The following is a 113,610-nucleotide window of genomic DNA, read 5'->3' on the forward strand; positions in this document are numbered from 1 at the left end:
TGCTCTTGCGTGGGTCATCGCGCTGAAAGGTGGGCCAATTGGACCAGGCGGGTGCCGGTCTTGCGGGTCACCAGGCGACCGCGGCCGGCGGGCAGCGGACTGGGCCGGACGGAGCCGACCAGCGGACCCTCGTCGGCATCGCCCGACATCACCAGGCCGGCCGTGGCGAGCTCGCGGAGCCGCTGGACGATCGGGTCGTAGAGCGCCCGGCCCGCGCCGCCCGTGCGCCGGGTCAGCACCAGGTGCAGCCCGATGTCGCGGGCCTGAGGCAGGAACTCGGCCAACGCGAGCAGGGGATTGGCGGGTGCGGCCGCGACCAGGTCGTAGTCGTCGACCAGCACGAACAGCTCCGGCCCGGTCCACCAGCTCCGGGCGCGCAACTGCGCGGGCGTGACGTCGGGCGGCGGCAGCCGGCGCCGCATGTAGCCCGCCACCGACTCGATCAGCTCCTCGGTGTCCGCCGCGGCCGTGCCGTACCCGATCAGATGATCGGTCTGGACGGCTCCGAGGAGGCTGCGGCGGTAGTCGACGACGATCAGGCGCGCCTGCTCGGGGGTGAAGCGCCCGGTGACCGTGGCGGCGAGAGCACGCAGGAACGACGACTTGCCGCACTCCTGATCACCGAAGAGCACGAAGTGCGGGTCTGCAGCGAAGTCGACCGCCACCGGGCCGAGGTCGGCCTCGGCGATGCCGATCGGCAGGGTCAGCCCGGTCGTCGCGTTCTGATCGAGATCGGCGTACGGAACCGAGGGCGGCAACAGTCGCACCGGCGGCGCGGGCGGCCCGGTCCACGCGGCCGCCACGGCCTTGGCCAGCGGGACGTCGCCGGTCAACGCCGGCCGCAGCGTCAGAAGCTGGAGCCCCTCGCTGGTGATGCCGCGGCCAGGGCGGTCGGCCGGCACCGAGCCGGCGGCGGCCCGGGAGATCACCGAGTCGCTGGGATCGCCGAGCCGCAACTCCAGGCGGGCGGCGAACAGGTCGCGAATGGCCGGGCGCAGGTCGAGCCAGCGGTTGGCCGAGGCCAGGACGTGGACGCCGTACGCCAGGCCGCGCGAGGCCAGGTCGGCGACCACCGGCTCCAGGTCTTCGAACTCGTTGCGCAACGTCGACCAGCCGTCGATCACGAGGAAGACGTGCGGTTGCCCGGCGACCGGGTCGCGCTCCCGAGCGGCGAGCAGGGTGCCCAGCTCACCGACCGTGCGGCGGACCGCGGTCGGGTCGAGCCGGCCGGCCACTCCGCCGACGTGCGGCAGGTCGCGCAGCGCGCTCAGGGTGCCGCCGCCGAAGTCGAGACAGTAGAAGCGGGCCTCGTCAGGGGTGTGCGCCAGCGCCAGGCCGCAAACCAGGGTGCGCAAGGCCGTGGACTTGCCGCTGCGCGGCGCGCCGACCACCGCGACGTGCCCGGCCGCGCCGTCGAGGGCGAACCAGAGCAGGTCACGGCGCTGGTCGAGCGGGCGGTCGACCAGCGCGACCGGCACCTGGAGGGCACCGCGCAGCTCTGGGTTGGCGAACGTCAGGCCGCGCCCCGGCACCACCACGAGCGGCCCGAGCACCTCGTCGAAGGTCGCCGGCTCGGCCAGCGGCGGCAGCCAGACCCGATGGGCCGGCGGACCCTGCCCGGCGATCCGGTCGACCAACGCCTCGAACAGACTCGGCCCATCGGGAGGAGCGAGCGGGGCCGCGGCCGACGCCACCGGCGAGGTCGTGAACGGCAGCACCTGCGGAGCCACCGTCGCGGCAGCAGAAGGCCGACGCACCGGACCGGACACGTACGCGACCCGGAACCGACGCAACGGATCGGTCCCGGCCTTGAGATAGGCATGGCCGGGCGCTCGAGGCAGCTCGTAGGCGTCCGGCACCCCGAGCACGGCCCGCGACTCGAACGGCGAGAACGTCCGCAACCCGATCCGATAGGACAGGTGGGTGTCCAGGCCGCGCAGCCGACCCTCTTCGAGGCGTTGCGAGGCCAGCAACAGGTGTGCGCCGAGCGACCGCCCCAACCGCCCGATCTGCACGAACAGGTCGATGAAGTCGGGCTTGGCGGACAGCAGCTCGGAGAACTCGTCGCACACGACGAGCAGCGAAGGCAACGGCGCGAGCTCAGCGCCGCCCGACCGGGCCTGCTCGTAGTCGCGCCGGCTCGCATAGTTGCCCGCCCGCCGGAGCAGCTCCTGCCGGCGGATCAGCTCGCCGTTGACCGCGTCGACCATCCGGTCGACCAGGTGCAGCTCGTCGGCCAGGTTGGTGATCAAGGCGGCCGTGTGCGGCAGCCGGTCGAGGCTCGCGAACGTGGCACCGCCCTTGAAGTCGACCAGGACGAAGTTGAGGTCCTCGGACGAGTGCGTTGCCGCCAGCCCGAGGACCAGCGTCCGGAGCAGCTCCGACTTGCCGGACCCGGTCGCGCCGATCAGCAGGCCGTGCGGACCCATGCCGTCGAGCGCCGACTCCTTGAGGTCCAGCTCGACCGCGCTCCCGTCGACGGCCACCCCGATCGGCACCCGGAGCTGATCTCGCTGCGAGCGCGGTGCCCATCCCTCGGCGACCGTCCAGGCGTCAGGCTCGGCGATTCCGAGGAGGCCGACGTCGGCGTCCGGCAACCCGCCACCCCCGCCCACGCCGGCCAGCCGCAGCGGGGCGAGCCGCCGGGCCAGCGCAGAGGCGGACGCGAGGTCGAGCCCGTCGGCGACACCGACCACGGCCACCCCGTCCGTCGTGGTCGTCTCCAACGCACCGTCCGGCCGGCGGGTGAGCACCACGGTCGCCGGGTCCAGCAGTCGCGGCGGCGTCCCGTCGACCTCGACGACGGTCACCCCGTCGGTGCCCGAGAAACGACCGGCGCCGTCGACGATCACGACCACGTGCGCGGAGATCCCGTCGAGGAGCCGCTCCAGCCCCGCCGCCGTGTCGGCGACCAGCCGCAACGGACCCAGCGCGTCGGACCGCACCGGATGTCGGGCGTGCGGCAGCCACTTGACCCACTCCCAGTCAGCCCGGCGCCCGGGGCCGGCGGCCACCGCCACCACTAGGTCGTCGGGTGCGTGGAACGTCACCAGCTGGGCCAGCAGAGCCCGGACGAGGGACGGCGACCCCCGCACGTGCACGCGCTCGAAGCCACGCAGCGACAGGGCCACGGGCAGGTCGGGGACCACGGAGTACGCGTCCAGAAAGCGCCGCAACGCACCCGCGGTCATCGGCTCCAGGTCGTCGGGCGGCCGGCTCAGCGGTGGGACCAGGGCGGTGGCCAGCGACTGGGGCCCGAGGCCGACCCGGACCACGGCGAAGTCGCTGTCGGCCGGGCGCCGTTCCCACAGCCGGTGGCTGTCGACCGTGGACCACAGCCGCGAAGGGTCGGGATGCCGATAGAACAGGCCGGCGCGCTGCCGGGCGACGGTGGCCCGAGCCTGCCCGCGCAGCAGCGACAGGTGGCGCAGGTAGTCGCGACGGGCCGCGACGAGCTCGGCCTTGCGCGGGCCACCGTAGCCCCACGAGGTGGCCAGCATCGCCAACGACGAGATGCCGAACATCCCGCCGACCACATAGGAGAACGCGCCACCACCTCGGCCCATCATCATCGCCATCGCGACGCCGCCACCCAGCATGGGCAGCAGCAGCATCAGCTGTTGCCAGCGCCCGCCGGTTGCCCGGGGCAGCTCCGGCGGCGCCTCGACGCGCAGCTCGCCGCTCGGGATCGAGGGCGCGGGCCGGCGCGGCGGCCGACGCACCGAAACCGTCGACATCGAGCCTCCCGGATATGTCGCTGCGCAACGTGGGCGTCGCTCATAGTAGGGAATCCCCGCGGAGTCTGGATGGCCGAAAAGGGGTCATGTGGATAACCCGCGAGACCGATACCGTGCCCTCGTCCCGGCTCCCCCCGTGATGGAGGATGATCAATGCATACCGGCCTGGCACTGGTCACCGTCAACGCGCCGCACGGCCGCGTCGACGTAGCGCTGCCGCAGGACGTACCCCTGGCGGATCTGTTGTCAGAAATCGTGCGACACGCGGGCGCGGGCGACGGCGAGGCGCACGGCGGTTGGGTGCTGCGCCGCGCGGACGGTTCGGCGCTCGAGGGTGGTGCCACCCTGGCGTCACAGGGTGTACGCGACGGCGATCTGCTGCACCTCGTCCCGGGCCACCAGGAATGGCCGGAGCCCCAGTTCGACGACGTCGTCGAGGCCATCGCCGACGGTGCCCGCAGCCACGGCACCGCCTGGTCCGGCCAGCAGACCGTGGTGGCGACGCTGGCAGCGGCGGGGGTGGCGCTCGGAGCCGCGCTGGTCGTCCTCCTCCGAGCCGGCCCCGACTCGGTCGCCGCGATGCTGACCACCCTCGGGGTCGCCGCCGGCCTCACGGTCGCCGGCATCCTCGCGGCCCGCGCCTACGGCCACCGGCCCGCCGGCATCGCTTTGGGCGCCTACTCGCTGCCGTACGCGTTCGCCGCCGGAGCCCTGCTGCTGGCCAGCGGCGACGCGGTCGGTCCGGTGCCCGGCCTGACCTGGATCGGCGCGCCGGAGCTGCTGCTCGGCTCGGCGGCCCTGGCCCTGCACGGCGTGCTCGGCATCATCGGGGTCGGCGCCGGCCTCCGGATCTTCTCGGCGGCGGTGCTGACCGGCGTGCTCGGCGCCGCGACGGCCGGGATCGGCTTCGCGTTGACGGCGGCGGGTGCCGCGGCGATCCTGCTGGCCATACTCGCGTGCGGAGTCGGGTTGCTGCCCCTGCTGGCGATCCGGTCGGCCCGGGTGCCGATCCCGTCGGAGACCCCCAATGCCGACCAGGAGGCCGAGCGAGTACGCACCGCCGTCACCCGCGCGGAGGAGATTCTCGGCGGCCTGCTGGTCGGCCACGCCGTCTTCGCGGCCGCCGCGGCCGTCGTACTCGCGAGAACCGGTGGGGGCTGGGGCCAGACCCTCGCCGCCGTCTGCGGTGTCGCGCTGCTGCTGCGGGCCAGGGTCTTCCGCACCGTCCGCCAGCGGGTCCCGCTGCTGACCGCCGGCGCCGTCGCGTTGACAGCCGTGGCGCTCGCCGTGGCCGACGACCCGGGCCAGCTGACCACGGTCCTGGCCGGCGTCATCGGCCTGGCGGTCGCACTGCTGTTGACCGCGGCCGGAGTGGGCTCGGCCCGCCGCCCGGCCGGCCCCTACCTGGGTCGCACCGCCGACCTGCTGGACACCACGCTGCTGGTCGCGATCATCCCGGTGGCGTGCGCGGTGCTGGGCCTGTTCGCACAGGCCCAGACGCTCGTCGACTAGTACGTGCCGGCGGCCTTGGCCTCTTCCGCGCGGCGGTAGGAGGCCAGGATCTCGGCCTCGGCCTCGGTGCGGCCGACCCAGGTCGCGCCCTCGACCGACTTGCCGGGCTCGAGGTCTTTGTAGACCTCGAAGAAGTGCTGGATCTCCAGGCGGTCGAACTCGCCGACGTGATGAATGTCCCGCAGGTGCTCCTGTCGGGGGTCCTCGAACGGCACGCAAAGGACCTTGTCGTCGCCGCCCTTTTCATCTGTCATGCGGAACATGCCGATCGCGCGGCAGCGGATCAGGCAGCCGGGAAAGGTCGGTTCGGTCACCAGCACCAGGGCGTCCAGCGGGTCGCCGTCTTCGCCGAGGGTGTCCTCGATGAAGCCGTAGTCCGCCGGATACTGCGTCGAGGTGAAGAGCGTGCGGTCGAGGCGGATGCGGCCGGTTTTATGGTCGACCTCATACTTGTTGCGATTCCCCTTGGGAATCTCAACGGTGACGTCGAAATCCATTTTCATGCTCTCCTTGCTGACCGCGTTGGCCCCATGCATACGCACGGACGCCAGTAGTGTCGCCTAGGCCGGGCTTCGAACGGGAGGAGGGGCGGGTGGGGGAAGACTCACAACCGCGCCCCGCGCGCGGTCGGGCACAGGTGCCCGGAGCCACGCCGCCGACGTCCGATTCCGCGCGGAAGCCGCCCTCGCCGACGGAAGCCAACCTACACGGTTCAGGTCCCGGACAGCCCGCACCGACCCCGCCGCCCGGCCCGTTCCCGCCCGCCGGACCGACCCGAGCCCGGGCCGCCGTGCCCCCCGGCCCACCAGTCCCAGCGGCCACAGCCCATCAACCACCGATCTTCCCGGGTACGAGCGGCCCGCCGATCTCTCCGGGTCCGAGCGCGCCGCCGATCTCTCCCGGGCCGAGCGGTCCGCCGATCCCGTTAGGACCGGTCGGCCGCGCCCCGAACCAGCCACCGCCCGCCACGCCGTCGGCTCCGGCGCCGCGACCCCGTCGGCGCCCCAGGGTCGCGATGCTGGTCGCGTTGACCGGCGTGCTCGTCCTGGTCGTCTTCGCCGGCGGCCTTGTCGTGCTCCGTCCCGGCCCGGTCGCGGCCTGGCTCGGAGACGACGCCGGGTCCCGGGCGACGCCGGTCGTCGACCCGCCGGACGCACCGCCCGGCCCCGTGCTGGGGGCGCTGGACGGCACCGCGCCCATGCCCACCGAGGCCGGCCTGACCACCGCCATCGGCAAGCTGGTCACCGACAACGACCTCGGCGGCCGCGCCAGCGTGGTGGTCCGTGACGTGGCCAGCGGCAGGGTGCTCTACGCCAACAAGGGCGACGTGCCGACGGTGCCGGCGTCGACGATGAAGCTGGTCACCGCGGCCGCCGTACTGGCGACGCGAGGCCCGGCCCACCGGATCCCGACCCGGGTCGTCGCGGGACGCAACCCGGGCGAGGTGATCCTGGTCGGCGGCGGCGACCCGACGCTCGGCGTCGACAGCAAGACCTTCTACCCGGGGGCGGCCCGGCTCGACAAGCTGGCCGCCGCCACGAAGAAGGCGCTCGGCGGCACCGCGCCGACCAAGGTCTACTACGACAGCTCGCTCTTCTCCGGGCCGGTCTACGAGCCGGGTTGGGACTCCGACATCCCGACCGGCGGCTTCGGTGGCCCGGCCACCGCGCTGACCATCGACGGCGCGCGGACGGCACCGAAGCAGCTCGACAACGGCTACTCCGAGCGGTTCAGCAAACCCGACGAGGCCGCCGCGAAGGCGTTCGCGAAGGCCCTCGGCGTCAGGGGCAACCCCGGCCCGGCTCCCAAGGGCTCGGTGCCAGCCGGGCCGAGCGGGGCGCCGACCAGCCCGGCCGGCAGCATCGACCCGGGCACGGAGCTGGCCCGGGTGGAGTCGCCGCCGATGGTCCGGCTGGTCGAGTACATGCTCGTCGACAGCGACAACGTGGTGGCCGAGGCGATGGCCCGTCAGGTCGCACTCGCCAAGGGCAAGCCGGCCTCGTACGTCGGTGCCCGCGCGGCGATGACCGAGGTCGTCGCTGAGCTGGGGCTGCGAGCCGACGGCCTGGTCCTGGCTGACGGCAGCGGCCTGTCCCGAACCGACCGGCTGACCCCCGACCTGCAGACGGCGCTGCTCGCGCTCGCGGCGTCGGGCAAGCGTCCGGAGCTCACCGAGATGTTCGCCGGCCTGCCGGTGGCGCAGTGGACCGGCACCCTCGACGAGCGCTTCGGCGAGGCGACCGACCGCAAGGCCGCCGCGGGCGTCGTGCGGGCCAAGACCGGCACGCTGACCGGCAACCACGCGATGGCCGGCGTCGTCACCACGGTCGATGGCCGGCTGCTGGCCTTCTCCGTGCTCACCGACGGCGTGACCGCCAGCAGCGACACCACCCGAGGCGCGCTGGACCGGATCGCCGCGACCTTGGCCCGCTGCGGCTGCCGCTGAGGCGAACCAGCGCTAGCTGATGCGAGCGCCGGGGGTGTCCCGCACGGGTACCGTGGGGTGATGGCGCAGTTCGTGGACTGGGATCTGGCCGCCGCGACAGCGGGCGCGCTCGGTAAATCGGGCCCGCGGGCCTCCTACGAGGAAGCCACCGAGGTGGTGGCTGACCTGCGCCGCCTGACCGAAGAGGCGGCAGGGCACGTCAGTGACTACACGGGCCTGCGCTCGCAGGTCGCACATCCACCGGTGCGCGTCGTCGACCGCCGCGACTGGGCCGCTGTCAACGTCGCCGGGCTGCGCGAGGTGATCACTCCGTTGATCACCCGCCTGTCTGGTGACAAGGAGCCCGGCGCGTTCACCGACGCGATCGGCTCCCGGTTGACCGGAGTCCAGGCCGGCAGCGTTCTGGCGTACCTCTCCGGCCGGGTTCTTGGGCAGTATGAGGTGTTTTCTAGCGATCCGGGGCAATTGCTGCTGGTCGCCCCGAACATCGTGGAGGTCGAGCGCAAGCTCGGTGCCGACACGCGCGACTTCCGCCTCTGGGTCTGCCTGCACGAGGTCACCCACCGCACCCAGTTCACCTCGGTGCCCTGGATGCGCGCGCACTTCCTCGGCGAGGTGCAGTCCTTCGTCGACGCGTCGCAGGCCGGCAGCGAGCACTTCACCGACCGGCTCAGGCGGGCCGTCGCCACCCTTTCCGACGCGATACGCGAGCCCGACAGCCGCGCGAGCGTCCTCGACCTGGTGCAGACGCCCGGCCAGCGCGCCGTGCTCGACCGGTTGACCGCCCTGATGACGCTGCTCGAGGGGCACGCCGAGTTCGTGATGGACGGTGTCGGCCCCGATGTCATCCCCACCGTCGAGCAGATCCGGGCGCGGTTCAACCGGCGCCGGGAGGCGGGGAACCCGCTCGAGAAGGCGATGCGCAAGCTGCTGGGCATCGACGTCAAGATGCGGCAGTACGCCGAGGGCCGCAAGTTCGTGCACGGTGTCGTGGAGCGGGTCGGCATGGCCGGCTTCAACAAGATCTTCAGCTCGCCGTTGACGCTGCCGCGGCTGGAGGAGCTCGGTGACCCGGACGCCTGGGTGGCCCGGGTCCACGGCCCCGGCGGGGGCTCCGGGCCGGTGCTGGCGCAGGGCTGAGCCGTGGTCGGACCCGCGCCGCCGGTCGCCGCGACACGCGTCGCGGTCCGCCGGATGCTGCACGGGATACGCAAGGACGCCCTGGTCATGGTCGCCTGCTCCGGCGGCGCCGACTCCCTGGCGCTGGCCGCCGCGACCGCGTTCGTCGCTCCCCGGATGGGCCTGCGCGCGGGATTGATCACCATAGACCACGGCCTCCAGGACGGCTCCGACCGCCGGGCGACCGCGGTCGCCGCCTGGGGCGAGTCCGTCGACCTGCGCCCGTCCATAGTGGTGTCGGTTGACGTGTCCGGCCGCCCCGGTGGACCCGAGGCCGCTGCCCGCGAGGCCCGCTACGACGCGCTGCTCGAGACCGCTCGCGCCCACGACGCCAACTCGGTGCTCCTCGGCCACACCCGCGACGACCAAGCTGAGACCGTGCTGCTCGCGCTGGCCCGTGGCGCCGGCCCGCGCGGCATGGCGGCGATGCCGGACCGGCGCGATGTCGAGGGCGTGGCGCTGCTGCGGCCACTGCTCGACATGTCCCGCGACGAGACCCGCAAGGCCTGCGCCGCGATGGGGCTCGAGCCGTGGGAGGACCCGCACAACCTCGACCCGTCGTACGCCCGATCGAGGGTCCGGGGCTCCGCCCTCCCGGCGCTGGTCGACGCGCTCGGCCCCGGCGTGGTGTCCAACCTGGCCCGCACCGCCCGGCTGCTGGCCCAGGACGCCGAGGCGCTGGACGTGCTGGCTGCCGAAGAGCTGGAACGCTCCATGATCGACGAAGGCTTGTCGGTCGCGATGCTCGAAGCACTGCTGCCGGCGCTGCGTGCCCGAGCGCTGCACTCGTGGGCCCTGTCGCTCGGCTGCTCACCGGCCGCGCTGTCCCACCGCCACGTGACGGCGCTGGAAGCGCTGGTCACCGCCTGGCACGGCCAAGGCGCCGTGCACCTTCCCGGCGGAGTCCGCGCGGCCCGAGTATCAGGCGTGCTGCGGGTCGTCACGGACTGACCCAACTGATCCCTTGCCCTGCTTCGATCGCGCCGCTTTGCTCTGCACCCATATACGCACCACCCCCGCACCGGGGTGTTGCGTATGTGGGTGCAGAGCAAAGCCGACGGAGAAAGGGCGTCTGACCACCGCGGACGTGGCAGCGAAGCGCAGCGAGCGGTCCCCGGCGGGAGCGACGGTCCGGACCATCGCGGACCCGGGACAGCTATTTGACCTTGAAGTTATTTCCTGAACGTTGACCGGTACGCGTTGGGTGTGGCGCCGACGCGGCGGCTGAAGTGGTGCCGCAACGTTGCCGCATCGCCGAAGCCGCTCTTGCCCGCGACCGTTTCGACCGCGAGCTCTGTCTCCTCCAGCAGCCGGCGGGCCAGCAGGACGCGCTGCCCTGTCAGCCAGTCGTGCGGCGTCGTGCCGGTCTCGGCGCGGAAGCGGCGGGCGAACGTGCGCGGTGCCATGTGCGCGCGGGCGGCCAGGTCGTCGACGGTGATCGGCCGGTCGAGGTTGGTGATCAGCCAGCTGAGCAGGGGTTCGAGCGTCGGCGCGTCGGGAGTGGCCGGGATCGGCGCCTCGATGTACTGAGCCTGACCGCCGTCCCGGTGTGGCGGCACGACCATCCGGCGAGCCAGCTTCGTGGCGATCTCCGAGCCGTGCTGCTGGCGCACCAGGTGCAGGCAGGCGTCGATGCCGGCCGCGGTGCCGGCGCTGGTCAACAGGTTGCCGTCGTGCACGTAGAGGTGGTTGCAGGCGACCTTGGCGCGCGGGAACCGGTCCTGCAGCGCGTCGGCGTAGCGCCAGTGCGTGGTGCACTCGCGGTCGTCGAGCAGGCCGGCCTCGCCCAGGACGAACGCGCCCGAGCAGACGCTGAGCAGTTGCGCGCCGCGCGCGTCGGCCTTGCGCAACGCCTCCAGCACGGACGGGGGCACGGTCGCGCCGTCCTTGTGCGCCGGCACCGCGACCAGGTCGGCGTCTTCCAGCGGGCTCAGGTCGGCGGCCGGTAGCAGCGTGAAGCCGTTCTGGGCGCGCACCGGACCGCCGTCGGGGGAGCACGTGTCGAACCTGTAGCCGGGGAAGCCGTCGGCCGTGCGGTCGGTGCCGAAGACCTCGCACAGCACGCCGAGCTCGAAGGCGGCGACGCCGTCCATGACGACCACCGCGACGTTGCGAAGCATGCTCACAGGCTAGCGGAACAGTGGCAGGAATTCGAGGGACTATGGCATCTCTGCCACTGTCTGGCTGTCCGGTCTGGGCGCAGACTTATCTATGTCAAGCCCGGTGCGCGCCGGCGGTCCTCAAAACCCCAACCAGAAATAAGGGGCACCGCCATGTTTCTCGTCCTTTTCGTTGCCTTCCTCCTGCTCCTCGCCGTGGCCTCCGCCGCCGGCTTCACCGCCGACACGCATGACTCGGCCGACTGGAAGCCATCACGCGGCGGGTTCAGAGAACCTCAGACTTACTGATCTTGATCGGTGGCCACCCGCGCACGCTGGGTGGCCACCTTTCTTCCTGGTGGGTCGGCCATCGGGGCGTAACCCGCGTGGGGCAGGCTAGGGGCATGACCGACGGCTCCGGCACCTGGTACGACGCCGACATCGATCACGTGATCATCACCGAAGAGGAGATCCGGGAGAAGACCGGTGCCCTCGCCAAGCAGGTGGCCAGCGACTACGCGACCGTCAAGGACGGGCTGATGCTCGTCTGCGTGCTCAAGGGCGCCGTGATGTTCGTGGCCGACTTCGCCCGGGAGCTCGGCCGCCACGGCCCGCCGGTCGAACTGGAGTTCATGGCCGTCTCCTCGTACGGGCAGGGAACGACCTCTTCCGGGGTCGTCCGGATCCTCAAGGATCTCGACCGGGACATCGCCGGCCGCCACGTGATCGTCGTCGAGGACATCGTCGACTCGGGGCTGACACTCTCCTGGCTGCTCAAATACCTGGAGTCCCGGGCCGCGGCGAGCGTCGAGGTGGTCGCCCTGTTCCGCAAGCCGGACGCGATCAAGGTTCACGTACCGGTGAAGTACGTGGGCTTCGACATCCCGAGCGAGTTCGTGGTCGGATACGGGCTCGACTTCAACGAGCGCTACCGTGAGCTGCCCTACGTCGGCGTCCTCAAGCCAGAGGTATACGCCCGAGTTTGAGGATCTCCTCAACTTCGTACAGCGGACATACAGCAACCCCGGCTACCGTATGTGCTAGCGCGGGGCTCAGTCGTTTGCGTCTCGCGCTCGGGGTGTACCTTCGAATGACCGTGGCGCACCCGGCGGCGCGGGCCGCGGTCGTCCCTGCTAAGGGCTGGTCGCGGCGGGGGCCGACACCCCGGAGCACCAGTCCGGCACGGTCATAACGTCGATCAGGAGGATGCGGGCGGTTCGCCGCTCGACAACAGTATGGAACGTACGCGTTTCTTCCGCCGACCGGTGGTCTGGATCATCCTTGTGATCGCCGGCGCAATCGCGCTCAGCTCGCTGTTCACGGGTGGACCCAGCTTCCACCGGGTGGACACCAGCGTCGCGCTGCAGCAGCTCAACAGCGGCCCGGCCAACAGCATCCAAGAGGTTACGTTCCAGGACAAGGAACAGACCCTCCAGATGACGCTGGCCCAGCCCCAGAAGTTCGGCGACACCAACACCAACCGCATCGAGGCGCAGTTCCCGGCCGAGGTCGGCGACCAGATCTGGAACGACGTCCAGAACGCCAAGACCGCCGACCGGATCAGCGGTGACATCGACACCCAGGTCTCCGGCGACAACGTTCTGCTGAGCCTGCTGGTCAACCTGCTGCCGATCGTGCTGCTCGTGGTGCTGCTGTTGTTCTTCATGTCGCAGATGCAGGGCGGCGGCTCGCGCGTCCTCAACTTCGGCAAGTCCAAGGCGAAGATGATCACCAAGGACACGCCGAAGACGACGTTCGCGGATGTCGCGGGCGCTGACGAGGCGGTCGAAGAGCTCCGCGAGATCAAGGACTTCCTCCAGAACCCGGCGAAATACCAGGCCCTCGGCGCCAAGATCCCGAAGGGCGTGCTGCTCTTCGGCCAGCCGGGTACCGGTAAGACGCTGCTCGCCCGCGCGGTCGCCGGTGAGGCCGGCGTGCCGTTCTACTCGATCTCCGGCTCCGACTTCGTCGAGATGTTCGTAGGTGTCGGCGCGAGCCGGGTCCGCGACCTCTTCGAGCAGGCCAAGGCCAACGCTCCGGCGATCGTGTTCGTCGACGAGATCGACGCCGTCGGCCGCCACCGCGGCGCCGGCATGGGCGGCGGTCACGACGAGCGCGAGCAGACGCTCAACCAGCTCCTCGTCGAGATGGACGGCTTCGACACCAAGGGCGGCGTCATCCTGATCGCGGCCACGAACCGGCCCGACATCCTGGACCCGGCGCTGCTGCGTCCCGGCCGCTTCGACCGGCAGATCGCCGTTGACACCCCCGACATGGACGGCCGCAAGGCGATCCTGCGGGTGCACGCCAAGGGCAAGCCGTTCTCGCCCGACGTCGACCTCGACTCGGTCGCCCGGCGTACGCCTGGCTTCAGCGGTGCCGACCTGGCCAACGTGATCAACGAGGCCGCGCTGCTCACCGCCCGCCACGACGGCCGGGCGATCAGCAACGACAACCTCGAAGAGTCGATCGACCGGGTGGTCGCCGGCCCGCAGCGCCGCACGCGGGTGATGAGCGACCACGAGAAGAAGATCACGGCTTATCACGAGGGCGGTCACGCATTGGTCGCCTGGGCGCTCCCGCACTCGGCGCCGGTGCACAAGGTGACGATCCTGCCGCGTTCGCGCTCGCTGGGTCACACCCTGGTGCTGCCGACGGAAGACAAGTACACCCAGACCCGGGCGGAAATGATCGACACGCTGGCGTACGCGCTGGGCGGTCGGGCCGCCGAGGAGCTGGTGTTCCACGAGCCGACCACCGGTGCGGGCGACGACATCAAGAAGGCCACGTCGCTGGCCCGGGCGATGGTCACGCAATACGGCATGTCGTCGAAGCTCGGCGCGGTCAAGTACGGCACCAGCGGCGACGAGCCGTTCCTGGGTCGCACGATGGGCCACGAGCGCGACTACTCCGACGTGGTGGCGGCCGAGATCGACGGCGAGGTCCGCTCGCTGATCGAGCTCGCGCACGACGAGGCCTGGGAGATCCTGGTGGAATACCGGGACGTCCTCGACAGCCTCGTGCTGGAGCTGATCGAGAAGGAGACCATCTCGACCGCCGACATGGCGCGGATCGCCGCGCGCGTCGTCAAGCGGCCGCCGATGGCCCCGTTCAACGGCTTCGGCAAGCGTCGCCCGTCGACCGAGCCGCCGGTCCTCACCCCGGCCGAGCGCGACGCGCTCAAGGTCCAGGCCGAGGCCGACGGAGCCGAGGCCCGCGTGGGCTCGCCGAACAACAACTCGGACGGCGCACACTGAGCAACATCGACTACGAGGCGGACGGCGAGGTCGAGCTCGACTACCTCGCCGCCCGGCTCGTGGACGGCAAACTCGCCGGCCGACCGGTCGAGGACGCCGTCGACCTGGGCCGCATCGAAAAGGCCGTCCGCGAGATCCTGATCGCGGTCGGCGAAGACCCGGACCGCGACGGCCTGGTCAAAACCCCGCTCCGAGTCGCCCGCGCCTACGCGGAACTGTTCGCGGGCCTCCGGGTCGACCCGGCCCAGGTGCTCAACACGACGTTCGACGCGGCCCACGAGGAACTGGTCCTGGTCCGCGACATCGAGGTCATGAGCGTCTGCGAACACCACCTGCTCCCGTTCAAGGGCGTGGCGCACATCGGCTACATCCCGGGCCCGAACGGCCGCATCACCGGCCTGTCCAAGCTGGCCCGCATCGTCGAGATCTTCGCCCGCCGCCCGCAGGTCCAGGAGCGGTTGACCACCCAGATAGCCGACCTGCTGATGGAAAAGCTCGACCCCCGCGGCGTGATCGCGGTGCTCGAATGCGAACACCTCTGCATGGCGATGCGCGGCATCCAGAAGGACGGCGCGAAGACGGTGACGTCCGCGGTCCGCGGCATCTTCCAGAGCGACGCCAAGAGCCGCTCCGAAGCGATGGCCCTGATCATCAACTGATTTCCCGGGTACGCGGTGGTCACGACCGGGGTTCGGTTCGGTGTGGTGAGGGGCGCCGCCGGAGGCGGTTTGTGGTCCGCGTCCGCCGGCGCCCGGATCGATCACCCTGAGCTGGCCGTGCTGAGGCTTGGAGTCAGGAGCGGGTCAGCGGCTGGGCCGGTCGCGCGGCGTTCGGTCAGGGCTAGGGCGACCACCGCCACACCCAGCAAAACCGAGCCGGCCGTTGCCCACACGGTCAGGCGTTCGTCGAGCCACAGGACCGCGATGACGGCTGCGGCCACCGGCTCCGCCAGGGCGAGTACTGACGCGGTGGTTGCCCGGACCACCGCCAGGCCCGCGAAGAACAGGGCGTAGGCGAGGGCGGACGGCGCCGCGCCCAGATAGGCGAGTAGGGCCACCGTCTGGGTTGTCTCGCCCGCTGTGGGCAGCAGACCCTCGACCAATGCGACAGGGAAAAGGCAGACCAGGCCTACCGTGAAGCCGCCCAGGGTCGTGGACAGTGGGTCGTTGGTCGGGCCCGATCTGCGGTTCAGGAGGGTGACGGCCGCATAGCCCGTCGCGGACACCGCGGCGCAGGTCAGGCCCAGCATCGGTGCCGAGCCGGTGGTGGCCCCTCCGCCGCCCACGAGCAACAAGAGGCCGAACAGCGCCAGGGTCACCGTCAGGGCGCCGCCTCGGCCTAGGCGTTCGTCGCTTGTCAGGCGGGCGCCGATGGCGATCAGGATCGGGCCGGAGCCCAATGTCACCACGGTCGCGATGGCGAGGCCGGCGTATTGGACGGCGGCGAAGTACGCCGTCTGGAAGACCACCAGGCCCAGCCCGGTGATCAGCACTTGGCGGAAGGGCTGCCGGGTGGCCGGGCGCCGCTGGCGGGTCGCCAGTTGGACCGCTCCGAGCAGCAGGACCCCGAAGGCGAACCGCCAGAACGAGACAGCGATCGGACCCAGGCCGCTGGTGTCGTAGAGGATCGCCGCGCCGGCGCCTGCCGTGCCCCAGGCCACCGCCGCTACCAGGATGTAGAGGATTCCCCGCCCGACGGGCAGGGTTGTCTTGTTCGAGTGCACTGTGTTCTCCGTGTCATCGCCACCCGGGCGCCACTGAAGGACCCGGGCTCTGGAAAGAAGCAAGAACCGGGTCGGCTAACGATGATCGTTAGCGAGCGGCGGGTGGCGAAAGCACGAACCGAGTCACGCGGCGACGATACTCCCGGGAGCTCGCTATGGCATTTGGATTGTGTCCCGCGGACCTGGCAGGGACGGGCCCCCTAGGGCCCGGCCCAGTCCCCGGCGGGAGCAACGGTCACGCCCCCGACGAACCCGGGACATCCGCCTTCTGCTCTTGATCAGACCATGCTGCGGAAGTTGTCGGCCGAGCTGAGCGCGTTGGCGGCCAGCGACTGCGCCTCGTCGAGCCGTGACCGCGCCTGCTCGAGGTGCGCGATCGCGTCCAGGATGGACGGATGCGCGGAGCCGATCGCGGTGAAGCGGAGCCGGGTCAACGCTTCGTCGAACGCGTCCGTCACCCCGCGCAGCGTCTGCAGCGCCCGCTGGGTCTGGTCGACCGAAGCGGCGACGTTCAGCTTGACCTCTTCGACGTTCGGCATGCGGACCGCCTAGGTGATGGCCAGGACGGCCTGGCCGATGAGGGTGATCAGGACCGGTGCGAAGCAGGTGGCGGCGCCGATCGGGAGGGTGCGGTCGACCTTGCCGCCGGCCGGCGCGGGAAACGCGGCGCCGATCGTGACCCAGGCGAACCCGAGCGCGGCCAGCGGCAGCGCCAGCCCGCAACCGAGCGCGTAGATCGTCATCGGCGTGCCGTGGGCGGTGATCAGCAGCGCGATCTGGACCACGAGGACGGCGCCGGCGAACGGCCCGTACACCAGCATGTTGCGCACCCAGTTGCGGACCGGCGTGCGGTTGCCGGCCACCCCCAGCGCGGCTCCCGGCACTCCGAGCAGGGCTGCGTCGGCCCGGTCGGCCGTCGATCGTGCCTGGTGCAACGCGGTCAACACCGCCCCCGGATCGCCGGCGACGGCTCGGCGGGCCGCCTCGGCGTCCGCAGGAGTGGGGTGCAGATCGTCATCGGGTACGCCGGCCTCGCGCAACCTCGCCTGTTGCGGCACCAGCCGGGCGCGGACGGCGGAGAGCTCCTCGCGTGCCGCCCGGGCAGCCTGGGCCTGCTCGCCGGCCGCGGTTGCCGCACCCCGGCGCACGGCGTCGAGGCGTTGGGCGGCGGCGCAGTAGTCCGACCAGGCCGTGCCCGGGTCGGTGTCGTCCGGCCGCGGCGAGTGCCCGTAGGACGGCTGTTGCGGCACCGGGTTGGGATGCGTCGGCAACGGCGTGGGCACGGGCTGGTCGGGCACTCTGTACGGGGTGCCGTTCGTCGGCTGGTCTGTGGTCATCGGTCGGCCTCTGGGCGCGCGAACGGCACGATCACGGAGGTGCGGTCGGTGTGCCGGTCGTGGAGCAACGCCCGGTTGTCCCGCGGTTGCCAATCGACCGTTCTGTTGAGGAGCAGGCTCACGTCGGCACCGGGAACGTTGAGGAACACCAGGCCGGCGACGTCCTCGCGGGCTGCGGGGCCGACCTCGTCGGTGAACCGGCGCAGGCCGCGCCACCAGGAGAGCAGGTGCACGCCGCGGCCGGGGCCGGTGCGCAACACCAGGCGCAGCCGGTCGGGTGGCAGCGCGCCGCCGGCGATCGCGTCCATCCCGAACACGACCATGTAGCCGGGGCGGTCGATGGTCAGCGTGTCGGCGAGCTCGGCCGCCGTGACCATCTCGACGTCCTGCCGCTCGGCGAGGTCGCGGGCCAGCTCGGCGGCGACGTCGTCACCCTCGGCTACCAGCGATGCGATCACGAATCGGGCGGTACGCGGGGCGTGGTGCGCGGCCACGCTGCGAGCGGCGGCGTCGAGCACCCCAGCACCGGCGGCACTCGGGCCGATGACGGCGAGATGCCGGCCGGGCGCGGTGTCGAGTGGGAACGCCGCGGTGCTGAGCGGCACGTCGATGTGCCGGCCGACCAGCGCGGCCGGGCGGGTGATCCGGCCGGCGAGGGCAGCACGGAAGGTGGGGTCGTCGTTGAGGTGCTGGTGCGCGTACCCGGCGAAGACCTTGGGTGGTGCGGCGTCGGTCTGCCGCCGCTCCCAGAGGGCGTGCCGCAACTTGACCAGCGCGGACCGGTCGCCGTGCGGATCCGGGAAACGGATCACGCGCTCGTGGCCGCGGGTCGCGCCGCGCGGTCCACCGAGGCCGCCGGCGGTGTTGACCACCGCGGCACCGAGCGGGAGGCCCGCCGCCGCGTCGTTGGTCGGTTCCAGCACGTCGCCGCCGCCAGGGAGCGCCACCCGCACCGGGAACTGGCCGAAGATCGAGTCGCGCTTGGCATAGAGCGCTTCGACACCGAGCACGGTCTGACTGGCCAGGACCAGGTGGATGCCGTACGAGCGACCCTTGCGGGCCAGCGACTCGAGCAGCGTGACGGCCTCGGTGGCGGCCCCGGCCAGCAGCACCTGGAACTCGTCGATCACGCAGACGATGCGCGGCAACGGCTGGGTCTCGCGCAGGTCCGTGAACCGGGTGACGCCGGCCTTCTTGTAGGCGACCGAGCGGCGACTCATCTCGGAGTCGAGCTCGCGCAGCACGGCAAGGCCGTACTCCCGGTCGGACTCGACCCCGACGGCGCGGGCGTGCGGCAGCCAGGTGCGGTCGCGCTCGGTCGGCACGAACTCGGCGAACGAGATGCCCTCTTTGAAGTCGAGCAGGTAGAGCGTCATCTCGTCGGGTCCGTAGCGGGTGGCGAGCCCGTACAACACGTTGATCAGGAAGGCGGTCTTGCCCGCGCCGGACCGACCGCCGATCATCCAGTGTGGGGTCAGGTCGTTGAACTGGAGGTTCACCGGCCGGTCGCCGTCGTGCCCGACGACGGTGGCGAGGCCGGACGCGGAGTCGTCGGTCCAGGTGTCGCTGTCCTCGTCGGGCAACAGGTCGCGCAGGGCCAGCCGCGAGCTGGCGGCGAACCGGGCAGCGAGCTCGGCACAGACCCGCTCGAACAGATGCGGCGGCGGATCGTCGTCGAGGAACACGGGAGCGTTGAGTCCGACGTGCGCTCCGCTGGCGAAGTTGGCGCCCGGCGGGTCGCTGACCAGGGCGTGGGGGTTGCGCAACGCGATCCGGGTGGCGAGCGGCAGCGGCTGCTGGGTGGTCTCCAGGGTCAACGGTGGCGGAGGCCAGCCGGCGACGATCAGATGCAGTCCGGCCTCCGGCCCGGCCTGCGCCAACGCGGAGATGCGGGTCAGATCGGCGGTCTCGGTGAGCTCGGGCAAACTCGCGATGACCACGAGGAGGGTACGTTCGCGCCGGGTGTGCCGGACGGCGGTCGGCCGGGCCGGACGCACCCACTGCTCGGCCTCGGCGAGGACGGCCCGCAGCGCGGTGCGATCGGTGGCGGGCGGCGGCATGAGCCCAGCATCTGAAAGTGCGGCAAAGGGAGCGAAAAGCATGCCACCGCCGGCGGCGTCGACGGCGCGCACGAGCAGCGAACCGGGTGGCGCGGCGGCGAGCAGACGGAGCAGGGTGGCCCTGATCAGCCCGGCAACCCGCGGATCACGCGCGTCGGCGTCGATCGTCAGGTGACCGGTGCCGAGCAGCGGAATGATCGCGGGAAAGCGAGCGTCGTCGAGCGGCTGAGCGGTGCCGATGCGGACGAAGGAAGGCACCCGCGGACCACCGAGCGGGGTGTCTTCGAACCGCGCGTCAAGCTGCCCACCAAGCCAGCCGGGCGTGAGCACTCCGGCCGCGGCCCGCAGGCGCTCGGCGAGGTCATGCTGCGCGCGCTCGTCAGCGACAGGCGCCCGAACACCAGCAAGCGCCGTCTCGGCGGCATCGACCACCGCGGCGGCCTGCCGGTGCAGCGCGGCGGCTTCTAAGGCTCGCGCCTGCGTCCTGGACACACCGCTCACCTCCCGGAGTGACGGTATAGCAGCGCGGCAGAATGTCCCACGCTCCCCTCCGCGCGCCGTGCGGCTAACCTCGTCATGTGGCCGCCGCATCCCCCACCCGCACGACCCCGGGCGAGCGAAGCGTCCGCCCGCTGCGCCTCCTCCTGATGGTGATCGCGGGAGTACTCACTCTGCTGTGCCTGGGCGGGGTAGGAGTAGGAATCAACCTCTACGACGAAGCCACGGCCATCGACCGCGAGAACCCCGACGTCGTTGTTGCCGGTTACCTCGGCGCGCAACTCGTCGAGCGGGACGACGCCGGCGCGAAACTCTACTCGTGTAGCCAGGATCAAGGACTCGAGCCAATCCGGGCGCTCAAGCGTGATATCGAGATGCGCGAGCAGAGCTTTGACGTAAAGATCTTGGTCGACTGGGGAGCCATGCAGGTCCAGTCGACCGGCAACGAGTTCACCGTCACGACCGAGGTCGGACGGCGCGTTTTCAACGGCGAACGCTCTGTGCAGACGTGGAAGTTCACCCTCATCGACGAAAACGGCGGGTGGCGAGTGTGTTTGGCCCAACGGACTAACTAACTACTCGATCCAAAGCAGATGCACCGGTACCTCGATGGTCTTTGGCGCTTGTCCGCTCCACGCCCACCGGTACCACTCCAGTTCAGTAGCGAGCCGCACGCAGATGTCGCCTTCCGCGTTCGTGTGCACCTCTGTCACCGCGCGGAGTTCGCGGCGCTCGACGCCGTCGACAACTTGAACAATTCGTCGGCCGGACAGGGCGTCCACGTCGACTGCTGGTACGGGCATTCGGGTGGCCGGCGCGTCGAGCGAGACCAGCCGCGAAATGACGTCCCGATGGCCGGCGACGGACGTGCCCGGGTTGCCGAGCGTCTCCACCCAGACCCGCTCCACTGGTACCAGTGGTGCGAAGACTTCGATCTGCTCAGATTCGGCTCGGTACCACTCCTGCTCTGGAATTGCCGGCACGTAGGTTCGGCTGCCCTGCACGATTCGGTCGTCGGCACGTAGGTCTCCGCGCCACCCGGCGCCCGGAAACCCCACGATCAGGCGTCGACCCCGCAGATCTTCGGCGCTGCCGGCCGGCACGGGCACGATAGGCCTAGGAGGTCGTGGCGCCCAGTCGGGCTGCCCGGCGAACGGGTCTGGCATCGGCTCGCGGCTCATCCGTAGTCTCCGCTCCGCACGCCGACAGCCCGGCAGCTATGCGCCGGTGCCCAGCGGCGCGCCCTTTTCCCGCATCCACTTCATCGGTTCGGTCGCACCCGACGAGCTGCGGTCACCGTTCAGGTGCACTTCGAAGTGTAGGTGGGGACCGGACGAGTGCCCGCTCGTGCCGACGATGCCGATCGGCTGTCCCGCGGCTACCGTCTGGCCGACTTGCACCTTGGGCCGGAACAGCATGTGGCAGTAGCGGGTGATCACCTCACCGGCGTGCTTGATGTCGACATACCAGCCACAACCGGGTGTACTCGGAGAACCGTCGCGGTCGCAACGGAACGGCGGTTGAGAGTCGTTATCGCACCGCGAAACGATGACTGTGCCCGCCGCCGCGGCGAGGATGTCATCGCCACGGGATGCGCCCAGGTCGACGCCCTGGTGGCTGGGGCGCTCGGCGGTGCGGAAACCCGAGACCAAACCTGCCTTCACCGGTGCGGTCCAGCCGGACGCCGCCACATCTCCCATTGCCGCGCAAGACAAGGTGGCGTTGGCACCCACCGCTCGGGCAGCACCGTCCGCCAGCAAGTTCACGATCTCGGCTGCGTCCGGCTCGTGCTTGGCGTAGGCGTCGGGGAACGCGCTGCGCTGTACCGCCTGGGCGGCGTCCGTGAGGGACATCCGCTCCCAGCCGCGGATCTTGACCAGCTTCTGGTAAAACTTGCGACTCGCGTAGGCCGGATCCTGCACCTGCTTAGGCGTGCCCCAGCCTTGGCTGGGTCGCTGCTGGAAGAGCCCAAGCGAGTCGTGGTCGTTGCGTGCTCCGAGGTAGCCGTGGTTGGTGAGCGACGACTCCTGCATCGCCGTCGCGATCGCGATGACCCACCCCTTCGGTGGAACCTTGAGCTGCGAACCGACGTTGATGATGATCGCGGCATTGCGCAGCTGGCTGTCGCTGTAACCGGAGACGCGTGGCATGTCTCCGGTGGCGGAAATGGGACCGCCGGCGCCGCAGCCATAGGTCGAGATCGGCGCGTCGTCGTTGCTGAGTCCGTCGAGGAAGAAGGCTGCCATCCCGCCTGCGCAGCAGAGCAGGGCGAGCGTTGCCGTGAGAGCCGTAAGCAGAACTACCTTGCGGGAGCGCCGGCGTTTGGCTTCGCGGTCCAGTTTTTCGGTGAGTGTCATCCGCGCTCCCAATCGACGCCATCCACGAGCCACTGGCCCTCTCCGACGACGATTCGAAGCACCAAGGTCCCAGAGTCGACTGGATAGGAAACCTCTGCCAGCCCAGTGCCTTGCGGCACGACTGTCGCCGACCCGGTCAATCGATCAGCCGGGACCTCGGTCGGGTCGACACCTTTGAGCTTCGCAGCGAGTGAGGGAGTCGAATTCGGCACCAGTGCCGCATACCAGTCGTCGGCTTCAGCGGTGTGATCGAGCCACGCCGTCGCGAACTCCTCGGCCACCTTCGCTGGTTTTCGCGCGCCTGGGCTGAGGCTCGGTCCCGGGTCGAGGGACGCGGTGGATACCGGCGCGGGTTCCACAATGCCGTCGTCGCCGTCGTCTGAATGCGCGGTCCCGGGGGCCGTCGTGCTCTGTCCTGGCCGAAGGCCGACAGACGAACCGTCCTCTGGGCCAGCGAAGGTGCGGGCAAGGCCGACAATTGCGAACACCACAATTGCCAGGACTACGGCGATGCCGACCCGAGAGCGCAGGACCGAGGTACCGAGGAGTTGAAGTACCCGCCGCACCTCGTCACCTCGCCTCAGACCGGATCTTTGGTGACGCGGTTGGCACATCCTTAGCGGGCTCCGGCCGGTAGATCGCATAGCTTGCCGGTGCCGTCTCCGGTACATCAGGCTCGACCCATCGGGCGGGCTGGCGTCGAGGTGGAGAGGCTACGGGAGCCCGTTCGGGAGTAGTCGTCGGGACGTCGGAGCGCTCCTCTGGACGAACCCGTTCGCCTCCAGAGGGAGCCGCGTGGCTCGGATCTTCGAGCCTGGCTTCGGGCCGGAGCGAGGTCTGCTCAGCCACGACACCGCGGCCCTTGCCCAGCCGCGGCTCTGCTGTCCCACCAGGCTCGGCGACATCGAGTTTGGCGGCCTCACGCATGTCACGGAAGAACCGGCGGTGCCAGGAACCGGCCGAGGTGATCGCGGACGTGCTGTCCTTGCCACCGAGTTGGGTGATCCGCCGATAGGGGCGCAACAAGAGCCATCCGACTACGCCGGTAAGCCAGACGAGTACGACCTGTAGCCAGCCTGGAAGGGTCGGCGTGTTCATCACCAGATCAACGGCGAACAGGTAGATCGCTGCGCCTGTGCCGAAGATTGCGATGTTGAAGACAGCGGCGACGACCGCATTGGCAAGGCGACGGATACCCGCGCTGGCAGGTCGCATCAAGCCGATCGTGCCGAGGATCGGCGCCGCGATCACCGCCCATCGAAAGATCAGGAATCCGAGCAGGACGAGTAGCGATGCGGTGAGGTCGAAGAGCGCGAAAAGGAAAGCTGCCAGCAAGGCAATGAAGCCGGCGCCGACCCGTTCCATGTCGCGACTGCCCTGGAGGTACTCGTAAGCTTCAGGATCCTCGGTCTTGATCTGCTCGGCGACCTTCATCCACTGGTTGCTCTTTCGCGCGATGACTCCGTCACGGCTCTTCGGGTTGGCGCGAATCTGTTCCAGTTCCGTCCAGGTGAATGACTTCGCATCGTAGAGAGCCTCGCCGTACTTCTTGGCGGTATTGCTGTCTGCTGAGCCGAGGACTCCCCGCAGCCAGTTCCGGTAAAGCATTGTTTCGGTGACTGTGTCACTTGCCCGAACGGCAGGCGGCCGGTTGTCCTTGCACGCTTGCGGATCGTCGTCGAAGACGCATTGGCCGTCCTTGGGACGTGGTCCAACGGCATCATGTACGACACCTAACGCACTGACCAATGTGTCGTCTGCGATGTTCGCGGACTTGACTGGCCATGCGGCCAAGGCAGTGACCGCAACCATGACCAAGAGGGCCCAACCGGTCGTGGTGAGCGCATTGCTCATGTCTGACTGGCGGGAACGCCAGATCAGGTACAGCCCGACCACGGCGAGTGTGATGGCACCAAAGGCAGTGAACACCCGCGTGTAGACAGCCTTTGTAGCTTGATCAACCAGAGGGTCCGCCCATCCCCACATCGACTGCGGGTCCCATGCGCGTTCGCGGACGGCGTTTGACGCACCGATCACAGCGGTCGCGATCATGAATTCGCCGTTGGCGACCGTGGTGAGGAATCGGTAGTCCGGATGCAGGACGCTTGACGCGCAGCCACCCTCGACGTCGTACGTGGTGTAGCTGTAGCCGGCGTATCCATAGGTGCCGTACATCCCGAGGAGACCGGACTTTCTAGAGCTCTCGGGACGGTCGCTGAACCAGCCCGCTAGACCGGCGTCGGGAGTGCTCGGGGTTGGGGCCTTCAAACACTGAACTCGATCAGCGGTGACAGCTGGCAGTTTGTCGACGCAGGCCGCGAAGTTGGCTTCCCATTGCTCAATAGAGCACACATCACCCGGTGCTCGGGTGGGGATGGGGGCCGCGGTGGCGCCCAAAGCGGGCCAGCTGATGGTGGCGGCGGCCGCGACCAGCAACGTGAGGACCAGAGAGACTACCCGTGCTCGCGCCCGAGCCATCTACTCCTCCAGGTCTGCAGGGGCCGGCGGGAGGAGCGACGGCGTCGAAGCCGCCACCGCCGGGGTGGTGTCCAGGTGGTCCAGTAGGCCTTCGACGTACGAGACGTCGACCCTGATCTTTTGGACCCGGCCGTCTACGTCTCGCATGACGAACTCGCGGAAGCCCAGGCGTGCCGCCGAGGAGGTGTCCACGTTCGACAGGCTTGCGAGGGTGGCCTCGTAGCCGTCGTTCACCGGCACTCGGAGCAGCCGCAGCGCTTCCGATGCGATCTCCTGGTCTTCCGCGATCCGGCCCACGAACACCGTCGACACGAGGTTCTGGACGTCCAGGCCCAGGATGTCGCGCGGGTTCTGTGACGCGACCAGCGCCGCCAGGTTCCACTTGCGGGAGTCTCGTGCCAGGCGCACCAGGAACGAGCGGCCCGAGCGCCAGCCCTCCATGAAGTGCGCCTCGTCCAGGCCGACCAGCTTCCGTGACGACATCGAGCCGCCGTAGCAGCGGCGGACCGCCAACCGGTGTGCCGTGTGCAGCATCGGCAACGCCAGCGCTTCCTCGGCCGACCAGTACTCGCGCTCGATCTTCAGGTCCGGCAGCCGCAGGCCGGCCATCGTGATGACCGTCAGCGCCGCGTCCGCGCCCAACAGGTGCTCCGGCGGGCGGCCGAAGAACAGCAGCGCCAGCGGCATCTCGGCCGTGTCGAGCAGCAGGTTGGCCAGTTCCTTGCCGTCGTCGTCGTCCATGCCGGCCAGGCAGGCGACCACGTCGTCCAGCGTGGACGTCTCTTCGGCCGGGACCTGGCGCACCGCGTGCCGGAACAGCGTCGCCGTGGATGCCTGGCGGGCCACCTGTGGCGGTACCAGCATCTGGCAGATGTCCTGGACCAGCATCCGGCGCTCGGCCCGCGAGTTCGAGACCGCGATCTCGTACTCCCGGTCGCCTGGCGCCCCCAACGAGAACTCGGTGCGCAGCGGCGTGGGAATCAGAGAATAGGGAGCGAGGGTGCCGGCTTCTGAACCCGTCAGGTTGAGCACCCGGGAGAACGGCCGCAGTTCCGGCATCGCGCACAGTCGAGCCAGCGGGCCGGACGGGTCGAGCAGCGTGACCTGCACGCCGCGCCGGGCTGCCAGGTAGCCGAGGGCCCCCAGCAGCGTCGACTTGCCACCGCCCGGCTCGGCTACGAAGACGGCCAGGCCGGAGCGCTCGCGTACCTCCATCGGGAAGTGCAGGTCCAGGAAGACCGGTCGGCGGCAGGTGCCGGCCGTGCGGCCGATGAGGTCGCCCCGGCGGTCGCCGACCGTCGACGCCGCCTGCGGCAGCGCGGCGGCCAGCAGCTTGACCGGCATCCGGCGGATGTAGCCCGTGTTGGCGATCGGCTCGCCCGGGATGAACTCGCGCGCCAGCCAGTCCTGGTTCTTCGGGTGTTGCAGCGAGATGCGCAGTTCCCGGGAGTAGAGCTGGATCAACCGGCGAGCCCGCTCGAGGCACTCGTCGCGGGTGCGGCCGCCCACGGCGATGCGGTGCCAGCCGTGCGCGCGGGCCGACTCGACCGGCAGGCCCGTGGTCATCTCGTCGCCGATGACGAGGGCGCGCTTGGCCAGCCGCTCGAGCTCCGGCGGGGCGTCGATGCCGTGCTCGGCGTAGTCGAGCTGCTGCGACCGGATCATCCGTAGCCGGTGCTCGAGGTTGCGGAACGAGTCGCCCGAGCCGAGCACGTCGATCCGGGACGACAGCTCCATCGGCCACGGCAGCCGCTCGTGGAAGTGCATCCACGGCTCGTGCCGCTCCGGGATCTCCAGTGGCTCCATCCGGCCGACGGCCAGGACGGCGACGTGCCGCTCCTCGCCGGTCATCCGGTTGACGAGCTTCACGGTCGAGCCGTACGGGGTGCGATAGCGCTCGATCTGCTCGGTCAGCCCGAGCAGGTCGCCGCGTTCCCACTGACCGTTGGACACCGGCGAGAGCGCGGTCGGCGGCGCCATGCACAGCGCGACCGAGCGGTAGAGCAGCCATTCGAGCTCGTGCGGCGTGACCCGGCGGCCGCGCATGCCGAACGCGCCGAGCACCTCGTCGAACTGCTCGACCGTGCGGCTCAGCTTGCGGCGCTCGCCCTCCGCGACACCGCGGCCGAACGTGCGCAGCACCCGCTCGGACAGGCTGTTGCCCAGGGATCGCCGGGCGAACGTCACGCCCAGGTAGGTCTGGCCCTCGGCATGGTTGACCGAAAGCAGGTGCCGCTGCGCCGCGACGAGATGGTCGGACCAGGACGTCGCGCCCGGCACGCTGGAGAGCGGCGACGGTGTGTGGGTGTCGACGGTGCGCGCCCACTCGTCGGCCGGGAACGGCCGGGTCGTGCGGCGCAGGTGCAGGCGGAAGCCGGCGAGTCCGGCATATTGCTCGGAGATCGCGGACAGCAGCGCCTCGCGCTCGGCGTCGGGGCGGAACGCCCAACGCACCTCGGGCAGCCAGTACCAGGCCGTCACCGTGTTGGGCGTGAAGGTCAGGTGACCGGCGATCTCCGTGATGGCCAGGCCGATGCTCGGGTCACGGTCGCCGAACTTGATCTGCGGCGGCTTGACCGTGGTCGGCTTCTTCGCCGGCTCGCGGCCCTTCTCCCGGCGACGCGGCGGCTTTGCCGGCTCGCGCACGATGGGTAGCTGCGCGCCGGCCCGCTCCGACCGCGGCGCGACCTCCGCGGCACGTTCGGGACCAACAGGCAACGGGGGTACGCCGGTTCCGGGTCCCGTGGCCGGTCGGCGCGGCCGTGCCGGATGCTGTGGCGGCGCCAACCGACTGGCGGTAGGCGGCTCGCCGCGGCGGCGTGGCTCAGGACGGGGCTCCCGCTGCTCGGGCAGAAGCTCGCCGCCGGGGTCGAGATAGGCGTCGGCATGCGGCGCGGGTTCACCCCGCCACCCGGCCCGGTTGTCCACTCGGCCGGTGTCCCCCGGCGCCCGGTTGGCCCGGCTGACGATGCGCTGCCGATCAACCGCCGGGCCCGTCTGCCGGGACGATTCCACGTCACCCCGCAGAGCCTCGCCACCCCGCGGCGGCTGACCACCACGGGCGGAGTCGCCACCACGCGCCGGCTGAACACCGCGCGGAGAGTCGACACCGTGTGAGGACTCGACACCGCGCGAAGACTCATGACCGCGCGGGGACTCAAGCCCGCGGGAGGATTCGAGCCCACGCGAGGATCCGGCACCGTGCGGAGAGTCGACGCCACGGGAGGACTCAGCGCCGCGCGAAGACTCATGACCGCGCGGGGACTCAAGCCCGCGCGTGGATCCGGCACCGTGCGAAGAGTCGACACCGTGTGAGGACTCGTCGCCGCGCGAGGACTCACGACCGCGCGAGGATTCGAGTCCGCGCGGGGAGTCGACACCCCGCGAGGATTCGAGTCCGCGCGGGGAGTCGACACCCCGCGCGGACTCACGGCCGCGCGAGGAATCACCGCCACCGCGTGAGGGCTCGAGCCCGCGCGCGGATCCAGCACTGCGGGGCTGTTCTGGGCCGCGCCACTGTGGGTCGAGCTCGTCGAGGTGGCCGGTCAACGTGGGATCGGCGCTGTGGACAGGCTCGGCGCCCCTTGATGGCGGGGTGGCGCCGTTGCCGTTCGTCAGCGCGTGGCGGCCGCTGCCGGGATCCGTTGTCTCCGGCGGACCCGCCTGCTGCGGTGCGGCGCCGCCGAAGAGGTCCAGGAACGGGGAGTCGATGTCGGCGTCGGGTCGGCGTCCGGTCGGCACCGCGCGGGCGCGTTCGTCGGCCGGGCGTGAGCGCGCTGGCCCCGGCGCCTGGAAAACCGCCACCGACCCGTGACCTGGAGTGGTCACGAGCTCAGTGTCCGTGCGCTCCTCGTCGAGCTCAGAGGCATCAAGATCCGTCGCAGGGTAGTCGGATGATCGCGGACGGTGACCGCCGCCTCCGGACTGCGTGTCGGCCGGACGGGACTCCGGCGGGACGGGTCGGTTCATGCGAGGACCTCGCTCTGTTCCGCAGGGTGCCGGCTCATACCAGCTCCTCGCGGATCCTGATCTTGGTTGCGACCAGACGGGGGTCGCGCTGCTCGACGGCGGGCTCGCGGGTGCGGCGCCAGTCGGTGAGCGCGGTGCGGATCACCACGCGCGCCGGACGGTCGGGGTCGACGTGGCGGAAGATGAACGACGTCGTCACGATGGCGAGCGCGATCTCCCAGGCCGGGAACAGGTCGACACTGAACGTGAACAGCCAGTGGATGAAAATGTAGAGCGGCACGAGAAGCATGAAGAGCCCATATTGCGCATAGGGCAGGTGGATCGGGAGCGTGTATCCCGGCGGGCCCAGGTAGACCAGGCGAGCCCGGTAGATGTCGTCATCGGTGCGCAGCCGCATCTCGTGCTCCGCGGCCTATTCGAAGATCAGCTTGATCAGGTAGTCACCGACGAAGAACAACGTCGCCGCGCCCGCGATGAACGCGAGGCCGACGATGGCGATGGCCGAGCTGGTCAGGACTTTCGAGACCTCGCCCTTGCTGGCGCGGCCGATGAAGATCACGCCGAGCACCGCAAGGAGAATCGGGGCCACCTTGCTGGCGAAGAACGTGACAATGCCTGATGTGTCGATGCCCTTCGGGTCTGCATCACCCGCGATGACGTGGGCGAGCACGCCCGACGCGGCGTGCGCGGACGCACTCCACGCCTGCTGGACGAGCTCAGTGGCGATCATCGGAAAACCTCCCCGGTGCCGACGGCCGGCGGAGCCGCGGCACTGTGATTGTCAGGCCTTCGGGTGACGTTGTGTCGTACGTCTTGTCCGCCGGCCCGGATGTTGTGCGCTCACCGCTAACGGTGTCTCATCCTCGGGTGTTTTGTCCCGGTTTCGGCCTGTCTCCTCCGTCTTGGCGCCGGAATCATTAGCAATTGCAAAGCGTACGGCGGAGCCCTGCTTCGAACAAGCTACGAAGAATGCGCCCGGTGCGCCCCTCGTGGCCCGTGTGGTCAATGCGGCGTGAGAGGTGCCCGAACCCCTGTTCGGTACGGTCTACAGGTGACCGATCTGCTGCGGTCGCCCGACCCGGTGGTGATGGGCGTCCTCAACGTCACGCCCGACTCGTTCTCCGACGGCGGGCGATACTTCTCCACCGACTCGGGCGGTGGTCTGGCGGCCGCTGTCGCACACGGCGTCGCCATGCGCCGCGACGGTGCTGACCTGGTCGACGTCGGTGGCGAGTCGACCCGGCCGGGTGCCGATCGGGTCGACCCGGAGACCGAGGCGGCCCGGGTCCTGCCGGTCATCCGCGCGCTCGCCGACCGCGGCGTCCCCATGAGCATCGACACCACCCGGGCCAGCGTCGCCGCCGCCGCGCTGGAAGCCGGCGCCACCGTGGTCAACGACGTCTCCGGCGGCCTCGCCGACCCCGACATGGCCAAGGTGGTCGCCCAAGCCGGCTGCCCCTGGGTGCTGATGCACTGGCGCGGCCACTCGCGCCGGATGGCCGACCTGGCCAACTACGACGACGTGGTCAAAGAGGTACGCGACGAGCTCCGCCAGCGGATCGACGACGCGCTCGCGGCCGGGGTGGCCGCCGACCGGATCGTCATCGACCCCGGCCTGGGCTTCGCGAAGCGCGCCGAGCACAACTGGGCGCTCACCAGAGGGCTGCCGGAGCTGATCTCGCTGGGCTACCCCGTGCTCTTCGCCGCCAGCCGCAAGTCCTACCTGGGCCGCCTGCTGGCGGAGCCGGACGGCACGCCCCGCGCCGTCGACCAGCGCCTGGCCGCGACGGTGGCGACCAGCGTGCTCGCGGTCGCCGCCGGTGCCTGGGGCGTGCGGGTGCACGACGTGCGGGAGACCACCGACGCGATCGCCGTGTGGCGAGCCAGCGGACGGCCGCGCCTGGCGTACGAGGAGGAAAGTTGATGACCGATCGGATCACGCTCAAGGGACTGCGTGCCCGGGGTTGGCACGGCGTGCTCGCGACCGAACGAGCCGAGGGTCAGGACTTCCTCGTCGACGTGGTGCTCGAGCTCGACCTGAGCGCCGCCGCCCGCGATGACGACCTGACCAAGACCGTCGACTACGGCGTGCTGGCCGGCCGGCTGGTCAAGGTGATCACCGGCGAGCCGGTCGACCTGATCGAGACGCTCGCCGACCGGCTCCTCGACGTCTGCCTGGACGACGAGCGGGTCACCACCGCGACGGTCACCGTGCACAAGCCGCACGCACCTATTCCCCACGAGTTCGCCGACGTCTCGGTCCGCATGCGCCGGGGGAGGGCGGACCGCTGACCCGCGCGATCCTCTCGCTCGGCAGCAACCTGGGTGATCGGCTGGGCCACCTGCGGGCGGCGGTCACCGCGCTGGAGCCCGTCCTCGTAACCGTCTCCGGCGTCTACGAGACTCCGCCGTGGGGCGATCCCGACCAGCCCAGCTATCTCAACGCTGCGGCCGTGGTCCGGGACGACGCGGCGACAGCGCGCGACTGGCTCCACCGCGCCCAGGAGATCGAGACCACCGAGGGGCGGGTACGCGACCCCGAGCGGCAGTTCGGCCCGCGGACGCTGGACGTCGACGTGATCGCCGTCTTCGACGCGGAAGGCCGGCCCGTGCGCAGTGCCGACCCGGAACTGACCCTGCCGCACCCGAGGGCCCATCTGCGGGCGTTCGTCCTGCTGCCGTGGGCCGAGCTGGACCCGGCGGCCGAGCTGCCGGGGCGCGGGCCGGTGGCCGCCCTGTTGCGGACCGAGCCGGCCGCGAGCGACGTGGCGGCGGTGCGTGCCCGCCCGGATCTGCGGATACAGTCGGCGGGATGAGCCAGCAGTCTCCCGAACGCGGCCACGGGCCGCACCGGCCGCGGATGGGTCCGACCCAGCCGGCCACGCTGGTGCTCGCCGCGCTGGTGGCCGCGGCCCTGGCCTGGCTGCTGGTCAGCATGACCTATTCGAGCCTGCCCGACCTGCCCTGGTCGCCGACGGCCGTGCTGGCCGGTCTCGGCGTGCTGGAGGGCTATCTCGCGCTCAACACGCGAGCCCGGGTGCAGCGCAAACCCGGCCGCGAGCCGGTCGACCCGCTGGCCGTGGCCCGGTTCGCGGTGCTGGCCAAGGCATCGTCGCTGGTGGGCTCGATCTTCGGCGGGTTCTTCGCCGGGCTGCTGATCTTCTTGGCCTTCAAGCACACCGACGCGGCCCGACACGACCTCCCGGCCGCGATCGGTGGCGTCGTGGGATCGATCATCCTGGTCGTCGCCGCGCTGCTGCTCGAACGCGCCTGCCGGGTCCCCAAGCGCCGCGACGACGACGAGAACCACGACGACGACGCAAGATCTACCCATCGGTAGCCGCATTCACAGGGGGTGACGTCCGGGCGGAAGCGCGGTTAGGGTGCGTGCGAATGGTAGGAAGGCGCACCTGATGGGTTACGACGACTCGATCTACCGGCGACGCGCGGGCGACATGGACCCGGGCCCGGCCGGCGACTACCGCGACGACTACTCGGCCGGTGACTATCCGTCCAACGAGTTCGGCGTCGGTGAGCTGCGGGCCACGGACACCGGCGACACCGGGCGGCAGGGTGTGTCCGCGGCGGTCCTCGACGACGTGTTCGACGACCCCGCGGACGGTGAGCCGGGCCGGGACCGGCTGGCCTTCCACATCGTCTGGGAGGTCGTGCTCCTGCTCGGCGTCGCCGGGGTTGGCTACCTGCTGCTCCGCGAAGACTCCGCAGCGTTGCGCGGCAATGCCCTCGAGCAACTTCTCGTCGCCGGCGCCGCCCTCGGTCTGCTCGCGATGGGCGCCGGGCTGACGCTGCGCGCCGGCGCCGTCAACCTGGCCCTCGGCCCGGTCGCGGTGGCCGCGGCCCTGCACTTCGCCGAGAACGGCGACCGGGGCATCGTGCCCACCATCGCCCAGGCCACGGTCGCCGCGCTCGTGCTGGGCGTGGCGGTCGCCGTCGTCGTGGTGGTCTTCCACGTGCCCGGCTGGGCGGCCAGCCTCGCCGCCGCCCTCGGCACGCTGGTGTTCATCCAGCGCCGGTCGGCGCCGGTCAACGTGCAGGGCGGGTTCGACCCCACCGACCACGCCCTCTACCTGTTCGTCGGCGTCGCGATCGTGGCGGTGCTCGGCGGGCTGCTCGGCACCGTCAAGTCCGTCCGCCGCTCGGTCGGCCGGTTCCGCCCGGTCGCCGACCCCGCCCGGCGCCGCGGCCCGGTGGCCGCGATGCTCACCGCCGGCGCCATCGTGCTGTCGATGCCGCTCGCGGCCGGTGCCGGGGTCCTGATCGCGGCCTCGTCCGACGGCCCCGTCGTGCCGGCCGGCGGGCTCGAATGGACGGGTCTCGCGGTCGGCGCCGCGCTGCTCGGTGGCACCAGCGCGTACGGCCGCCGGGGTGGGATCTTCGGCACGGTCCTGGCCGTCGCCCTGCTGGTCGTCGGCCAGCGCTATCTCGCCGAGCGCGGCTGGGAAGAGGTCACACCCGCCGCGCTGGGCGCCGGAGCGGTGGTCGTCGGCCTGGTGGTGACCCGCCTGGTCGAGACCTTCGGACGGCCGAAGTCGGCCGGCACCGACGAGACGCCGTGGCAGACGACCCAGCCGCGCGGCGGCACGCTCGGCGAGCGGACCGACTCGTGGTCGTCGCTCCCGGCGCAGCCCACCGAGAGCCGGGCCGACGCCTGGGACACCGAGCGCTGGAACAACGGCGAGCGCTGAGCGGGCTACGCTCGGATCATGACCGAATCGCCAGAGTTCGCCGCGCTCGACGCGCAGTCCACAGAGGAGCTGCGCGAGCGCGCGTTCCACGTCGCCCGCGAGCGCCTCGACGTGCGCTTCTTCTGGTCCGTGCTGCGCCACCTGCCGGACGCCCAGCCCGCCGCCGGACTGGAGCCCGACCTCAGCGCGACCGGTGGCTACATCGACGAAGCCGTCGCCCTGTTCCGCGAGGCCGAGGGCCACGATTTCGGCGAGCAGGAGCCGCTGCTGCGGGCCAAGTTCATCGACTATCTGCTCAAGCACGACAAATAGCTGTAGATACCCCCGGTAGGTTTCGTCGATGGATCCCGTCGGGAAATACCGGCGGCATGGCTCTCACCAACCGGTACAAGTCAGCTACCGGATCGGGCACGATCGCTGCCCTGGTCCTGGTGCTGGTCTTCGGTAGTCCCTGGTATCGCGACTGGGTCACTGACAACTACACCGATCAGACGGCGGGCGGCTGGTTCCTGCGGCTGCTGGCTTACCCCGCCTGGCGGTTCGACTCAGGTGACTCGCTCCAGGACGTGTTCGCCGACGACCTGCGCGCGATCCTCGTCGTGGTGCTCACGGCGCTGTTCCTCTACCTGCTGCCCGGCAGCCAGCTCGCCCGGGCGCGTGGCACGCTCAGCCAGTTCTTCGCCGGCTGGGGTGCGTTCGTCTTCGCCGGTGCCTTCGCCGGCCTCATCACCGCGCTGGTCCGCAGCAACCCGACGCTGCTGGCCGCCTTCGGTGCCGCCGGCCAGGGCGCCACGTACGGCCTCTTCGTCGGTTGGATCGTCGGCCTCGCCACCCTCGGCGGCTGGCGCGGCACCCGCAGCTGAACACGCGGACCCGGCGCCCTCCCCGCCGGGTCCGCGAAACCTCAGTCAGCCTCGGCCGGGTAGTCGATGCTCAGGATGCGATGCCGGCTGATCAGCCCCACCGTCCGCTCGCCGTCCTTGACCTCGGCGTAGTCGGCGTTGGCGACCAGCATCGCCGCCAGCGCGTCGTACAGCGAGATGCCGAGCTCCACGACCGGGATGCGGCCCTCGACGGCCACGGACCCGGGTGCGGTCAGCATGTCCTCGGTGACCGGCAGCACCGCCAGGCGGCGGATGCCGCGGTCCTTGCCGACGAACTCGCGGACGAACGGCGACGCGGGCTCGCCGAGCAGCTGCGCCGGGGTGCCGAACTGCTCCAGGTGGGCGCCCTGCGAGAGCACGACGATCCGGTCGCCCATCCGGACGGCCTCGTCGAGGTCGTGGGTGACCAGCACGACGGTCTTGCGCACCTCGGCCTGGAGGCGCAGGAACTCGCGCTGCAGACCGGAGCGCGCGATCGGGTCGACGGCGGAGAAGGGCTCGTCCATCAGCAGCACGACGGGGTCGGCGGCCAGCGCACGCGCGAAGCCGACCCGCTGGCGCTGGCCGCCGGAGAGCTCGTGCGGGTAGCGCTTGCCGTAGCGCGCGGGGTCGAGGCCGACCAAATCGAGCAGCTCGTCGGCGCGCTCGCGGATGCGCTGCTTGGGCCAGCCGAGCAGGCGGGGAACCGTACCCACGTTGGTGTGGATCGTCTGGTGGGGAAAGAGCCCGACGTTCTGGATGACGTAGCCGATCCGCCGCCGCAGGCGCACCGCGTCGGCGTCGGTGACGTCCTCGCCGTCGATCAGGATCTGGCCCGAGGTCGGCTCGATCAACCGGTTGATCATGCGGAGCACGGTCGACTTGCCGCAGCCGGACGGGCCGATCAGCACCACGAGCTCGCCCGCGTTGACGGACAGGTCGAGCTTGTCGACGGCGACGGTGCCGTCGGGGTACTGCTTGCGCACCTCCCGCAGCTCGATCGGCGCCGCCTTGCGATCGGCCGGCGCGCCGTTACCGCCTTCCGGGGTAGCGTCCACTCATGTCCCTCCGCGACCTGGCGTATCAGGATGCCGCCAATCCCTGGTTCTCCTGGGACTACATCCGGACCAACTCGAGCACCATCCTTGACGCTCTTGGCGAGCATGTCACGTTGACAGCCGAAGCCGTGGCGGTCGCCATGGTCGTCGCGGTGCCGCTGGGCGTCGTCGCGTACTGGTTCCGTCCGCTCAGCGGGCCCATCCTGGCGCTCTCGGGTGTGCTCTACACCATTCCCTCGCTGGCGCTGCTGGCCTTCATCGCGCCCGCGGTCGGCCCGACCAAGTCGACGTCGGTGCTGATCGGCCTGGTGCTCTACGCCCTGCTGCTGATCGTGCGCAACACGCTCGCGGGCCTCAACCAGGTGCCGAAGGAAGCGCAGGAAGCAGCGACCGGCATGGGGTACGGGCGGTTCGGGCGGCTGATGCGCGTCGACCTGCCCCTCGCGCTGCCGGGCATCCTCACCGGGCTGCGCCTGGCCACGGTGTCGACCGTGGCTCTCGTCACCATCGGCGCGCTGATCGGCAAGGGCGGGTTGGGCAACCTGATCCTCGGTGGGTTCCGCAACAACTTCTTCAAGGCCGAGATCACCACGGGCACGATCCTGTGTGTGCTGCTCGCCCTGCTGCTGGACCTGATCCTGATCGGGACCGGACGGCTGCTGACTCCGTGGACCAGGAGAGCCCGATGAACATCGTCGAGTCGGCGTGGGTCTACCTCAACGACCCGCTCAACTGGACCAACCCGGGCGGCATCCTGGACCGGCTCGGAGAGCACCTGACCATCTCGGCGGCCGCGGTGGCGATCGGCTGCGTGGTCGCGTGGCCGCTCGGCATCTGGCTCGGCCACGCCGGTCGCGGTGGCGGCCTGGTCGTGCTGCTGTCGGACCTGACGCTGGCGATCCCGACGATCGCGCTGCTGACCATCCTGCCGCTGACGTTCCTCGGCTTCGGCAAGCCGCCCATCATCGTGGCGCTGGCCGTGTTCGCCATCCCTCCGTTGCTCGCCAACGCGTACACCGGGATCAGGCAGGTCGACCCGGAGACCAGAGACGCGGCGAAGGGGATGGGTCTGTCCGGCCTCCAGTTGCTCCGGCGGGTCGAGCTGCCGCTGGCCGTGCCCTTTCTCGCGGCCGGGTTCCGCACCGCCGCCGTGCAGGTGGTCGCGACCACGGCGCTGGCGTCCTACGTCAACGGTGGCGGGTTGGGGCAGATCATCGCCGAGGGGTTCGGGCTGGGCATCGCGGCCGCGGGCGGGCAGATCCTGGCCGGCGGCGTGCTGGTCGCGGTGCTCGCGCTGGCCGTCGAGGGGATCCTCGCGCTGGTCGAGCGCCTGATCACGCCGGCGCCACTGCGGCCCATGCGGCGGAAAGCGGACCGCGAGACGATCGCGACTGGTGCGGCCTGACGGATTCCAGGCCGTCTAGCGGCTTTGGTGGTTAAAGTCCGTATTTGATGCCCGGAGTACTAGGGGCATTAGACGCGACAGTGACAATCCGATGACAACAGCCACAGTTTCTTGTCGGTCCCCACTGACACCATGTTGGGTGAGAAATCGCGGACGGGAAGCTTGTCCCTCCGTCCGTCGGACACGCGGCCGGCCCAGACGGGGTCGCGCCGGGACACGGAAGGCGGGCATTCATGCGCGCAGTTTCACGGCTCGCGACGGGGGCGGCAAGCGTCCTCTTCGTGGCTGGTCTTCTAGCGGGGTGCGGTGACGCCGGCTCGTCCGGCGCCCAGGCACCCGCGGCCACCGGCGGGGGTGCGGGTTGCGCCCCGGTCGCCGGTGACCAGCTCGTGGTCCTGCAGGACGACAAGAACCTGCAGAACAGCGACAACGTCGTCGCTGCCATCAACACCAAGGCGGCCACTCCCCAGGCCGTCGCGGCCACCAACAAGGTGGCGCAGTCGCTCGACACCCAGAAGCTGATCCAGCTCAACCGGGCGGTCGACGTCGAGCGCAAGACGCCGGCGGTGGCGGCGCAGGAGTTCGCGACCGCCAACAACCTGACCGCGGGCATCCCGACCGGTGCCAGCGGCAACATCATCGTCGGCGCGGCCAACTTCAGCGAGAACCAGACGCTCGGCGAGCTCTACAAGATCGCGCTGACCGCGGCCGGCTACAACGTGACGGTCCAGCAGATCGGCAACCGCGAGCTCTACGAGCCGGCGCTGGAGAAGGGCGACGTCCAGGTCGTTCCGGAATACGCGGCCTCGGCGCTCGACTTCCTCAACACGAAGGTCAACGGCGCCAACGCCCAGCCGCTCTCCTCACCCGACATCAACCAGACGATGGCCCAGCTCCGCCCGCTCGGGCAGAAGGTGGGCATCACGTTCGGTGAGCCGTCGGCCGCACAGGACCAGAACGCTTTCGCGGTCACCAAGGCGTTCTCCGACAAATACGGCGTGACCACGCTGTCGCAACTGGCGGAGAAGTGCTCCGGCTCGGCCACCGTCCTCGGCGGCCCGCCTGAGTGCCCGCAGCGCCCGAAGTGCCAGCAGGGTCTGGTCGCGACCTACAACTTCAACGCCGGCAAGTTCAGCTCGCTGGACGCCGGTGGTCCGCAGACGAAGAACGCGCTGCGCACCGGCGCGATCAGCGTCGGCCTGGTGCTGTCCTCCGACGGCGACCTGGCCACCTGACCCAACGCAACCCGGCAACGCGCCTCGGGGCCGGCCTTCCGACGCGGGAGGCCGGCCCCGAGCCGTTCTTACCCGCGGTGACCGGGCAATCGCCGTCGCGTGCCACCGGCGACGGCCATTCCGCTGGTCCGGATGTCTCGGTAGAATCACGACCCATGCCGAACACCGACGACGACGAAGAGCAGCCGCGGGGCCGTCCGCTGCTCAAGTTGTTGTTCTGGGGCGGCATCGGGCTCGCACCGATCGCGATGCTGCTCCTGCTCGTCTCCGACGGCAACGGCCCGCTGCGGATCGCCGCGGTGCTGGCCGTGCTCGCGGTCGTCCTGATCGGACTGTCGATCGGGCTGCGCGGCGATGCCGACTCCGTCCGGGTCGAGCTCGAGGACATGGTCGCCGACGAGATCGACGGGCTGCAGGGCGACGTGCGCCGCGACATCGAGACCGCGGCTCGGGCCACCCACCGGCAGTTCAGCGAGAAGCTCCAGGCTCTGCAGCAGTCCGTCGACGCGATGCGCGCGCAGCTCGACGCCCAGCGGGCCGGCCCGCGCCCGCCCGCGGTCGGCGTGCCGGCACAGGCACAGCCGCAGGCACGCGACCAGGGCACCGCGCAGGCCGGCACCTACGGCACCGGTGCGGCCCAGGGCGGCGCGACCTACGGGCGCGCCGAGGGCGCCACCTACGGCGGAGGACGCGCGGGAGCCGCGTACGGCGGTGGCGAAGGCGGCGCCTACGGCCGCGAGAACGCCGACGACGAACGTGCCGCCAACCCGCAGCCGGTCATGGCGTCCACGAGCCGGACCTACGGCGCCCCCGCTGAGGGCACGGCCACCGGCTCGGCCCGGCCGCCCCGGGCGCGGGTGCCCGGCGGCGTCGTCCGGCACACCGAGACCGTCCAGGTCACCACCCGCCACACGGTGGTCGACGGACGCGGCGGTGGAGGCACGTACGGCACCGGCGACGTCTACGGCGACCGCTACCGGGACGAGAACCGCTACGGCGACGGCAACCGGTACGGCGACGACAACCGCTACGGCGATGACAACCGCTACGGCGACGGCAACCGTTATGGCGACGACGACCGGTCCGGTGGCGAGTACGGCGGCGGCACCTACGGCAGCCGGCGCGGCCAGGACGACGACGCCGACTACGACAGCGGTGGCTTTGGGCGCCGCCGGCGGGCCGACGACGAGCCGCCCGCCGCCTGGGGCTCAGGCGGAGAGGAGTCGTTCACCGACCGCCGGTTGCGCGAGCTACGCGCTGACCAGCCGGCGATCGAGCGCGGCGAGGCACCCTCGTACGACGACCAGTGGTCCTCCCGCGGCGGCGACCGCTGGGCCACGGTCCGCTCCGACGACCGCGGCCGTGAGCTGCGGATGGGCGAGCGGCGCGCGAGCGTCCGGGCCGACGAGTCCGGCACGGAGTATCGGGTCGAGGACCGCTGGGCCGCGGTCCGCCGCGACGACGACCGCCCGGCCGACGGGCCAGGCGCCTGGTACGCCGACGCCTGGCAGGGCGAGCAGTCCCGCGGCACCTACGGCCGTGGCCAGGACAACGCGGCCGGCGGCGAGTGGGGTCGACGCGGCGCCGATCGCGACGCCTCCTGGGGCCGGGGCGCCTACGACGACGACCGTGGCGGCGACGACCGCTGGCGCTGACGCGCTACTTGTCGATGTCGCCGACCACGAAGAACATCGAGCCCAGGATCGCGATCAGGTCCGGCACGAGGCAACCGGGCAGCAGCGTGCTCAGCGCCTGCACGTTGGCGTACGACGCGGTGCGCAGCTTCATCCGCCACGGGGTCTTCTCGCCCCGGGACACCAGGTAGTAGCCGTTGATCCCGAGCGGGTTCTCGGTCCACGCGTACGTGTGCCCCTCCGGCGCCTTGACCACCTTGGGCAGCCGCACGTTGACCGGCCCGGTCAGCTGGTCGACCCGGTCCAGGCACTCCTGCGCGAGGTCCAGTGACACGTACACCTGGTCCAGCAGCACCTCGAACCGCGAGTGGCAGTCACCGGCCGTGCGGGTCACCACCGGCACCGACAGCTCGCCGTACGCCAGGTAGGGCTCGTCGCGGCGCAGGTCGAGGTCGAGGCCGGAGGCCCGGCCGACCGGACCGGACGCACCGTAGGCCGCCGCCTGCTCGGCCGTCAGCACCCCGACGCCGACCGTACGGGCCAGGAAGATCTCGTTGCGTCGGATCAGGTTGTCGAGGTCGGGCAGCCGGCGCCGGACCTCGCCGATCGCCTCCCGCGCCCGCCGGGTCCAACCGGCCGGCACCTCTTCCTTGAGGCCGCCGACCCGGTTGAACATGTAGTGCATCCGGCCGCCGGAGACCTCTTCCATGACCGTCTGGAGCGTCTCGCGCTCGCGGAACGCGTAGAAGACGGGCGTGATCGCGCCGATCTCCAGCGGGTACGAGCCCAGGAACATGAGGTGGTTGAGCACCCGGTTGAGCTCGGCGAGGGCGGTGCGCAGCCACACGGCGCGTTCGGGCACCTCGATGCCCATCAGCCGCTCGACCGCGAGCACCACGCCGAGCTCGTTGGAGAACGCCGACAGCCAGTCGTGCCGGTTGGCCAGCACGATGATCTGCCGGTAGTCGCGCACCTCGAACAGCTTCTCCGCGCCCCGGTGCATGTAGCCGACGATCGGCTCGCAGGAGACGACCCGTTCGCCGTCGAGCACGAGCCGCAGCCGGAGCACGCCGTGCGTCGAGGGGTGCTGGGGACCGATGTTGAGCACCATGTCGGCGGTGTCGAGCCCGGCACCGGTGCCGACGGTCACCTCACGAAGATCCGACATACGCGCCATCGTCCCACGTCCAGTCTTCGATACCCACCGGCTGGAACAGCCACCAGTGGTCGCCCAGGCCACCGGGCGCGGTCAGCTCCGCCGCGGCAGAAGCCGCCGCCAGCGCTCGCACGTATCCGGTGGGGTCGGTGCTCGCCAGGCTGATCGGTGGCCGGCCGCCGTCGGCGCCGAGCGCCTTCAGCGCCTGCCGCTGGGTCATCAGCTGGTACGGGCGCCCGGCGCGCCCCGAACCGGCGAGCGCCACGGCGTCTACGGCGACGTGCGCCGTCACGTCCCGGGTCCCGTCCGGCACCGGCGGCACCTGCCGCCCGTCGCGGTATCCGGTGAGCGTGCCGTCGAACGGCCGCCGGTCGAGCAGGTGCCCGTAGTCGACGGCGACCGCCAGCCCGCGCTCGACGGCACCGACGGCGCCGGCCCACGCCTCGTCCCGGCTCCGTCCGACCTCCCGCCGCCCGATCTCGTGCCGGGACCCGGCCGGCCACCAGCGGTCGAGCCAGGCGGCGTCGGCCGGTTCGACCGGACCGCCGGGTCGCTCGTCACCCGTCGCCGGGTCGACCTCCAGATAAAAGTCGCCGTCGACCACGTCGAGCGGCACGTTGTCGAGCCACTCGGTGGCGATCAGCAGCCCGGTGATCCCTTCCGGCGGCGCCGCCAGCCAGTCGATCTCGTCGGGCAGGAACGGCGGCCGCGGCGCGACCTCGACGGCGACCGGGCGCAGCCGGTCGCGCAGGTGGGTCGGCGCGCCTCCCAGCACCCCGGTGAGCAGCTCGCCCCGGCCCGCGCCGACATCGACAAAGTCCAGCCGCCCGGGCCGCCCGAGCGCCTCGTCGACCTGGCCGAGCAGCCGCAGCACCGCCGCGGCCAGGACCGGTGAGGCGTTGGCGCTGGTGCGGAAGTGGCCGGCCGGCCCGGCACCGGAGACGAAGAATCCGCCCGGCCCGTAGAGAGCGCGCGACATCGCCGCAGACCAGCGCATCAAAGCAGCCTAGTAGGGGATAAACCTGCCCGTGAAAGTCTTCACACATGCTGTGTCCGGTCTGTTTCCGGATCGCATACTTGATGTTGACCGGTACCTAACCTACGTGGACTGGATCAATATGAGCGCACTGCAGCGCCAAACCGTCGGCATCATCGGCACCGGCCGCGTCGGCGCCGTGCTCGGCGCCGCTCTTCGCGCCGCGGGCCACGACGTGGTCGCCGCGTCCGCGGCCTCGGCCGGCGCCCGGGGCCGGATCGCCCGCCTGTTGCCCGGCACCCCGGTGTTGCCCGCCGACGAGGTGGCCGCCGCTGCCAGCGACCTGTTGATCATCGCGGTCCCCGACGACGCGCTGGGTGACCTGGTCGCCGGCCTGGCCGCGACCGGCGCGCTGCGCCCCGGCCAGGTCGTCCTGCACACCTCGGGGGCGCACGGGCTGGCCGTCCTCGGTGCGGCCGCGATCGCCGGCGCCCGTCCGCTGGCCCTGCACCCGGCGATGACCTTCACCGGCACGGCCGCCGATCTCGACCGGCTGGTCGGCATCTCGTACGGCATCACCGCGCCGGCCGACCTCAAGGCGTTCGCCGAGGACCTGGTGCACGACCTCGGCGGCCAGCCCGAGTGGGTGGCAGAGGACGACCGCGCGCTCTATCACGCCGCGCTCGCACACGGGGCGAACCACCTGGTCACGCTCGTCAACGAGGCGATGGACCGGCTGAGCGACGCCGGTGTCGTCTACCCGGAGAAGGTCATCGGCCCGCTGCTGCACGCCGCGCTCGACAACACGCTGCGGATGCGCGACGCGGCGCTGACCGGCCCGGTCTCGCGTGGCGACGCCGGCACCGTCGCCCGCCACGTGGCCGCGATCGAGGCGACCGCGCCGAACTCCGTACCCGCGTACGTCGCCATGGCTCGCCGCACCGCGGACCGGGCCATCGCCGCGGGCCAGTTGCGTCCGCACGACGCCGAGGCCCTGCTCGGCGTGCTGGCCAGCAACCGTCCGGAGCGGGTCGCGTGAAGCTCGTCGAGACCCGGGCCGACCTGGCCACCGCCCGCGCGGCCCTGCCCGGCTCAGTCGCCGTCGTGCTGACCATGGGCGCCCTGCACGCGGGGCACGAGGCGCTGCTACGCGCCGCGCGGTCCAGCGCCGACTCGGTCATCGCCACGATCTTCGTCAACCCGCTCCAGTTCGGACCCAACGAGGACTTCGACCGCTATCCGCGCACGATGGAAGCCGACCTGGAGATGTGCCGGCGCACCGGCGTCGACCTGGTCTTCGCGCCGCACCGCGACGAGGTCTACCCCGGCGGCGAACCGCACGTGCGGGTCAACCCCGGCCCGCTGGGTGAGCTGCTCGAAGGCGCCAGCCGGCCCGGCTTCTTCCACGGTGTGCTCACCGTGGTGCTCAAGCTCTTCAACCTGGTCCGGCCGGATCTCGCGTTCTTCGGCGAGAAGGACTACCAGCAGCTCACGCTGATCCGCCGGATGGTGCTCGACGTCAACCTGCCGATCGAGGTGCGCGGCGTGCCGACCGTGCGGGAGGCCGACGGCCTGGCGCTGTCGAGCCGCAACCGTTACCTGACCGAGTCGGAGCGCCTGGCCGCCCTGCGCCTCTCGGCCGCCCTGCGGGCCGGCGCGGCCGCCGCCGTGGCCGGTGCGGACGCCGACGGCGCGCTGGCCGCGGCACATCGGATCTTCGCCGACGGTACGACCGCCGTGGAACTCGACTACCTGGTGCTGCTCGACCCCGACCTCGGCCCGCCACCCGGCCATGGACCAGCGCGGATGCTGGTCGCCGCGAAGGTCGGCGCCACCCGTCTGATCGACAACACACCGATCGATCTTGGTTGATCGCTAACCTGGCGTGACCACCCGGTTGCGCTCCGCCGTCCTGATGTGCTCTGGTTAGGACAGCACAGCGCCCGGGGTCCCTGGGGAGGACGCGATGCGTCGATGGACGGCAGCGGTCGTGGTGTTGGTTCTGAGCAGCGCCGCGTGCGGCACGGACGGCGGTGGGGGAGGCGGCTCGGCAGCCGCACCGGCACCGCCGGTGGTGGCGAGCCCGTCGCCGCCGCGCTGTCACGTCCAGGTGGCCGCACGCACGGCCGATGCCCTCGACGGCACCGTCGACTGTGCTGAGTCGCACCAGTCCGAGACCATTCACTCCGGCACGTTCACCGGTGCCGCGGCGGACGCCGCGAAGGTCTTCGGCGAGTGCGACAAACAAGCGGCCAGCACGCTCGGCGCCGACTGGCGCACGGCCCGGCTCCGGCTCGACGTGGTCGTGCCGACGTCGGCGGCGTGGGAGGCGGGCCAACGCTGGTACCGCTGCGACCTGGTCGAGCTCACCGGCGTCGGTCCGGACGGGAAGGTCGCGGCCCGCACCGGCAGCCTCGCCGGCGCGCTGACCGACGACTCGCCACTGCTGCTGCGGTGCGCGCTGGTCAAGCTCGACAAGCGCAGCAACGTCGAGACGGTCGCCGACAGCGCCTGCGACGCCAAGCACGAGGGCGAGTTCGCCGGGGTCTGGACAGCGCCCGGCAAGGTGCCCTACCCGGTCAAGGACCGCGACTACGTGCCGTTCTACGAGGGCTGCCTCAAGACCATCGCCGCGTACGTGAAGATGCCGTACGAGCCGGGTTTCGCGGCCCGGACCGGCTACATCCCGGTGATGGCCGCCAAGGACGCGTGGAAGCTGGGTGACCGCGGCGTCCGCTGTTTCATCTGGATCCGGTTCCGGCCGCTGACGGCATCGATGAAGGGCGTCGGCGAGAAGGGCTTCCCGGCCAACGTCGGCCGGCCGAGTTAGCCCGCCCACGTTTCCGTGCTCCGGGCGGACACCCGATGATCTGACAGGGTTCACTGAACAGATGGACCCCCGTGTCGCGGAGTTGCCGGAACTGCCTCGACGCCTCGCCGGCCCGGAGCCGGGCTGGGCCGAGTCGACCGACGTGGTGGTGGTCGGCTCGGGCATCGCCGGGCTGACCGCGGCGCTGCACCTGCGTGCGGCCGGCCGCCACGTCACAGTGGTCACCAAGGAGAACATCGACGACGGTTCGACCCGCTGGGCACAGGGCGGGATCGCGGCGGTCCTCGACCCGTTCGACACCCCCGAGGCGCACGCCGCCGACACCGAGATCGCCGGCGTCGGGCTGTGTGACCCGGCCGCGGTGCGGGTGCTGGTCGAGGAGGGCCCGACCAGGGTCCGCGAGCTGATGCGGCTGGGCGCGGAGTTCGACCGCAACCCGGACGGCTCGCTGATGCTCACCCGGGAGGGCGGCCACCACGCCAACCGGATCGTGCACGCCGGCGGCGACGCGACCGGCGCCGAGGTGCAGCGCGCGCTGCACGCCGCGGTCCGGCGCGACCCGTGGATCCGGGTGGTCGACCACGCGCTGGTGCTCGACCTGCTCACCGACGCGTCCGGTCGGGCCTGCGGCATCACCCTGCACGTGCTCGGCGAGGGCACCGAGGACGGAGTCGGGGCGATCATGGCCCGCGCGGTCGTGCTGGCCACCGGCGGCATGGGCCAGGTCTTCGCGTCGACCACCAACCCCGTCGTGTCCACCGGAGACGGTGTCGCCCTGGCCATCCGGGCCGGCGCCGAGGTGACTGACGTCGAGTTCGTGCAGTTCCACCCGACCGCGCTCTACCTCGGTGGCGGTGACGACCGGCGGGCTCAGCAGCCGCTGGTCAGCGAGGCCCTGCGCGGAGAGGGCGCCCACCTCGTCGACGCCGACGGCAAGCGGTTCATGGTCGGGCAGCACGACCTGGCCGAGCTCGCCCCGCGCGACGTGGTCGCCAAGGGCATCCACCGGGTGATGCTGGCCAACGGCACCGACCACGTCTATCTCGACGCCCGACACCTGGGCGGCGACTTCCTGGCCCGGCGGTTCCCGACGATCGTGGCGTCGTGCCTGGCGGCGGGCGTCGACCCGGCCACCGAGCCGATCCCGGTCGCACCGGCGGCGCACTACGCCAGCGGCGGCGTCCGCACCGACCTGCACGGCCGCACCTCCATCCCCGGGCTCTACGCCTGCGGCGAGGTGGCCTGCACCGGCGTGCACGGCGCCAACCGGCTGGCCAGCAACTCGCTGCTCGAAGGCCTGGTGTTCGCCAGGCGGATCGCCGACCACATCGCGGGCGACCTGCCGGAGCAGTCCGAGGCGGCCCCGGCGACCGGCCCGGCCTGGGTGCTCGACCCGGGCGTCCGGCCCGCGCTGCAACGGGCGATGAGCCGGGGCGCCGGGGTGCTGCGCTCGGCCGGCTCGCTGGCCGCGACCGCCGGCACGATCGTCGGGCTGGGCGCGACCCGCGGTCGCCCGGCAACCGCGAGCTGGGAGGCGACCAACCTGGTGACCGTGGCCGCGGCGCTGGTCGCCTCGGCCACAGCTCGGGAGGAGACGCGCGGCTGCCATTGGCGCGAGGACTTCCCCGCGGCCCGTGACGAGTGGCTCGGCCACCTCTTCCCCGCCTTGGACGGCGCGGGGATCCCGACCCTCACCTGGGAGGCGTGATGTTGCCGCAGTGGATCGTCGACGACCTGCGGGCCAAGGGGCTCGACCCGGCCGAGGTCGAGCGGGTGGTGCGCGGCGCCCTGGACGAAGACCTTGGGCCGGAGCACCGCGACGTGACCAGCGAGGCGACCATACCGGCGGAGCAGGTCGACACCGCCGACGTGATGGCCCGGGCCAACGGCGTGGTGGCCGGGCTCCCGGTGGCGGCCGCGGTGTTCGCACTGGCCGGCGCGACCACGCCCGAGATCGTGCTGAAGGCCCGCGACGGCGACGCGGTCTGCGCCGGTGACCTGCTGGCCACCGTGACCGGGCCGACCCGCACCCTGCTCACCGCCGAGCGCACCGCGCTCAACCTGCTCAGCCGCCTCTCCGGGGTGGCGACGCACACCCGACGGTGGGCGGACGCGCTCGCCGGCACCAAGGCGATGGTGCTCGACACCCGCAAGACCACCCCGGGGCTACGGGCGTTGGAGAAGTACGCCGTTCGCGCCGGCGGTGGCACCAACAAGCGGATGGGCCTCTACGACGTCGCCATGATCAAGGACAACCACAAGCTGGCCGCGGGCAGCGTCGCCGAGGCGTACCGCCGGGTCCGGGAGGCCTTCCCCGACGTTCCGGTGCAGGTCGAGGTCACCACCGTCGAGGAGGCGATCGAGGCTGTCGACACCGGTGCCGATTTCCTGCTCTGCGACAACATGTCGCCGGCGGTCCTCCGCGAGGTGGTCGCCGCGGTGGGTGACCGGGCGGAGCTCGAGGCCACGGGCGGACTCACTCTGGAGGTCGCACCGGCGTACGCCGCCACCGGCGTCGACTACCTTTCCGTAGGGGCCTTGACGCATTCGTCACCTATCTTGGACATCGCACTCGATCTTCGCCCGCCGCACCTGAGCCGGAGCTGACCCCACATGCTGCTGTGCATCGACATCGGTAACACCAACACGGTGCTCGCCACGTTCGACGGCGACAAGTTGGTGCACAACTGGCGGATCAAGACCGACGCCAGGTCGACGGCCGACGAGCTCGGGCTGATGTTCCGCGGCCTGCTGGCGGGTGACGCGGTCGAGATCACCGGGGTGGCGGCGTGCTCGACCGTGCCGGCCGCGCTGCGCTCGTTGCGCACCATGCTGGCCCGCTACTACGGCGACCTGCCCAACGTGATCGTCGAGCCCGGCGTGAAGACCGGGGTGCAGCTCGCCATCGACAACCCGAAGGAGGTCGGCTCCGACCGGGTGGTCAACACCCTGGCGGCGTACACCCTGTTCGGGGGTCCGTCGATCGTGGTCGACTTCGGCACCACCACCAACTTCGACGTGATCAGCGCCCGCGGTGAGTTCCTCGGTGGTGCGTTCGCGCCCGGCATCGAGATCTCGTTCGACGCGCTGGCCGCCCGGGCCGCCCAGCTCCGCAAGGTCGAGCCGGCCAAGCCCCGATCGGTGATCGGCAAGAACACCGTCGAGTGCCTCCAGGCCGGCCTATATTTCGGGTTCGCCGGTCAGGTCGACCACATCGTCGACCGGATGACCGAGGAGCTCGGCTCGGTCAAGGCGGTGATCGCCACGGGCGGGCTGGCGCCGGTGGTGCTCGGCGAATGCCGCACCATCACCCACCACGAGCCGATGATCACGCTGATCGGCCTGCGGATGGTCTACGAGCGCAACGTCGACGCGCGGTAGACGACCGTCCGGTAGGGCAGCGGGAAGGAATCCCGACCGATCAGGTCGGGATGTGTCTCGGCGAGGTCGGTCAGTTCCGCCTCGAACCGTTTCCGGATGTCCGGCCCGGCGGTCAGGTAATAGGAGCGGGTAGTCATCATTTCCACCAGTTGGGCACTGGTGAGCGACGTCTCGTGGCTGAATTCCCGGTGCTCCACCGCGGCGTACGCGGCCCCGAACGTGGCCGGTCGGTCGTGTTCCCGGTCACCGGCGGCAGTGGCGATCACGTCGAGTGCCGCGACCCACGGCTCCCGCCGGTCACGCAGGTTCCACACGGCCGCGAAATAACCACCGGGACGCAGCACCCGCGCCGCTTCGGCGTGTGCCAGATCCGGATCGAACCAGTGGTACGCCTGACCGGCGATCACCGCGTCGACACTTCCGTCGGGTAATGGAATGTCTTCGGCGCTGCCCGCCAACGCGGTTCGGCCGTCGGTCGTGACTGCCAGTTGCGCGCGCATTTCCGGATCGGGTTCGACGGCGGTCACGTCGTAGCCGGCGGCGATCAGGCCGCGGGTGAGTATGCCGGTGCCGGCACCGAGGTCCACCACGGTGCGGGGTGCCGGGCCGCCGACCGCCCATTCGAGCGCCGCGCGCGGATAGGGCGGGCGGAATCGGTCGTACTGCACCGCAACCGCTCCGAACGACAGGGCCTTGCGCTTCTTGGCATCCATCGAGGCGGAGCGTACCGCAGCTATTCGTGACCGACGGCAATGTGTCAGCCACCCATCCCGGTCCGATCCACGAGATTTCGATCAGAGCGTGACGCGCCTAACACGGCCCCGTTCACTGCGGCGGCGCGAATCCACCACGCTCTGTCGTGCAATCGGAAACGGAGCGCCCGGCCCAGCCTGACGAATTAACGAAAAAGCAAGACTCGGCCCTTGATTCTGCCGTCCTATTGACCGATCGCGCGCCGAACGGGCTATTGTGCTCTTGTTTGTGGGAGGGACCACGCGAAAGGACAACGGCCCGTGGCCAAGCAGATCATTCACAAGCTGGTCGACGACATCGACGGTGGCGACGCCGATGAGACGGTGAAGTTCGCCCTCGACGGTGTTCAGTACGAGATCGACCTCTCGAAGAAGAACGCCGACAAATTGCGGAACGCAATCGCGCCCTACCTGGCGGCCGGCTCCAAGGTGGGTCGGGGCGGGGTCGTGGTTGGCGGGCGCGCGGCTCGTGGTCGTGGCGGTGCTGCCGCCGACCGTGAGCAGAACAAGGCCATTCGCGCCTGGGCCAAGAAGGAAGGCAAGGACATCTCCGACCGGGGCAGGATCCCGCAGGAGATCGTCGACGAGTACCACGCGAAGGCCGGTCGTTAGGCAGGAAACGTTCGCTGGGCGGGGACCCCTCCCTGTTGACCGCACCGCGCGGTCGGCCGTCCCCGCCCCGGCCGTTGCTTTAGACGTTTGTCCGGTTTTGTGGGCCTGATACCGGTCCCTTGTCACACCGAACGCTCTTGATCTTCATGAATCAAAACCTCGCCGTGTTCGCTCTGCGCGTAGACGTTCCTACCCGGGAACACCCGATAAGCGTGCAGAGTTGGCAGATACGTCGCGGACAGGGGTCAGTCCGGCGCGCACGGCCGTGGCTGACCGCGCCCGCGGCGATAGAGTGAGGGTGCGCAGGCGTCTTCCCCGGGCGACTGTGCGTTGGTTCCGCCAAGTCGCTGGTCCGGCCAGACTCAGGCGCACGGCACGTGAGGAGCACGAGGGCATGTTCGAGCGGTTCACCGACCGAGCGCGACGGGTTGTCGTCCTGGCTCAAGAAGAAGCCCGGATGCTCAACCACAACTACATCGGCACTGAGCACATCCTGCTCGGCCTCATCCACGAGGGTGAGGGTGTCGCGGCGAAGGCGCTGGAGAGTCTCGGTATCTCCCTGGAAGGCGTCCGCCAGCAGGTCGAGGAGATCATCGGCCAGGGTCAGCAGGCGCCGAGCGGGCACATCCCGTTCACGCCGCGGGCCAAGAAGGTGCTCGAGCTATCGCTGCGCGAAGCGTTGCAGCTCGGTCACAACTACATCGGCACGGAGCACATCCTGCTCGGGCTGATCCGTGAGGGCGAGGGCGTCGCCGCCCAGGTGCTGGTCAAGCTCGGCGCCGACCTCAACCGGGTCCGCCAGCAGGTCATCCAGCTCCTCTCCGGCTACCAGGGCAAGGAGCCGGCGGCTGCCGGCGCCACCCCGGGCGAGGCCGCGCCGTCGACGAGCCTCGTGCTCGACCAGTTCGGCCGCAACCTCACCCAGGCCGCCCGTGAGGGCAAGCTCGACCCGGTCATCGGGCGCGAGAAGGAGATCGAGCGGGTGATGCAGGTGCTCTCCCGCCGCACCAAGAACAACCCGGTCCTGATCGGTGAGCCCGGCGTCGGCAAGACGGCGGTCGTCGAGGGCCTGTCCCAGCGGATCATCAAGGGCGAGGTGCCCGAGACGCTCAAGGACAAGCAGCTCTACACGCTCGACCTCGGTGCGCTGGTCGCCGGTTCCCGCTACCGCGGTGACTTCGAGGAGCGCCTCAAGAAGGTGCTCAAGGAGATCCGCACCCGCGGCGACATCATCCTGTTCATCGACGAGATCCACACCCTGGTGGGTGCGGGTGCCGCCGAGGGCGCGATCGACGCCGCCTCGATCCTGAAGCCGATGCTGGCCCGGGGCGAGCTGCAGACGATCGGTGCGACGACGCTCGACGAATACCGCAAGCACCTCGAGAAGGACGCGGCGCTCGAGCGCCGGTTCCAGCCGATCCAGGTGGGTGAGCCCTCGCTGGCGCACACCATCGAGATCCTCAAGGGCCTGCGCGACCGCTACGAGGCGCACCACCGCGTGTCGATCACCGACGCGGCGCTGGTCGCCGCGGCGACGCTCGCCGACCGCTACATCTCCGACCGCTTCCTGCCCGACAAGGCGATCGACCTGATCGACGAGGCGGGCGCCCGGATGCGCATCCGCCGGATGACCGCGCCGCCAGACCTGCGTGACTTCGACGAGCGGATCGCCCAGGTCCGTCGCGACAAGGAGTCCGCGATCGACGCGCAGGACTTCGAGCGGGCCGCGCAGCTGCGCGACAAGGAGAAGCAGCTCCTCGGGCAGAAGGCCCAGCGGGAGAAGGAGTGGAAGGCCGGCGACCTCGACGTCGTCAGCGAGGTCGACGACGAGCAGATCGCCGAGGTCCTGGCCAACTGGACCGGCATCCCGGTCTACAAGCTGACCGAGGAAGAGACCGCTCGACTGCTGCGCATGGAGGACGAGCTGCACAAGCGGGTCGTCGGCCAGGAAGACTCGGTCAAGGCCGTGTCCAAGGCCATCCGGCGCACCCGGGCCGGCCTCAAGGACCCGAAGCGCCCGTCCGGCTCGTTCATCTTCGCCGGCCCGTCCGGCGTCGGTAAGACCGAGCTGTCCAAGGCGCTCGCCGAGTTCCTCTTCGGCAGCGAGGACGCGCTGATCCAGCTCGACATGTCCGAGTTCCACGACCGCTACACGGTGTCGCGCCTCGTCGGTGCGCCTCCCGGCTACGTGGGCTACGACGAGGGTGGCCAGCTCACCGAGAAGGTGCGCCGCCGGCCGTTCTCGGTGGTCCTCTTCGACGAGATCGAGAAGGCCCACCCGGACGTCTTCAACACGCTGCTCCAGATCTTGGAAGACGGACGCCTGACCGACGGTCAGGGTCGCATCGTCGACTTCAAGAACACGGTGATCATCCTGACCACCAACCTGGGCACGCGTGACGTCGCCAAGGCGGTGTCGCTGGGCTTCCAGGCTTCTGAAGACTCCGACTCGAACTACGAGCGGATGAAGCAGAAGGTCAACGACGAGCTCAAGCAGCACTTCCGGCCCGAGTTCCTGAACCGGATCGACGACACGATCGTCTTCCACCAGCTGACCGAGCGCGAGATCCTGTCGATCGTCGACATCATGATCCAGCGCATCGAGGCTCAGCTGCGCAACAAGGACATGGGCCTGGAGCTGACCGACAACGCCAAGAAGTACCTGGCGAAGAAGGGCTTCGACCCGGTGCTGGGTGCCCGGCCGCTGCGCCGCACGATCCAGCGCGACATCGAGGACAACCTGTCCGAGCGGATCCTCTTCAACGAGCTGAAGCCCGGCCAGATCGTCGTCGTCGACTGCGAGGGTGACCCGGAGAACATCGACAAGTCGAAGCTGGTGTTCCGCGGCGCGGAGAAGCCGGTCGAGGTGCCCGACGCGGTGCCCGCCGACCTCGGTGCGGCGGAAGCCACCGACTGACCCTGCTAGACGAAAAAGGGCCCGGCGCGTATGCGCCGGGCCCTTTTGCTATCCGCCGGTCGGCAGGGTGAACAGGTCGCCGGGGAGCGGGTCGACCAGGCCGTCGTCGATCAACCCCCGCAGGGCGCGGTCGCGCTGGGTCGGATCCGGCCAGACGACGTCCAGGCGGACCCGTGGCACCGGCTCGACGGCCTCCCGGAGCACGGCCAGGAGTAGGCCACGGACCTGGCGGTCGGTGCCCGCGTAGGTCTGCGGCCGGCGGCTGGGGCCGTCCAGCGCCGGGCGACCGGCGGCCCGCCAGGCACAGCGGTCGACGAGCGGGCAGATCGTGCAGCGCGGCGAGCGGGCCACGCAGACCACGGCTCCCAGCTCCATGAACGCGGCGCTGGCCCGGGCCGCCACCGCCGGCTCGTCCGGCAGCAGGGCGGCGGTCTCGACCAGGTCGGCCGGCCGCGTCGTGTGCCCGCCGTCGGCCAGCCCGGTCACCGCCCGGGCGACGAACCTGCGAACGTTGGTGTCGACTACGGGCTGGCGCTGCCCGTACGCGAAGGCGGTCACCGCCCGTGCGGTGTAGGCACCGACGCCCGGCAGCGCGAGCAGCTGGTCGAGGTCGTCGGGAACCACGCCGTCGTGCCGCTGGGCGATCGCGGTGGCGCACTCGTGCAGCCGCAACGCGCGGCGCGGGTAGCCCAGGCGGCCCCACATCCGGATGGCCTCACCCGGCTCGTCGGCGGCCAGGGCGGCCGGGGTGGGCCAGCGGGCCAGCCACGCCTCGTAGGCCGGCAGCACCCGTACGACCGGCGTCTGCTGGAGCATGACCTCGCTGACCAGGATCGCCCAGGCGCCGGCGTCGGGATGGCGCCACGGCAGGTCGCGCGCGTTGGCGTCGAACCAGCGAATCGCGGCGAGAGCGACGCTTTCCTCGGGCATGACCACCGATCCTGCCACCCCGCGCGCCGACTCCTGCGCGGGGTGGGAATCGGGCAGACTCTCTCGGGTGGAGGAGCTAGCGATCACCGTCCTCGGCCGTGACCGGCCCGGCATCGTGGCCGACGTCGCCGGCGTGCTGGCCGACCTCGGCGCCAACCTCACCGACTCGACGATGACCCGGCTGCGTGGCCATTTCGCGATGACCCTGGTCTGCACCGGTCCCGACGCGGCGGACGTGGAAGCGGCCCTGAACCCGGTCGCGGTGCGCGGCCGGCTGCTGGCCACGGTGCGGGCGGTCGGGCCGGAGGAGAGCACGGAGCCGACCGGGGAGCCCTACGTGCTCAGCGTGCACGGCGCCGACCGGCTCGGCATCGTCGCCGAGGTGACGCGGGTGGTGGCCGACGCCGGCGGCAACATCACGGACCTGACGACCCGGCTGGCCGGCCCCCTCTACGTGCTGGTCGCCGAGGTGGAGCTGCCACCGGGCACGGCCGAGGCGACCGAGCGGCGCCTCACGGAGGTGGCGACCGGCCTCGGCGTCGACGTCGTGCTCCGCCGCGCCGAGTCCGATGTCCTGTGATGCCGGCGTGAGCCTCGCCGGCTGGCTCACGGAGCTGGCCCAGCCCGGCCAGGTGCGACCCGTGGTCAGCGCACCCGACCAGGTGCTCGCCCGCGACGGGGAGGTCGTCGACCCGACCGACCCGGCGGTGGTCCAGCTCGCCGCCGACCTGGTGGCCACGATGCGGGTCTCGCCGGGCTGCGTCGGTCTGGCGGCGCCGCAGGTGGGCGCGTCGGCGCGGGTGTTCGCGGTCGACGTGACCGGGCATCCCAAGGCGGTGACGGTGCACGGCACCTTCGTGCTGTGCAACGCGACCGTGGTGTCGGCGACCCGCTGGCGCCCGGGTCGCGAGGGTTGCATGTCGGTGCCCGACCTGACCGGCGACGTGAAGCGGGCCAGTCGGGTGGTGGTCGAGGGCCTGCTGCCGGGCACCGGCGAGCCGGTCCAACTGACCACCGACGGGTTCGAGGCCCGTGCGCTGCAGCACGAGATCGACCACTGTGCGGGGTTGCTGTTCCTGGATCGAGTGGCCGGCGCGCACGCCCTGTATCAGCGGAAGGTCTATCTGTAAACGACCCTCACGAGTCCCGAATGTCACGCGGCGCGTCGTCGCGGTTGGAACGGCACACACCGATACGGTGATCCCATCATGCGACTGACGGTTGGCCCCCTGCCTTCCGCCGTCTACTGGCGGCGTCGGGCAATCGTGCTCGGTGCGGCTGTCGTCGTCATATTCCTGATCGTCCAGTCATGCTCCGGTGGCGACGCCAGTTCCGTCGGCAACGGCAAGAACGGCCAGAGCAGCGCGCCAGCGGTCGACCCGAAGCCGACCGTGACGGTCCTCAAGCCGTACACCGACCCGCCGGAAGACGAGAGCTCGCCGGCTGTGGAAGAGCCGCCGCCGACCAACCCGGCACCGCGTACGGGAGAGGCAGCACCGCCGCCCGACGACGGCTCCTGCACCGACGCGGAAATGCTGATCACGCCGGTGCCCGAGGTGACGTCGGCCGCGCGTGGCTCGATGATCGCGATCCGGCTGCGGATCAAGAACACGGGCAAGCGCACCTGCAGCCGCGACGTCGGCGCTGACCAGCAGGAGCTTTACATCAAGAAGGGCGCCGCGAAGGTCTGGTCCTCGGACACCTGCGGCAACGTCAAGGGCAGCGACGTGCAGCCGTTCACCCCGAACTTCGAGCGGGAATACCGGGTCGACTGGAACGGCAAAGACGTCAGCAAGTGCGCCGACAACCTGGCCGACGGACCGGTCCCCGCGGCCGGCGAATACCAGGTGTTCGGGCGCCTGGCCACCAAGACCAGCAACCCGGTCAAGCTGACCCTCAGTTGAGGCCGGTCAGGGCCTCAGACGTAGCGCTCCAGGATGGACGCCTCGGCGAGCCGGGACAGACCCTCACGGACACCCCGGGCGCGGGCGTCGCCAACCCCGTCGACCGCCTGTAGGTCCTCCACAGTGGCGCCGAGCAGCCGCTGGAGGCTGCCGAAGTGGTCGACCAGGCGGTCGACCACTGTGCCGGGCAGGCGGGGGACCTTGGCCAGCAGGCGGAAGCCGCGCGGGCTGACCGCGGCGTCGAGCGCGTCGGAGGCGCCGGGATAGCCGATCGCCTTGGCCACGGCCACCAGGTCGATGAGCTCGGTCGAGGAGAGCAGGTCGAGCTCGACCAGCCCTTCGTCGAGGGTGCGGGCGCGACGGCCGGACGGCAGGTAGTCGCGGATGACCAGGGTGCGGTCGGCGTCGACGCCGGCCATCAGCTCGTCGAGCTGGAGGGCGAGCAGCCGGCCGTCGGTGCCGAGCTCGACCACGTAGCCGGAGATCTCGTCGGCGATCCGGCGGACCATCTCGAGCCGCTGCACGACCGCGACCGCGTCGCGGACCGTCACCAGATCTTCGATCTCCAGGGCGGACAGGGTGCCGGAGACCTCGTCGAGGCGCATCTTGTAGCGCTCGAGGGTGGCCAGCGCCTGGTTGGCTCGGGAGAGGATCGCGGCCGAGTCGTCCAGCACGTGCCGGTGGCCGCTCACGTAGAGGCCGATGATCCGCATCGACTGGCTGACCGAGATCACCGGGAAGCCGGTCTGCTTGGCCACCCGCTCGGCCGTGCGGTGGCGGGTGCCGGACTCTTCCGACGGGATCGACGGGTCGGGCATGAGGTGCACGGCGGCCCGCACGATGCGGGTGCCGTCGCTGGAGAGCACCACCGCGCCGTCCATCTTGCACAGCTCGCGCAGCCGGGTCGCGGAGAACTCGACGTCGAGGGGAAAGCCGCCGGTGCAGATCTCCTCGACCACGCTGTCGTAGCCGAGCACGATCAGCGCGCCGGTGCGGCCGCGCAGGATGCGCTCCAGGCCGTCGCGCAGGGCGGTGCCCGGCGCCATGAGGGCGAGGTTGGCGCGCAACGGGTCACCCGCCACGCCGCCGGCCGGCGCCGGACTCGTCGGTGCGGACCCGACGACCCGCTGCTGGGGTGCGCCGGCGACACCAGCGCGGCCCGGCAGGCTCGCACCAGCGGTCTTGTTGGAGTCGCGGTCGAACGGCACGGGCAACAGTCTACGGACCGTCATGAACTCGCTGCGGTCACGGTTGGGCGCCGGGGCACCCAAGTCGGCCTTCGTGGGCTAAACCCGGCCGCCATTTTGGTGATAATCGGGCGAATCGCCGCTGGTCATTCGGCGGAGAACCGGGCCGCCCACTGCAGCGCGGTGGCCAGGTCACCAACCTCTTCGACGCGCAGCCCGGGCGCGGCGACTCCCGTCTTGGCCGGACCGCAGTCGGGCGGCACTAGCGCGTAGCGGAACCCCAGCCGGGCCGCCTCGGCCAGCCGCCGGGGGACCGCACCGACCCGGCGCACCTCACCGGTCAGCCCGACCTCGCCGATCGCGGCCAGCCGGGGCGAGATGGCCAGGTTGAGGCCACCGGAGGCGACCGCCAGCGCCATCGCCAGGTCGGCCGCGGGCTCGGTGACCCGGATGCCGCCGACCGTGGCCGCGAACACCTCCCGGTCGTGCAGGGTGAGCTGCTTCGTGCGGGTCTGCAGGACCGCCAGCACCATGGCCAGCCGGGCGCTGTCGATGCCGGAGACGGTGCGCCGGGGCGAGCCGGGCACGGCCGCGCCGATCAGCGCCTGCACCTCGGTCACCAGCGCGCGCCGGCCCTCCATCGCCACGGTCACGCAGGTGCCCGGGACGGCCTCGGCATAGCGGGTGAGGAACATGCCGGACGGATCGGCCAGGCTGGCGATGCCCGACTCGTGCATCTCGAAGCAGCCCACCTCGTCGGCCGCGCCGAACCGGTTCTTCATGCCCCGCACGAGCCGTAGGGCGGAGTGCTTGTCGCCCTCGAAGTGCAGCACCACGTCGACCAGGTGCTCGAGCACCCGGGGACCGGCCACCTGGCCGTCCTTGGTCACGTGCCCGACCAGCACGGTGGCGATGCCGCGCTCCTTGGCCACCGCGACGAGGGCCGCCGTCACCGCGCGGACCTGGGTCACGCCGCCCGGGACGCCCTCACCGGCGATCGAGATGGTCTGCACCGAGTCGAGCACCAGCAGCCCGGGCTTGACCGCGTCCAGGTGGCCGAGCACGGCCGACAGGTCGCTCTCGGCCGCGAGGTAGAGGCGCTCGTCGAGGGCGCCGATGCGCTCGGCCCGTAGCCGGACCTGGCTCACCGACTCTTCGCCGCTGATCACCAGCGACGGCGTCTCGCCGGCCGCCGCCCAGCGCTGGGCCACGTCGAGCAGCAGGGTCGACTTGCCGACACCGGGCTCGCCGGCGAGCAGCACGACCGCGCCGGGCACGAAACCGCCGCCGAGCACCCGGTCGAGCTCAGAGACACCGCTGGGCCGCGCCTTGGCCGGCGCCGCACTGATCGTGGCGATCGGCCGCGCCGGCTCGGACGGCATGCGGGTGGCGACCACCTTGCCGGCCACGGCAGGCCCGGTGGTGGCCTCGACGACCGAGCCCCACTCACCGCACTCGGGGCAGCGCCCGAGCCACTTGGGCGGCTGGTGACCGCAGGCGTCGCAGACGTAGGCCGGCCGCGCGGCCGCTCGGGTACTCACCCGCGGAACTTATCGCGGCCGTACGACAGTCAGCCCACAGGCGCGACGTCGGCCTCGTGGCCCTCGTCGGGAACGACCCGCGGCCCGCGCGGCAGCGGCGACAGCGGCACCGCCAGCCCCGCGTCGGCGGTGAGCTGCTGGCCGTTGAAGTCGAACACCACCGGCACGGAGTTGCCGTCGTTGAGCTCGTCGGTCAGCCCGGTCAGCAGCAGGTAGCTGCCCTGCTGCTGGTTGAGCTGCACGAAGCCAGCCGGCGGGATGGTGATCTCGGCGGGGCCGCCGACCTGGGCCGGGGCCGGCGGCGCGGCCGGGGTGGTCGGCGTCGGCGTGCCGGTGGCACCGGCGTCGGGCGTCGCCGTGGCCGTCGCGGTCGGCTCGGCGGCCGTCGGGCTCGGCGTCGCGCTGGGGTTGACCAGCCGCACGGCCTCGGCGCCCGGGCTGCTCACCCGCACGGTCACCGGCGAGCCGGTGTTGTTGTAGAGCGCCAGCGCGAGCCGCGCGTCGGAACCGGCGGGGTAACCCTCGACCTTGAAGTCGACGGTCATGTTGCGCACGCTGTAGCTGCCGCCGTTGGGCGCGTTGAGGTCGGCGTCGATGCCGTCGATCGCCGGCACCGTGTCGGCCGTCGACGAGGTCTGGCCGGAGCCACAACCCGTCAGCAACAGGCTCGCGGATGCTGCCACGGCCAGGCCGGCGAGCAGCACCGCGCGACGGCGGGTCCCGAACTTCGAGCGCGTCACGTCGCTCCTCCTCGCAATGCGTCTGGTCGCGGCCGGGCCGCTCCGGCGGGCCGCGCTCCAGGGTAGTGGGACGTGATCCGCCGTGGACGATCGACCCGCACGCAGCGCGCGGTGCGCCCGCACGGTCACACCACGCGACCACTCGCCACGAGCAGGATGACGTCGATCACGGCCACCGCCATCACGGCCCGGAACATCGCGACCGGGCGGCCACCGCGGGCCGCGGCCGCGCGTCCGGCGTACCAGCCGAGGGGTAGGACCACCACGGCGACGAGGACGGCCGCGATGCCGGACCAGGACGGCGGACCGGCCGGCCCGGCGACCAGCGCGACGGTGGCGGCGAGCAGGAGCACGGCGGCCGCGAGCCGGGAGCCGGCCGGGCCGAGTCGTTGCGGCAGGCCGCGTACGCCGGTCCGGTCGTCGTCGTCGAGATCGGGCAGCGCGTTCGCGAAGTGCGCTCCCGCGCCCAGCAGCGCACCGGCCAGCACCAGCCAGACCGGCGGGGCCGGTGAGCCGGGCAGCGCCACCACCACGAAGGCCGGGAGCAGACCGAACGACACCGCGTACGGGAGCACAGAGAACGGCGTCAGCTTGAGCGGCCAGTCGTAGAGCAGCGCCGAGACCAGAGCCGCGATCATCAGCAGCGCTGCGGGAAAGCCGGTGGTCAGCGCGACCAGCACGCAGGCCACCGTGGCGACCAGCCCGCACCGGCCGACCAGCGTGCGGTCGACCGCGCCGGTGGCGACCGGCTTGTCGACGCGCCCGACCGCCCGGTCCCGGCTCGCGTCGAGCCAGTCGTTCACCCAGCCGATCGCGAGCTGGCTGGCGAAGATTGCCCCGGCCGTCCTGGCGATCCCGGCGGCGTCGTGGCCCACCCCCCAGGCGAGCAGCGCGGTGACGGTGGTGACCGCGACCGCGGGCTCCGGATGCGAGGCGCGCACCAGCGCCCGAAGGGACCAAGGCATGACCCGAAGTCTGCCGGTTCGTCATTGGTCGTGCCAGGCATGACGTGCCTGTACCGTTTGGGAAATGCGGCTACCGCGGCCCCGCAACGACCCACGCCAGTACCACGACCTGGCGGGCGAATGGTGGCGGCCGGACGGCCCCTTCGCGATGTTGCACTGGCTCGCCGAGGCCCGGGCCCGGCTCGTGCCGCCGGCTGCCGAGCCCGGCGCCGTGCTCGTCGACGTCGGCTGCGGTGCCGGGCTGCTCGCACCGCATCTGAGCGACCGCGGCTACCGCCACGTCGGCATCGACCTGGTGACGTCGGCGCTGGAGCAGGCGGCCGCCCACGGCGTCACGCCGTTGGCGGGCGACGCGGCGGCCATCCCGCTCGCGACCGGCAGCGCGCACGTCGTGGTCGCCGGTGAGCTGCTCGAACACGTCCCGGACCTGCCCGGCACCGTCGCGGAGCTCTGTCGCGTGCTGCGCCCCGGTGGTCTGTTGGTGCTCGACACGCTCAACGACAACGCGGTCAGCCGGGTCCTCGCCGTGCACATCGCCGAGCGCATGCCGCGCGCGCCACGGGGTATCCACGATCCTGGTCTGTTCGTGGACCCGGCCCGGCTCACCGGGCTGTGTGCGGCGCACGGCGTCCGCCTGGAGGTGCGCGGCATCCGGCCGACGCTGAGGGCGGTCGCCGGTTGGCTGGCCGGTCGTTCCCCACGCCCCGGCCGGCGGCGGATCGTTCCCGTCGCCAGCACCGCCGTGCTCTACCAGGGGCGCGGCGTGAAGGACCCAATCGCAATGCCGGTAGCCGGAGGTGGCAAGTGGTGAACGCGCTGGAATCGGCGCGGCGGGTCGCACCGCGGATGGCGGCCCGCGCGGGTGACTACGACGCAGCGGGCGACTTTCCCGTCGACGACTTCGCCGATCTGCGGTCGGCCGGCCTGTTCGGGCTGATGGTGCCCACAGCGCTGGGCGGCGCGGGTGCGAGCTTCGCCGAGTACACGGCGGTGGCGTACGAGCTGGCCCGCGGCAACGGCGCCTCGGCGCTGGTGTTCAACATGCACGCGTCGGTGACGGGGGCGCTCGGCGCGGTCACTGCGGAGCTGGCCGACTCGCTGGGCCTGCCGGACAGCGCGCTCGCCGCCCGCGACCGGCTGCTCGCCGACGCCGCGGGCGGTGCCTGGTACGGCGTCGCGATGAGCGAGCGCGGTGCCGGCTCCCGGCTGTCCCAGCTGGCCACGACGTACGAGCCGGTCGAGGGTGGCTACCACCTCAAGGGCTCGAAGACGTTCTGCTCGGGTGCCGGCCACGCCGACGCGTACCTCGTCGCCGCCCGCAGTATCGGCGACCAGTCCGTGGTCTCGCAGTTCCTGGTGCCGGCCGACAGCCCGGGCCTCGCGGTGGAGCGCACCTGGGACTCGTTGGGCATGCGTGCGACCTCCTCGCACGACCTGCACCTCGACGTGACCGTGCCGGCCGACCGGCTGCTGGGCGGCATGGAAGGGCTGGCGCTGGTGGTCGCCCAGCTCATGCCGCACTGGCTGATCGCGAGCTACGCGGCCGTCTACGTCGGTGTCGCGCAGGCCGCGATCGACGCCGCCGTCGAGCACCTGAACGCCCGCAAGCTGACCCACCTGCCGGCGGTGCGCGCCCGGGTCGGTCGCGCCGACGCCGCCGTGGCCGCCGCCCGGCTGGTGGTCGCCGAGGCGGGCCGCCGGGTCGACGAGGAGCCGGGCGAACCGGAGACCAACCGTTGGGTGTGGCGCGCGAAGCTGCTCGCCGGCACGACCGCGGCCGAGGTCGCCGCGTCGATGCTGGAGGCGGCCGGCACGTCGGCGACCCGGCGTGGCCATCCACTCGAGCGGCTCTATCGCGACGCCCGGTGCGGCTCCCTGCATCCGGCAACCTCTGACGTCTGCGCCGACTGGCTCGGCATCGCGGCGCTCGGCGGCGACCCCGACCACGACGGATCGGCTCCTCGGTGGTGACCATCGCGGGCATCGGGCTGGCGTTGCCGCCGGGTGCCAAGCAGACCGAGCTGTGGGACGGCTTCTTCCGGCAGCACTTTCCGGCCTCGGCCCGGCCGCTGGCCGAACGGATCTTCGCTAACGCGGGTGTCGTCACCCGACAGGCGTGCGTCAACCCGCTGATCGAAGACGTCTCCGACTGGCCGACCGAGAAGCGCATGCGGCGGTACCTGGTCGAAGCGCTGCCACTGGGCAAGGAGGCGGTGAGCCGGGCGCTGACCGACGCCGACCTGTCGATCGACGACATCGGCCTGTTCGCGGTGTGCTCGTGCACCGGCTACGTCACGCCCGGCCTCGACATCCTGCTCAGCCGGGATCTCGACATGGCACCGGACACGCAGCGGCTGTTCATCGGGCACATGGGCTGTTACGCGGCGCTGCCCGGGCTCGGCGCGGTCAGCGACTACGTGACCGCGCGCGGTCGTCCGGCGCTGCTGCTCTGCGCCGAGCTGACCGGCCTGCACATCCAACCGTCGGCGACCAGGTTCGACACCCAGCAGATCGTGGCGCACGCGCTGTTCTCGGACGCGGCAGCCGCCGTGGTGGTGCGGCCGGGCGGCTCTGGCTACAGGCTGGCCGAGGTCGCCTCGGTCACCGACACCGCCACCGCCGACCACATGACCTGGGACGTCACAGACCTTGGCTTCCGGATGGGGCTGTCGCCGAAGGTGCCGCAGGTGCTCGCGCTGCACGTGCGGACCCTGGTCGACGACCTGCTGGCCAGGCACGGTCTGAGCCGCGGCGACGTGGACGGCTGGGCCGTGCATCCGGGCGGGCCACGCATCCTCAACGTGGTCGAGCGGGAGCTCGAGCTCACGGTCGAACAGATGGCCGCGTCACGGGAGACGCTGGCCGAGAACGGCAACTGCTCCTCGCCGACCGTGCTGCTGATCCTGGAACGGCTGCGCCGGCGGGCCGTCCCGCCCGAGCGGATCGTCACGCTCGCGTTCGGACCCGGGCTGACGCTCTACGCGTCGCTGCTGCTGCGCGACGCCGGCTGAGACGGTGACACCGGCCGGCGCGAGGTCGCGCCGGCCGGTGCCGTCAGTGGGAAGGCCCACGGGTGGAGCGCGCGTGGGACGTGCGCTCGGCCCGGCGCGAGCGGTTGATCCGGGCGAAGAGCCGCTTGCGGTCGGCCTCCGCGATCAGCTCGCGCTGGTGGTCGTGGGCGAGGGTGAGCAGGAACTCCGGGTTCTGATACATCGTGCGTCTCCTTGAACGGTCTGCGTTGATGTATCAATCTTCGGGCGCGGCGGACCCATAGACATCGGGAGCTGTTCCCTAACTTGCGAGCCCAGGGGTACCTACCCGGCTCCTTACCCGCGCCTAGGCATACCTAGCGAGCGGGCAGCAGGGCCAGATCCGCGGCGTACGCGCTGCTGGGTGTGGCGCCGTCGACGATCGTGGTGATCTCGCCGGAGCGCGCCACGAGCGCGACCGGGATGTTCGAGCCATCCAGCAGCGGGGCCAGCCCGCCGGCCGGATCGCGCAGCCGTCGGACGGTGGCGGTCACCGGCCCGGGCAGGGTGGCGGTCGAAGGCGGTGGCTTGGAGGCGGTCGGAGGCGGCGCGGTGCCCTTGGCGACGGTCACGGCGACGACCGTCACGCCGGCCGGTGCCGTGGCGGCGATCTCGCCGGCGCAGGGGCAGTCGTCGGCGAGGATCAGCACGGCCGGCAGCAGTGAGACGAGCGGCACGGTGTCGCCGTCTTCGTCGAGCAGGTCGACCGCCGGCACGGTGCGGGTCAGGCTGGTCGGCGCCGGCCGACCGGAGGCGCTCGCGGACGCCGGGGTCGGCAGGCCGCGCCGCTCGTTGGGCCAGGCCGCCGCGAACAGGCTGATCACGGCGGCCAGCAGCGCGGCCGTCATGATCAGCAAGGGGATCCGGAGGGAGGCCGGCTCGGTGGCCGCGTGCTCCCCGTCCGGCGGGACGCTGCCGCGGAACCCGCCGCCCGCGAAGATCCGGGAACCCGAGCGGGACCCGCCCACCCGCTCCTCGCGCAGCTCCCGGCGGACCTGTGCCGCTTCCTCGGCGAGCTCGGCCGCGTCGTCGGGAATCCGTACGTCAGGAGGCAGTTCTGGAAGCTCGTCGAAAGGCCCGCCGTCACCGCCCATGCCGCCCCCTGAGCCTTTGATCGCGTCCGAAGTCGCGTCTATCTCCAGAGTGGCGTACGAGCCGAACGAACGCCACCGTTCAACGTGAGATGCGCGGGGTTGGATCTCGATCTGCGGGCCTGTGTCCGTCCGCACGCGGGCGCTCGACGACCCTTGCGGGTTACCCTTAGAGGTGGGAAGCATTCACGTCCGATATCGACGAGGCCCCTGCGGATTGGTAACCCGAAGGTTACTCAGCGTGTTGGAATCGGCCGGCGCGGAGCGTGTCAAGCCTGAGAAAGACCTGTCACAAGCCCTCTGAGCTGCACTAACGGTCAGGACCGGGATGGGACATCGGTGCTCCCGCGTGTTACCCTAGACACAGCGAAAGGGGTTTCGAACCTATGGTTTTCAGTGTCGGCGAGACCGTTGTTTACCCCCACCACGGGGCCGCACTCATCGAGGCAATCGAGACTCGGGTCGTCAAGGGCGAGGAAAAGCTTTACCTCGTTCTCAGGGTCGCTCAGGGTGACTTGACGGTGCGGGTGCCCGCCGAAAACGCCGAGATCGTTGGCGTGCGCGAGGTGGTCGGGGAAGAGGGCCTGGGCAAGGTCTTCGATGTGCTCCGTGCTCCGCACACCGAAGAGCCGACCAACTGGTCACGGCGTTACAAGGCAAACCTGGAAAAGCTGGCTTCGGGCAACCCGCTGAAGGTTGCTGAGGTCGTGCGTGACCTTTGGCGCCGCGAGCGGGAGCGGGGCCTGTCGGCGGGCGAGAAGCGCATGCTCGCCAAGGCGCGCGACATCCTGGTCGGCGAGGTCGCCCTTGCCGAGAAGAGCACCAAGGACGAGGCGGAGATGCTCCTCGACAAGGTGCTGACCGAAGCCTGACGTCCGCGACGCACAACAGATCAACTCGCGAGGACCGCGACGTGACCGCGCAGCTCAACCCGCGCGGTGACGTCGCGGTCCTCGTTCCAGCCGCGGGCAGTGGCACCCGGTTGGGTCCCGGCGCACCCAAGGCGCTCCGCCTGCTCGGCGGCGAGCCGCTGCTGGTGCACGCGCTGCGCAGGATCTGCCAGGCGCCCTCGGTCGCCGTGGTCGTCGTCGCCGCGCCGCCCGACGAGGTGGCCGCCGTGCGGGCCATGCTCGCCCCCGTCGCGCCGGTCACGGTGGTCGCGGGTGGCGCTCACCGCCAGGCGTCCGTAGCGGCCGCCTTGGCCGCCGTGCCCCCGGACGTCCCGATCGTGCTCGTTCATGACGCCGCGCGTGCGCTCGTCCCGCCTGACCTGGTCGAGTCCGTCGCCGGTGCGGTCCGGGACGGTGCCGAGGCGGTGATCCCGGTGCTGCCGGTGGTCGACACGATCAAAGAGGTCGGCCCCGACGACGCCGTGCGCGGCACCGTCGACCGGGCGCCGCTGCGCGCCGTCCAGACGCCCCAGGGCTTCCGCCGGCAGGTCCTCGCCGCCGCGCACGCCGCCGCCGTCGACCCGCTGACCGACGACGCGGGCCTGGTCGAGAAGCAGGGCGTACGCGTCACCTGCGTGCCCGGCTCCGACCACGCCCTGAAGATCACTCGCCCGTTCGACCTCCTGTTGGCGGAGCACCTGCTGGCCACCGAATAGGCTGCCCGCGTGGAGCTTCCTCGGGTGGGCATCGGCACCGACGTGCACGCCTTCGGCGCGGGCCGCGAGTGCTGGGTGGCGGGCCTGTTCTGGCCGGGAGTCGACGGCCTGGCCGGCCACTCCGACGGCGATGTCGCCGCCCACGCGGCCTGCGACGCCCTGTTCTCCGCGGCGGGCCTCGGCGACCTGGGCAGCAACTTCGGCGTCGACCGACCGGAATGGGCCGGCGCCTCCGGCGTGGCCCTGCTGGGCGAGGCGGCCCGGCTCGTGCGAGCGGCGGGCTTCGAGATCGGCAACATCTCGATCCAGGTGGTCGGCGTCCGCCCCAAGATCGGCCCGCGCCGCGCGGAGGCCCAGCAGGCACTCGGCGCCGCGGTCAACGCCCCGGTCACGATATCCGGCACGACAACCGACGGCCTGGGCCTGACCGGCCGCGGCGAAGGCCTGGCCGGCATCGCCGTGGCCCTGCTCCACAGCCGTTCCTGATCGTCGCAAGCTACGCTCGGGCCGTGTCGAGCATGGATGCCGATCCCACCGAAGGCCATCTGCGCCGGGCCGAGCTGCTCGCCGACCTGGGGCACTTCGACGAGGCTGTGGCCGAGCTCGACCCGCGACTCGCCGCCGACCCGGAAGACGGCGTGGCGCTGGCCCTGCTCGCCGCCATCCAGCTCGCCGCCGGCCGGCCCGCGCTCGCCCTCGCCGCTGCGGAGCGCGCCGTCGCCGCGCGTCCGGGTGAGGTTTCACCGCAGGTCACCCAGGGCGAGGCGCTGATACAGCTGCGCCGCTTCAAAGAGGCCGCGGCGGTGGCCGACCGCATCCTCGACGCCGGGCCGGACGACCCCGCGGCCCAGCTGCACGGCGCCGCGATCCTCGGTGAGGCGCGCAACGGCCAGCGGGCGCTCGACGCCGCCTGGCAGGCGGTCGCGTTGGCGCCGCAGGACGCCAAGGCCCACCTGGTGCTGTCCGGCATCGCCGGCCGGCTCGAGCTCAAGGAGATCGCCGAGCGGGCGCGTGACGAGGCGCTGCGGCTGGATCCCGGCCTCGCGTCGGCCGGGGGCGAGCTGGGTCGCTACGCCGTGCCGCCGCCGCAGGTGCGCGACCTGCGACCCACTCCGGCGACCGCGATCGGCTGGCTGGCGCTCTACGTCGGCGCCTTCACCGTGCCGGTGGCGATGCTGGCGGCCGTGCTGCACCAGGTGCACCCCGGCACGTCCCGGGTGGTCGCCGTGCTGCTCGGCCTGGCGGGGCTCGGACTGGTGGCGCTGTTCGCCACCCGCCTGCCGGGGTCGCCGCGCGAGATGCTGCGCGGCGACCGGGCCTCGACCGTCGCCGGCGGCGCGACGATCGCCGGCCCGTTGAGCGTCATCGTGTACGGCGCCGTCGGCTCACCGTGGGCCGTCGCCGCCGCGCTGGCCACGACCGCCGTGGCGGCGATCGCGGTCGTCTCCCGGATGCGCTTCTAGGCCTGCCGCCCCGACCAGGTCCACGCGTAGCCCGTGTCCTCGCAGGCCAGGGCCGCGTCGCAGAGGTCGAGCGGCCGGAAGGTGTCGACCATGACGGCCAGCTCGTCGAAGTAGTCGACGCCGATCGACCGCTCGGCGGCGCCGGGCTGCGGGCCGTGCGTGAAGCCCGACGGGTGCAGCGACATGGAGCCCTGCTCGATCCCCGAGCCGCGGCGGGCCTCGTAGTTGCCGCCCGTGTAGAACAGCAGCTCGTCCGAGTCGACGTTGTGGTGGTTGTAGGGCACCGGGATCGACAGCGGGTGGTAGTCGACCTTGCGCGGCACGAACGAGCAGATCACGAAGTTCGGCCCCTGGAAGGTCTGGTGCACCGGCGGCGGCTGGTGCACCCGGCCCGTGATCGGCTCGAAGTCGTGGATCGAGAACGCCCACGGGTAGAGGTGCCCGTCCCAGCCGACCACGTCGAACGGGTGGTTGGCATAGACGTGTTTGGTCCACCCCCGCCGGTGCTGGACCAACACCTCGACGTCGGTGCCGTCCTCCAGAAGAGGAGAACCGGGGCCGCGGAGGTCGCGCTCGCAGTAGGGCGCGTGCTCCAGGAACTGCCCACGCACCGAGAGGTAACGCTTCGGCGGCCCGATGTGCCCGGTCGCCTCGATCGCCAGCAGCCGCACCGGCGAGTCGCCCACCGGTACCAGGCGGTGGATCACCGAGGTCGGGATGATCACGTAGTCGCCGGCGACCGCGTCGAGGACCCCGAACGTCGACTCGACCCGCAGCGCTCCGGCCTCGACGTAGAGGCACTCGTCGCCGACCGCGTTGCGGTAGAGCGGGGAGGGGCGCTCGGCGGTCACGTACGAGATCCGCACGTCGTCGTTGGCCAGCAGGTGCGCCCGGCCCAGCACCGGGTCGGCGCCGGCCGTGTCGAGCTTGTGGGTGCGCAGGTGCCGGGGCTTGAGCGGACGGTTCGGCGTGCGGCTCCAGGACGGCGGGTCGAACGCCTCGGCGGCCACGATCGCGGTCGGCATCGCACGGTGGTAGAGAAGCGACGAATCAGACGAGAAGCCCTCCTGACCCATCAGCTCCTCGGCGTACAGGCCGCCGTCAGGCTGCCGGAACTGGGTGTGCCGCTTGCGGGGCACCTCGCCGACGCTGCGGTAGTAGGGCATGTCGACCTCCCGTCGGCGTCCGATAATCGGACGTCATTGTCCGTTTCTTGTAGCGTCCACTAAGTTCAGTAACCGTGTCAACCGATCGCCGGACACCCACCGACCAGCCGTTGATCGCCCCGCTGTTCCATCGGCTCATCGACGACGCGGCGGTGTTCCCGCCTGGTAACGCCGCTCTGCCCGACGCGGTCACGGCGCACCGCGAACATCGGGCCGCCTGGTACGCCGACCTGGTCGGCCCCTTGCTCGTGCCGGCCACGTCGGTCGACGCGCTCACGGGGCTGCTGGACCCGACGGAGCGCCTGGACATCGGCATCATCGGCGACCTGCCGATCGACCGGCTCGGCGTGCCCGACGACCCGCGCGTGGCCGTACGCCAGATCGAGGCGGCCGTGGCCAAGCGGGGCGAGGACCCGCAGCCCGGCATCGCCCGCATGCTCGACCTGGCCGCCCGCGCACCAGAGCTCGACGTCTACGCCGAGATCCCGCTGACCTTCGGCCTGCTGGCCGGGCTCGACACGATCGCGGCGGCCCGGGCCGGCGGAGTCAGGGTGGCGGCGAAGTTCCGCACGGGCGGGCTGGCCGCCGAGCTGTTCCCGACTCCGGTCGAGCTGGCCGCGGTGATCTGCGCCTGCCGTGACCGGGAGCTGCCGTTCAAGCTGACGGCCGGCCTGCACCACGCGCTCCGGCACGCCGACCCCGAGACGGGCTTCACCCACCACGGCTTCCTCAACGTGCTGGCCGGCACCGCCCTCGCGCTCGACGGCGGCGAGGTGGCCGACGTGGCCGAGGTGCTCGCCGCGATCGACGCGGTGCCGCTGATCGAGCCGGTCCGGGCTCGCCGTGACCAGGCCAGGGGGCTGTGGGTCGGGTTCGGCTCGTGCAGCATGATCGAGCCGCTGACCGACCTGATCCGGCTCGGCCTGGTGAACGGGGGATACGAGGGATGACCTGGGTTCCGGGTGCGCAGGGCTCGCCGTACGGCGTGCACAACCTGCCCTACGGGGTGTTCCGGCAGGGTGACCGCCCGGCGCGGATCGGGGTGCGGATCGGCGATCTGCTGCTCGACCTCGACGGCGCCGAGGCGGCGGGGCTGGTGCTCGCCGGAGGCGCGCTGCGCGCCTCGACTCTCAACCCGTTCCTCGCCCTCGGCCGCCCCCAGTGGAGCGCGGTGCGCTCCCGGATCACCGCGCTGCTCACCGACGCGGGTCACCGCGCCGACGTCGAGCCGCTGCTGCTGCCGCTGGCCGAGGTCGAGCTGGTCATGCCCTTCGAGGTCGGCGACTACGTCGACTTCTACTCGTCCGAGCACCACGCCAGCAACGTCGGCCGGATCTTCCGACCCGACGACGAGCCGCTGCTGCCCAACTGGCGGCACCTGCCCATCGGCTACCACGGCCGCGGCGGCACGGTGGTCGTCTCCGACACCCCGGTGATCCGGCCCAGCGGCCAGCGGGCCACCCCCGACGGCCCGGTCTTCGGCCCGTCGACGCGGCTCGACATCGAGGCCGAGGTGGGCTTCGTCGTCGGTGTGCCGTCCGCGCTGGGCGAGGCCGTGCCGGTCGACCGGTTCGCCGACCACGTGTTCGGCATCGTGCTGGTCAACGACTGGTCCGCGCGCGATCTCCAGGCCTGGGAATATCGCCCGCTCGGCCCGTTCCTGGCCAAGTCGTTCGCCACCTCGGTCTCGCCCTGGGTGGTGCCGCTCGACGCGCTGGCCGACGCCTGGGTGCCGGCACCCGAGCAGAACCCGGCGGTGCTGCCCTACCTGCGCGACGTGCCGCACCTCGGCCTCGACCTGCGGCTCGAGGTGGACTGGAACGGCACGGTGGTCAGCCGGCCACCGTTCGCCGGGATGTACTGGACCGCCGCACAACAGCTCGCCCACCTCACCGTCAACGGCGCTTCGGTGCGCACGGGCGACCTCTACGCGTCCGGGACGATCTCCGGGCCGGACCGTTCCGAGACCGGCTCGTTCCTCGAGCTGACCTGGGGCGGCGCCGAGCCGGTCGAGCTCGGCGCCGGGGTCGAGCGGACGTTCCTCGAAGACGGCGACACCGTGACGATCAGCGCGACCGCGCCCGGACCGGACGGCGTCACGGTCGGGCTGGGCGAGGTGCGGGGCACCATCGTCCCGGCCGGTGCACCGCCCCGGTAGGGTGCCCACCGTGGTGGGAGCGGCCCGGCGCCGGGTGGTCGCGGTGCTCGCCGGCCTCGTGCTGGTCGCGGGCGCCGGCCTCGTCGTCTACCGGGTGTTCGCTCCCGGCGAGGTGCTGGCCGAGCCGACCGTCGGCTATCCCGCGGCCCCGACCCCGCGCCCGCCGGCCGTGCTCGGCACGCTGCCGGCCGCGCCGCTGATCGTCGACGGCCGCCTGCGGGTGATCGCCGACAAGCGCCAGGTCCGCGCCGACGGCCCGGTCGACTCGCGCTACCTCAACACGCCCTACTGGTCGTTCCGGCGCTGGCCGGCCGAGCTCGTCGGGGTGGTCGCCGCGGGCGGCACGGTGGTCACCCGCTGGTCCGACGGGGTGCTCGTGGGGTTGGACGCTCGCACCGGGCGCGACATCTGGCGGGTCACGAGCGAGAAGCCGACCTCTCCCGGGTACGCCGGAAGGCGCACCGGAGCGCAGACCGTCTACGCGCCGGCGGGCCTGTTCCTCTCCGGCGACACGGTCGTGGTGGCCGGTCCGACCGGCATACAGACGTACGCGGCGACGACGGGTACGGCCGGCTGGCGGGCAACCGCGCCGGCCTGCCCCGGAGGTGCCGACCCGACCGGCTTCACTACCGCCGACGGCCGAGTCGCGGTGCTCAGCCCGTGCGACAAGGCTGTCCGGCTCTTCGACGCCAGCACCGGCAACGCGGCCGGCACGATCGACCCCGCGACGACGGACGAGACGGTGCTCGAACCGCTCGACTGCGCGGCACCCCGCACGGCCTGCGGCGGCGTGCGGGTCGGTGGCGGCGCCTGGCTCCTGTCCGGGGGCGTGACACCGGCCCCTGCCCGGCTGGACTTGCCCGGTGCCGTCCTGGTCAACGGCCTCGCGGTCACCGTCGACGGCACGGCGATCACCGCGACCGGTGCGGACAGCGCACAGCCGTGGCGCCGCGACCTCGGGGAGCCCGGTGCCACGATCCTCGCCGCGGCCGACGGGCGCGTATACGTGCTCACCGCCGACCGTGACCTGGTCACCCTCGACGCCACCTCGGGCGCCGAGATCTCCCGCTTCCGGTACACGTACTTCGCCGAGAAGACCGACTGGGTGCCGGGCTACTCGTACGCGGCCGGCGGTTATCTCCTGACCGAGCGCCTCGCGGAGACCTCGGCCAAGGACGACGCCGACTACTACTTCGACGCGCAGCCGGTCATTCTCGCTACCACCTAGAGCGCCGAGGCCGCAGCCGCCAGGAAGGCGTCGTTCTCCTCCGGGGTGCCGATCGTGACGCGTACGCCGTCGCCCTGGAACGGACGGACGATCACGCCCTGCTTCTCACAGGCGGCCCCGAACTCGGCCGAGCCGGCGCCCAGCGGCAGCCAGACGAAGTTGGCCTGCGAGTCCGGCACGTCCGGCACCAGTGCGCGGATCGCGGTGGTGACCCGGTCGCGCTCGGCGATCACCAGGGCGCACCGGCGGGCGACCTCGTCGGCCTGCTTGAGCGCGGCGAGCGCGGCGGCCTGGGCCACGGCGCTGGTCGAGAACGGCGTGACCACCTTGCGCACGGCTCCGGCCACGACCGGCTGGGCGACCAGATAGCCGATCCGCAGCCCGGCCAGCCCCCAGGCCTTGGACAGGGTGCGCAGGACCGCCACGTTCGGGCGGTCACCGAACGCCGCCAGGCCGTCGGGCACGTCGGGGTCGGTCACGAACTCGCGGTACGCCTCGTCGAGCACCACCAGCACGTCGTCCGGCACGGAGTCGAGGAAGCGGGTCAGCTCGGCGCGGCTGATCGCCGTACCCGTGGGGTTGTTGGGGCTGCAAACGAAGATCATGCGGGTGCGGTCGGTGATCGCCGCCGACATCGCCGACAGGTCATGGCCGTGCGCCCCGGTGTTGGGGACGCGCACGCTGGTGGCACCGGCCGTGGCGGCGATGATCGGGTAGGCCTCGAACGACCGCCAGGAGTAGACGACCTCGTCGCCCGGCAGACAGGTGGCCCGCACCAGGTGCTCGGCCAGCGCGACCGAACCACAGCCGGTCGCGATGCGCTCGACCTCGACGCCCAGCGAGGCGGCGAACGCCTCGCGAAGCTCCACGACACCCATGTCCGGGTAGCGGTGCGAGCTGGCCGCGGCCTCCGTGATCGCCTCGACGACCCCGGGCAGCGGGCCGTATGGCACCTCGTTGCTGGCCAGCTTGATCGCCGCCGGCAGGCCGAGCTCGCGGGCGAGGTCGGCGGGGCTGCGGCCAGGCACGTAGCTGGGCAGCGCGTCGAGGTCGGCCCGGGTGAGTCGGGGGGTCATGACGAGCCTCCAGGAGCTTGCGGCGGGCTGGCGCCGGCCGGCGGTCGGGGGTTGGCGACGACCACGACCGTGCGGGCGGCCTTGTCGTGCAGTGCCTGGTGCAGCGGGCGGTCGACGGTCAGCCAGAAGCAGTCGACGATCTGCCAGATGAAGCCGACGCAGCAGGTCCAGAACAGCATCGGCAGGCCGAGCAGGTTCCACCGGCGCAGCGACCGGCCGAAGCCCAGCTTCGGTGCTCCGTCGACGCGGACGACGCGCAGGCCGACCACTCGCTTGCCCAGCGTCTGACCGCTGTTGGCGACGGCCGGCACCTCGTAGGCGAACCAGAGGGCGCAGGCGACGATCAGGATGACCAGCTGCAGCCGGCTGGCCTCGGCGCTCGGCGCCATCTGCATCAGCGAGCCGAACGACTCGCCGTCCTGGGCGCGGGCGTTGAACTCCCGGTAGAACGGGGCGATCTCCTGCACGTACCGATAGACGAACCAGCCGTTGACCACGACGTTGAGCAGGAGCACGGCGAAGATGTCGATCAGCCGGGCGACCAGCCGCAGGCCGGGGTTGGCCAGCGGGACGCCGATCGGCGCGGTCACCGGCTGCTGGAGGGTCTGCACCGGCGGGTACGCGGGACCGCTCGGCACGCCGTAGCCGGCATGCCCGTAGGCCTGGCCCTGCCCCTGACCCGGGTGCCCGTTGGCCGGCGGCGGGGTGCCGTAGCCCGGGTACGCGTTGTAGCCGGGGGTCTGTGCGGGGGCCGGCACGCCCGGCGAGACGGGTGCCGGGGTCTCGGGCTCCGGCGGCGGGGGCGGAGGTAGCTCCGGCGGACCGTCGGGTGGCGTCGCGTCGGCGGGCAGGGGTGCGCCGATCCAGCCTTCACCGTCCCAATAGCGCTGGGTCGTCGGTTCGGCTGGGTCTTTGTACCAACCCGGGGGCACTGAGCTCACTGCACGACCTTAGCTACCACTGTCTGCGCCGCCTTGTCGTGGAGGGTCTGCTGGAGCGGCTGATCCCACAGTTGCCAGAGACCATCGACGAAGCTGAAGAACGGGATGAACGTGCCGGCCACGAACTGCACCAGGTAGCGGCGCACCAGGACGGCACGGTCGAACGGCTGGCCGCTGATCGGTTGCACCCGCAGCGACATCACCCGCTTGCCGAGCGTCTGTCCGGATCGCAGCTGGTACTCCACGAAATAGAGGTAGGCGAAGACGAACTGCAGCAGGAAGATCAGCCCGTAGATCGCGAAGAAGAGCAGGAAGATGCCTCCGACGTCGTCGGTTTGCCGCTCTGCCGCGTTCGCCATGGTGCCGACCAGGAAGATCATCATCGGGCAGGCGAGTACGGCGGTGGCCAGGCTCAAGATCAGACCGTCGATCAGGTACGCGAGGAACCGGTCGCCGAAGCCCGCGAGTGGATGGCCCGTGGGGCCGACCGGTGGCCGCCAAGGGGGAGGCGGTCCGGCGTACCCCGGCTGCATCGGAATGTGGCCCGGGCCGGCCGGCGGGTAGCCCGCCGGCGGCCCGGGCTGGCGCGGGTCCCGCGCGCCGGGTGTTGCCTGGGGGTCGGGGTGCATCCCGACAGTGTTACAGGTTGCCGCGCGCGTCCTGCTCCCGTTCGATCGCCTCGAAGAGCGCCTTGAAGTTGCCCTTGCCGAAGCCGAGCGAACCATGGCGCTCGATGAGCTCGAAGAACACCGTCGGGCGGTCCTGCACGGGCTTGGTGAAGATCTGGAGCAGGTACCCGTCCTCGTCGCGGTCGACCAGGATCTTGCGCGCCTTGAGCTCCTCGATCGGCACCCGCACGGTGCCGATGCGCGCCCGCAGCTCCGGGTCGTCGTAGTAGGAGTCCGGGGTGTCCAGGAACTCGACACCGGCCGCCCGCATCGCGTCGACGCTGGCCAGGATGTCGTTGGTGGCGATCGCGATGTGCTGCGCGCCCGGGCCGTCGTAGAACTCGAGGTACTCGTCGATCTGCGACTTCTTGCGGGCGACCGCGGGCTCGTTGAGCGGGAACTTCACCTTGCGGGTGCCGCTGGCGACCACCTTGGACATCAGCGCCGAGTAGTCGGTGGCGATGTCGTCGCCGATGAACTCGGCCATGTTGGTGAAGCCCATGACCCGCTTGTAGAACTCGACCCAGTGGTCCATCTTGCCGAGCTCGACGTTGCCGACCACGTGGTCGACCGCCTGGAAGTAGCGCTTGGGCTGCACGCCGGCCGCGATGGCGGCGGACCGGTCGACGATCGGCCGGCGGGCCATGAAGCCCGGCAGGAACGGGCCGGTGTAGCCGGAGCGGTCGATCAGCGTGTGCCGGGTGTCGCCGTAGGTCTCGATCGCGGCGTAGCGGACCGTGCCGTGCTCGTCGGAGACGTCGGTCGGCTTGGTGTGCGCGGTGGCGCCCTGCTTCACGGCGTACGCGAAGGCCGCGTCGACGTCGGGTACCTCCAGCGCGATGTCGACCACGCCGTCGGAGTGCCTGGCCACGTGCTGCGCGTCGGCCGCGTCCGGACGCACCGCGCCGCGGAACACGAAGCGGGCGGCGCCGCTGGTCAGCACGTACTCGGCGTAGTCCCGGAAGCCCTGCTCCGGGCCGCGGTAGGCGACGCAGGTCATGCCGAACGCGGTCGAGTAGTAGTGGGCGGCCTGCTTGGCGTTGCCGACCAGGAACAGGACGTGGTCGAGGCCCTTGACCGGGAACGGGTCGTCGGTCATGTCGTGCGCCACCGCCCCGATCAGTCGGTCGGCGGTGGCCTGGTCGGTGTCGTTGAGCGCCTGAGTCATCATCGACTCCCCTCGTGTGGCTGCCGTCTTCGCCGAGCGTCGCCCGGGATCCCGTCGCTGGTCAACTGTCCTAGAATTGTCTAAGCAGGTTGTGCAATCCGTCCGGAGGATGGGCGAAATGACGTCGCAGATTGTCCAGCTCGACGGCCTGGACGCCGCCTTGATCAAACTGCTGGCGGCCGAGCCCCGGATCGGTGTTCTCGAATGCGCCCGGCGGCTGCGGGTGGCCCGCGGCACGGTCCAGGCCCGCCTCGACAAGCTGGTCGCCCGTGGGGTGATCCGTGGCTTCGGCCCGGAGATCGAGCCGGCGTCCATCGGCTACGGCGTGACCGCCTTCGTGACCCTGGAGATCAGCCAGCGGCAGGGGCACGATCCGGTCGCGGTGCACCTGTCCCGCATCCCCGAGGTGCTCGAGGCGCACACCATCACCGGGTCCGGCGACCTGATGTGCCGGGTCGTCGCCCGGTCCAACGCCGACCTGCAACGGGTGATCGACCGGATCGTGGCCCACGGCGCGGTGGCGCGGGCGTCGACGATCATCTCGCTGACGGAGCAGATCGCGTTCCGGGTGTTGCCGCTGGTGGCGGCCGCGGCCGACGGCCCCCCTTCGGCAGACGCGGATTAATCTCGCAAATCAGATCGACACGGGTTTATCGCCGTCCCGGATCTCGTCTCGGCGCGTCGTTACGGTGTCCCGGTGGCGAGGGGTAAGGGCCCCTGTGTGAAGTGCTGGGCCGCGTTCGTGGCGGTCCTCCTCGTCGTGGGCTACTTCACCGGGGTGCTGACCCCGGTGCTCGACAAGGTCTGGGCCATGGTCAACACCTCCGGCCCCATGACGACCCCGGCCCCGCTCTGGCAGCAGAAGCTCGGCGGCACCCCGCGCAGCGGCACCATCGCCGGCGGAGCGGTGATCATCGAGCACCGCACGCTGGTGGAGTCGCGCGGGCTCGGCTCGGGCGCGCAGCTCTGGGAGCACAAGGCCGACTGGGCCGCGGTGGCGGGTGAGGGCAACACCGCTGTGGTGGCCACCGGCAAACTGCTGGTCAAGGGGTACGAGGTCGTCGACCCGATGAGCGGCGCGCTGCTCCGGAAGGACACCGAGGCGCGGGCGGTCTGGACCTATCGCAACGGGCTGCTCGACGTGCGCTGCCACGCGCCGGAGGACTGCACGCTGACCGCCTGGGACCCGCGCGGCAGCGCCCCACTGTGGAGCGTCGAGATCCCCGGCATCGGGTTCGTGCTGTTCGCCGACAACCCCGACATCCTCGGCACGCAGCCGATGACGGCCAGGCGGATCGACGGCAACGCCGGCGGCCCGGACCTCATGCCGCCGATGCTCGGGCTGCCGATCGACGACCGCGTCTACATCGTCGACACCGCCGCCGGAAAGGTGGTCCGCGAGCTCGAGCCGGAACGCGACGAGCGCGTCGTGGTGGTCGGCGGCCGGGTGCTGCGGATCAAGGCGGTGGCGGCCGACGGCACCTGCTACTTCTCCGTGGTCGCGTCCGACGCGGCGACCGGTGGCGAGGTGTGGCGCAACGCCGGGATCAACCTGCGCACCGCCAAGGACGGCGGCTGCGCGCAACGCGACGACCCGGCCGGTGGGCGCAACGTGGTCGTCGGGGTCGCGGCCGACGCCCGGGAGCTCGTGATCGACGCGTACGACGGCCGGATCCTGTTCACCAGCGCGCCCGGCGAGCACCTGCTCGGAGTCGACGACCGGTACGCGGTCGTGCGTACCGCCGACGGCGGTGCCGTGCACGCCGTCGAGCTGGGTGGCAAGGGCCGCTGGCAGCGTCCGGCGGCGCCGAAGAGCAGCGTCGCGCTGACCCAGCCGGCCGTGGTGGTGGTCGACGAGGATCCCGACAAGATCATCGCGCTCAACCCGGGGACCGGCGCCGAACTGGTCAACGTGCGCTCGGACGCCGACGTACTCGCCGTCGGCCCGGCCGGAATGATCATCGTGAGTGGGCGGAACCTGGCCTACCTGCTGTTCCAGGGCGGCAGCGGAGTGCCCGCCCAGCCACCCGCAGGCGGCAATCCGGGCAACCCGGGCAATGACGACGACGACTGTGGCGGGCCCAAACAAGAGGTCTGCAAGGGGAACTAAGCTAGCCGCTCATGAGCGACGCCGCGTTTAGGTACTCCCCGTTGCTGCCCACGGGCGACGACCTGACGGAATACCGGCTGGTGACGGACGAGGGTGTCGACGTCGTCAAAGGGCCTGGTGGGCGCCAGTTCCTGACTGTCGACCCGGCAGTGCTCACCGCGCTCACCGCCGAGGCGATGCACGACATCGCGCACTACCTGCGCCCGGCGCACCTCACCCAGCTGCGCTCCATCATCGACGACCCGGCGGCGTCGCCGAACGACCGCTTCGTCGCGCTCGACCTGCTGCGCAATGCCAACATCGCGGCCGGCGGCGTGCTGCCGATGTGCCAGGACACCGGCACGGCGATCGTGATGGGCAAGCGGGGGCGGCACGTCCTCACGGACGGCACCGACGAGGAGGCCATCGCCCGGGGCGTCTTCCAGGCGTACACCCGGTTGAACCTGCGCTATTCGCAGCTCGCGCCGATCACCATGTGGGAAGAGCGCAACACGGGCACCAACCTGCCGGCGCAGATCGAGCTGTACGCCGAGGACCCGGGCGGGCACGCGGACGCGTACAAGTTCCTGTTCATGGCCAAGGGCGGTGGCTCGGCCAACAAGTCGTTCCTCTACCAGGAGACGAAGGCGCTGCTCAACCCGACGCGGATGATGCAGTTCCTCGAGGAGAAGCTGCGGCTGATCGGCACCTCCGCGTGCCCGCCGTACCACCTGGCCGTTGTCATCGGCGGCACCTCGGCCGAGCACGCGCTGAAGACGGCGAAGCTGGCGTCCGCGAAGTACCTGGACGGGTTGCCTGTCGAAGGCTCGCTGTCGGCGCACGGCTTCCGGGACATCGCCCTGGAGGCCGAGGTCCTGGAGCTGACCCGTCAGTTCGGGATCGGTGCGCAGTTCGGCGGCCGGTACTTCTGCCACGACGTCCGGGTCGTCCGCCTGCCCCGACACGGCGCGTCCTGCCCGGTCGCGATCGCGGTGTCGTGCTCGGCCGACCGCCAGGCGGTCGCGAAGATCACGCCGTCGGGCGTCTGGCTGGAGCGGCTGGAGACCGACCCGGCGCGCTTCCTGCCCGAGGTCACCGACGCCCAGCTCGACACGACCGACGTCGTGAAGATCGACCTCAACCGGCCGATGTCCGAGATTCGCGCGGAGCTGTCGAAGTACCCGGTGAAGACCCGGCTGTCGCTGACCGGCCCGCTGGTGGTAGCGCGGGACATCGCGCACGCGAAGCTGCTGGAGCTGCTGGACGCCGGGAAGCCGCTGCCGTCGTACATGCGGGATCACGCTGTCTACTACGCCGGGCCGGCGAAGACCCCGGAGGGTTACGCGTCGGGCTCGTTCGGGCCGACGACGGCCGGGCGGATGGACTCGTACGTATCCCGGCTCCAGGAGGCCGGCGGCTCGCACGTGATGTTGGCGAAGGGCAACCGGTCTTCGCAGGTGACCCGCTCCTGCGCCGAGAACGGCGGTTTCTACCTGGGCTCGATCGGCGGCCCGGCGGCGCGGCTGGCACAGGACTGCATCAAGCATGTCGAGGTGCTGGAGTACGCGGAGCTGGGCATGGAAGCGATCTGGAAGATCGAGGTCGAGGACTTCCCGGCGTTCATCGTGGTCGACGACAAGGGCAACGACTTCTTCGCGGAGGTCACCAAACCGGTCCTGACGGTCGGTCGCCGCCCCTGAGCGGTATGGATCACTCTGCGTGCTTCCGGTAGTCGGGGCAGGATGGGGTGGTGACCGAGGAGAGCGGGTTCCGCGTCGAGCGGGACACCATGGGTGAGGTACGGGTGCCGGCCGAGGCGTTGTGGCGGGCGCAGACGCAGCGGGCGGTCGAGAACTTTCCGGTGTCCGGGCGCGGGATCGAACCCGCGAACATCCGGGCGCTCGCGCAGATCAAGGGGGCGGCCGCCGCCGTCAACGGGTCGTTGGGTGTGATCGACGCCGATCTGGCGACCGCGATCCAGGTCGCTGCCGCGCACGTCGCCGGTGGTGGGTTCGACGACCAGTTCCCGATCGACGTGTTCCAGACCGGGTCCGGGACCTCGTCGAACATGAACGCCAACGAGGTGATCGCGACCCTCGCCTCCCGCGAGCTCGGTCGCGACGTGCACCCCAACGACCACGTCAACGCGTCGCAGTCCAGCAACGACGTCTACCCGTCGTCGATCCACCTCGCCGCCACCGAGGCCGTGGTCAACGAGCTGCTGCCGGCGCTCGACCACCTCGGTGCGGCGCTGGCCGCCAAGGCCGACGAGTTCGCGACCGTGGTCAAGGCCGGCCGCACGCACCTCATGGACGCCACGCCGGTCACCCTGGGCCAGGAGTTCGGCGGGTACGCCGCCCAGGTCCGCAACGGCATCGCTCGGCTGGAGTCGACGCTGCCACGGCTGGCGGAGTTGCCGTTGGGCGGCACGGCGGTCGGCACCGGCGTCAACACCCCGCCCGGTTTCGCGGCCGCGGTCATCGAACGGCTGCGGGACGCGACCGGGCTGCCGTTGACGGAGGCGCGCGACCACTTCGAGGCGCAGGGAGCCCGGGACGGCCTGGTCGAGGCGTCCGGGCAGCTCCGGACGGTGGCGATCGGTCTCTACAAGATCGCCAACGACATCCGGTGGATGGGCTCGGGTCCGCGGGCCGGTCTCGGGGAGCTGCGCATCCCCGACCTGCAGCCCGGCTCGTCGATCATGCCGGGCAAGGTCAACCCGGTGGTCTGCGAGTCGGTACGCCAGGTCTCGGCGCAGGTGATCGGCAACGACGCGGTGATCGCCTTCGCGGGCTCACAGGGCGACTTCGAGCTCAACGTGATGCTGCCGGTGATGGCCCGCAACATCCTGGAGTCGGTGCGCCTCCTTGCGGCGGCCAGCCGAATGCTCGCCGACCGGTGTGTGGTCGGGCTGGCGGCGAACGAGGAGGTGGCCCGCGCGTACGCGGAGGGCTCCCCGTCGATCGTCACGCCGCTGAACCGCCACCTGGGCTACGACGAGGCGGCGGCCATCGCCAAGGAGGCACTGGCGAGCGGCCGCTCCATCCGCGCGGTCGTGATCGACCGCGGCCACGTGGCCAGCGGAAAGATCTCGGAGGCGGAACTGGACGATCTCCTGGACGTCCTCCGCATGACCCGCCCGTAAATGCGCCGCCTGTGGTCGCGGCCCTGGAGGGCTTTGGCTCCGGTCTGGGCTGTAGTTGTGGCTGGGTCCGACCTTTGGTCGCGGCCTGGACCGGGGCTTGCGGTGCGGTCCTCGGCCAGCTTGACCTTTGGTCGCGGCCTGGACCGGGGCTTGCGGTGCGGTCCTCGGCCAGCCTGACCTTCGGTCGCGGCCTCAGACGGGCCTGCGGCTCTGGTGCGGGCCGTCGCCGCAGCCAGCCGACCTTTGGGCTCGGCCCTGGCCGGGGTGGCGGACCCGGGCCGGTCAGGCGGCGGCGGAGCTGCGGCGGATCTGGAGGGGGGCCGGTTCGATGTGTTGCCAGTTCGGGCCGGTCTCACCAGCCAGCAGCGCGCGGGTCGCCATCGCGGCCATGTGTTCGACCGGCTGGCGGACCGAGGTCATCGCGGGCGTGGCCACCGATGCCAGGAAGCTGTCGTCGAAGCCGACCAGGGCGACGTCGTCTGGCACCCGCCGGCCGCTTTCGTTCAAGGCCTGTAGGACGCCCATCGCGGTCAGGTCGCAGGCCGCGAAGATGCCGTCCAGGTCCGGGTGGGCCGCCAGCAGCTCCTTGGTGCCCGTGACCCCCGCCTCCAGGCAGAAGCCGCCCTCGGCTCCGATCGGCTCGTGGCCGGCCTCTACCGAGGCCAGGCTGAAGCCGCTGCGGCGGCCGATCGCGCACGAGTTGTTGGGTTTGCCGTGCACCGCGACCACCTTGCGGCGGCCCGTGCGGTAGAGGTGTTCGACCGCGGCGACCGCGCCCGCCGCGTTGTCCGCCTCGATCGACGGGACGCCCGGGGCCGAGTGGCCCAGGGAGACCACCCGGTCACAGCGCGCCGAGAAGCGGGCCGCCAGTGGTGGCGGGACGTTGATCAGCAGTGCGCCCACGCCGACCGTGCGGGCCACGTCGTCGAGTCTGGTCGGCGCGTCCGGCTCGTCGATCACGTGGGTGCGCATCTGGGTGTCGGTGCCGGCCAGGACCGACAGGATGCCCGACACGACGCGGCTGTAGTAGGGGTTGCTGCCCACGCGGGTCGCGTCGTCGTCGATCACGATCAGGTCGATGACCTCGGTGCGGCCCTTGGCCAGGGCGCGGGCAGCCAGGTCGGGGTGGTAGCCCAACTGCTCCACGGCGTGCCAGACGCGGTTGCGGGTCTTGGTGGACACCCGGTGCGCGCCCGTGATCACGCGGGACGCGGTCGCGCGGGAAACGCCGGCCGCGCGGCCTACGTCTTCAAGTGTCGGCTTCTTTGCCTCCATCACCGCATGGTAGAAGAGAGAGCGCTCTCCACGACATCCTGTTTTCGCGCATTGCGCCATCCGCGGCCCGTCAGAGCCGCGCGCACCTGCCGGACCACCTCCGAGAACGAGGTCTGTGGTGCCAGCCGCAGGACCAACCAGCCATCGTCGATCCTGACTGCCTCGCCCGTCGGCGCAGGAGTCAGGAACAGGGCCACCCGGAACTCCGGCCACGCGAGGCAGGGCGCCGCCGCGAACAGCGGGGGACGGGCAACACCAGCCGGCAGGCCCGCGAGGAACAGCCCGATCCGCAGCATGGACTCGGCCCGGCTCGCGGCCCGACCGTCGACCAGACTCAGCGTGTGCCCGGCCCGCCGACCGCCCGGACGATCGGCGAGCCGCGCCACCACCGCGTGCAGCGACCCGGGAGTGACCAGCCGCCGGAACAGCAGGCTGTCGGCGAGCGCGACCGCGTCGGGCATCGGCAGCCAGACCGTGGCGTCCCAAGCCGTGCGCGCGGGAACAGTGGCCAGCACCGAGGTCGAGCCACCGGCCAGCGGGACCCGGCAAAGATCATCCCCGTCGAGCGGCACCCGATGCAGCACCGTGCCGGTCTGCCGCCCCACCCGGCGATCCGCCCGCAGGATCAGCTGCACAGGGTCGCCGGGACCGGCGGCCGAGACCACGCCGTGCGCCACAGCGGCCGACGGGCCGGCCAGCACCGCCGAGTCCGGCGGCAGCCGGGCCAGCGTCGCCCGGCAGAGCAGCGCGTGGTCGACGGGCAGCCGCGAGTCGGCATAGACGTCATGGCGCAGCCGGACCCAGCCGCGGCCGCGGAGCTGGTGCGCGGTCAGCAGCCCGGAAGCCACGGCCGCACTGCCCCGGAACACCTGCCACTCGAGCGATGGAGGTCTCATGAAGACAGGGTCGGTCAGCGGTGGCGCCGGTGGACAGACCTGTGGATAACTCACGGCTGAGCGCTGTACACAGCCTGTGGATAACTCACCCCGACGCTGTGGAAAGCGCTAGAGTCACCGCCGCGGCGGCCGTCGCCACCTGTGGACCCACCTCGTCGAGATCCAGGGCGCCCAGCGCCACTACCCCCACGCTGGCGTCCAGCCCCTCGACCCCGAGCACCGGCGCCGCCACCCCGAACGCCCCCGCCTGGAGCTCACCCACGGTCGTCACCGGATCGGGCGAACCCGAGCGCCCCGCGAGGATCGCCAGCCCGGCCGCGCCGCGCGCGAGCGGATGCCGCGACCCCGCCCGGTACGCCACGTGGAACGCCGTCCACGTCGGCTCGACCACGGCGAGCGCCACTGCCTCCGTACCCTCGGCGATCGTCAAATGGGCCGTCGCCCCGACCTCCTCGGCCAGCCGCCGCAACGAGGGCAACGCCGCCTCGATCACCAGCGAGTGCGCCCGCCGGGCCAGATGCAGCACGCCGGCACCCAGGCGCAGCCGCCCGGCGGCGTCTCGGCGGACCAGGCCGTGTGAGGTCAACGAGCCGACCAGCCGGTAGACCACCGCGCGCCCGACACCCAGCCGTTCGGCGGCCTCGGTGACCGTCAATCCCTCGGGAGTGTCAGCGACCAGATAGAGCAGCCGCAGCCCGCGATCGAGCGTCTGGGCGGTCTCGCCCGCGCGATAGACCGGCTGCGTCACACCGCGAGCATAGGCGCAAACGGATCAACGCTACCCTTGTCAGGTGACGCTGCGTTTGCATGACACCGCGACCCGCTCGGTGCGGGAGTTCGTCCCGCGAGAGGCCGGCAAGGTCGCGATGTACCTGTGTGGCCTCACCGTGCAGTCCGAGCCACACATCGGCCATCTTCGGTCCGGCGTGAGCTACGACGTGCTGCGCCGTTGGTTCGAGCGCACCGGCTACCAGGTGACCTTCGTCCGCAACATCACGGACATCGACGACAAGGTCCTTCAGAAGTCGTTGGAGCAGGGCAAGCCCTTCTGGGCCATCGCGTACGCGAACGAGGTCGTGCTCGACGCCGCGTACCGCTCGCTCAACGTGCTGCCGCCGACCTACGGGCCGCGGGCCACCGGCCACATCACCGAGATGCACGCGCTGATCGGCGCGCTCATCGACAACGGTCACGCGTACGTGGCCGACGACGACTCCGGCGACGTCTACTTCGACGTGAAGTCGTACGCCGACTACGGCGCCCTCTCTGGCCAGCGGGTCGACGAGATGACCAGCGCCGCCGACAGTGCCGACCGGGCCAAGCGCGACCCGCGCGACTTCGCGCTGTGGAAGGGCTACAAGCCGGAGGAGCCGGTCGAGGGCCAATGGTCGAGCCCCTGGGGGCCGGGCCGTCCCGGCTGGCACATCGAGTGCTCGGCCATGTGCCTGCGCTACCTCGGCCCCGAGTTCGACATCCACGGCGGCGGGCTCGACCTCACCTTCCCGCACCACGAGAACGAGATAGCGCAGTCGCGCTCGGCCGGCCTGCCGTTCGCCCGCTACTGGGTGCACAACGGCCTGCTCAACCTCGGCGAGACGAAGATGGGCAAGTCGACGGGCAACGTGCTCGACCTCGACTACGTCACCGCGCTCGGCGTACGGATGGTCGAGCTCCGGCACTACTTCGTCACCGTGCACTACCGCTCCCGGATCGACTACTCCGACGAAGCCCTGCGCGAGTCCGCCACGGCGTACCGCCGGGTGGAGGGTTTCGTGCAACGCGCGGTCGAGTCCGTGGGTGCGATCCCCGCGGCCGACCTGCCGGCGGAGTTCGTCGAGGCGATGGACGACGACCTCAACACCTCCGGCGCGATCGCCGTCGTGCACGAGCACGTGCGCGTCGGCAACACCGCGTTGGCCAAGGGCGACGACGACGGCGTACGCGCGGCGCTCGGCTCTGTCCGGGCGATGCTCGACGTGTTCGGCATCGACCCGCTCGACCCGGCGTGGTCGACCGCGTCGACCGGCGGCACTCCCGGCGAGGAGCTCCGCGAGATCGTCGACTCGCTCGTCGCCCTGGCGCTCGAGCAGCGCGCGCAGGCGCGCACCAGGAAGGACTGGTCCGCCGCGGACGCCGTGCGGGACCAGCTGAACGCGGCCGGGGTCAACGTCGAGGACACTCCGCACGGCCCACGTTGGACAATCGGAACGAGGGACTGATGGCGGGCAACTCACAGCGACGCGGCCGGCGGGTAACGCAGAAGAAGGGGCCGACCGTCGGCTCCGGCGGCAAGAACAAGGGCTCTCTGGAGGGCCGGGGACGCACCCTGCCCGCTGACGAGCGGCCGTGGCACAAGGGCTACTCGGGCACCGAGAAGCTGCCGAACCGCACCGCCTGGAAGCAGGAGAAGGAAAAGCGCGCCGCGGCGGCCGAGGGGCGCGCCCCCAAGGTCGGCCAGCCCGGCACCAAGGACACCACCTGGGGCAAGGGCACCAAGGGCAGCAAAGCCACCAAGACCACCAAGTCGGGCCGCCAGCCGGCGCGCACCGGCGGCGGCCCCCGGGTCGCGCCCGGGCGCCGCTCCACCACGCCCAAGGACGCGCCGGAGCTGTTGGTCGGCCGCAACCCCGTGCTCGAGGCGCTGCGCACGCTGGTGCCGGCGACGGCGCTCTACGTCGCGCAGGGCATCGACATCGACGACCGGGTCACCGAGGTCGTCCGCACCGCCGGCGACCGGGGCATCCCGCTGCTGGAGATCAGCCGCGCCGAGCTCGACCGGATGACCGGTGGCGTGCTGCACCAGGGCGTCGGGCTGCAGGTGCCGCCGTTCGCGTACGAGCCGTTCGACGACCTGGTCGCCGCCGCGCTGGAGCACCCGACGCCGCTGCTCGTGGCGCTCGACGGGATCACCGACCCGCGCAACCTGGGCGCCGTGATCCGCTCGGCGGCCGCCTTCGGCGCGCAGGGCGTCTTCGTGCCCGAGCGCCGGGCCGCTGGCATCACCGCGACCGCGTGGCGCACCAGCGCCGGGGCCGCGGCTCGGGTGCCGGTCAGCCAGGTGGTCAACCTGACCCGCTCGCTCAAGGCCTGCCAGCGCGAGGGCTTCGTGGTGATCGGCCTCGACGCCGACGGCGAGACCGACCTCTACAACCTCGAGGCCGCCGTCGGCCCGCTGGTGGTCGTGGTCGGCTCCGAGGGGCGCGGGCTGTCCCGGCTGGTCGGCGAGACCTGCGACATGCGGGTCGGCATCCCGATGGTGTCGACGGTCGAGTCGCTCAACGCGAGTGTCGCCGCCGCGGTCGCACTGGCCGAGGTCGCCCGCCGAAGGGCCGACGCCGCCTGACGCGCCGCCGGGCCGGTGCGCCCTGACTTGCACCGCGGGCAGACCGGCACGGCCTGACAGCCGCCGTTCACATGACGCCCTCGGTTGGTTCATCCGGGCTGGCTAATTTCTCGGCTCATGACTCAACGTCGCAATGTTTGGGCGGGCGCGGCCATCGTCGCCGCTCTCGCCGTCGGCGTCGCCGGCCCCGCGTCGGCGCACGACGCCGACGAGTTCGGGCCGGCGACCCTGACCGGGTTCGCGTCGCTGCCGGCCCTGACCTTCGTGCCGGCCAGCGAGCCCTCCGGCTCCCTGTTGGACACCGCGCCGGTCAACGGCGTTGCCGCGCCGTGGGACGACCAGCCGGTGCAGGGCTTCTCCGGCATCGTGCGCAACGGTGACGGCAGCTACGAGGTGATGTCGGACAACGGCTTCGGCAACAAGGCCAACAGCGGCGACTTCGTCCTGCGGATCCACACCATCGCCCCCGTGTTCCACGAGGGCAAGGTCGACGTGCTCGGTGGCGTCAACCTGACCGACCCCAAGGGCTACGTCACCTGGCCGCTCACCCGCAAGGACCGCGTGCTGACCGGCTCGGACTTCGACGTCGAGTCGATCCAGCGGGCCGCCGACGGCACGTACTGGATCGGTGACGAGTTCGGCCCGTTCCTGCTCCACTTCGACCGCACCGGTGCGCTCATGCAGGCGCCGATCTCGCTGCCGGGCGTCTTCGCACCGGAGAACCCGCTCCGCGGCACCACGCCGAACAACATCAACAGCAGCAAGGGCTTCGAGGGCATGGCCCAGTCGCCCGACGGGCGCAAGCTGTACCCGCTGCTCGAGGGCACCGTCGCCGGTGACACCCCGGGCACGCTGCGGCTCAACGAGTTCGACGTGCGGGCGGGTGCGTACACCGGCAAGCGCTACGTCTACCAGCTCGACGACCCGGGCAACGCGATCGGCGACGCCATCGCCATCGACGGCCACCGGTTCCTGGTCATCGAGCGCGACAACGGCCAGGGCGCCACGGCGAAGGTCAAGAAGATCTACGAGGCCAGCATGAGCGACCGGGACAAGGACGGCGCCATGGACAAGACCCTGGTCGCCGACCTGATGAACATCAGCAACCCGAAGAAGCTCGGCGGGTTCGGCAAGACCTTCACGTTCCCGTTCCAGACGATCGAAGACGTCGTCATCCTCGACGACCGGACGATCGCCGTGCTCAACGACAACAACTTCCCGGGCTCGGCCGGCCGCACCGCCGGCGTTCCCGACAACAACGAGTTCATCACGCTGAAGCTGACCCAGGGCCTCAACGTGGACCAGCGCTTTCTCGACTGAGCACGGCTCCTGATCGAGGGGGTGCCCGGCACATAGGATGCAGGCCGGGCATCCCCTCGCCCGTTCGTGGAGGAGTCGGCAGATGCAAGGGCACGCGCTCGGGGTCGACCTGGGCACGTCGAACACGGTCGCCGTGCTGCGCTGGCCCGACGGGCGCACGCGTCCGTTGCTGTTCGACGGTCAACCGCTGCTTCCGTCCGGTGTGCTCCTCGACGAGGCCGGCCGGCTGCACGTCGGCCGCGACGCGCAACGGCTGGCCCAGGCCGACCCGGCGCGCTACGAGCCCAACCCGAAGCGGCACGTCGACGCCCCCGGGGTGCTGCTCGGCGACCGCGAGATCGCGACCGTCGACCTGCTGGCCGCGATCCTCGCCGCTGTCGCGCATGCGGCGGTCGAGGCGGTCGGCCACCTGCCGCCGGCCGTGCTGACCTATCCGGCGGTCTGGGGCGGCCACCGCCGGCAGGCGCTCACGGAGGCACTGACCCGAGCCGGCTGGCCGGGCAGCACCGTGCTGGCGCCCGAGCCCGTCGCCGCCGCGCGGTATTTCGCCGAGGCGCTGCGCCGCCCGGTGCCCGTCGGCTCGGCCCTGGGCGTCTTCGACTTCGGTGGCGGCACCCTCGACATCGCGGTGATCCGCAACGACGGACCCGACCCGAGCGGCCGCGTCCGGTTCAGCGTCGTAGCGGCCGGCGGCGTAGCCGAGCTGGGCGGCCTCGACCTCGACGCCGCCCTCGTCGAGCACCTCGGTCAGGTGGTGGCCGCCACCGACCCGGCCGCCTGGGACCGGTTGCGCCGGCCGACCAACGCCGCCCAGTGGCGCGACCGGCAGCGCTTCTGGGACGACGTGCGCGGCGCCAAGGAGATGCTGTCCCGGGCCGCTGTGGCCCCGGTCGCGGTGCCCGGCGTCGAGAAGGCCGTCCACCTCACCCGCGAAGAGCTCGAACGGCTGGTCACCCCCCTGCTCCGCCGGGGCGTCATGGAAACCGCCGCGGTGATCGCGGCCGCGCAGCTACGACCCGACCAGCTGGCCGGGCTGTTCCTGGTCGGCGGCTCGTCCCGGGTGCCGATGGTGGCCCGACTGCTGCACGCCGACCTAGGCGTCGCACCGACGGTGCTGGAACAGCCCGAGCTGCCGGTCGCCGAGGGCGCACTCGCGGAGCTGCCCGCACCGCGCACGGCCTACGTCCCGGCCCAGGCCAGCGTCGCACCGCAACCCGCCCACGCGGCCGTCTCGGGCACCGCGACGGTTCCCCCGGCCGAGGACGCCCGGCCGATCTCAGTCGCGCCGGCCTCGCCCGCGCCGAGCGCGCCGAGTTCGCCACCGAACACCGGCCCGTGGAGCGCGCCGCCGGCACCGGCCCGGCGCGCTCCGCGCAAGGTGCTGCTCTCCCTCTCCGCGGCCGCCCTCGCTCTGGTGGTCGCCGCCGTCGTGGTGGTCGTCGCGCTGCTCAAGGGCAACGGCTACGACAAGGTCAAGTTTGCCGCGTTCAGCGACGTGGGTGATTCGCTGCCGGCGGCCGGATCGACCTACTACTCCTGGACGCACGTGCTGGGTGACCGGGCCTACTTCGCCTTCCCGACCGAGCAGAAGAAGCTGACGGTCGTCGCCGCCGACGCCACCACCGGCGAGCAGCTGTGGAGCGTGGAGGTGCCCGACGCGTCCGACAACTGGCAGGGAATCCGGGCCGTGCCGGGCGCGATCCTGGCCTACGCCAACGCGACCACCAGCACCCAACCTGACAAGCTCTCCGTGCTGAGCCCCGACAACGGCAGCCGGATGTGGTCCGTCGACCTGTTCGACGACGACGAGACGTTCGTGGTCGCCGACCGGCTGGTCGTCGTCGACCGCAAGAACGCCAAGCTCGTCGGCTACGGCCTGCGTGACGGTGCTCAGAAATGGGACCGGGCGTTCCCGAAGGACGAGTACGACGCCACCACAACCGCCGTATACGGCGCGCAGACGCCGACGGACGTGACCGGACCGGCGGACTTCGCCGGGGTGGCGCTCGACCCCGACCGCGGTGACGACACCCGGCTCGTGCAGATCGGTGCCGACAAGTCGGTGCGGGTCGTCGACGCCGTCTCCGGCGACATCCGCGGGGAGCAGACCGCTGCGGCGGATCCGGGCGACCTGGTCACCGTGTACGACGGCCAGCTGTTCGTCATCGGCAAGAACGAGGCGACCGAGCTCGTCGCGATCGACCTGGACGCCCTCGACAAGCCCCGCCTGGTCTACCGGGCCGACGACCCGAAGCGCCGGGCTACCGCGGTGAGCCCGTGCGGGGAAGACCAGATCTGCGTGCTGGAGCAGACCAGCTTCGACGCCAAGACCACCGAGCTCGTCGCGGTGCCCCTGGGCAACAAGGGCAAGACCTGGAAGCGGCCGGCGGCCGGCGCCGACGCGATCCTGCCGGTCGGCTCCCACGTGGTCGTGCAGAGCGACGAGGGTGGGACCCCGCGGGCCGTGGGCTACGACGCCGAGGGCAAGCAGGTGCTCGACACCGCCGGCGTCGCCGCCCGGGTCAACGGGTCAAGCGTGCTGGTCTTCGGGCAGGCGCCGACCGCCACCGTCGATGACTACAACGTCGTCGGGTGGGTGCTCGGTGAGGCCGAACCGGTGCAGCTCGGCGCCCTCGGCGGCGTGCGCGCGGGCACCTGCACCTGGACGACCACGGCGATCGCGTGCGTCGGGGAGACCGACCTCAAGCTGCGCCGGTTCGCCGGATAGCGAAAAGGCGGGCCGGTCGCCCGGCCCGCCTTTGTGACGCGAGTGATCAGATGCGCGTGCCGGCGGTCGCGTGGAACGCGTGGTGCCGGTCGGCGCGGGGCTTGACGAACACGGTGTCGCCCATGTTGGGCATGTGGCGGCGGTCGGTGCGGATGGTGAACCGCTCCGAGACGCCGTCGAGGGCCGCGTGGCCGTAGATGTTGGCGTCGGAGCCGAGGTCCTCGACGAGCTCGACGACGACGGGCAGGCCGCCCTCGGTCGGGCCGACCAGGTCGCAGTCTTCCGGCCGGAAGCCGATCGTCACCTTGTCGCCGCCGCCGTTGGCCCGGGCCTTCTCGACCTCTTCGCGGGTGAGCGGGACGACCATGTCGATGAACTTGGCGCCGGAGTCGGTCAGCGGCACGGTCTTGATGTTCATCGCCGGCGAGCCCATGAAGCCCGCGACGAAGACGTTGGACGGCCTGTCGTAGAGGTTCCGCGGGGTGTCGACCTGCTGGAGCACGCCGTCGAGCATGACTGCCACCCGGTGGCCCATCGTCATGGCCTCGACCTGGTCGTGGGTCACGTAGACGGTGGTGATGCCGAGCTTGGCCTGCAGCGAGGCGATCTGGGTGCGGGTCTGCACGCGGAGCTTGGCGTCGAGGTTCGACAGCGGCTCGTCCATGAGGAAGACCTGCGGCTCACGCACGATCGCGCGGCCCATCGCGACACGCTGGCGCTGACCACCGGAGAGCGCCTTCGGCTTGCGGCCGAGGTATTCCTCCAGCTGGAGCAGGCCGGCGGCCTCCTTGACGCGGCGGTCGATCTCCGACTTGGAGGTCTTGCGCAGCTTGAGCGCGAACGCCATGTTCTCGTACACCGTCATGTGCGGGTAGAGAGCGTAGTTCTGGAAGACCATCGCGATGTCGCGGGCCTTCGGCGGCAGGTGCGTGACATCGCGGCTGTCGATGTGGATCGAGCCCTCGTCGACGTCTTCGAGGCCCGCGAGCATGCGCAGGCTGGTCGACTTGCCGCAGCCGGAGGGGCCGACGAGGACGAGGAACTCGCCGTCGCCGATCTCCAGGTCGAGGTGGTCGACCGCAGGCCGTTCAGTGCCCGGGTAGATCCGGGTGGCCTGCGTGTAGGTGACCGTAGCCATGGGGGGACACCGCTTCCTTTCACCGGCAGGAACGTGCCGGACGATCCGAGTGAAAAGAGCTGCCGGCACGTCAAGGTGCCGACACCAATGCTCGTCACCGTAAACGTTTCTCGCATTCGTGCCAAGGGCAGGCCGCGACTCCTGCCCCATTTGCCCTGGCAAGCGCCGGCTGCGTCGAGGCTCGCTATGCTGTGCTCTACCTGCCCCTGTAGCTCAGTTGGCCAGAGCACTCGCCTTGTAAGCGAGATGTCGCCGGTTCGATCCCGGCCGGGGGCTCCATCTCCACCAGCCAGATCGTCGGTGGCCCTGCCGCCAGGCAGGCCGTTGACAGCAACGATGACAGCAACCGGGCTCATGACAGACGCCCGTCGAGCTTCCCGAGGGCCCGCCGCATCGCGTCAAGGTTGGCATGCGCGTAGACCTTAAGGGTGATCTTGACATCGGCATGTCGGGCGATGGCCTGGACGACGTGCGGCGGGACGCCAAGCTCCATCAGGAGCGAAACGACCGTGTGCCGCAGGTCGTGAAGACGAACGTCCGGCATCTCTGCCGTGTCGCGTAGCCGGGCGAATGATCGACTGAGGTTGGTCGGTTCGATCGGGGTGCCGCGCTCCGAGGGAGAGACAAGATCATGGTCTTCCCATATCTCGGCTAGCTCGGTTCTCTCCACCGGCTGGCGCTCCTGGTGCTCCAGCAGGGTAAGCCAGGTGACGTCGGGCAATGGGAGCACGGCCTCTGAGTCCTCGGTTTTGGCGTCCAGGAGGTGTAGCTTCCCGGCAACGCGTTGAACCGTCTGCTGAATACGCAGGGTGCCTTCGTCGAGATCGAGATCTGACCAGCGAAGACCCAGCAGCTCTCCCCTTCGCAGCCCCATCGTGGCTGCCACCACGTACAGCGCATGGAGCCGGTGGCCGGCAGTGGCGCTGAGGATCTTGCGGACCTGGTCTACAGACAACCCCTTGCCAACCTTGTATCGCGGTGCCGGCACGCGTACGAGCTTGGCAACGTTGCGGGATATCAACTCCTCGCGCATGGCGTGTTGCAAAGCGTTACGGAGCACCGCGTGTACGAACTGGATGGCTGGGGCATCGTCCGCGGTCACGGTCCGTGGGTAGTTGCGGAAGGAGCCATCCCGCCTGCCATCGACCCGGGCGAGCCGAGCAAACCACCGCCCGGCCCGCCAGCGTCCGAACCCGTGTCGAGGTCCGCTTGACGTGGCGGGCCGGGCGGCCCGCTCCACAGGAGTGCGGGTCGACGGCAGACGGGATGTCGATTGTGCTCATGGTCCCACCGTTGTTCGTAGCCGCATTCCTGCCCGGCTCCACGAAGACGTTCACGCGGTCGTGGAGTTAGTATCACTCACACGACTTGGCCATCGTCCACTTCCACGTTCAACATCGCTGGAAGTCAAGATTCGCCCGTGGTGGGCGCGTTGGGCGACGGGGAGGGCGAAGTCCTAGCCGTGAACGCTATGGCTTGAGGTCTCACATGGGTTCACAGGTTGTAATAAACGCCGCTTGTTCCGCAACGCTGCCAGCCGGAACTCGTTGAATTATTGTAGTAGAGATCTATGCAGACCCGGCTTTTCCCCGTAGCCGCCGACGAATAGCCAGCCCAGAATTCATAGCGTGTTGCGGTATTGCGATGGGTCAAACTGTATGTGCAGTCTTTGGTGACTCGCGGGCCTTCCCAGGTGCCTGAACTGGATGACAAAATCAACCAACCTGTGATCTTGCATCCGGTAGCGGACGTGGCTTTCGCACCGATCTGCAGAAAGGCGTCATGGTCCCAGTTGGCGCCCGACGTCTCGATAATCGAAGTAACGTTGATGAAGTTTTCGGGTCCGATGTTGAAGCAGCACGTGTCCCAACTCTGGGCCTGGGCCGGCGCTATAGTGGCAATCACCGTTCCTCCTACAACGGCCCCGAAAGTAAGAATTCGTGCGACCATCAAGCGTCCACGGCTGAGCAGCTTCTTCATTGGTTCCCCGTTATTTAGCTCGCTGAGAACGGCCGATACCCGTTGGCCGTTGATTGGGCAAAGCCTATACGTTTTTCTTGCATATGGTCAACCCATTCTGCTCGCCCAACGGGCATCGACCCGGGTCGTTCACCAGCCTGACAGTTCCTGTTCACTTTTCCACTCTGAGGACCTGGCAGGCGGCAGGGCTGGCTTCGGATCGCGACCGACGGAACAATGGCGGGCCATGAACGAGTCCCTGCTCTGGGTGATCATGGTCTCCGTTTTTTGGTAAATGTTTGAGATCTCCGATCCTCGCGCCGCGACGGCTACTCGGGGAGCATGTGGAGGCTCTACGGCAGCGGCCTGCTGCTGTTAGCGGTCTTCGCATATGCCGCGACGGGCTGGAACGAGGGCAACTGTCGCTGGCCGGTGCGCCGGCTAACGGTGGGTCGACGAGGACCAGGTCCAGGCCGTCACCACGCCGTCGGAGGTCGATCGTGAGCGAACAAGGACGACCACTGGTGACGACGTCCGTCCAGGTGACAGAGCCTGGCCGGCGCGATGACCAGGCTGGCCGGAGCCGCCTTACCTTTACTTGGTGAACTGGGGGAATGCTGTCGACAGCAACGGCGACAGCAACCGGTACGGACGAGGAGAGCCGGCGCTTGCCGGACATGGACAGTCGCCCGACGCGGACGCCGACGGACCCCGCCGGACAGCGCGCCCAGAACTTGTAAGCGAGATGTCGCCGGTTCGATCCCGGCCGGGGGCTCAGAGAGAGGTCGCCAAGCGACGAGCGCCGTACCAGAGCGCCCCGACCACCAGGATCGCCGCGCCGGCCAGCAGGCCTCGGGTCGGCACCGTCGCGGCCAGCACCAGGCACCCCGCCAGACCCAGGGCGGCCAGCACCCGCCTGAAGTGGGAGTCGCGCAAGGTCAGGGCCGATGCGTTCGCGATCGCGTAGTACACCAGCACCAGGCAGCTCGACGCCGCGATCGCGTTCGTCAGGCCGCCGAGCAGCACCAGGACGATGACCGCGGCCGCGACCACGAGTTCGGCCACGTGTGGCACCTGCGTCGACGGGTTCACCGACGCGAGCGCGGCGGGCAGGTCGCGGCGGCGGCCCATCGCGAGAGCCGTCCGCCCTACGCCGGCGAGCAGCGCGACCAGGACGCCGAACACCGCCACCACCGCACCCGCCCGGACCGCCGACGCCAGCCCCGACGAACCCGCCACCGAGGCCACCGACGCGAGCGGCGCGGTTGCGGAGGCCAGGCCAGACGGGCCCAGGACCGCCAGGGCGATCAGCGCCAGCGCGAAATAGATCACCAGGACGATGCACAGGGCCAGCGGGATCGCCCGGGGGATCGTGCGTGCCGGGTCGCGGACCTCCTCGCCAAGCGTGGCGATGCGGGCGTAGCCCGCGAATGCGAAGAACAACAGGCCAGCCGCGGCCAGCACGCCACGGGCGGACGGCGCCGGCCCGAGCGACAGCGAAGGCGTGCTCACCAGGCCGGCCACGAACACCGCGGTCAGCACCAGCAGTGTCACCGACACCAGGACCAGGGTCACCCGGGCCGTCTTCGCTATGCCGCGCAGGTTGAGCGCCGTCACTGCGACCACCGCCAGCACCGCGACCACGCGGGGATGCGCAGGCCAGGCGTACGCGCCGATCGCCAACGCCATTGCCGCGCAGCTCGCTGTCTTGCCGCTGACGAACGCCCAGCCCGCCAGGAAGCCGGGGAACGCGCCCAGCCGCTCCCGGCCGTAGACGTAGGTGCCGCCGGACTCGGGATAGAGCGCGGCCAGCTGGGCCGAGCTCATCGCGTTGCAGAACGCCACGAAACCCGCCACGCCCAGTGCGACCAGGAGGCCGACTCCGCCCGCAGCGGCGGCGGCCGGTGCGAAGACCACGAAGACGCCCGCGCCCAGCATCGAGCCCAGGCCCACCACGACCGCGTCGCGTAGGCCGAGGCGGCGGGCTAGGCCTCCGGTAGTTGCCACGGAACTCGGTCGATCAGGCGGGAGATGAAAACGCCCGCGAGCACTCCGGCGACCGAGTCGGTCAGCCAGTGGAAGTCGAGGTAGATCGTCGTCACGAAGACGATCGCCGGCGGGGCTATGCGCAGCCACAGCCGGGCCGTGCGGTTCAACCAAGGGGCCAGCAGCAGCGCGATCACGCCGTACCAGACGACGGTGTTGACCAGGTGGCCGGACGGATAGCTCACGTCGTACGTGCCCGGTGGCAGCGCGCTGTTGAAGAGGTCGACGGCGTTCGGGCCCTCGTACCCCGGCGCCGCCCGTTCGGTCCAGATCTTCAGCGGCATGATCACGATGCCGGTCAGCAGGAATGCCGCCACGACCGGCAGGACCGGCCAGACGTTGCGGCGGCGCACCGCCAGGAACAGGGCGATGACCAGGCTGATCAGGGTGAGTGGGGTGCCCTGCCCGAGGAAGTTGAAGACCCGGGCCAGCCAGTACGTCGCCTGGCTCTGGTGGCTGACCACCCAGTCGTGGGTGGCGGTGTCGACACCGAGCAGGCCGCCGGCCGCCAGCACGCCGGTGAGCAGTGCGAACAGGCCGACCAGGAGGCCGTCGAACCACCAGCCGGCGGGCCGCACCGGCTGAAGCCGGAGCGCCGCCGCGCGTTCGGTGATCGCGTTTCGCACGTGACCACGGTATCCGCGCGGCACCAGACCGGACGGCCCGCCTACCGCAGGTTCACAGAAGCTTCTTGATCCGGTTGTAGATGAGGTCGATCCGGACACCGCTGTTCGGGCAGCCGCCGAAGTGGTGCAGGGCGATCACCCGGTCGGTCTTGCGGGAGATGACCGGCGAACCCGACGAGCCACCCGCCGTGTCGCAGTAGTACGAGACGTCGCTGTCGGTGGTGTAGCCGTCGTACGCCGGGTCGTTGACCGCGCAGATGCCGCCGTTGTCCTTGTCGCTGCCCATCGCGATCATGCCGGGGTCGCCGCCGGGGTGCTGCGGGATGTAGACCTCGCTGCCGCGGGTCGGCCGGGTGGTCTCGATGGTCAGGTAGCCGAACTTCTGCACCTGGGCGAAGTTCTCGACCGTGAACAGCGTGTAGTCGAGGTTGCGGTTGGTGCTCAGCACCTTGTCGCCCCACACCTTGGTGGCCTTGAACACGGCGTGCCCACCGCACTTCGTGCACTGGTAGTCGAACCAGACCTCGGTGTCGTACGCGTCGCTCGAGGTGACCATGCAGTGGTTGTTGGTGAGCATCCGGTTGGTCGTGCCCAGCCGCCAGCCGGTGCACAGCTCGGTGCCATTGATCAGCAGCCGGGCGACGGCCTTCGACTTCTTGTAGGCGGTCGGGTCGGCCGACTTGTAGCAGACCGCGTCGCGCGCCTCGTTGCTGCCGCAGACGCTCTCCTCGCGGCCGTTCTCGGTCAGCGCCCGGTCCGCCGCGTCGGCCTTCTCCTGCTCGGCGTCCGTGAAGCCGCGGGCCACCTTGTCGACCCGGACGCCGAGGCCGGCCGCCTCCCGCACGCCCAGCGGGTCCGGGATGGCGCGGTGCAGGGTGACCACGGCCGTGTCGCCGGTCACCGACATCGCCCAGCGGCCGGCGCCGTCACCGGCGGCCTCGGCGCGGCTGCCGAGCAGTCCGCCGACCACGTCGAGCGGGTCGCTGTCGATCCGGTGCACCTCGGAGCGGGCCGGGTCGGCGACCGTGACGTAGTCGCCCGGCAGCATCGCGAGCTCGTCGAAGTGCACCTTCACGTATTCGGCGCCTGGGTAGGAGAAGGTCTGCGTGGTGCCCTCGCTGCGGTAGCCGAGCAGGCTGTCGACCGACTCCAGCGCGCCGACCTGCTGGCGGCCCACGGCGTCGATCACCGGGCCGATGCCCTCTTTCCGGGGAGCGGCGGCGACCGGTCCGGCGGCGGGCGCCTCGGCCCGCGCCGCGGGCGCGTCCTCCGCCACCGCAGCTTCGGCCCGGCCGAGCCCCGCGCTTCCCGCCGGCTGTGCTTCGAGCGGGTCGCTGGTCATCGCGTACGCCGTCGCGCCCGCCAGGACCACCGCCGTGCACGCACCCGCGACCAGCGCCAGAGTCCGCCGCATACCTGTCTCCCATCGGCTCCTACGTGGACTGCCAGCCAGGAGAAAAGCCCCAGAGCAGACAATCAGATCATCTCGCCACTGTGTAACGAGCCACGGACACCTGCGTAGCGGCAACGTGAGCGGGCAGACTTGAACCCGTGCGCATCACTTCGGCCCTCATCGACCCGGCGTTGCTCGACCTACCGTGGTCGACGCCGCTGGAGGAGTGGCCGGCCGACCATCTCGTCGCCCTGCCCCAGGGCATCTCCCGGCACGTCGTGCGCTTCGTCCGGCTGGCCGGCACCGTCTACGCCGTGAAGGAGACCGGCGAGCGGATCGCGGAGCGCGAGTACGACCTGCTCCGCGCGCTCGAGCGGATCGACTTCCCGGCCGTGGAGGCGGTGGCGATCGTCGCCGACCGGACCGACGACGCCGGCGAGCCGCTCGACCCCGTGCTGGTCACCCGGCATCTCCAGTTCTCGCTGCCGTACCGCGCGGTGTTCTCGCACACCCTGCGCCCGGAGACGATGAACCGGCTGCTGGACGCGCTCGCCGCGCTCCTCGTCCGGATGCACCTGACCGGCTTCTTCTGGGGCGACTGCTCGCTGTCCAACACGCTGTTCCGGCGCGACGCCGGCGCCTTCGCCGCTTATCTGGTCGATGCCGAGACCGGTGCGCTGCGGCCGTCGCTGAGCAACGGCCAGCGCAACGAGGACGTCGAGATCGCGCGGCTGAACATCTTCGGCGAGGCGCTCGACCTGCAGGCCGCCGAACTGCTCGACGAGGCCATCGACCCCGAGTGGGTGGCCGACGAGGTGATCGCCCGGTACGAGCGGCTGTGGCACGAGGTCACCTTCGAGCAGGAGGTCGCCCGCGACTCGCGACACGAGATCGAGAAGCGGATCCGCCGGCTCAACGAGCTCGGCTTCGACATCGCCGAGGTGTCGATGTCGGTGGGCGAGGGCGGCCGGGCGTACGTGCGCCCGAAGGTGGTCGACGCCGGCCACCACACGCGCCGGCTGCTGCGGCTGACCGGGCTCGACGCAGAGGAGAACCAGGCGCGGGCGCTGCTCAACGACCTCGACGCGTACCGCGTCGACACCGACCTGACCGACGAGCAGCAGGCCGCGCACCGCTGGTTGATCGAGGTGTTCGAGCCGGTCGTCCGGGCCGTGCCGGCCGACCTGCGGCGCAAGCTGGAGCCCGCCGAGCTGTTCACCCAGGTGCTGGAGCACCGCTGGTTCCGCTCCGAGGAGTCCGGCCGCGACGTCGGGCTGGCCGCGGCCGTGCAGTCCTACCTAAAGGACGTGTTGGTGCACCGGCCGGACGAGCAGGCCGTGCTGGGCGTGGACGTGCCCGAGCTGTCGGCGGCGGAGTCAGTCTGAGGCTGGCCGAAGATCAATCGGTTCAGTCTGAGGTGCCGGCCGGGCTGCCGTCGGCGACGGTGGGGTCCTCGGGGACCTGCTGGGTCGGCAGGGCCGGCGCCGGGCCGGCCTGTTTGATCAGCCAGCTCAGCCCCGCCCGCCGGGCGATCACGGTCAGCTCGTCGCCGGGGCCGAGCACGGTGTCCGGCGCCGGCGACCAACGCGGGCGTTGACCGGCCTGGAGCAGGGCCATCACGCGTACGCCGCGGGTCTGGTCGGCGTCCCGCACCGGCCGGCCGTCGAGCGCCGAGCCCTTGGCGACGACCACGATCGTGACCAGCAGCGCGTGCCGGCCCACGGGGACGGTCGCCACCACCTGCCGCTTGCGCAGCACGGCCGCGAACTCGGGAGCCGCCAGATAGGAAACGCTGTGCGAGCGGAAGATGCCGAACGTCGAGCGGATCCGCTGTGCCAGGTCGCCGTCGAAGAGCCGCAGCACCACTCGCAGGTCCGGCTGCAACGCCCGCCCGTTGAGCGCGGCCTGGAGGTTGGTCACGTCGTCGGTGGACACCACGACCAGCGCGCGGCAGGCGCTGACCGAGGCCTCGACCAGGGTCTCCTCCAGCGCGGCGTCGCCGATGATGACCGGGATGCCGAGCTGCTTGGCGACCACGGCGCCGCGCGCGTTGGGCACCTTGTCGATCGCGACCACCTCGACGCCGAGGTTGTGCAGCTGGCGGATCACCCGGGTGCCGACGTTGCCGAGCCCGACCACCACGACGTGACCCTCGCGCGGGACGGCGAGCCGGCCGGCGCTGAGCGCGAGCCGGGCGTTGACCATCGCGTCGACCACGGCGGCGGTGATCAGCGGGACCAGCGCGAGCCCGGCCACGGTGAGCACGATCTGCATGAGCTGGACCGCGATGCCCTTGTCGACCTCGACCTCGGCGCCGTTGAGTGCGGTCAGCAGGGTCGTGTAGACAGCCTGCCACGGGTCGAGGTGGGCGGCTCCGTCGGCGCGATAGAGCAGGAAGCCGAAGACCAGCGCGATTCCGAGTACGGCCGCCGTGATGACGCCGATCTTTCGGCTGAAGAACGACCGGAGCGCCTTGCCGGTGCCGTAGAGCGGTCGCCGGAACCGGCGTGCCCGCGCGATCCGGTTGGCGGCGACCTCGGTGGCCGGCTGCGCGCCGGTGGCCTCGGCCAGCACCAGGTCCGCCTGGTCCGGCTCGGGCAGCACGATCAGGTGCGCCGGGTCGCTGGTGTCCGCGATGCCGCACACGACATGCTCCGGCCGTACCTCGGCGCGGTGGGCCACCACCAGCGTGCGGCCGTAGTGGTGGAAGTTGGTCGGCGCCACCTCGCCCAGGGCCGCGGCGACGAAGGTGGGAGCGGCCATCGCCGCGTCCGAGAGCACCTCGCAGTCGCCGAGCAGCCGCTTCACGCCGTACCCGAGACCGGTGTTGAACATCCGCAGCACGATCCGGACCCGCGACGCGATCTCGTGCGCGGTCAACGCGGCGTGGATGTTGCCGACGTCGTCCTGCTGCATGAGCGCGAGCCCGGCGGCGGTCTCCAGGCCGGCCGAGCGCAGGGTCGCCTCGTCGATCCGGTCGGCACGGATGACCCGGATGCCGCGGATCTTCGTGATGTCCGGCGCCGTGGGATGCCGGATGGGCGGCACCACGACGGTCACCCGCACCGTCGCGGGTCCGAGGGCGTTGACCAGGTGGTACGCGAGAGCATCGTGACCGCAGACGATGTAGTGCGGCCGGGCGTCCCCGTTGGGGCGCAACAGGCCGCCCGCCGTGGGCTGGCGCATGATCCGGGTCTCGACCGCGCGACGGGCCCGGTTGCGCCAGGGAACGACCATGAACGGGATCGTAGGTGCTGACCGCGCTCGGAGAGCAACGGAATACGAGCTTGCGTCGTTGGTCCGTTTGGTGAGTTAGGCGGCAAATGCCGCTAATGCGCTACGGAATGGACTGACATGACCAAGTGGATCTATCGCGCGGTGGGTACGGTCGGCGTCGCCGCCGGTGGCGCCCTGCTCCTGGCGGGCGGGGCTGCACAGGCCGACCCGATGAACTCTCCGGTGAACGACCTACGCGGTTCACTCGACGGCTTCCTCACTCCGATGGGCGACCTGCAGAGCGCCGCTCCGGTCGACGCGGCCCCGGGGCAGCACCTCGGTTTCCTCGGCGCGGTCCCGGCGAACCCGGCGGCCGGTGTCGACCCCGCGGCGTTGGAGGCCGGCCCCGCACCCGCGCCCATCTCGGCTGACAGCCTCACGCTGCTCGGCTTCGGCGACAAGAAGCTCGGCGTCGACACCGTCGGCGACACGGTGAGCTCGGTCGGACCGCTGGCCGACAACCCGACCGGCGTGCTCGGCGACGACCAGCTGCTCAAGGGCCAGGCGACGACCGGCTCGGCGCTGCCGGTGGTGGGCGGCAGCCCGCTCGGCGAGTCCCCGCTCGGCGCGCTCGGCAACGACCCCCTCGGGCTCGGCGGATCCGCCCGCGGGCTGACCGGCGCGCTCGAGGACGGCGTCGACCAGACCGGCCGGACGCTCAGCGACGACAACCTCAACACGATCGGGAGCGACTCCCAGATGCGGACCCTGGGCAGCACGGTAGACGCGGACCAGCTCGGCGGCTTCGGTGGTGGCACGTTCGACTCGCTCGGCGGGCTGGACTCGCTCGGGCGGGGCGGTGGACTGCCGGACCTCGGCGGCGCCGGTGGGGTCGGTGGGTTGGGCGGCGGGGCGCTCGACGAGCTCGCGAGTGACCCGCTTGGCGCCGTCGGCAAGCACGCCGCACCCGACCCCGGCGACTTCGGCGTCGCCGACCTGCGGGGTGGTGACCTCGACGGGATCGGCGGTCTGGTGCCGCCGCTGATCGGCGAGGCGCTCGAGGCCGAGATGCCTCCGGGCTTCCTCGGCGGCCTCACCGAGGCCGACGACTCCGTGGTCGGCCTGCCGGTGGTCGGCAACCTGCCGCTGTCCGGGGTCGACACCAAGGACTCGCCGCTCGGCGACCTCCAGCTGCTCAACTCGCTGGGCTCGTTCGGTGGCGGTGCGGCGCCGGCCGTCGGGACCGCCGCCCCGGCACCCAAGCCCGCGCAGGCGCCCGCGCCGGCCCGGACCCAGCCGGCACCGTCGCCGACGGCCGACGACGGCGGCAACACCCAGCGGACGCACCGCCAGTGGTCGCGCTCGTCCTCCGAGCGGCCGGTCGACGGCGAGGACGCCGACTTCCGCTGACCCTTCCCGGCGCCGGCGGCGCATACTGCGATCATGGGTTTCGCGCTGCCGGCAGGCCGAACCTGGGACGCCTCCGCGTACCACCGTGTATCGGTGGCGATGGACGCGATGGCGGCGGAGGTGCTCGACCGGCTGCCCCTCGACGGCTCCGAGACCGTGCTGGACGCCGGCTGCGGCACCGGGCGGATCAGCGCGAAGCTGCTGGCCCGGCTGCCGCGCGGCCGGTTGATCGCCGTCGACGCCGACCCGGAGATGGTGACCGTCGCCCAGGAGACGCTTCCCGAGGTGCTGCGTGTCGACCTGCTCGACCTGGCGTTGCCTGAGCTCGACGAGATGCTGTCGTATCTGGAGACGGTGCCCCTCGGACCCTGGGCGCAACGGGTGCCGCCTTCCGAGCGCGCCGAGTTCGTGGCGTCGGTCTGGGGGAGGACGCCTGGCGACACGGTGGACTACGTCCGCCTCAACATCACGGGGCGGCGGGGATGAGCTGGGAGCAGGCGGTCGCGCACGTGGCGATGCGGTCGGCGGGCGAGCCGCTCGACCCGGCGCTGCGGGTAACGGTGCACTTCCACCCGGACCGGATCTTCGCCGGCGAGCCGATCCTCGGTGCGATGGCCCGGGACGGCGTCTACCGGTCCCAGTTCGAGACCGGCACGAGCAACGGCGGCCTGACCGCCTTCCCCGGCGGTGACCGGTGGCGGTGGGAAAGCCGGATCTTCGGCGGCGCGTACGACACGGCTCTCGCGCAGTCGCGACCGAAGTACGGCTCGCTCAACCACCGGCGCCGCCCGGCCGGCGGCTCGCCCCGGTTCGGCTCGGCCCACCTGCGGCTGCGGGCCGCGACCCTGGCGCGGACCACCTTCTGCTATCCCGACAGCTTCCTGGAGCCGGCCGACTTCGGCGTCGCGGCCAGGATGTCGCTGATCGCCCTGGCAGAGGCCGACGAGCAGGACTACCTCGACGACTACATCGAGGCGCACGTGCACGGGGTGATCCGCTTCGCGGACGACGTCGAGGCGGTGGTGCTGGACCCCTGCTACCGCGACACGGCGATCGAGGAACTGGCATCGGCGCTGGCCTGCCCGGTGGAGTGGCATCACGGCTTCACCCTGCCGGTGTCCGAGTTCGTGCGGCACCCGGAGTACCGCGGCCCGGAGATCATCGAAGCGGGTCTGGCCATCGCCCAGGACGACCGCCTGGACGCCCGCATCATCGGAGCGGCGGTCAACGCGGGCAAGGACGACCCCCAAACCCTGAAACGCGTCTGGCACCACGTGGCGCGCTTCGGCGGCGCTTTCTGAGCGTTTCTCTGTCTCGAAAAGGACAGTTAGGACGATGTACTCGCTCAAAACGACCGGGTAGACCTTGTTGGATGAGCGGCGGCCGTAAGCGCACCCGCGGCGTAGTCGACGTGTTCGTCTCCTACGCCGGCCCCGATCGGCCGTGGGCCGAGTGGGCGGCATGGCAGTTGCAGGATGCCGGATACTCGGTCGAGCTGGACGTGTGGCATTGGCGAGCCGGCGACAACGTGACGCTCCGGATGAACGACGCGCTCGAACGTGCCGGACGGATCCTCATGTTGTGGTCGCCGGCCTACTTCGACCCGAACCGCTTCACCGCCGACGAGTGGACCGCTCTGCTGGCGGAGCGTCCCGAGGAACGTCCACCGCTGATCCCGCTGCGGATCACCGAGGTGTCGCCGCCGAGGTTGCTCAAGCCGTTGGCCTATCGAGACGTGTACGACCTGGACGAGGAGCAGGCCCGAAAGAGCCTGCTGGAGGCCGTCGGCGGGAAGCGTGACGCGCGGGGCCGTCCCGAGTTCCCGGGCACCGCGAAGCGGAAGCCGCTGCGTGAACCGGCGCCACGACTGCCCGGCGTGCAGCCGTCGGTGTGGAACGTGCCTCAGCGCAGCCCGCTGTTCACGGGTCGGGAGGGCCTGTTGGCCACACTGCGCGAGAAGTTCGTGGGTGGACGCGGCGCGGTGGTCCAAGCGATGCACGGCATGGGTGGAGTGGGCAAGACCACCCTGGCGATCGAGTACGCGCACCGCTTCGCGGGGTCCTACCAGTTGGTCTGGTGGATCGACGCCGAGCAGGCCACCTTGATCGGTGACATGTTCGTCGCGCTCGGCATCGAGGCCGGGTGGGTCTCGGCCGACGCCCCTACGGCCAACGCGAGTGCGCTCGTGCTGCAGCGACTGCGCCACGAGACCGGGTGGCTTCTCGTCTTCGACAACGCCTCGCGCCGCGAGGACGTCCATCGGTGGCTGCCGCAAGGGCCCGGGCACGTCCTGGTGACATCGCGCGACCCGGGATGGAACCAGCTCGCCGATCCGCTGTCGCTGCCCGAGTTCGCGCGGCTGGAGTCCATTGGCCTGCTGCGCCGCAGCCTGCCGAACATCACTGACGACCGGGCCGATGAGCTCGCTGACCGCTTGGGCGACCTGCCGCTGGCAGTCGCGCAGGCCGGCCAGGTGCTCGGTGAGACCGGCATGCTCGTCGCCGACTACCTCGCGATGCTCGACAAGCAGACGACGCTGATTCTGGCGGAGGGCGCGCCAGACAACTACCCGGCCCCGCTGGCCGCCGTCGTGCAAACCGCGATGGAGCGGCTGGCGAGCGAAGACGAGGCCGCTGCCCAGCTGTTGCTGCTGTGCTCCTTGCTGGGTCCGGACCCGATCCCCACCGACCTGTTCACAGCGGCACCCGCCGCCCTCGGACAGCCTCTTGCCGACCTGGTGACCATGCCTTTGGCCTTCGGTCACTCGATGCGGCGAATCGGCGCGTACGGCCTCGCTCGCCTCGACGAAGGCACCCTTCAACTACACCGACTCACCCAGGCCATCCTCCGGGACAGCGCCGGTCCGGTCGATCAGCCCGCACTGCGCCTCCGGGCCGAAACGGTCCTGGCCGCTTCCACCATGGACGACGGCCGCGATCCGGTGCTCTGGCCGAGGTGGGCTCAACTCATACCTCATCTGACGGCCCTGGACCCGTCGACGAGCACTCATCGCGGTCTTCGGCAGCTCACCTGCGACGCCAGCTCGTATCTGATCGCGCACGGCGACGTAGACGCGGCGCACGCCTTCTGCGCCCATCTCTACAGCGAGTGGCAAGAGCGCCTTGGCCCCGATGACTCGCAAACGCTGTTCGTGGGCACCAACCTGGCGATCACCTATTCGTCGATGGGACGTTATGCCGATGCGTACCGCCTCAACGAAAAGATCTACGATCGCCGGCGTCGCGCGTTGGGCGACGACCACCCTGACACCCTCATCTCGGCCAGCGACCTCGCGGTCTGCCTCAATCACCTAGGCCGTTACGACGAGGCGCTGCGTCTTGACCGTGACATCTACGAACGACGTCAGCGTCTGCTCGGCGACGACCACCGGGACACCCTCAACTCGCTGAACAACCTGGCCGCCGTTCTCAGTGACCTGGGCAGCCACGCCGAGGCGGTGCGCCTGGGCCAGGACGCCCATGAGCGGTGCCAGCGCGTGTTCGGCCCCGACCACTATCAAACGCTGACGTCGGCCACCAACCTCGCGGGCGCACTCAATCGCGTGGGCCGCCACGACGACGCCGTGCGGGTGGGCAGCGATGGCTACGAACGGTGTCAACGCGTGCTCGGCGACAATCACCGCGATACCCTCACCTCCGCCAACAACCTCGCGGTCGCCCTCTACCACCTCGGTCGTCGTGATGACGCCCTGCGCCTGAACCGAGACGCCTACGAGCGGTGCCGGCGCGAACTCGGCGACGATCACCCCTACACCCTCCAGGCAGCCAGCAACCTCGCGGCGATGCTCCACGATCTGGGCCGCCGGGACGAGGCTTTGCGCCTGAGCGGAGACACGCAGGAACGCCGCCGCCGCGTGCTCGGTGACGAGCACCCGGTCACACTTTCCTCCGCGCAGAACCATGTCGGCGCCCTCACCAGCGTGGGCCGCTTCGGCGATGCCGCGCGACTGGGCCGGCAAACCTATGACCGCCGCCGCCAGATCCTCGGCGAGAGCCACCCTGACACCCTCGTGAGCGCCAGGGAGCTGGTCAAACTGCTCCGGATGACCGGAAAACCGGGGCAGGCGCGACAACTGGCCCGGTCGGTCCGGGAGCACGAAGAAGCGCCGCAGGCCTAGGTGCCGTCGTGTCCGGTGCCGGTGCGGATGGCACGTACTACCGGCCAGACCGCGGCCAGCCCCGCGCCCCAGACGAGGAGGCTGGCTCCGCCGGCCAGCCAGCTCAGGCTCTTCTGGTCGCGCAGGCTGAAGACCACCGTCGCCAGCAGGAGGGCGCCGGCGATGGCGCTGCAGAACATGAAGGTCAACAAACGCCGCCTTGCGGTCACCTAGGCATCATCGCGTGCCCGTGCCACCCGGCGCGGACAAACGGCTCTCAGCTCACCCAGGAGCCCGCGCGCATGACCCGCACCACGCGTAGGTCGGTGTCCAGGATGGCCAGGTCCGCGCGCCAGCCCGGTTGCAGGGCGCCGACCGTCTCGCCCAGGCCGATCGCCCGCGCGGGCGTCGTCGCGGCCATCCGGCAGGCGTCGACGATCGGGATGCCGGCGCCGACCGCCTGGCGCAGCGCGGCGTCCATGGTCAGCGTGCTGCCGGCGATCGCGCCGTCGCTGGCGAGGCGGGCCACCCGGTCGCTGACCGTGACCGCCTGGCCGCCGAGCTCGTACGCGCCGTCCGGCATGCCCGCGGCCGCCATCGCGTCGGTGACCAGGGCCGCCCGGTCCGCGCCCGTGACCGAGGCGGCGAACGACAGCGTGCCGTCGTGCAGGTGGACGCCGTCGGCGACCAGCTCGCAGACCACGCTCGGCGCGCCCAGCAGGGCGAAGACCGGGCCGGGCTCGCGGTGGTGTGGCGGGCGCATCCCGTTGAAAACGTGCGTGCCGACGCTGGCGCCGGCGTCGACCGCGGCCAGCGTCTGCGCGTACGACGCATCGGTGTGCCCGACGGCGGCGACGACGCCGTGCGAGACCAGCATCGAGATCGCCTCGACCGCGCCCGGCAGCTCGGGCGCGACGGTGACCATCCGGACCGCGCCGCCGCCCAGGGTGATTAGCTCGGCCAGCTCGGAGACCGAGGGATCGCGCAGATACGCGGGGTTCTGCGCGCCGCACCGGACCGCCGACAGATACGGTCCCTCGAAGTGGATGCCGGCCAGCACCCCGGCGTCGACCAACGGGGTGAACGCCGCCGTGGCCGAGCGCATCAGCGGGAACGGCGAGCTGACCAGGCTCGCGAACAGCGTCGTGGTGCCGTGCCGCAGGTGGAACGCGGCCGCGCGCAGGGCGGCGTCCGGGTCGCCCGTGGTGAAGGTGTCACCGCCGCCGCCGTGGTTGTGGATGTCGACGAAGCCGGGCACGATCCACTGTGGATCGCTGACTTCGGAAGGGGTGACCGCGCCGATCTGGCTTCCGGTCACCTCTACCGAGCCCGTCACGACGCCGCTCGGCGTCACCACCCGTCCGTCGATCCTCACGCCGCCTCCAGAGCGTCCCCGCCGAGCAGCCCGGCGCCGAGGCAACCCGCCGCGTCGCCCAGTGCCGCTCGGACCAGCGCCGGTTCGCGCTGGAAGGTCAACCGGGCCCGCAGGCCCTCGCCCAGTGGGTCGAGCAGCTGCCCGCCCGCCTCGGCCAGGCCGCCGCCGATGACGATGACCGCCGGGTCGAACAGGGTCTGTGCGACCGTCAGGCCGTCGGCCAGCGCGTCGACCACCTCGTCCCAGGCGCGGACCGCGACCGGGTCGCCGGCGCTAGCCGCAGCGGCCACCTCGGCTGCGGACAGCGGCACACCGGCGAGCGATGCGTAGCGGCGGGCCAGCGCGGACGCCGAGGCTTCCGCCTCCAGGCAGCCGCGCGCACCGCAACCGCACTGCGCACCGCCGGGACGGATGACCACGTGCCCGACCTCGCCGGCCGCCCCGTGTGCCCCGGCGAACGCGCGGCCGTCGACCACGTGGGCGGCGGCGATGCCGGTGCCGATCGCCAGGAACAACACGTGCCGCTCGCCGGTGCCGGCGCCCAGCCGGGCTTCGGCCACCCCGCCCGCGCGCACGTCGTGGCCGAGCGCCGCGGGCAGGCCGAGGCGGTCGGACACCAGGTCACGCAGCGGCAGGTCGCGGAAGCCCACGTTGGCCGCCCAGACCGCGACGCCGCGCTCCTCGTCGACCACCCCGGGCACCGCGAGGCCGGCGGCCACCGGGGTGAGCCCGTTGGCTCGCGCGGTGTCGGCCAGCCCGGCGGCCACGTCGAGGATCCGCTCGGCGACAACGGCACCACCGGCGGCGGCGTCGGTCGGGTGCCGTTCGGCGTGCCGCAGCAGACCCGCGCTGGTGACCAAACCGCACTTCATCACCGTGCCGCCGACGTCGAGCGCCACGACCACCTCGTCGGGGCCGGTCATCGCTGGTCCAGCACGACGGAGCGGGTCAGGTGGCGCGGCGCGTCGGGGTCGAGCCCGCGGTGCTGCGCGAGCGCCACCGCGAACCGCTGCGCCAGGATCAACTCGGCCATCGGATCAAGCGTGGCACCATCGCCGCCGCTCACAAAAGTTGCCCCGGTCGCCGCGACCTCGTCAGCCAGGCCGGACGGGGGCGGGCCGAACGACCAGACCGCGCGGCCGGGCGCGGCGATCGTGATCGGGCCGTGCCGGTAGTCCATCGCCTGATGGGCCTCCGTCCAGAAGGCCGCCGCCTCGCGGCACTTGAGGGCCGCCTCCTGGGCGAGGCCGACCGTCCAGCCCTGACCGAGGAAGGTCAGCTGCTCGACGGCGGCCGGGTCGAGCGGCAGCGGCGCGTCGAGTGCGCGCCGCGCTTGCTCGGCCAGCGCGGCGACGTCTTCGCCGAGGCCGGCCCGGAGCAGGGCCAGCGTGGTGGTGGCGAACCGCGTCTGCACGACCGACCGCTCGTCGGCGAACGGCAGCGCGATCGCCCTTCCGGCCGCGGAAGCGGCGGGGCCGGCCGGGTCGCCGACGATGACCAGGGACGGCGTAGAGAGGCCGGTGAGCAGGTCGACGACCTCGGTGGTGGTGCCGGACCGGGTGATCGCCACGACCAGGTCGTAGTGGCGGTCGCGCGGGAACTCCGATGCCTGGAACGCGTCGGTCTCGCCGTGGCCGAGGCTTTCGCGCCGAGCGGCGTACGCCATCGCCATGAACCAGCTCGTGCCGCAACCGACGACGGCGACGCGTTGGCCGCGGCGCGGCAGTGGCTCGGGGTCGAGCGACGCCGCGCGGACCCAGGCGGCTGGCTGGGTGGCGATCTCCGCCTCGACATGCGTCACAGAGCACCCCCAAACGGAGCTTGCGCGAATCAGTTCGATACTCGCTGTTTCCGCGCGTTATTGTGCAGGAAGACGTATCGTGCGGCAAGCATGCGCGGATCGTGCACGTGTGCGCATCCAAGACGTTGCTTGGCGGCCGTTTCGCGCACTAGTGTGCACGCAATTACAGGGTCCGTGCCAGGGGGTCGATGTGGACCGGTACGCGCGTTGGAACGCCCTGCTCGAGCTGCTGACCGAGAGCGGCCGGGTGAGCGTGGAAGACGCCGCGCAGCGCCTCAACGTCTCGCAGGCGACCATCCGCCGCGACTTCGACCAGCTCGGCCAGCAGCAGATGATCACCCGTACCCGGGGCGGGGCGGTGGCGAACGGGGTCTCCTACGACCTGCCGCTGCGCTACAAGACCGCCAAGCACTCCGCGGAGAAGCAGCGCATCGGTGCGGCCGCCGCGGCCCTGGTCGAGCCCGGGATGGTGGTCGGGCTCAACGGCGGCACCACCACCACCGAGGTCGCCCGCGCCCTGGCCATGCGCCCCGACCTCAACTCCGGCGCTGACGGCGCTCAGCTCACCGTGGTCACCAACGCGCTCAACATCGCCAACGAGCTGCTGGTCCGGTCCCGGATGAAGATCGTGGTGGCCGGTGGGGTGGTCCGGCCGCAGTCGTTCGAGCTCGTCGGCCCGCTGGGCGGCGCGCTGCTGCGCGAGGTGACCCTCGACGTGGCGTTGCTCGGCGTCAACGCCATCGACGTGACGCTGGGCGCGGCGGCGCACCACGAGGGCGAGGCGTCGATGAACGCGCTGATGGTGGCCCGGGCGCGGCGCGTCGTGATCATCGCCGACTCGTCCAAGTTGGGCGGTCACGCGTTCGCCCGGATCTGCCCGATCGACCGGGTGGACACCCTGGTCACCGACGTCGGAGCGGCACCGGAAGCGACCGAGCCGTTCCGGGCCGTAGGCGTGCGGGTGATCAAGGCATAGCGGTCTATCCGAATACCTGCATACCCAGTACTGTGTGCGCGATCCGACCGCGGAAGACGGGGAGCGCTCGTGCCGGCCGTACTGGAGATATCGGGTCTGGAGAAGACCTACCGGAGCAGACGCCGAGGAGCGCGCAAGGCGCTCGACGGTTTCGACATGGTGGTCGAGTCGGGCCAGGTGCACGGCTTCCTCGGCCCCAACGGCTCCGGCAAGACGACCACGTTGCGCACGTTGCTCGGCCTGATCGCACCCAACGGCGGCCGCATGACGCTGCTCGGCCAGGAGGTGCCGGCGGCCCTTCCGCAGGTCGCCGGCCGGGTCGGCGCGATCGTGGAGAGCCCGCAGTTCTTCCCGAACTTCTCGGCGCACGACACGCTCTCGCTGCTGGCCGACGCCGGCGGTGTGCAGAAGCAGCGCGTGACCGAGGTGCTCGAGCTCGTCGGCCTGCGCGACCGGGCCGGGGAGCGGGTGCGCACCTACTCGCTGGGCATGAAGCAGCGCCTGGCCGTGGCCTCCGCGTTGCTCAAGAAGCCCGACCTGCTGATCCTCGACGAGCCCGCGAACGGTCTCGACCCCGGCGGCATCCGCGAGATGCGCACGCTGATGCGCGGTCTCGCCGAGGCCGGCATGACGGTGCTGCTGTCGAGCCACATCCTCGGCGAGGTGCAGCTGATCTGTGACTCGGTCACGATCATCTCGCGCGGCCGCCGGGTCGCCTACGGTGCGGTCGCCGAGGTGCTCGCGCAGCACGCCGGTGGCGGTGTCACGGTCCGGCTGGAGAACGCCGACGACCTGTCCGTCGCCGCCGAGATCCTGATCGCGGCCGGCGCCCGGGTCACGCCCGACCACGACCGGCTGGTCGTCAGCAACGTCGAGAAGCCGGCCTGGGTGACGCGCACGCTGGCCGAACGGGGTTACTACGTGAGCGAGTTGGCGCCCGTGAAGGTCGACCTGGAGAGCGTCTTCCTCGAGTTGACGCAGACGGCACCGGTCGAGGGCCGGGCCCGCCAGGTCGACGACTCCGTGGTCACGCCGGCGCAGGGCGGGTGGGGCGTGTGAGCCTGCCCAAGGCCGAGGTGCGCCGGCTGTTCAAGCGCCGGGTCACCCGCATCTTCCTCGCCATCACGCTGGTCGGGCTGGCCATCTTCCCGATCGCGTTCACCATCAGCAGCCACGCCAACAGCGCGGAGTCGCGTGCCGCGGCGCAGGTGCAGGCGGACCAGGCGTACCAGCAGGCCACCGTGGAATTCCAGCGGATGGTCTCGGAGTGCGAGGCCGCCAAGGCCCGGGGCGAGACCGGTCTCGACGACCGTTACGGCCCGAACTGCGGTGCCGACTGGGGTCCCAAGCCCGAGTACTACCCGGCCGAGCAGTTCATGCCGTACGAGTTCAACTTCCAGGACGAGTTCGCGCCGTCGCTCGCGGTGCTCTCGGCGATCCTGGCGCTGGCCGCGTTCGTCATCGGCGCGTCCTTCGTCGGCGCCGAGTGGAGCACCGGCGGCATGATGAACCTGCTGCTCTGGCGGCCTCGGCGGGTGCCGGTGCTGGTCACGAAGCTCGGCGTGCTGCTGGGTTCGATCCTCGGTCTGACCGCGGTGCTCGGCGCCCTGTGGACGGCGGCGTTCTGGTCGATCGGCCGCTACGACGGCAACCTCGGCAAGCTCACCGCGGGCGTCTGGCAGTCGCTCGGCCTGACCGGCCTGCGCGGCGTGACGATGGTGCTGCTGGCCGCGACCGTCGGGTTCTGCCTGGCCTCGATCGGCCGGCACACCGCGATGGCGCTCGGCGTCGGCATCGGCGCGGTCGTGGTCAGCGAGATCGGCCTGCGGATCGCGTTCGAACTGCTTCAGGTGCGGTTCAGTGACCGGTACATCCTGTCGACGTACCTCATCGCCTGGTTCGACAAGAGCACGACCATCACCGACTGGCGGGCCTGCCAGTTCTCGCAGGGTTCGTGCACACCGCCGGAGTACGTCGTCACGTGGCAGCACGCGTCGGTGTTGCTGGGCGCCGTGCTGGTGCTGTCGGTCGTCGGCGCGCTGTGGTCGATCCGGCGGCGGGACGTCGCCTGACGAGACGTCTTGATCACAGTGAATGAGCGGTGCACGGCCACCTGACCGCGGTTAGTCTGGTTGGCATCCCCACGCGTGTGTCGAGGAGCGCCATGATGCCTGCCGTTGACCAGGCCGACACCAACGACGACGACGATGTCGCGCCGGTGTCTCCAGTGGACAGTCGGCTCACCGAGCGCGAGGAGCAGATCCTGGCGTTCGAGCGCAAGTGGTGGAAGCACGCCGGCGCCAAGGAGCAGGCGATCCGCGACGCGTTCGACCTGTCCGCGACGCGCTACTACCAGCTGCTCAACGGTTTGCTCGACAATCCGGCGGCCCTCGCGGCTGAGCCGGTCGTGGTGGCCAGGCTGCGCCGGTTGCGTTCGACCAGGGCGCGCTCCCGGCGGCGTTAACGGCGCTGCGCGTACGCCTCCAGCCGGGCGACCTGCACCGGGTCGAGCGACGGGCGCACCCGCTGCCGGGCCGCGGCGACGTGCTTCGCGGTGACCGACGTGGCCTCCAACGACTCGCGGATCGCGACGAGGGCTGCCTCCCGCACCAGCGCGGCGCAGTCGGCGGCCGAGAAGCCCTCGAGCTCCCGGCCGAGCGCGACCAGGTCGACCTCGGGGTCCAGCGGGACGCCCTTGGCCGCCGCCTTGAGGATCTCGGCCCGGGCGGCGGCGTCTGGCGGCGGCACGAACACCAGCCGCTCCAGCCGGCCCGGCCGCAGCAGGGCCGGGTCGATCAGATCCGGTCGGTTGGTCGCCCCGATCACCACCACGTCCCGCAGTGTCTCTATCCCGTCGAGCTCCGTGAGCAGTGACGCGACCACCCGGTCGGTGGTGCCGCCGTCGGTGGACTGGCCGCGCAGCGGCGCGAGCGCGTCGACCTCGTCGAGGAAGATCAACGTCGGCGCGGCCTCGCGGGCGCGGCGGAACAGCTCGCGGACCGCGCGCTCGCTCTCGCCGACCCACTTGTTGAGCAGCTCGGCACCCTTCACCGACAGCACGTTGGCCTTGCCGCTGCCGGCCAGCGCGGTGACCAGGAACGTCTTGCCGCAACCGGGCGGACCGTAGAGCAGCACGCCGCGCGGCGGGCGCACCCCGAGCCGGGCGAAGGTGTCCGGGTAGGTCAACGGCCACAGCACCGACTCGGTCAGCACCTCCTTGACCTCGACCAGGTCGCCGACGTCGTCCAGGGTGAGGCCCGAGAGCTCCAGTGTGGACGATGCCATCGAGGTCGGCCGGACCACCTCGAGCGCGGACGCGAAGTCGGCCGCCGTGACCAGCGGCGCCTCCGCCGTGCGTTGCCGCAACGCCGCGCGGACGCCGGCCTCGCGGACCAGCGCGGCCAGGTCCGCGGCGACGAACCCGGGTGTACGCGCGGCCACGTCGTCGAGCTGCACGTCGCCGGCCAGCGGCGTCGAGCGGGTCAGCACCGCGAGCTGCTCGCGGCGCATCGCCTGGTCGGGCAGCGGCACCGAGATCTCGAGCGAGAGCAGGTCCGGTGCGCGCAACGCGGGGTCGATCTCCTCCGGCCGGCTGCTCGTGCAGACCACCGCGGCGCCGGCGTCCACCAGCGAGCGGAGCACCTGCCGGAACACGGTGGCCAACGGGTTGGGGGTGTCCCGCGGCGCGAGCGCGTCGACGTCGGTGATCAGCACGACGG

General features: G+C 71.2%; 100 protein-coding genes, 1 tRNA gene and 2 pseudogenes (1 of these 103 running past the window's edge). 58 read left to right on the top strand and 45 right to left on the bottom strand.

From position 1 onward, the window contains the following. Window positions 1–14: 14 nt before the first annotated feature. Entirely contained in the window at window positions 15–3,737 is a 3,723-nt protein-coding gene (eccCa, locus tag AB0J88_RS00700) for a type VII secretion protein EccCa (protein WP_364354273.1), read from the bottom strand. 153 nt (window positions 3,738–3,890) lie between these two features. Between eccCa and eccD the strand changes: the two genes are divergently transcribed. Continuing rightward, on the top strand, window positions 3,891–5,249 hold the full coding sequence (eccD, locus tag AB0J88_RS00705; protein WP_364354275.1) for a type VII secretion integral membrane protein EccD: 1,359 nt from the start codon (window positions 3,891–3,893) through the stop codon (window positions 5,247–5,249). On the opposite strand, the gene AB0J88_RS00710 is transcribed toward eccD, so the two are convergent. Continuing rightward, entirely contained in the window at window positions 5,246–5,746 is a 501-nt protein-coding gene (locus tag AB0J88_RS00710) for an inorganic diphosphatase (RefSeq protein ID WP_089255735.1), read from the bottom strand. The two genes, eccD and AB0J88_RS00710, sit on opposite strands and share 4 nt — an antisense overlap. Window positions 5,747–6,264: 518 nt before the next feature. Between AB0J88_RS00710 and dacB the strand changes: the two genes are divergently transcribed. Genes dacB through tilS form a run of 3 tightly spaced genes read left to right on the top strand, consistent with a single transcriptional unit; the run spans window position 6,265 to window position 9,825 of the window. Next, window positions 6,265–7,695, top strand: a complete 1,431-nt coding sequence (gene dacB / locus AB0J88_RS00715) for a D-alanyl-D-alanine carboxypeptidase/D-alanyl-D-alanine-endopeptidase (protein WP_364354277.1) — start codon at window positions 6,265–6,267, stop codon at window positions 7,693–7,695. A 60-nt stretch (window positions 7,696–7,755) separates the two neighbouring features. Beyond that, window positions 7,756–8,835 carry a zinc-dependent metalloprotease gene (locus AB0J88_RS00720; protein ID WP_364354279.1) on the top strand — a complete coding sequence of 360 codons (1,080 nt, stop codon included), beginning with the start codon at window positions 7,756–7,758 and terminating at the stop codon, window positions 8,833–8,835. Between the two features lie 3 nt (window positions 8,836–8,838). Further along, window positions 8,839–9,825, top strand: a complete 987-nt coding sequence (gene tilS / locus AB0J88_RS00725; RefSeq protein ID WP_364354281.1) for a tRNA lysidine(34) synthetase TilS — start codon at window positions 8,839–8,841, stop codon at window positions 9,823–9,825. A gap of 221 nt (window positions 9,826–10,046) precedes the next feature. Here the strand turns inward: tilS and AB0J88_RS00730 are convergent, their stop codons facing one another. Then, window positions 10,047–10,994, bottom strand: a complete 948-nt coding sequence (locus AB0J88_RS00730; protein WP_364354284.1) for a helix-turn-helix domain-containing protein — start codon at window positions 10,992–10,994, stop codon at window positions 10,047–10,049. Between the two features lie 383 nt (window positions 10,995–11,377). Here AB0J88_RS00730 and hpt point away from each other — a divergent pair, with 383 nt between their 5' ends. From hpt to folE, 3 genes are all read left to right on the top strand, one after another. After that, window positions 11,378–11,959 (top strand): hypoxanthine phosphoribosyltransferase, encoded by a 582-nt coding sequence (hpt, locus tag AB0J88_RS00735; protein ID WP_364354287.1) that lies wholly within the window; start codon window positions 11,378–11,380, stop codon window positions 11,957–11,959. Window positions 11,960–12,208: 249 nt separating this feature from the next. After that, on the top strand, window positions 12,209–14,230 hold the full coding sequence (gene ftsH / locus AB0J88_RS00740) for an ATP-dependent zinc metalloprotease FtsH (RefSeq protein ID WP_364354290.1): 2,022 nt from the start codon (window positions 12,209–12,211) through the stop codon (window positions 14,228–14,230). After that, window positions 14,227–14,889, top strand: coding sequence for a GTP cyclohydrolase I FolE (gene folE, locus AB0J88_RS00745; RefSeq protein ID WP_364354610.1), 663 nt, complete (start codon window positions 14,227–14,229; stop codon window positions 14,887–14,889). The genes ftsH and folE overlap by 4 nt, the downstream gene beginning before the upstream one ends. A gap of 101 nt (window positions 14,890–14,990) precedes the next feature. Here the strand turns inward: folE and AB0J88_RS00750 are convergent, their stop codons facing one another. The 4 genes from AB0J88_RS00750 to AB0J88_RS00765 form a co-directional block, all read right to left on the bottom strand. Beyond that, window positions 14,991–15,953 (bottom strand): DMT family transporter, encoded by a 963-nt coding sequence (locus AB0J88_RS00750; protein WP_364354293.1) that lies wholly within the window; start codon window positions 15,951–15,953, stop codon window positions 14,991–14,993. Between the two features lie 278 nt (window positions 15,954–16,231). Then, window positions 16,232–16,492: a hypothetical protein gene (locus AB0J88_RS00755; RefSeq protein ID WP_364354296.1), complete on the bottom strand. Its 261-nt coding sequence runs from the start codon at window positions 16,490–16,492 to the stop codon at window positions 16,232–16,234. Between the two features lie 9 nt (window positions 16,493–16,501). Continuing rightward, on the bottom strand, window positions 16,502–17,290 hold the full coding sequence (locus AB0J88_RS00760; protein WP_364354299.1) for a hypothetical protein: 789 nt from the start codon (window positions 17,288–17,290) through the stop codon (window positions 16,502–16,504). After that, the gene (locus AB0J88_RS00765; protein WP_364354302.1) at window positions 17,287–19,842 is read right to left on the bottom strand and encodes an FtsK/SpoIIIE domain-containing protein; all 2,556 of its coding nucleotides are present in this window, start codon (window positions 19,840–19,842) and stop codon (window positions 17,287–17,289) included. The genes AB0J88_RS00760 and AB0J88_RS00765 overlap by 4 nt, the downstream gene beginning before the upstream one ends. 86 nt (window positions 19,843–19,928) lie before the next feature. On the opposite strand from AB0J88_RS00765, the gene AB0J88_RS00770 reads away from it, so the two are divergent. Then, the gene (locus tag AB0J88_RS00770; protein WP_364354305.1) at window positions 19,929–20,423 is read left to right on the top strand and encodes a hypothetical protein; all 495 of its coding nucleotides are present in this window, start codon (window positions 19,929–19,931) and stop codon (window positions 20,421–20,423) included. Here the strand turns inward: AB0J88_RS00770 and AB0J88_RS00775 are convergent, their stop codons facing one another. From AB0J88_RS00775 to AB0J88_RS00805, 7 genes and pseudogenes are all read right to left on the bottom strand, one after another. Further along, window positions 20,424–21,029 (bottom strand): hypothetical protein, encoded by a 606-nt coding sequence (locus tag AB0J88_RS00775; protein WP_364354308.1) that lies wholly within the window; start codon window positions 21,027–21,029, stop codon window positions 20,424–20,426. 36 nt (window positions 21,030–21,065) lie between these two features. After that, a complete protein-coding gene (locus AB0J88_RS00780) occupies window positions 21,066–22,205 on the bottom strand; it encodes a M23 family metallopeptidase (protein ID WP_364354311.1) in 1,140 nt (379 codons plus the stop codon). Continuing rightward, window positions 22,202–22,486 (bottom strand): hypothetical protein, encoded by a 285-nt coding sequence (locus tag AB0J88_RS00785; protein ID WP_364354314.1) that lies wholly within the window; start codon window positions 22,484–22,486, stop codon window positions 22,202–22,204. Before AB0J88_RS00785 ends, AB0J88_RS00780 begins: the two co-directional genes overlap by 4 nt. A gap of 289 nt (window positions 22,487–22,775) precedes the next feature. After that, a complete protein-coding gene (locus AB0J88_RS00790; RefSeq protein WP_364354317.1) occupies window positions 22,776–24,683 on the bottom strand; it encodes an MFS transporter in 1,908 nt (635 codons plus the stop codon). After that, window positions 24,684–27,260 (bottom strand): annotated as a pseudogene (locus tag AB0J88_RS00795) (ATP-binding protein); the annotation flags it as partial. A gap of 1,426 nt (window positions 27,261–28,686) precedes the next feature. Next, window positions 28,687–29,049 (bottom strand): hypothetical protein, encoded by a 363-nt coding sequence (locus AB0J88_RS00800; protein ID WP_364354320.1) that lies wholly within the window; start codon window positions 29,047–29,049, stop codon window positions 28,687–28,689. Window positions 29,050–29,064: 15 nt separating this feature from the next. Then, entirely contained in the window at window positions 29,065–29,382 is a 318-nt protein-coding gene (locus tag AB0J88_RS00805) for a hypothetical protein (RefSeq protein WP_364354323.1), read from the bottom strand. A 321-nt stretch (window positions 29,383–29,703) separates the two neighbouring features. On the opposite strand from AB0J88_RS00805, the gene folP reads away from it, so the two are divergent. The 7 genes from folP to AB0J88_RS00840 all read left to right on the top strand — a co-directional run bounded on the left by folP (window position 29,704) and on the right by AB0J88_RS00840 (window position 34,221). After that, window positions 29,704–30,576 (top strand): dihydropteroate synthase, encoded by an 873-nt coding sequence (gene folP, locus AB0J88_RS00810; RefSeq protein ID WP_364354326.1) that lies wholly within the window; start codon window positions 29,704–29,706, stop codon window positions 30,574–30,576. Then, entirely contained in the window at window positions 30,576–30,944 is a 369-nt protein-coding gene (folB, locus tag AB0J88_RS00815; protein WP_364354333.1) for a dihydroneopterin aldolase, read from the top strand. Before folP ends, folB begins: the two co-directional genes overlap by 1 nt. Beyond that, complete coding sequence (gene folK, locus AB0J88_RS00820; RefSeq protein ID WP_364354613.1) at window positions 30,941–31,468, top strand: 2-amino-4-hydroxy-6-hydroxymethyldihydropteridine diphosphokinase; 528 nt, start codon at window positions 30,941–30,943, stop codon at window positions 31,466–31,468. Before folB ends, folK begins: the two co-directional genes overlap by 4 nt. Then, entirely contained in the window at window positions 31,465–31,992 is a 528-nt protein-coding gene (locus AB0J88_RS00825; protein ID WP_364354336.1) for a DUF3180 domain-containing protein, read from the top strand. Before folK ends, AB0J88_RS00825 begins: the two co-directional genes overlap by 4 nt. Window positions 31,993–32,065: 73 nt before the next feature. After that, on the top strand, window positions 32,066–33,358 hold the full coding sequence (locus AB0J88_RS00830; protein WP_364354339.1) for an ABC transporter permease: 1,293 nt from the start codon (window positions 32,066–32,068) through the stop codon (window positions 33,356–33,358). An 18-nt stretch (window positions 33,359–33,376) separates the two neighbouring features. Continuing rightward, on the top strand, window positions 33,377–33,670 hold the full coding sequence (locus tag AB0J88_RS00835) for a hypothetical protein (protein ID WP_089255779.1): 294 nt from the start codon (window positions 33,377–33,379) through the stop codon (window positions 33,668–33,670). Between the two features lie 56 nt (window positions 33,671–33,726). Continuing rightward, window positions 33,727–34,221 (top strand): hypothetical protein, encoded by a 495-nt coding sequence (locus tag AB0J88_RS00840; RefSeq protein ID WP_364354342.1) that lies wholly within the window; start codon window positions 33,727–33,729, stop codon window positions 34,219–34,221. A 41-nt stretch (window positions 34,222–34,262) separates the two neighbouring features. Here the strand turns inward: AB0J88_RS00840 and AB0J88_RS00845 are convergent, their stop codons facing one another. Continuing rightward, the gene (locus AB0J88_RS00845) at window positions 34,263–35,279 is read right to left on the bottom strand and encodes an ATP-binding cassette domain-containing protein (RefSeq protein WP_364354345.1); all 1,017 of its coding nucleotides are present in this window, start codon (window positions 35,277–35,279) and stop codon (window positions 34,263–34,265) included. 2 nt (window positions 35,280–35,281) lie between these two features. Here AB0J88_RS00845 and AB0J88_RS00850 point away from each other — a divergent pair, with 2 nt between their 5' ends. From AB0J88_RS00850 to AB0J88_RS00865, 4 genes are all read left to right on the top strand, one after another. Further along, window positions 35,282–35,968, top strand: a complete 687-nt coding sequence (locus AB0J88_RS00850) for an ABC transporter permease (RefSeq protein WP_364354348.1) — start codon at window positions 35,282–35,284, stop codon at window positions 35,966–35,968. Continuing rightward, on the top strand, window positions 35,965–36,684 hold the full coding sequence (locus tag AB0J88_RS00855; protein ID WP_364354351.1) for an ABC transporter permease: 720 nt from the start codon (window positions 35,965–35,967) through the stop codon (window positions 36,682–36,684). The genes AB0J88_RS00850 and AB0J88_RS00855 overlap by 4 nt, the downstream gene beginning before the upstream one ends. Before the next feature lie 281 nt (window positions 36,685–36,965). Continuing rightward, a complete protein-coding gene (locus AB0J88_RS00860) occupies window positions 36,966–37,919 on the top strand; it encodes a glycine betaine ABC transporter substrate-binding protein (protein ID WP_364354354.1) in 954 nt (317 codons plus the stop codon). 155 nt (window positions 37,920–38,074) lie between these two features. Then, window positions 38,075–39,574, top strand: coding sequence for a hypothetical protein (locus AB0J88_RS00865; RefSeq protein WP_364354357.1), 1,500 nt, complete (start codon window positions 38,075–38,077; stop codon window positions 39,572–39,574). A 4-nt stretch (window positions 39,575–39,578) separates the two neighbouring features. On the opposite strand, the gene AB0J88_RS00870 is transcribed toward AB0J88_RS00865, so the two are convergent. Beyond that, on the bottom strand, window positions 39,579–40,730 hold the full coding sequence (locus AB0J88_RS00870; protein ID WP_364354360.1) for an NADH-quinone oxidoreductase subunit D: 1,152 nt from the start codon (window positions 40,728–40,730) through the stop codon (window positions 39,579–39,581). After that, a complete protein-coding gene (locus tag AB0J88_RS00875; RefSeq protein ID WP_364354363.1) occupies window positions 40,705–41,706 on the bottom strand; it encodes an SAM-dependent methyltransferase in 1,002 nt (333 codons plus the stop codon). The genes AB0J88_RS00870 and AB0J88_RS00875 overlap by 26 nt, the downstream gene beginning before the upstream one ends. Window positions 41,707–41,827: 121 nt before the next feature. Between AB0J88_RS00875 and AB0J88_RS00880 the strand changes: the two genes are divergently transcribed. The 6 genes from AB0J88_RS00880 to AB0J88_RS00905 all read left to right on the top strand — a co-directional run bounded on the left by AB0J88_RS00880 (window position 41,828) and on the right by AB0J88_RS00905 (window position 47,896). After that, window positions 41,828–42,724, top strand: coding sequence for a DUF2520 domain-containing protein (locus AB0J88_RS00880; RefSeq protein ID WP_364354366.1), 897 nt, complete (start codon window positions 41,828–41,830; stop codon window positions 42,722–42,724). Continuing rightward, a complete protein-coding gene (gene panC / locus AB0J88_RS00885) occupies window positions 42,721–43,557 on the top strand; it encodes a pantoate--beta-alanine ligase (RefSeq protein WP_364354369.1) in 837 nt (278 codons plus the stop codon). Before AB0J88_RS00880 ends, panC begins: the two co-directional genes overlap by 4 nt. A 94-nt stretch (window positions 43,558–43,651) precedes the next feature. Next, the gene (locus AB0J88_RS00890) at window positions 43,652–44,515 is read left to right on the top strand and encodes a septum formation family protein (protein ID WP_364354372.1); all 864 of its coding nucleotides are present in this window, start codon (window positions 43,652–43,654) and stop codon (window positions 44,513–44,515) included. Window positions 44,516–44,576: 61 nt separating this feature from the next. Beyond that, window positions 44,577–46,223, top strand: a complete 1,647-nt coding sequence (locus AB0J88_RS00895; protein WP_364354375.1) for an L-aspartate oxidase — start codon at window positions 44,577–44,579, stop codon at window positions 46,221–46,223. After that, a complete protein-coding gene (gene nadC, locus AB0J88_RS00900; RefSeq protein WP_364354378.1) occupies window positions 46,223–47,122 on the top strand; it encodes a carboxylating nicotinate-nucleotide diphosphorylase in 900 nt (299 codons plus the stop codon). The genes AB0J88_RS00895 and nadC overlap by 1 nt, the downstream gene beginning before the upstream one ends. Window positions 47,123–47,128: 6 nt before the next feature. Continuing rightward, window positions 47,129–47,896, top strand: a complete 768-nt coding sequence (locus AB0J88_RS00905) for a type III pantothenate kinase (RefSeq protein ID WP_089255807.1) — start codon at window positions 47,129–47,131, stop codon at window positions 47,894–47,896. Here the strand turns inward: AB0J88_RS00905 and AB0J88_RS00910 are convergent. Then, window positions 47,869–48,609, bottom strand: coding sequence for a methyltransferase domain-containing protein (locus AB0J88_RS00910; RefSeq protein ID WP_364354381.1), 741 nt, complete (start codon window positions 48,607–48,609; stop codon window positions 47,869–47,871). The two genes, AB0J88_RS00905 and AB0J88_RS00910, sit on opposite strands and share 28 nt — an antisense overlap. Window positions 48,610–48,909: 300 nt before the next feature. Between AB0J88_RS00910 and AB0J88_RS00915 the strand changes: the two genes are divergently transcribed. Together AB0J88_RS00915 and AB0J88_RS00920 are read left to right on the top strand one after the other, a co-directional pair. Then, the gene (locus AB0J88_RS00915; RefSeq protein ID WP_089255811.1) at window positions 48,910–49,260 is read left to right on the top strand and encodes an Lsr2 family protein; all 351 of its coding nucleotides are present in this window, start codon (window positions 48,910–48,912) and stop codon (window positions 49,258–49,260) included. 394 nt (window positions 49,261–49,654) lie between these two features. Continuing rightward, window positions 49,655–52,177 (top strand): ATP-dependent Clp protease ATP-binding subunit, encoded by a 2,523-nt coding sequence (locus AB0J88_RS00920; protein ID WP_364354384.1) that lies wholly within the window; start codon window positions 49,655–49,657, stop codon window positions 52,175–52,177. A 48-nt stretch (window positions 52,178–52,225) separates the two neighbouring features. Here AB0J88_RS00920 and AB0J88_RS00925 read toward each other — a convergent pair whose 3' ends face one another. Continuing rightward, window positions 52,226–53,107: an A/G-specific adenine glycosylase gene (locus AB0J88_RS00925; protein WP_364354387.1), complete on the bottom strand. Its 882-nt coding sequence runs from the start codon at window positions 53,105–53,107 to the stop codon at window positions 52,226–52,228. Between the two features lie 67 nt (window positions 53,108–53,174). Here AB0J88_RS00925 and AB0J88_RS00930 point away from each other — a divergent pair, with 67 nt between their 5' ends. From AB0J88_RS00930 to AB0J88_RS00940, 3 genes are all read left to right on the top strand, one after another. Then, window positions 53,175–53,687 (top strand): ACT domain-containing protein, encoded by a 513-nt coding sequence (locus tag AB0J88_RS00930; RefSeq protein WP_364354390.1) that lies wholly within the window; start codon window positions 53,175–53,177, stop codon window positions 53,685–53,687. Then, the gene (locus AB0J88_RS00935; RefSeq protein ID WP_364354393.1) at window positions 53,677–54,237 is read left to right on the top strand and encodes a peptide deformylase; all 561 of its coding nucleotides are present in this window, start codon (window positions 53,677–53,679) and stop codon (window positions 54,235–54,237) included. Before AB0J88_RS00930 ends, AB0J88_RS00935 begins: the two co-directional genes overlap by 11 nt. Before the next feature lie 78 nt (window positions 54,238–54,315). Beyond that, complete coding sequence (locus AB0J88_RS00940) at window positions 54,316–55,011, top strand: hypothetical protein (RefSeq protein WP_364354396.1); 696 nt, start codon at window positions 54,316–54,318, stop codon at window positions 55,009–55,011. Window positions 55,012–55,025: 14 nt separating this feature from the next. Here AB0J88_RS00940 and disA read toward each other — a convergent pair whose 3' ends face one another. From disA to AB0J88_RS00960, 4 genes are all read right to left on the bottom strand, one after another. Further along, window positions 55,026–56,219, bottom strand: a complete 1,194-nt coding sequence (gene disA / locus AB0J88_RS00945; protein WP_364354398.1) for a DNA integrity scanning diadenylate cyclase DisA — start codon at window positions 56,217–56,219, stop codon at window positions 55,026–55,028. A 125-nt stretch (window positions 56,220–56,344) separates the two neighbouring features. After that, on the bottom strand, window positions 56,345–57,739 hold the full coding sequence (gene radA, locus AB0J88_RS00950) for a DNA repair protein RadA (protein ID WP_364354401.1): 1,395 nt from the start codon (window positions 57,737–57,739) through the stop codon (window positions 56,345–56,347). 29 nt (window positions 57,740–57,768) lie between these two features. Beyond that, window positions 57,769–58,479 (bottom strand): hypothetical protein, encoded by a 711-nt coding sequence (locus AB0J88_RS00955; RefSeq protein ID WP_364354404.1) that lies wholly within the window; start codon window positions 58,477–58,479, stop codon window positions 57,769–57,771. Window positions 58,480–58,604: 125 nt separating this feature from the next. After that, the gene (locus AB0J88_RS00960; RefSeq protein ID WP_364354407.1) at window positions 58,605–59,444 is read right to left on the bottom strand and encodes a UbiA family prenyltransferase; all 840 of its coding nucleotides are present in this window, start codon (window positions 59,442–59,444) and stop codon (window positions 58,605–58,607) included. Between the two features lie 64 nt (window positions 59,445–59,508). Here AB0J88_RS00960 and AB0J88_RS00965 point away from each other — a divergent pair, with 64 nt between their 5' ends. Genes AB0J88_RS00965 through AB0J88_RS00975 form a run of 3 tightly spaced genes read left to right on the top strand, consistent with a single transcriptional unit; the run spans window position 59,509 to window position 62,455 of the window. Then, window positions 59,509–60,255, top strand: coding sequence for a methyltransferase domain-containing protein (locus AB0J88_RS00965; protein ID WP_364354410.1), 747 nt, complete (start codon window positions 59,509–59,511; stop codon window positions 60,253–60,255). After that, window positions 60,249–61,415: an acyl-CoA dehydrogenase family protein gene (locus AB0J88_RS00970; RefSeq protein ID WP_364354413.1), complete on the top strand. Its 1,167-nt coding sequence runs from the start codon at window positions 60,249–60,251 to the stop codon at window positions 61,413–61,415. The genes AB0J88_RS00965 and AB0J88_RS00970 overlap by 7 nt, the downstream gene beginning before the upstream one ends. Next, window positions 61,397–62,455 carry a type III polyketide synthase gene (locus AB0J88_RS00975; protein WP_364354616.1) on the top strand — a complete coding sequence of 353 codons (1,059 nt, stop codon included), beginning with the start codon at window positions 61,397–61,399 and terminating at the stop codon, window positions 62,453–62,455. Before AB0J88_RS00970 ends, AB0J88_RS00975 begins: the two co-directional genes overlap by 19 nt. A 43-nt stretch (window positions 62,456–62,498) precedes the next feature. Here AB0J88_RS00975 and AB0J88_RS00980 read toward each other — a convergent pair whose 3' ends face one another. Beyond that, window positions 62,499–62,657, bottom strand: a complete 159-nt coding sequence (locus AB0J88_RS00980) for a hypothetical protein (RefSeq protein ID WP_364354416.1) — start codon at window positions 62,655–62,657, stop codon at window positions 62,499–62,501. Window positions 62,658–62,790: 133 nt separating this feature from the next. Next, the gene (locus AB0J88_RS00985) at window positions 62,791–63,567 is read right to left on the bottom strand and encodes a hypothetical protein (RefSeq protein WP_364354419.1); all 777 of its coding nucleotides are present in this window, start codon (window positions 63,565–63,567) and stop codon (window positions 62,791–62,793) included. A gap of 383 nt (window positions 63,568–63,950) precedes the next feature. Between AB0J88_RS00985 and AB0J88_RS00990 the strand changes: the two genes are divergently transcribed. From AB0J88_RS00990 to AB0J88_RS01005, 4 genes are read left to right on the top strand one after another with little or no spacing between them, the layout of a single operon-like run. After that, a complete protein-coding gene (locus AB0J88_RS00990; protein ID WP_089253673.1) occupies window positions 63,951–64,436 on the top strand; it encodes a CarD family transcriptional regulator in 486 nt (161 codons plus the stop codon). Between the two features lie 41 nt (window positions 64,437–64,477). After that, the gene (gene ispD / locus AB0J88_RS00995; RefSeq protein WP_364354423.1) at window positions 64,478–65,170 is read left to right on the top strand and encodes a 2-C-methyl-D-erythritol 4-phosphate cytidylyltransferase; all 693 of its coding nucleotides are present in this window, start codon (window positions 64,478–64,480) and stop codon (window positions 65,168–65,170) included. Window positions 65,171–65,179: 9 nt separating this feature from the next. Next, window positions 65,180–65,656, top strand: coding sequence for a 2-C-methyl-D-erythritol 2,4-cyclodiphosphate synthase (gene ispF / locus AB0J88_RS01000; RefSeq protein WP_364354426.1), 477 nt, complete (start codon window positions 65,180–65,182; stop codon window positions 65,654–65,656). 32 nt (window positions 65,657–65,688) lie between these two features. Further along, window positions 65,689–66,633: a tetratricopeptide repeat protein gene (locus AB0J88_RS01005; protein ID WP_364354619.1), complete on the top strand. Its 945-nt coding sequence runs from the start codon at window positions 65,689–65,691 to the stop codon at window positions 66,631–66,633. Here the strand turns inward: AB0J88_RS01005 and AB0J88_RS01010 are convergent. Further along, on the bottom strand, window positions 66,630–67,799 hold the full coding sequence (locus AB0J88_RS01010; protein WP_364354429.1) for a homogentisate 1,2-dioxygenase domain-containing protein: 1,170 nt from the start codon (window positions 67,797–67,799) through the stop codon (window positions 66,630–66,632). The two genes, AB0J88_RS01005 and AB0J88_RS01010, sit on opposite strands and share 4 nt — an antisense overlap. Window positions 67,800–67,912: 113 nt before the next feature. Here AB0J88_RS01010 and AB0J88_RS01015 point away from each other — a divergent pair, with 113 nt between their 5' ends. From AB0J88_RS01015 to AB0J88_RS01025, 3 genes are read left to right on the top strand one after another with little or no spacing between them, the layout of a single operon-like run. Beyond that, window positions 67,913–68,749, top strand: a complete 837-nt coding sequence (locus AB0J88_RS01015) for a hypothetical protein (RefSeq protein ID WP_364354622.1) — start codon at window positions 67,913–67,915, stop codon at window positions 68,747–68,749. Next, entirely contained in the window at window positions 68,746–69,957 is a 1,212-nt protein-coding gene (gene fahA, locus AB0J88_RS01020) for a fumarylacetoacetase (protein WP_364354432.1), read from the top strand. The genes AB0J88_RS01015 and fahA overlap by 4 nt, the downstream gene beginning before the upstream one ends. A 10-nt stretch (window positions 69,958–69,967) precedes the next feature. Continuing rightward, window positions 69,968–71,185 carry a PQQ-binding-like beta-propeller repeat protein gene (locus AB0J88_RS01025; RefSeq protein WP_364354434.1) on the top strand — a complete coding sequence of 406 codons (1,218 nt, stop codon included), beginning with the start codon at window positions 69,968–69,970 and terminating at the stop codon, window positions 71,183–71,185. Here the strand turns inward: AB0J88_RS01025 and hisC are convergent. From hisC to hppD, 4 genes are read right to left on the bottom strand one after another with little or no spacing between them, the layout of a single operon-like run. Continuing rightward, complete coding sequence (gene hisC, locus AB0J88_RS01030) at window positions 71,182–72,261, bottom strand: histidinol-phosphate transaminase (RefSeq protein WP_364354437.1); 1,080 nt, start codon at window positions 72,259–72,261, stop codon at window positions 71,182–71,184. The two genes, AB0J88_RS01025 and hisC, sit on opposite strands and share 4 nt — an antisense overlap. Next, window positions 72,258–73,202, bottom strand: coding sequence for an RDD family protein (locus AB0J88_RS01035; RefSeq protein WP_364354440.1), 945 nt, complete (start codon window positions 73,200–73,202; stop codon window positions 72,258–72,260). Before AB0J88_RS01035 ends, hisC begins: the two co-directional genes overlap by 4 nt. Then, window positions 73,199–73,831, bottom strand: coding sequence for an RDD family protein (locus AB0J88_RS01040; RefSeq protein WP_364354443.1), 633 nt, complete (start codon window positions 73,829–73,831; stop codon window positions 73,199–73,201). The genes AB0J88_RS01035 and AB0J88_RS01040 overlap by 4 nt, the downstream gene beginning before the upstream one ends. Before the next feature lie 10 nt (window positions 73,832–73,841). Further along, window positions 73,842–75,038, bottom strand: a complete 1,197-nt coding sequence (gene hppD / locus AB0J88_RS01045; protein ID WP_364354625.1) for a 4-hydroxyphenylpyruvate dioxygenase — start codon at window positions 75,036–75,038, stop codon at window positions 73,842–73,844. A 118-nt stretch (window positions 75,039–75,156) separates the two neighbouring features. On the opposite strand from hppD, the gene AB0J88_RS01050 reads away from it, so the two are divergent. The 4 genes from AB0J88_RS01050 (at window position 75,157) to AB0J88_RS01065 (ending at window position 80,272) form a co-directional block, all read left to right on the top strand. Next, entirely contained in the window at window positions 75,157–75,663 is a 507-nt protein-coding gene (locus AB0J88_RS01050; protein ID WP_364354446.1) for an Lrp/AsnC family transcriptional regulator, read from the top strand. Window positions 75,664–75,735: 72 nt separating this feature from the next. Then, window positions 75,736–77,148 (top strand): PQQ-binding-like beta-propeller repeat protein, encoded by a 1,413-nt coding sequence (locus AB0J88_RS01055; RefSeq protein WP_364354449.1) that lies wholly within the window; start codon window positions 75,736–75,738, stop codon window positions 77,146–77,148. An 11-nt stretch (window positions 77,149–77,159) separates the two neighbouring features. Next, window positions 77,160–78,827: a fumarate hydratase gene (locus tag AB0J88_RS01060; protein WP_364354452.1), complete on the top strand. Its 1,668-nt coding sequence runs from the start codon at window positions 77,160–77,162 to the stop codon at window positions 78,825–78,827. A 50-nt stretch (window positions 78,828–78,877) separates the two neighbouring features. Beyond that, a complete protein-coding gene (locus AB0J88_RS01065; RefSeq protein WP_364354455.1) occupies window positions 78,878–80,272 on the top strand; it encodes a class II fumarate hydratase in 1,395 nt (464 codons plus the stop codon). A 282-nt stretch (window positions 80,273–80,554) separates the two neighbouring features. Here AB0J88_RS01065 and AB0J88_RS01070 read toward each other — a convergent pair whose 3' ends face one another. The 3 genes from AB0J88_RS01070 to AB0J88_RS01080 form a co-directional block, all read right to left on the bottom strand. Further along, window positions 80,555–81,547, bottom strand: coding sequence for a LacI family DNA-binding transcriptional regulator (locus tag AB0J88_RS01070; RefSeq protein WP_364354458.1), 993 nt, complete (start codon window positions 81,545–81,547; stop codon window positions 80,555–80,557). After that, window positions 81,547–82,443, bottom strand: a complete 897-nt coding sequence (locus AB0J88_RS01075) for a hypothetical protein (RefSeq protein WP_364354461.1) — start codon at window positions 82,441–82,443, stop codon at window positions 81,547–81,549. The genes AB0J88_RS01070 and AB0J88_RS01075 overlap by 1 nt, the downstream gene beginning before the upstream one ends. Window positions 82,444–82,528: 85 nt before the next feature. Continuing rightward, window positions 82,529–83,191 carry a helix-turn-helix domain-containing protein gene (locus AB0J88_RS01080; protein WP_364354464.1) on the bottom strand — a complete coding sequence of 221 codons (663 nt, stop codon included), beginning with the start codon at window positions 83,189–83,191 and terminating at the stop codon, window positions 82,529–82,531. 43 nt (window positions 83,192–83,234) lie between these two features. On the opposite strand from AB0J88_RS01080, the gene cysS reads away from it, so the two are divergent. The 4 genes from cysS to AB0J88_RS01100 all read left to right on the top strand — a co-directional run bounded on the left by cysS (window position 83,235) and on the right by AB0J88_RS01100 (window position 89,834). Further along, window positions 83,235–84,662, top strand: coding sequence for a cysteine--tRNA ligase (gene cysS, locus AB0J88_RS01085; protein ID WP_364354467.1), 1,428 nt, complete (start codon window positions 83,235–83,237; stop codon window positions 84,660–84,662). Beyond that, window positions 84,662–85,786 (top strand): 23S rRNA (guanosine(2251)-2'-O)-methyltransferase RlmB, encoded by a 1,125-nt coding sequence (gene rlmB / locus AB0J88_RS01090; protein ID WP_364354470.1) that lies wholly within the window; start codon window positions 84,662–84,664, stop codon window positions 85,784–85,786. The genes cysS and rlmB overlap by 1 nt, the downstream gene beginning before the upstream one ends. A 117-nt stretch (window positions 85,787–85,903) precedes the next feature. Further along, the gene (locus AB0J88_RS01095) at window positions 85,904–87,106 is read left to right on the top strand and encodes an esterase-like activity of phytase family protein (protein ID WP_364354473.1); all 1,203 of its coding nucleotides are present in this window, start codon (window positions 85,904–85,906) and stop codon (window positions 87,104–87,106) included. A gap of 82 nt (window positions 87,107–87,188) precedes the next feature. Next, entirely contained in the window at window positions 87,189–89,834 is a 2,646-nt protein-coding gene (locus AB0J88_RS01100) for an Hsp70 family protein (RefSeq protein ID WP_364354476.1), read from the top strand. Between the two features lie 46 nt (window positions 89,835–89,880). On the opposite strand, the gene ugpC is transcribed toward AB0J88_RS01100, so the two are convergent. Next, window positions 89,881–90,972, bottom strand: coding sequence for a sn-glycerol-3-phosphate ABC transporter ATP-binding protein UgpC (ugpC, locus tag AB0J88_RS01105; protein ID WP_364354479.1), 1,092 nt, complete (start codon window positions 90,970–90,972; stop codon window positions 89,881–89,883). Window positions 90,973–91,174: 202 nt separating this feature from the next. Between ugpC and AB0J88_RS01110 the strand changes: the two genes are divergently transcribed. Next, a tRNA-Thr gene (locus tag AB0J88_RS01110) sits at window positions 91,175–91,251 on the top strand. A 73-nt stretch (window positions 91,252–91,324) separates the two neighbouring features. On the opposite strand, the gene AB0J88_RS01115 is transcribed toward AB0J88_RS01110, so the two are convergent. The 5 genes from AB0J88_RS01115 to AB0J88_RS01135 all read right to left on the bottom strand — a co-directional run bounded on the left by AB0J88_RS01115 (window position 91,325) and on the right by AB0J88_RS01135 (window position 97,017). Then, entirely contained in the window at window positions 91,325–92,074 is a 750-nt protein-coding gene (locus AB0J88_RS01115) for a site-specific integrase (protein WP_364354482.1), read from the bottom strand. Between the two features lie 392 nt (window positions 92,075–92,466). Beyond that, on the bottom strand, window positions 92,467–92,952 hold the full coding sequence (locus tag AB0J88_RS01120) for a hypothetical protein (protein WP_364354485.1): 486 nt from the start codon (window positions 92,950–92,952) through the stop codon (window positions 92,467–92,469). 753 nt (window positions 92,953–93,705) lie between these two features. Then, entirely contained in the window at window positions 93,706–94,938 is a 1,233-nt protein-coding gene (locus AB0J88_RS01125; RefSeq protein WP_364354488.1) for an APC family permease, read from the bottom strand. Next, on the bottom strand, window positions 94,917–95,603 hold the full coding sequence (locus AB0J88_RS01130) for a phosphatase PAP2 family protein (RefSeq protein WP_364354491.1): 687 nt from the start codon (window positions 95,601–95,603) through the stop codon (window positions 94,917–94,919). The genes AB0J88_RS01125 and AB0J88_RS01130 overlap by 22 nt, the downstream gene beginning before the upstream one ends. 52 nt (window positions 95,604–95,655) lie before the next feature. Next, window positions 95,656–97,017 (bottom strand): serine protease, encoded by a 1,362-nt coding sequence (locus tag AB0J88_RS01135; RefSeq protein ID WP_364354494.1) that lies wholly within the window; start codon window positions 97,015–97,017, stop codon window positions 95,656–95,658. 137 nt (window positions 97,018–97,154) lie between these two features. Here AB0J88_RS01135 and AB0J88_RS01140 point away from each other — a divergent pair, with 137 nt between their 5' ends. After that, entirely contained in the window at window positions 97,155–98,381 is a 1,227-nt protein-coding gene (locus AB0J88_RS01140) for a DUF4032 domain-containing protein (protein ID WP_364354497.1), read from the top strand. Between the two features lie 22 nt (window positions 98,382–98,403). Here the strand turns inward: AB0J88_RS01140 and AB0J88_RS01145 are convergent, their stop codons facing one another. Continuing rightward, on the bottom strand, window positions 98,404–100,233 hold the full coding sequence (locus AB0J88_RS01145) for an NAD-binding protein (RefSeq protein WP_364354500.1): 1,830 nt from the start codon (window positions 100,231–100,233) through the stop codon (window positions 98,404–98,406). Between the two features lie 117 nt (window positions 100,234–100,350). Between AB0J88_RS01145 and AB0J88_RS01150 the strand changes: the two genes are divergently transcribed. The 4 genes from AB0J88_RS01150 (at window position 100,351) to fxsT (ending at window position 105,760) form a co-directional block, all read left to right on the top strand. Beyond that, window positions 100,351–101,622 carry a hypothetical protein gene (locus AB0J88_RS01150; protein ID WP_364354503.1) on the top strand — a complete coding sequence of 424 codons (1,272 nt, stop codon included), beginning with the start codon at window positions 100,351–100,353 and terminating at the stop codon, window positions 101,620–101,622. 33 nt (window positions 101,623–101,655) lie between these two features. Continuing rightward, on the top strand, window positions 101,656–102,108 hold the full coding sequence (locus tag AB0J88_RS01155; RefSeq protein WP_364354506.1) for a class I SAM-dependent methyltransferase: 453 nt from the start codon (window positions 101,656–101,658) through the stop codon (window positions 102,106–102,108). Beyond that, on the top strand, window positions 102,105–102,923 hold the full coding sequence (locus tag AB0J88_RS01160) for a DUF3626 domain-containing protein (protein ID WP_364354509.1): 819 nt from the start codon (window positions 102,105–102,107) through the stop codon (window positions 102,921–102,923). The genes AB0J88_RS01155 and AB0J88_RS01160 overlap by 4 nt, the downstream gene beginning before the upstream one ends. 71 nt (window positions 102,924–102,994) lie before the next feature. Then, the gene (gene fxsT / locus AB0J88_RS01165) at window positions 102,995–105,760 is read left to right on the top strand and encodes an FxSxx-COOH system tetratricopeptide repeat protein (RefSeq protein WP_364354512.1); all 2,766 of its coding nucleotides are present in this window, start codon (window positions 102,995–102,997) and stop codon (window positions 105,758–105,760) included. On the opposite strand, the gene AB0J88_RS01170 is transcribed toward fxsT, so the two are convergent. From AB0J88_RS01170 to AB0J88_RS01185, 4 genes are read right to left on the bottom strand one after another with little or no spacing between them, the layout of a single operon-like run. Further along, window positions 105,757–105,969 carry a hypothetical protein gene (locus tag AB0J88_RS01170; RefSeq protein WP_364354515.1) on the bottom strand — a complete coding sequence of 71 codons (213 nt, stop codon included), beginning with the start codon at window positions 105,967–105,969 and terminating at the stop codon, window positions 105,757–105,759. The two genes, fxsT and AB0J88_RS01170, sit on opposite strands and share 4 nt — an antisense overlap. 47 nt (window positions 105,970–106,016) lie before the next feature. Further along, entirely contained in the window at window positions 106,017–107,114 is a 1,098-nt protein-coding gene (gene nagA / locus AB0J88_RS01175) for an N-acetylglucosamine-6-phosphate deacetylase (protein ID WP_364354518.1), read from the bottom strand. Further along, a complete protein-coding gene (locus AB0J88_RS01180) occupies window positions 107,111–108,037 on the bottom strand; it encodes an ROK family protein (protein ID WP_364354521.1) in 927 nt (308 codons plus the stop codon). The genes nagA and AB0J88_RS01180 overlap by 4 nt, the downstream gene beginning before the upstream one ends. Continuing rightward, on the bottom strand, window positions 108,034–108,915 hold the full coding sequence (locus AB0J88_RS01185) for a sugar isomerase (protein ID WP_364354524.1): 882 nt from the start codon (window positions 108,913–108,915) through the stop codon (window positions 108,034–108,036). The genes AB0J88_RS01180 and AB0J88_RS01185 overlap by 4 nt, the downstream gene beginning before the upstream one ends. 190 nt (window positions 108,916–109,105) lie before the next feature. Here AB0J88_RS01185 and AB0J88_RS01190 point away from each other — a divergent pair, with 190 nt between their 5' ends. The 4 genes and pseudogenes from AB0J88_RS01190 to AB0J88_RS01205 all read left to right on the top strand — a co-directional run. After that, window positions 109,106–109,891 (top strand): DeoR/GlpR family DNA-binding transcription regulator, encoded by a 786-nt coding sequence (locus AB0J88_RS01190; protein ID WP_364354527.1) that lies wholly within the window; start codon window positions 109,106–109,108, stop codon window positions 109,889–109,891. A 69-nt stretch (window positions 109,892–109,960) separates the two neighbouring features. After that, on the top strand, window positions 109,961–110,950 hold the full coding sequence (locus tag AB0J88_RS01195) for an ATP-binding cassette domain-containing protein (RefSeq protein ID WP_364354530.1): 990 nt from the start codon (window positions 109,961–109,963) through the stop codon (window positions 110,948–110,950). After that, window positions 110,947–111,963 carry an ABC transporter permease gene (locus tag AB0J88_RS01200; protein WP_364354533.1) on the top strand — a complete coding sequence of 339 codons (1,017 nt, stop codon included), beginning with the start codon at window positions 110,947–110,949 and terminating at the stop codon, window positions 111,961–111,963. Before AB0J88_RS01195 ends, AB0J88_RS01200 begins: the two co-directional genes overlap by 4 nt. Before the next feature lie 167 nt (window positions 111,964–112,130). Then, a pseudogene (locus AB0J88_RS01205) lies at window positions 112,131–112,355 on the top strand (DUF3263 domain-containing protein); the annotation flags it as partial. Here the strand turns inward: AB0J88_RS01205 and AB0J88_RS01210 are convergent. Beyond that, window positions 112,352–113,610 carry the 3' portion of an AAA family ATPase gene (locus tag AB0J88_RS01210; RefSeq protein WP_364354536.1) on the bottom strand. The gene runs 1,255 nt beyond the window's last position, so only the last 1,259 of its 2,514 coding nucleotides appear in the window; its start codon lies beyond the right edge, outside the window — the gene reads right to left on this strand; the stop codon is at window positions 112,352–112,354. The pseudogene AB0J88_RS01205 and the gene AB0J88_RS01210 overlap by 4 nt on opposite strands.

The organism is Asanoa sp. NPDC049475 (assembly GCF_040676915.1).
In the GTDB taxonomy this organism is placed as follows: Bacteria; Actinomycetota; Actinomycetes; order Mycobacteriales; family Micromonosporaceae; genus Asanoa.

Excerpts from the sequence above, each read along its gene's own strand:
- eccCa (WP_364354273.1), bottom strand. The coding sequence starts at position 3,737 with ATGTCGACGGTTTCGGTGCGTCGGCCGCCGCGCCGGCCCGCGCCCTCG.
- eccD (WP_364354275.1), top strand. The coding sequence starts at position 3,891 with ATGCATACCGGCCTGGCACTGGTCACCGTCAACGCGCCGCACGGCCGC.
- AB0J88_RS00710 (WP_089255735.1), bottom strand. The coding sequence starts at position 5,746 with ATGGATTTCGACGTCACCGTTGAGATTCCCAAGGGGAATCGCAACAAG.
- dacB (WP_364354277.1), top strand. The coding sequence starts at position 6,265 with ATGCTGGTCGCGTTGACCGGCGTGCTCGTCCTGGTCGTCTTCGCCGGC.
- AB0J88_RS00720 (WP_364354279.1), top strand. The coding sequence starts at position 7,756 with ATGGCGCAGTTCGTGGACTGGGATCTGGCCGCCGCGACAGCGGGCGCG.
- AB0J88_RS00730 (WP_364354284.1), bottom strand. The coding sequence starts at position 10,994 with ATGCTTCGCAACGTCGCGGTGGTCGTCATGGACGGCGTCGCCGCCTTC.
- hpt (WP_364354287.1), top strand. The coding sequence starts at position 11,378 with ATGACCGACGGCTCCGGCACCTGGTACGACGCCGACATCGATCACGTG.
- ftsH (WP_364354290.1), top strand. The coding sequence starts at position 12,209 with ATGGAACGTACGCGTTTCTTCCGCCGACCGGTGGTCTGGATCATCCTT.
- AB0J88_RS00755 (WP_364354296.1), bottom strand. The coding sequence starts at position 16,492 with ATGCCGAACGTCGAAGAGGTCAAGCTGAACGTCGCCGCTTCGGTCGAC.
- AB0J88_RS00760 (WP_364354299.1), bottom strand. The coding sequence starts at position 17,290 with ATGACCACAGACCAGCCGACGAACGGCACCCCGTACAGAGTGCCCGAC.
- AB0J88_RS00775 (WP_364354308.1), bottom strand. The coding sequence starts at position 21,029 with ATGAGCCGCGAGCCGATGCCAGACCCGTTCGCCGGGCAGCCCGACTGG.
- AB0J88_RS00780 (WP_364354311.1), bottom strand. The coding sequence starts at position 22,205 with ATGACACTCACCGAAAAACTGGACCGCGAAGCCAAACGCCGGCGCTCC.
- AB0J88_RS00790 (WP_364354317.1), bottom strand. The coding sequence starts at position 24,683 with ATGGCTCGGGCGCGAGCACGGGTAGTCTCTCTGGTCCTCACGTTGCTG.
- AB0J88_RS00800 (WP_364354320.1), bottom strand. The coding sequence starts at position 29,049 with ATGCGGCTGCGCACCGATGACGACATCTACCGGGCTCGCCTGGTCTAC.
- AB0J88_RS00805 (WP_364354323.1), bottom strand. The coding sequence starts at position 29,382 with ATGATCGCCACTGAGCTCGTCCAGCAGGCGTGGAGTGCGTCCGCGCAC.
- folB (WP_364354333.1), top strand. The coding sequence starts at position 30,576 with ATGACCGATCGGATCACGCTCAAGGGACTGCGTGCCCGGGGTTGGCAC.
- AB0J88_RS00825 (WP_364354336.1), top strand. The coding sequence starts at position 31,465 with ATGAGCCAGCAGTCTCCCGAACGCGGCCACGGGCCGCACCGGCCGCGG.
- AB0J88_RS00830 (WP_364354339.1), top strand. The coding sequence starts at position 32,066 with ATGGGTTACGACGACTCGATCTACCGGCGACGCGCGGGCGACATGGAC.
- AB0J88_RS00835 (WP_089255779.1), top strand. The coding sequence starts at position 33,377 with ATGACCGAATCGCCAGAGTTCGCCGCGCTCGACGCGCAGTCCACAGAG.
- AB0J88_RS00840 (WP_364354342.1), top strand. The coding sequence starts at position 33,727 with ATGGCTCTCACCAACCGGTACAAGTCAGCTACCGGATCGGGCACGATC.
- AB0J88_RS00850 (WP_364354348.1), top strand. The coding sequence starts at position 35,282 with ATGTCCCTCCGCGACCTGGCGTATCAGGATGCCGCCAATCCCTGGTTC.
- AB0J88_RS00855 (WP_364354351.1), top strand. The coding sequence starts at position 35,965 with ATGAACATCGTCGAGTCGGCGTGGGTCTACCTCAACGACCCGCTCAAC.
- AB0J88_RS00865 (WP_364354357.1), top strand. The coding sequence starts at position 38,075 with ATGCCGAACACCGACGACGACGAAGAGCAGCCGCGGGGCCGTCCGCTG.
- AB0J88_RS00870 (WP_364354360.1), bottom strand. The coding sequence starts at position 40,730 with ATGGCGCGTATGTCGGATCTTCGTGAGGTGACCGTCGGCACCGGTGCC.
- AB0J88_RS00875 (WP_364354363.1), bottom strand. The coding sequence starts at position 41,706 with ATGCGCTGGTCTGCGGCGATGTCGCGCGCTCTCTACGGGCCGGGCGGA.
- AB0J88_RS00880 (WP_364354366.1), top strand. The coding sequence starts at position 41,828 with ATGAGCGCACTGCAGCGCCAAACCGTCGGCATCATCGGCACCGGCCGC.
- AB0J88_RS00890 (WP_364354372.1), top strand. The coding sequence starts at position 43,652 with ATGCGTCGATGGACGGCAGCGGTCGTGGTGTTGGTTCTGAGCAGCGCC.
- AB0J88_RS00895 (WP_364354375.1), top strand. The coding sequence starts at position 44,577 with ATGGACCCCCGTGTCGCGGAGTTGCCGGAACTGCCTCGACGCCTCGCC.
- nadC (WP_364354378.1), top strand. The coding sequence starts at position 46,223 with ATGTTGCCGCAGTGGATCGTCGACGACCTGCGGGCCAAGGGGCTCGAC.
- AB0J88_RS00905 (WP_089255807.1), top strand. The coding sequence starts at position 47,129 with ATGCTGCTGTGCATCGACATCGGTAACACCAACACGGTGCTCGCCACG.
- AB0J88_RS00910 (WP_364354381.1), bottom strand. The coding sequence starts at position 48,609 with ATGGATGCCAAGAAGCGCAAGGCCCTGTCGTTCGGAGCGGTTGCGGTG.
- AB0J88_RS00920 (WP_364354384.1), top strand. The coding sequence starts at position 49,655 with ATGTTCGAGCGGTTCACCGACCGAGCGCGACGGGTTGTCGTCCTGGCT.
- AB0J88_RS00925 (WP_364354387.1), bottom strand. The coding sequence starts at position 53,107 with ATGCCCGAGGAAAGCGTCGCTCTCGCCGCGATTCGCTGGTTCGACGCC.
- AB0J88_RS00935 (WP_364354393.1), top strand. The coding sequence starts at position 53,677 with ATGTCCTGTGATGCCGGCGTGAGCCTCGCCGGCTGGCTCACGGAGCTG.
- AB0J88_RS00940 (WP_364354396.1), top strand. The coding sequence starts at position 54,316 with ATGCGACTGACGGTTGGCCCCCTGCCTTCCGCCGTCTACTGGCGGCGT.
- AB0J88_RS00960 (WP_364354407.1), bottom strand. The coding sequence starts at position 59,444 with ATGCCTTGGTCCCTTCGGGCGCTGGTGCGCGCCTCGCATCCGGAGCCC.
- AB0J88_RS00965 (WP_364354410.1), top strand. The coding sequence starts at position 59,509 with ATGCGGCTACCGCGGCCCCGCAACGACCCACGCCAGTACCACGACCTG.
- AB0J88_RS00980 (WP_364354416.1), bottom strand. The coding sequence starts at position 62,657 with ATGTATCAGAACCCGGAGTTCCTGCTCACCCTCGCCCACGACCACCAG.
- AB0J88_RS00985 (WP_364354419.1), bottom strand. The coding sequence starts at position 63,567 with ATGGGCGGTGACGGCGGGCCTTTCGACGAGCTTCCAGAACTGCCTCCT.
- AB0J88_RS00990 (WP_089253673.1), top strand. The coding sequence starts at position 63,951 with ATGGTTTTCAGTGTCGGCGAGACCGTTGTTTACCCCCACCACGGGGCC.
- AB0J88_RS01005 (WP_364354619.1), top strand. The coding sequence starts at position 65,689 with ATGGATGCCGATCCCACCGAAGGCCATCTGCGCCGGGCCGAGCTGCTC.
- AB0J88_RS01010 (WP_364354429.1), bottom strand. The coding sequence starts at position 67,799 with ATGCCCTACTACCGCAGCGTCGGCGAGGTGCCCCGCAAGCGGCACACC.
- fahA (WP_364354432.1), top strand. The coding sequence starts at position 68,746 with ATGACCTGGGTTCCGGGTGCGCAGGGCTCGCCGTACGGCGTGCACAAC.
- hisC (WP_364354437.1), bottom strand. The coding sequence starts at position 72,261 with ATGACCCCCCGACTCACCCGGGCCGACCTCGACGCGCTGCCCAGCTAC.
- AB0J88_RS01040 (WP_364354443.1), bottom strand. The coding sequence starts at position 73,831 with ATGCACCCCGACCCCCAGGCAACACCCGGCGCGCGGGACCCGCGCCAG.
- hppD (WP_364354625.1), bottom strand. The coding sequence starts at position 75,038 with ATGACTCAGGCGCTCAACGACACCGACCAGGCCACCGCCGACCGACTG.
- AB0J88_RS01050 (WP_364354446.1), top strand. The coding sequence starts at position 75,157 with ATGACGTCGCAGATTGTCCAGCTCGACGGCCTGGACGCCGCCTTGATC.
- AB0J88_RS01060 (WP_364354452.1), top strand. The coding sequence starts at position 77,160 with ATGAGCGACGCCGCGTTTAGGTACTCCCCGTTGCTGCCCACGGGCGAC.
- AB0J88_RS01070 (WP_364354458.1), bottom strand. The coding sequence starts at position 81,547 with ATGGAGGCAAAGAAGCCGACACTTGAAGACGTAGGCCGCGCGGCCGGC.
- AB0J88_RS01075 (WP_364354461.1), bottom strand. The coding sequence starts at position 82,443 with ATGAGACCTCCATCGCTCGAGTGGCAGGTGTTCCGGGGCAGTGCGGCC.
- rlmB (WP_364354470.1), top strand. The coding sequence starts at position 84,662 with ATGGCGGGCAACTCACAGCGACGCGGCCGGCGGGTAACGCAGAAGAAG.
- AB0J88_RS01095 (WP_364354473.1), top strand. The coding sequence starts at position 85,904 with ATGACTCAACGTCGCAATGTTTGGGCGGGCGCGGCCATCGTCGCCGCT.
- AB0J88_RS01100 (WP_364354476.1), top strand. The coding sequence starts at position 87,189 with ATGCAAGGGCACGCGCTCGGGGTCGACCTGGGCACGTCGAACACGGTC.
- ugpC (WP_364354479.1), bottom strand. The coding sequence starts at position 90,972 with ATGGCTACGGTCACCTACACGCAGGCCACCCGGATCTACCCGGGCACT.
- AB0J88_RS01120 (WP_364354485.1), bottom strand. The coding sequence starts at position 92,952 with ATGAAGAAGCTGCTCAGCCGTGGACGCTTGATGGTCGCACGAATTCTT.
- AB0J88_RS01135 (WP_364354494.1), bottom strand. The coding sequence starts at position 97,017 with ATGCGGCGGACTCTGGCGCTGGTCGCGGGTGCGTGCACGGCGGTGGTC.
- AB0J88_RS01145 (WP_364354500.1), bottom strand. The coding sequence starts at position 100,233 with ATGGTCGTTCCCTGGCGCAACCGGGCCCGTCGCGCGGTCGAGACCCGG.
- AB0J88_RS01150 (WP_364354503.1), top strand. The coding sequence starts at position 100,351 with ATGACCAAGTGGATCTATCGCGCGGTGGGTACGGTCGGCGTCGCCGCC.
- AB0J88_RS01155 (WP_364354506.1), top strand. The coding sequence starts at position 101,656 with ATGGGTTTCGCGCTGCCGGCAGGCCGAACCTGGGACGCCTCCGCGTAC.
- AB0J88_RS01160 (WP_364354509.1), top strand. The coding sequence starts at position 102,105 with ATGAGCTGGGAGCAGGCGGTCGCGCACGTGGCGATGCGGTCGGCGGGC.
- fxsT (WP_364354512.1), top strand. The coding sequence starts at position 102,995 with ATGAGCGGCGGCCGTAAGCGCACCCGCGGCGTAGTCGACGTGTTCGTC.
- AB0J88_RS01180 (WP_364354521.1), bottom strand. The coding sequence starts at position 108,037 with ATGACCGGCCCCGACGAGGTGGTCGTGGCGCTCGACGTCGGCGGCACG.